99 protein-coding genes, 1 tRNA gene and 2 pseudogenes (1 of these 102 running past the window's edge) are annotated in these 115,343 nt (G+C 47.4%); 70 read left to right on the top strand and 32 right to left on the bottom strand.

The genetic code is table 11. The features are described from left to right. The 19 genes and pseudogenes from ACN084_RS00510 to ACN084_RS00420 all read left to right on the top strand — a co-directional run. A protein-coding gene (locus ACN084_RS00510; RefSeq protein ID WP_419105568.1) for a site-specific DNA-methyltransferase crosses the window boundary here: on the top strand, positions 1 to 1,184 show its 3' portion. Its footprint begins 619 nt before the window's first position; only the last 1,184 of its 1,803 coding nucleotides appear in the window; its start codon lies off the left edge, out of view; its stop codon occupies positions 1,182 to 1,184. Further along, positions 1,184 to 3,823: a TnsA endonuclease N-terminal domain-containing protein gene (locus ACN084_RS00505; RefSeq protein ID WP_419105567.1), complete on the top strand. Its 2,640-nt coding sequence runs from the start codon at positions 1,184 to 1,186 to the stop codon at positions 3,821 to 3,823. The genes ACN084_RS00510 and ACN084_RS00505 overlap by 1 nt, the downstream gene beginning before the upstream one ends. Further along, on the top strand, positions 3,823 to 5,109 hold the full coding sequence (locus ACN084_RS00500) for a DUF6161 domain-containing protein (RefSeq protein WP_419105566.1): 1,287 nt from the start codon (positions 3,823 to 3,825) through the stop codon (positions 5,107 to 5,109). The genes ACN084_RS00505 and ACN084_RS00500 overlap by 1 nt, the downstream gene beginning before the upstream one ends. A gap of 174 nt (positions 5,110 to 5,283) precedes the next feature. Next, positions 5,284 to 5,625, top strand: a complete 342-nt coding sequence (locus ACN084_RS00495; protein WP_419105565.1) for a transposase — start codon at positions 5,284 to 5,286, stop codon at positions 5,623 to 5,625. Continuing rightward, on the top strand, positions 5,597 to 6,112 hold the full coding sequence (locus tag ACN084_RS00490; RefSeq protein WP_419105564.1) for a DNA methyltransferase: 516 nt from the start codon (positions 5,597 to 5,599) through the stop codon (positions 6,110 to 6,112). Before ACN084_RS00495 ends, ACN084_RS00490 begins: the two co-directional genes overlap by 29 nt. A 263-nt stretch (positions 6,113 to 6,375) precedes the next feature. Further along, positions 6,376 to 6,711, top strand: a complete 336-nt coding sequence (locus tag ACN084_RS00485; protein ID WP_419105865.1) for a DNA methyltransferase — start codon at positions 6,376 to 6,378, stop codon at positions 6,709 to 6,711. 281 nt (positions 6,712 to 6,992) lie between these two features. Further along, positions 6,993 to 7,148, top strand: coding sequence for a hypothetical protein (locus tag ACN084_RS00480; protein ID WP_419105563.1), 156 nt, complete (start codon positions 6,993 to 6,995; stop codon positions 7,146 to 7,148). A 5-nt stretch (positions 7,149 to 7,153) separates the two neighbouring features. Further along, entirely contained in the window at positions 7,154 to 8,467 is a 1,314-nt protein-coding gene (locus ACN084_RS00475; protein ID WP_419105562.1) for an AAA family ATPase, read from the top strand. Positions 8,468 to 9,072: 605 nt separating this feature from the next. Continuing rightward, a complete protein-coding gene (locus tag ACN084_RS00470) occupies positions 9,073 to 9,198 on the top strand; it encodes a hypothetical protein (RefSeq protein WP_419105561.1) in 126 nt (41 codons plus the stop codon). 96 nt (positions 9,199 to 9,294) lie between these two features. Next, positions 9,295 to 9,438, top strand: a complete 144-nt coding sequence (locus ACN084_RS00465; protein WP_419105560.1) for a hypothetical protein — start codon at positions 9,295 to 9,297, stop codon at positions 9,436 to 9,438. 15 nt (positions 9,439 to 9,453) lie between these two features. Further along, positions 9,454 to 9,948, top strand: a pseudogene (locus ACN084_RS00460) (extracellular solute-binding protein); the annotation flags it as partial. A gap of 88 nt (positions 9,949 to 10,036) precedes the next feature. Beyond that, positions 10,037 to 11,023: an ABC transporter permease gene (locus ACN084_RS00455; protein ID WP_419105559.1), complete on the top strand. Its 987-nt coding sequence runs from the start codon at positions 10,037 to 10,039 to the stop codon at positions 11,021 to 11,023. Continuing rightward, positions 11,020 to 11,640 (top strand): ABC transporter permease, encoded by a 621-nt coding sequence (locus ACN084_RS00450; protein ID WP_419105558.1) that lies wholly within the window; start codon positions 11,020 to 11,022, stop codon positions 11,638 to 11,640. Before ACN084_RS00455 ends, ACN084_RS00450 begins: the two co-directional genes overlap by 4 nt. Positions 11,641 to 11,728: 88 nt before the next feature. Next, positions 11,729 to 11,839: an ATP-binding cassette domain-containing protein gene (locus ACN084_RS00445; protein WP_419101623.1), complete on the top strand. Its 111-nt coding sequence runs from the start codon at positions 11,729 to 11,731 to the stop codon at positions 11,837 to 11,839. 25 nt (positions 11,840 to 11,864) lie between these two features. Continuing rightward, on the top strand, positions 11,865 to 12,287 hold the full coding sequence (locus ACN084_RS00440) for an ABC transporter ATP-binding protein (protein ID WP_419105557.1): 423 nt from the start codon (positions 11,865 to 11,867) through the stop codon (positions 12,285 to 12,287). 152 nt (positions 12,288 to 12,439) lie between these two features. Further along, positions 12,440 to 13,252, top strand: a complete 813-nt coding sequence (locus tag ACN084_RS00435) for a hypothetical protein (protein ID WP_419105556.1) — start codon at positions 12,440 to 12,442, stop codon at positions 13,250 to 13,252. 262 nt (positions 13,253 to 13,514) lie between these two features. Continuing rightward, positions 13,515 to 14,615, top strand: coding sequence for a hypothetical protein (locus ACN084_RS00430; protein ID WP_419105555.1), 1,101 nt, complete (start codon positions 13,515 to 13,517; stop codon positions 14,613 to 14,615). Between the two features lie 42 nt (positions 14,616 to 14,657). After that, positions 14,658 to 16,175 carry a hypothetical protein gene (locus ACN084_RS00425; protein ID WP_419105554.1) on the top strand — a complete coding sequence of 506 codons (1,518 nt, stop codon included), beginning with the start codon at positions 14,658 to 14,660 and terminating at the stop codon, positions 16,173 to 16,175. A 203-nt stretch (positions 16,176 to 16,378) separates the two neighbouring features. Continuing rightward, positions 16,379 to 16,732, top strand: coding sequence for a zinc ribbon domain-containing protein YjdM (locus ACN084_RS00420; RefSeq protein ID WP_419105553.1), 354 nt, complete (start codon positions 16,379 to 16,381; stop codon positions 16,730 to 16,732). Positions 16,733 to 16,826: 94 nt separating this feature from the next. Here the strand turns inward: ACN084_RS00420 and ACN084_RS00415 are convergent, their stop codons facing one another. Continuing rightward, complete coding sequence (locus ACN084_RS00415) at positions 16,827 to 17,102, bottom strand: hypothetical protein (protein ID WP_419105552.1); 276 nt, start codon at positions 17,100 to 17,102, stop codon at positions 16,827 to 16,829. A gap of 181 nt (positions 17,103 to 17,283) precedes the next feature. On the opposite strand from ACN084_RS00415, the gene ACN084_RS00410 reads away from it, so the two are divergent. Beyond that, positions 17,284 to 17,916 (top strand): MarC family protein, encoded by a 633-nt coding sequence (locus tag ACN084_RS00410; RefSeq protein ID WP_419105551.1) that lies wholly within the window; start codon positions 17,284 to 17,286, stop codon positions 17,914 to 17,916. A gap of 104 nt (positions 17,917 to 18,020) precedes the next feature. Here ACN084_RS00410 and ACN084_RS00405 read toward each other — a convergent pair whose 3' ends face one another. Continuing rightward, complete coding sequence (locus ACN084_RS00405; RefSeq protein ID WP_419105550.1) at positions 18,021 to 19,085, bottom strand: lipoate--protein ligase family protein; 1,065 nt, start codon at positions 19,083 to 19,085, stop codon at positions 18,021 to 18,023. A gap of 210 nt (positions 19,086 to 19,295) precedes the next feature. Between ACN084_RS00405 and tpx the strand changes: the two genes are divergently transcribed. Further along, a complete protein-coding gene (gene tpx / locus ACN084_RS00400; protein WP_419105549.1) occupies positions 19,296 to 19,796 on the top strand; it encodes a thiol peroxidase in 501 nt (166 codons plus the stop codon). A gap of 94 nt (positions 19,797 to 19,890) precedes the next feature. On the opposite strand, the gene ACN084_RS00395 is transcribed toward tpx, so the two are convergent. Then, a complete protein-coding gene (locus tag ACN084_RS00395; RefSeq protein ID WP_419101615.1) occupies positions 19,891 to 20,220 on the bottom strand; it encodes an AzlD domain-containing protein in 330 nt (109 codons plus the stop codon). Next, on the bottom strand, positions 20,213 to 20,989 hold the full coding sequence (locus ACN084_RS00390; RefSeq protein WP_419105548.1) for an AzlC family ABC transporter permease: 777 nt from the start codon (positions 20,987 to 20,989) through the stop codon (positions 20,213 to 20,215). The genes ACN084_RS00395 and ACN084_RS00390 overlap by 8 nt, the downstream gene beginning before the upstream one ends. 109 nt (positions 20,990 to 21,098) lie before the next feature. Here ACN084_RS00390 and ACN084_RS00385 point away from each other — a divergent pair, with 109 nt between their 5' ends. Together ACN084_RS00385 and ACN084_RS00380 are read left to right on the top strand one after the other, a co-directional pair. Next, on the top strand, positions 21,099 to 21,572 hold the full coding sequence (locus tag ACN084_RS00385) for an OsmC family protein (protein ID WP_419105547.1): 474 nt from the start codon (positions 21,099 to 21,101) through the stop codon (positions 21,570 to 21,572). Positions 21,573 to 21,813: 241 nt separating this feature from the next. After that, positions 21,814 to 23,292 carry an amino acid permease gene (locus tag ACN084_RS00380; protein ID WP_419102840.1) on the top strand — a complete coding sequence of 493 codons (1,479 nt, stop codon included), beginning with the start codon at positions 21,814 to 21,816 and terminating at the stop codon, positions 23,290 to 23,292. A 66-nt stretch (positions 23,293 to 23,358) separates the two neighbouring features. Here the strand turns inward: ACN084_RS00380 and ACN084_RS00375 are convergent, their stop codons facing one another. Then, on the bottom strand, positions 23,359 to 24,984 hold the full coding sequence (locus tag ACN084_RS00375; protein WP_419105546.1) for a cation:proton antiporter: 1,626 nt from the start codon (positions 24,982 to 24,984) through the stop codon (positions 23,359 to 23,361). 22 nt (positions 24,985 to 25,006) lie between these two features. Then, positions 25,007 to 26,344 (bottom strand): DUF2252 domain-containing protein, encoded by a 1,338-nt coding sequence (locus ACN084_RS00370; protein WP_419105545.1) that lies wholly within the window; start codon positions 26,342 to 26,344, stop codon positions 25,007 to 25,009. 227 nt (positions 26,345 to 26,571) lie between these two features. Here ACN084_RS00370 and ACN084_RS00365 point away from each other — a divergent pair, with 227 nt between their 5' ends. Next, a complete protein-coding gene (locus tag ACN084_RS00365) occupies positions 26,572 to 27,186 on the top strand; it encodes a thymidine kinase (protein ID WP_419101609.1) in 615 nt (204 codons plus the stop codon). A 66-nt stretch (positions 27,187 to 27,252) separates the two neighbouring features. Here the strand turns inward: ACN084_RS00365 and ACN084_RS00360 are convergent, their stop codons facing one another. Beyond that, entirely contained in the window at positions 27,253 to 29,472 is a 2,220-nt protein-coding gene (locus ACN084_RS00360) for an NADP-dependent isocitrate dehydrogenase (protein ID WP_419105544.1), read from the bottom strand. Positions 29,473 to 29,627: 155 nt separating this feature from the next. On the opposite strand from ACN084_RS00360, the gene ACN084_RS00355 reads away from it, so the two are divergent. Beyond that, positions 29,628 to 30,083 (top strand): NUDIX hydrolase, encoded by a 456-nt coding sequence (locus ACN084_RS00355; protein WP_419101607.1) that lies wholly within the window; start codon positions 29,628 to 29,630, stop codon positions 30,081 to 30,083. Here ACN084_RS00355 and ACN084_RS00350 read toward each other — a convergent pair. Beyond that, complete coding sequence (locus ACN084_RS00350; RefSeq protein ID WP_419105543.1) at positions 30,051 to 30,488, bottom strand: hypothetical protein; 438 nt, start codon at positions 30,486 to 30,488, stop codon at positions 30,051 to 30,053. The two genes, ACN084_RS00355 and ACN084_RS00350, sit on opposite strands and share 33 nt — an antisense overlap. A gap of 55 nt (positions 30,489 to 30,543) precedes the next feature. Here ACN084_RS00350 and ACN084_RS00345 point away from each other — a divergent pair, with 55 nt between their 5' ends. Next, positions 30,544 to 31,212 (top strand): pyroglutamyl-peptidase I, encoded by a 669-nt coding sequence (locus ACN084_RS00345; protein WP_419105542.1) that lies wholly within the window; start codon positions 30,544 to 30,546, stop codon positions 31,210 to 31,212. Between the two features lie 129 nt (positions 31,213 to 31,341). Here the strand turns inward: ACN084_RS00345 and pgi are convergent, their stop codons facing one another. Continuing rightward, positions 31,342 to 33,021: a glucose-6-phosphate isomerase gene (gene pgi, locus ACN084_RS00340; protein ID WP_419105541.1), complete on the bottom strand. Its 1,680-nt coding sequence runs from the start codon at positions 33,019 to 33,021 to the stop codon at positions 31,342 to 31,344. Between the two features lie 260 nt (positions 33,022 to 33,281). Here pgi and ACN084_RS00335 point away from each other — a divergent pair, with 260 nt between their 5' ends. The 7 genes from ACN084_RS00335 to ACN084_RS00305 all read left to right on the top strand — a co-directional run bounded on the left by ACN084_RS00335 (position 33,282) and on the right by ACN084_RS00305 (position 42,254). After that, positions 33,282 to 35,279: a BCCT family transporter gene (locus tag ACN084_RS00335; protein WP_419105540.1), complete on the top strand. Its 1,998-nt coding sequence runs from the start codon at positions 33,282 to 33,284 to the stop codon at positions 35,277 to 35,279. Between the two features lie 267 nt (positions 35,280 to 35,546). Beyond that, positions 35,547 to 37,454 carry a translational GTPase TypA gene (gene typA, locus ACN084_RS00330; RefSeq protein ID WP_419101602.1) on the top strand — a complete coding sequence of 636 codons (1,908 nt, stop codon included), beginning with the start codon at positions 35,547 to 35,549 and terminating at the stop codon, positions 37,452 to 37,454. A 143-nt stretch (positions 37,455 to 37,597) separates the two neighbouring features. Then, positions 37,598 to 38,515 (top strand): PIG-L family deacetylase, encoded by a 918-nt coding sequence (locus ACN084_RS00325; protein ID WP_419105539.1) that lies wholly within the window; start codon positions 37,598 to 37,600, stop codon positions 38,513 to 38,515. Further along, on the top strand, positions 38,512 to 38,958 hold the full coding sequence (locus tag ACN084_RS00320; protein ID WP_419105538.1) for a hypothetical protein: 447 nt from the start codon (positions 38,512 to 38,514) through the stop codon (positions 38,956 to 38,958). The genes ACN084_RS00325 and ACN084_RS00320 overlap by 4 nt, the downstream gene beginning before the upstream one ends. A gap of 189 nt (positions 38,959 to 39,147) precedes the next feature. Continuing rightward, positions 39,148 to 39,471: a ferredoxin gene (gene fdxA / locus ACN084_RS00315; protein ID WP_419101599.1), complete on the top strand. Its 324-nt coding sequence runs from the start codon at positions 39,148 to 39,150 to the stop codon at positions 39,469 to 39,471. Between the two features lie 165 nt (positions 39,472 to 39,636). Continuing rightward, positions 39,637 to 40,767, top strand: coding sequence for a succinyldiaminopimelate transaminase (gene dapC / locus ACN084_RS00310; RefSeq protein WP_419105537.1), 1,131 nt, complete (start codon positions 39,637 to 39,639; stop codon positions 40,765 to 40,767). Positions 40,768 to 40,955: 188 nt separating this feature from the next. Then, positions 40,956 to 42,254, top strand: coding sequence for a citrate synthase (locus ACN084_RS00305; protein WP_419101597.1), 1,299 nt, complete (start codon positions 40,956 to 40,958; stop codon positions 42,252 to 42,254). A 117-nt stretch (positions 42,255 to 42,371) separates the two neighbouring features. On the opposite strand, the gene galE is transcribed toward ACN084_RS00305, so the two are convergent. Then, positions 42,372 to 43,385, bottom strand: a complete 1,014-nt coding sequence (galE, locus tag ACN084_RS00300; RefSeq protein WP_419105536.1) for a UDP-glucose 4-epimerase GalE — start codon at positions 43,383 to 43,385, stop codon at positions 42,372 to 42,374. Positions 43,386 to 43,596: 211 nt separating this feature from the next. Continuing rightward, positions 43,597 to 44,550, bottom strand: a complete 954-nt coding sequence (dapD, locus tag ACN084_RS00295) for a 2,3,4,5-tetrahydropyridine-2,6-dicarboxylate N-succinyltransferase (protein ID WP_419105535.1) — start codon at positions 44,548 to 44,550, stop codon at positions 43,597 to 43,599. 108 nt (positions 44,551 to 44,658) lie between these two features. On the opposite strand from dapD, the gene dapE reads away from it, so the two are divergent. Beyond that, positions 44,659 to 45,792: a succinyl-diaminopimelate desuccinylase gene (gene dapE, locus ACN084_RS00290; protein ID WP_419105534.1), complete on the top strand. Its 1,134-nt coding sequence runs from the start codon at positions 44,659 to 44,661 to the stop codon at positions 45,790 to 45,792. 94 nt (positions 45,793 to 45,886) lie between these two features. Here the strand turns inward: dapE and ACN084_RS00285 are convergent, their stop codons facing one another. From ACN084_RS00285 to ACN084_RS00270, 4 genes are read right to left on the bottom strand one after another with little or no spacing between them, the layout of a single operon-like run. After that, positions 45,887 to 46,801 carry an amino acid ABC transporter permease gene (locus ACN084_RS00285; RefSeq protein ID WP_419103587.1) on the bottom strand — a complete coding sequence of 305 codons (915 nt, stop codon included), beginning with the start codon at positions 46,799 to 46,801 and terminating at the stop codon, positions 45,887 to 45,889. Next, complete coding sequence (locus tag ACN084_RS00280) at positions 46,798 to 47,481, bottom strand: amino acid ABC transporter permease (protein WP_419105533.1); 684 nt, start codon at positions 47,479 to 47,481, stop codon at positions 46,798 to 46,800. Before ACN084_RS00280 ends, ACN084_RS00285 begins: the two co-directional genes overlap by 4 nt. Positions 47,482 to 47,511: 30 nt before the next feature. After that, a complete protein-coding gene (locus ACN084_RS00275) occupies positions 47,512 to 48,357 on the bottom strand; it encodes a glutamate ABC transporter substrate-binding protein (RefSeq protein ID WP_419105532.1) in 846 nt (281 codons plus the stop codon). Positions 48,358 to 48,369: 12 nt separating this feature from the next. Beyond that, a complete protein-coding gene (locus ACN084_RS00270; RefSeq protein ID WP_419105531.1) occupies positions 48,370 to 49,110 on the bottom strand; it encodes an amino acid ABC transporter ATP-binding protein in 741 nt (246 codons plus the stop codon). Between the two features lie 312 nt (positions 49,111 to 49,422). Between ACN084_RS00270 and ACN084_RS00265 the strand changes: the two genes are divergently transcribed. From ACN084_RS00265 to ACN084_RS00250, 4 genes are all read left to right on the top strand, one after another. Further along, positions 49,423 to 49,719 carry a hypothetical protein gene (locus ACN084_RS00265; RefSeq protein WP_419105530.1) on the top strand — a complete coding sequence of 99 codons (297 nt, stop codon included), beginning with the start codon at positions 49,423 to 49,425 and terminating at the stop codon, positions 49,717 to 49,719. Between the two features lie 78 nt (positions 49,720 to 49,797). Then, positions 49,798 to 51,138: a hypothetical protein gene (locus ACN084_RS00260; protein WP_419105529.1), complete on the top strand. Its 1,341-nt coding sequence runs from the start codon at positions 49,798 to 49,800 to the stop codon at positions 51,136 to 51,138. A gap of 133 nt (positions 51,139 to 51,271) precedes the next feature. Next, entirely contained in the window at positions 51,272 to 51,451 is a 180-nt protein-coding gene (locus ACN084_RS00255; RefSeq protein ID WP_419105528.1) for a DUF3117 domain-containing protein, read from the top strand. 318 nt (positions 51,452 to 51,769) lie between these two features. Beyond that, positions 51,770 to 52,141 carry a Sec-independent protein translocase TatB gene (locus ACN084_RS00250; protein ID WP_419105527.1) on the top strand — a complete coding sequence of 124 codons (372 nt, stop codon included), beginning with the start codon at positions 51,770 to 51,772 and terminating at the stop codon, positions 52,139 to 52,141. A gap of 101 nt (positions 52,142 to 52,242) precedes the next feature. Here ACN084_RS00250 and ACN084_RS00245 read toward each other — a convergent pair whose 3' ends face one another. From ACN084_RS00245 to ACN084_RS00235, 3 genes are read right to left on the bottom strand one after another with little or no spacing between them, the layout of a single operon-like run. Further along, positions 52,243 to 53,385 (bottom strand): Mrp/NBP35 family ATP-binding protein, encoded by a 1,143-nt coding sequence (locus tag ACN084_RS00245; RefSeq protein WP_419105526.1) that lies wholly within the window; start codon positions 53,383 to 53,385, stop codon positions 52,243 to 52,245. Positions 53,386 to 53,421: 36 nt separating this feature from the next. Further along, positions 53,422 to 54,075, bottom strand: a complete 654-nt coding sequence (locus ACN084_RS00240; protein ID WP_419105525.1) for a DUF1003 domain-containing protein — start codon at positions 54,073 to 54,075, stop codon at positions 53,422 to 53,424. After that, entirely contained in the window at positions 54,068 to 55,387 is a 1,320-nt protein-coding gene (locus ACN084_RS00235; protein WP_419101583.1) for a magnesium transporter MgtE N-terminal domain-containing protein, read from the bottom strand. Before ACN084_RS00235 ends, ACN084_RS00240 begins: the two co-directional genes overlap by 8 nt. Positions 55,388 to 55,571: 184 nt before the next feature. Between ACN084_RS00235 and ACN084_RS00230 the strand changes: the two genes are divergently transcribed. Continuing rightward, the gene (locus ACN084_RS00230; RefSeq protein ID WP_419105524.1) at positions 55,572 to 56,447 is read left to right on the top strand and encodes a general stress protein; all 876 of its coding nucleotides are present in this window, start codon (positions 55,572 to 55,574) and stop codon (positions 56,445 to 56,447) included. Positions 56,448 to 56,572: 125 nt separating this feature from the next. On the opposite strand, the gene ACN084_RS00225 is transcribed toward ACN084_RS00230, so the two are convergent. Beyond that, positions 56,573 to 58,096, bottom strand: a complete 1,524-nt coding sequence (locus ACN084_RS00225) for an aminopeptidase P family protein (RefSeq protein ID WP_419105864.1) — start codon at positions 58,094 to 58,096, stop codon at positions 56,573 to 56,575. A gap of 104 nt (positions 58,097 to 58,200) precedes the next feature. On the opposite strand from ACN084_RS00225, the gene ACN084_RS00220 reads away from it, so the two are divergent. Further along, complete coding sequence (locus ACN084_RS00220) at positions 58,201 to 59,070, top strand: PHP domain-containing protein (protein WP_419105523.1); 870 nt, start codon at positions 58,201 to 58,203, stop codon at positions 59,068 to 59,070. A gap of 61 nt (positions 59,071 to 59,131) precedes the next feature. Here ACN084_RS00220 and ACN084_RS00215 read toward each other — a convergent pair whose 3' ends face one another. The 4 genes from ACN084_RS00215 to ACN084_RS00200 form a co-directional block, all read right to left on the bottom strand. Continuing rightward, entirely contained in the window at positions 59,132 to 60,634 is a 1,503-nt protein-coding gene (locus ACN084_RS00215; protein WP_419105522.1) for a DEAD/DEAH box helicase, read from the bottom strand. Positions 60,635 to 60,863: 229 nt separating this feature from the next. Then, positions 60,864 to 61,091, bottom strand: a complete 228-nt coding sequence (locus ACN084_RS00210; RefSeq protein WP_419101579.1) for a DUF3107 domain-containing protein — start codon at positions 61,089 to 61,091, stop codon at positions 60,864 to 60,866. Positions 61,092 to 61,266: 175 nt separating this feature from the next. After that, positions 61,267 to 61,929, bottom strand: coding sequence for a TetR/AcrR family transcriptional regulator (locus ACN084_RS00205; protein WP_419101651.1), 663 nt, complete (start codon positions 61,927 to 61,929; stop codon positions 61,267 to 61,269). A 111-nt stretch (positions 61,930 to 62,040) separates the two neighbouring features. Then, positions 62,041 to 63,345 carry a glutamyl-tRNA reductase gene (locus ACN084_RS00200; protein WP_419105521.1) on the bottom strand — a complete coding sequence of 435 codons (1,305 nt, stop codon included), beginning with the start codon at positions 63,343 to 63,345 and terminating at the stop codon, positions 62,041 to 62,043. Between the two features lie 157 nt (positions 63,346 to 63,502). Here ACN084_RS00200 and hemE point away from each other — a divergent pair, with 157 nt between their 5' ends. The 8 genes from hemE (at position 63,503) to hemL (ending at position 72,485) form a co-directional block, all read left to right on the top strand. Continuing rightward, entirely contained in the window at positions 63,503 to 64,624 is a 1,122-nt protein-coding gene (gene hemE, locus ACN084_RS00195) for a uroporphyrinogen decarboxylase (protein ID WP_419105520.1), read from the top strand. 5 nt (positions 64,625 to 64,629) lie between these two features. Beyond that, on the top strand, positions 64,630 to 66,081 hold the full coding sequence (gene hemG, locus ACN084_RS00190) for a protoporphyrinogen oxidase (RefSeq protein ID WP_419105519.1): 1,452 nt from the start codon (positions 64,630 to 64,632) through the stop codon (positions 66,079 to 66,081). 107 nt (positions 66,082 to 66,188) lie between these two features. Continuing rightward, positions 66,189 to 66,962 (top strand): hydrogen peroxide-dependent heme synthase, encoded by a 774-nt coding sequence (hemQ, locus tag ACN084_RS00185; protein WP_419101575.1) that lies wholly within the window; start codon positions 66,189 to 66,191, stop codon positions 66,960 to 66,962. Continuing rightward, the gene (locus tag ACN084_RS00180; RefSeq protein ID WP_419105518.1) at positions 66,959 to 68,272 is read left to right on the top strand and encodes a ferrochelatase; all 1,314 of its coding nucleotides are present in this window, start codon (positions 66,959 to 66,961) and stop codon (positions 68,270 to 68,272) included. The genes hemQ and ACN084_RS00180 overlap by 4 nt, the downstream gene beginning before the upstream one ends. A 5-nt stretch (positions 68,273 to 68,277) precedes the next feature. After that, a complete protein-coding gene (gene hemC, locus ACN084_RS00175; RefSeq protein WP_419105517.1) occupies positions 68,278 to 69,237 on the top strand; it encodes a hydroxymethylbilane synthase in 960 nt (319 codons plus the stop codon). Between the two features lie 5 nt (positions 69,238 to 69,242). Then, complete coding sequence (locus ACN084_RS00170) at positions 69,243 to 70,049, top strand: uroporphyrinogen-III synthase (protein WP_419105516.1); 807 nt, start codon at positions 69,243 to 69,245, stop codon at positions 70,047 to 70,049. Between the two features lie 53 nt (positions 70,050 to 70,102). Next, positions 70,103 to 71,101, top strand: coding sequence for a porphobilinogen synthase (hemB, locus tag ACN084_RS00165; protein ID WP_419105515.1), 999 nt, complete (start codon positions 70,103 to 70,105; stop codon positions 71,099 to 71,101). 55 nt (positions 71,102 to 71,156) lie between these two features. Next, a complete protein-coding gene (gene hemL / locus ACN084_RS00160) occupies positions 71,157 to 72,485 on the top strand; it encodes a glutamate-1-semialdehyde 2,1-aminomutase (RefSeq protein WP_419105514.1) in 1,329 nt (442 codons plus the stop codon). A gap of 114 nt (positions 72,486 to 72,599) precedes the next feature. On the opposite strand, the gene ACN084_RS00155 is transcribed toward hemL, so the two are convergent. Both ACN084_RS00155 and ACN084_RS00150 read right to left on the bottom strand, forming a co-directional pair. After that, positions 72,600 to 73,952 carry a threonine/serine ThrE exporter family protein gene (locus tag ACN084_RS00155; RefSeq protein WP_419105513.1) on the bottom strand — a complete coding sequence of 451 codons (1,353 nt, stop codon included), beginning with the start codon at positions 73,950 to 73,952 and terminating at the stop codon, positions 72,600 to 72,602. Positions 73,953 to 74,016: 64 nt separating this feature from the next. Further along, on the bottom strand, positions 74,017 to 74,703 hold the full coding sequence (locus ACN084_RS00150; protein WP_419101568.1) for a 3'-5' exonuclease: 687 nt from the start codon (positions 74,701 to 74,703) through the stop codon (positions 74,017 to 74,019). A gap of 228 nt (positions 74,704 to 74,931) precedes the next feature. On the opposite strand from ACN084_RS00150, the pseudogene ACN084_RS00145 reads away from it, so the two are divergent. From ACN084_RS00145 to ACN084_RS00135, 3 genes and pseudogenes are all read left to right on the top strand, one after another. Further along, positions 74,932 to 75,741 (top strand): annotated as a pseudogene (locus ACN084_RS00145) (UvrD-helicase domain-containing protein); the annotation flags it as partial. Between the two features lie 78 nt (positions 75,742 to 75,819). Further along, entirely contained in the window at positions 75,820 to 78,180 is a 2,361-nt protein-coding gene (locus ACN084_RS00140; RefSeq protein WP_419105863.1) for a PD-(D/E)XK nuclease family protein, read from the top strand. An 18-nt stretch (positions 78,181 to 78,198) separates the two neighbouring features. Then, the gene (locus ACN084_RS00135; protein WP_419105512.1) at positions 78,199 to 81,783 is read left to right on the top strand and encodes an ATP-dependent helicase; all 3,585 of its coding nucleotides are present in this window, start codon (positions 78,199 to 78,201) and stop codon (positions 81,781 to 81,783) included. Positions 81,784 to 81,857: 74 nt separating this feature from the next. Here the strand turns inward: ACN084_RS00135 and ACN084_RS00130 are convergent, their stop codons facing one another. Beyond that, a complete protein-coding gene (locus tag ACN084_RS00130) occupies positions 81,858 to 82,829 on the bottom strand; it encodes a phosphotransferase (protein WP_419101566.1) in 972 nt (323 codons plus the stop codon). Positions 82,830 to 83,046: 217 nt separating this feature from the next. Here ACN084_RS00130 and ACN084_RS00125 point away from each other — a divergent pair, with 217 nt between their 5' ends. Together ACN084_RS00125 and ACN084_RS00120 are read left to right on the top strand one after the other, a co-directional pair. Continuing rightward, positions 83,047 to 84,873, top strand: coding sequence for an ATP-dependent helicase (locus ACN084_RS00125; RefSeq protein ID WP_419105511.1), 1,827 nt, complete (start codon positions 83,047 to 83,049; stop codon positions 84,871 to 84,873). 8 nt (positions 84,874 to 84,881) lie between these two features. After that, positions 84,882 to 85,466, top strand: coding sequence for a M48 family metallopeptidase (locus ACN084_RS00120; protein ID WP_419105510.1), 585 nt, complete (start codon positions 84,882 to 84,884; stop codon positions 85,464 to 85,466). 8 nt (positions 85,467 to 85,474) lie between these two features. Here ACN084_RS00120 and ACN084_RS00115 read toward each other — a convergent pair whose 3' ends face one another. Then, the gene (locus ACN084_RS00115) at positions 85,475 to 86,884 is read right to left on the bottom strand and encodes a zinc-dependent metalloprotease (protein ID WP_419105509.1); all 1,410 of its coding nucleotides are present in this window, start codon (positions 86,882 to 86,884) and stop codon (positions 85,475 to 85,477) included. 212 nt (positions 86,885 to 87,096) lie between these two features. Between ACN084_RS00115 and ACN084_RS00110 the strand changes: the two genes are divergently transcribed. Then, positions 87,097 to 88,200: a PDZ domain-containing protein gene (locus ACN084_RS00110; RefSeq protein WP_419105508.1), complete on the top strand. Its 1,104-nt coding sequence runs from the start codon at positions 87,097 to 87,099 to the stop codon at positions 88,198 to 88,200. 105 nt (positions 88,201 to 88,305) lie between these two features. Here ACN084_RS00110 and ACN084_RS00105 read toward each other — a convergent pair whose 3' ends face one another. After that, complete coding sequence (locus ACN084_RS00105) at positions 88,306 to 89,910, bottom strand: helicase HerA-like domain-containing protein (protein WP_419105507.1); 1,605 nt, start codon at positions 89,908 to 89,910, stop codon at positions 88,306 to 88,308. Positions 89,911 to 90,149: 239 nt separating this feature from the next. On the opposite strand from ACN084_RS00105, the gene ACN084_RS00100 reads away from it, so the two are divergent. Together ACN084_RS00100 and ACN084_RS00095 are read left to right on the top strand one after the other, a co-directional pair. Continuing rightward, positions 90,150 to 93,164: a UPF0182 family protein gene (locus ACN084_RS00100; RefSeq protein ID WP_419105506.1), complete on the top strand. Its 3,015-nt coding sequence runs from the start codon at positions 90,150 to 90,152 to the stop codon at positions 93,162 to 93,164. A 177-nt stretch (positions 93,165 to 93,341) separates the two neighbouring features. Next, positions 93,342 to 93,418 (top strand) — tRNA-Met (locus ACN084_RS00095). 152 nt (positions 93,419 to 93,570) lie between these two features. Here the strand turns inward: ACN084_RS00095 and nagB are convergent. Then, positions 93,571 to 94,362, bottom strand: coding sequence for a glucosamine-6-phosphate deaminase (gene nagB / locus ACN084_RS00090; protein ID WP_419105505.1), 792 nt, complete (start codon positions 94,360 to 94,362; stop codon positions 93,571 to 93,573). A 72-nt stretch (positions 94,363 to 94,434) separates the two neighbouring features. Here nagB and ACN084_RS00085 point away from each other — a divergent pair, with 72 nt between their 5' ends. Genes ACN084_RS00085 through udk form a run of 3 tightly spaced genes read left to right on the top strand, consistent with a single transcriptional unit; the run spans position 94,435 to position 97,042 of the window. Continuing rightward, positions 94,435 to 95,202, top strand: coding sequence for a GntR family transcriptional regulator (locus tag ACN084_RS00085; RefSeq protein WP_419105504.1), 768 nt, complete (start codon positions 94,435 to 94,437; stop codon positions 95,200 to 95,202). An 11-nt stretch (positions 95,203 to 95,213) separates the two neighbouring features. Then, on the top strand, positions 95,214 to 96,329 hold the full coding sequence (gene nagA, locus ACN084_RS00080; RefSeq protein ID WP_419105503.1) for an N-acetylglucosamine-6-phosphate deacetylase: 1,116 nt from the start codon (positions 95,214 to 95,216) through the stop codon (positions 96,327 to 96,329). An 11-nt stretch (positions 96,330 to 96,340) separates the two neighbouring features. Further along, positions 96,341 to 97,042: a uridine kinase gene (gene udk / locus ACN084_RS00075; protein ID WP_419105862.1), complete on the top strand. Its 702-nt coding sequence runs from the start codon at positions 96,341 to 96,343 to the stop codon at positions 97,040 to 97,042. 92 nt (positions 97,043 to 97,134) lie between these two features. On the opposite strand, the gene ACN084_RS00070 is transcribed toward udk, so the two are convergent. Next, positions 97,135 to 97,851, bottom strand: coding sequence for a PspA/IM30 family protein (locus ACN084_RS00070; protein ID WP_419103539.1), 717 nt, complete (start codon positions 97,849 to 97,851; stop codon positions 97,135 to 97,137). 132 nt (positions 97,852 to 97,983) lie between these two features. After that, the gene (locus ACN084_RS00065) at positions 97,984 to 99,933 is read right to left on the bottom strand and encodes a TPM domain-containing protein (protein WP_419105502.1); all 1,950 of its coding nucleotides are present in this window, start codon (positions 99,931 to 99,933) and stop codon (positions 97,984 to 97,986) included. 279 nt (positions 99,934 to 100,212) lie between these two features. Here ACN084_RS00065 and ACN084_RS00060 point away from each other — a divergent pair, with 279 nt between their 5' ends. Then, positions 100,213 to 101,655, top strand: a complete 1,443-nt coding sequence (locus ACN084_RS00060; RefSeq protein WP_419105501.1) for a S1C family serine protease — start codon at positions 100,213 to 100,215, stop codon at positions 101,653 to 101,655. Positions 101,656 to 101,756: 101 nt separating this feature from the next. On the opposite strand, the gene ACN084_RS00055 is transcribed toward ACN084_RS00060, so the two are convergent. Beyond that, positions 101,757 to 102,224, bottom strand: a complete 468-nt coding sequence (locus ACN084_RS00055; RefSeq protein WP_419101552.1) for a tRNA (cytidine(34)-2'-O)-methyltransferase — start codon at positions 102,222 to 102,224, stop codon at positions 101,757 to 101,759. A 151-nt stretch (positions 102,225 to 102,375) separates the two neighbouring features. Here ACN084_RS00055 and ACN084_RS00050 point away from each other — a divergent pair, with 151 nt between their 5' ends. The 10 genes from ACN084_RS00050 (at position 102,376) to secA (ending at position 115,286) form a co-directional block, all read left to right on the top strand. Beyond that, positions 102,376 to 103,611: a cysteine desulfurase family protein gene (locus ACN084_RS00050; RefSeq protein ID WP_419105500.1), complete on the top strand. Its 1,236-nt coding sequence runs from the start codon at positions 102,376 to 102,378 to the stop codon at positions 103,609 to 103,611. Between the two features lie 74 nt (positions 103,612 to 103,685). Continuing rightward, on the top strand, positions 103,686 to 104,888 hold the full coding sequence (gene mnmA, locus ACN084_RS00045; protein ID WP_419103534.1) for a tRNA 2-thiouridine(34) synthase MnmA: 1,203 nt from the start codon (positions 103,686 to 103,688) through the stop codon (positions 104,886 to 104,888). A gap of 48 nt (positions 104,889 to 104,936) precedes the next feature. Next, positions 104,937 to 105,311 (top strand): chorismate mutase, encoded by a 375-nt coding sequence (locus ACN084_RS00040; RefSeq protein ID WP_419105499.1) that lies wholly within the window; start codon positions 104,937 to 104,939, stop codon positions 105,309 to 105,311. 65 nt (positions 105,312 to 105,376) lie between these two features. Next, positions 105,377 to 106,405 (top strand): hypothetical protein, encoded by a 1,029-nt coding sequence (locus ACN084_RS00035; protein WP_419105498.1) that lies wholly within the window; start codon positions 105,377 to 105,379, stop codon positions 106,403 to 106,405. 79 nt (positions 106,406 to 106,484) lie between these two features. Further along, on the top strand, positions 106,485 to 107,174 hold the full coding sequence (gene mtrA, locus ACN084_RS00030; RefSeq protein WP_419101546.1) for an MtrAB system response regulator MtrA: 690 nt from the start codon (positions 106,485 to 106,487) through the stop codon (positions 107,172 to 107,174). A gap of 8 nt (positions 107,175 to 107,182) precedes the next feature. Continuing rightward, on the top strand, positions 107,183 to 108,892 hold the full coding sequence (gene mtrB / locus ACN084_RS00025; protein WP_419105497.1) for an MtrAB system histidine kinase MtrB: 1,710 nt from the start codon (positions 107,183 to 107,185) through the stop codon (positions 108,890 to 108,892). Continuing rightward, the gene (locus tag ACN084_RS00020) at positions 108,893 to 110,617 is read left to right on the top strand and encodes an LpqB family beta-propeller domain-containing protein (protein ID WP_419105496.1); all 1,725 of its coding nucleotides are present in this window, start codon (positions 108,893 to 108,895) and stop codon (positions 110,615 to 110,617) included. 113 nt (positions 110,618 to 110,730) lie between these two features. Further along, positions 110,731 to 111,501, top strand: a complete 771-nt coding sequence (locus ACN084_RS00015; RefSeq protein ID WP_419105495.1) for a ComF family protein — start codon at positions 110,731 to 110,733, stop codon at positions 111,499 to 111,501. Positions 111,502 to 111,707: 206 nt separating this feature from the next. Beyond that, complete coding sequence (gene hpf / locus ACN084_RS00010) at positions 111,708 to 112,352, top strand: ribosome hibernation-promoting factor, HPF/YfiA family (protein WP_419105494.1); 645 nt, start codon at positions 111,708 to 111,710, stop codon at positions 112,350 to 112,352. Between the two features lie 309 nt (positions 112,353 to 112,661). After that, positions 112,662 to 115,286: a preprotein translocase subunit SecA gene (secA, locus tag ACN084_RS00005; protein WP_419105493.1), complete on the top strand. Its 2,625-nt coding sequence runs from the start codon at positions 112,662 to 112,664 to the stop codon at positions 115,284 to 115,286. Positions 115,287 to 115,343 lie beyond the last annotated feature (57 nt).

The following is a 115,343-nucleotide window of genomic DNA, read 5'->3' as shown; positions in this document are numbered from 1 at the left end:
ACTTTGATGGTACGAATAAGTTGGTTGTTACAGAACGCAAACCCAATTCCCACATGAAAGTATCATACGATGCGAATGGAAGGCCCTATCAGGAAAAAAGAGACAAAAAATCTGGAAAAGTCTATCGGTATTACGCAGATGAAGGAAAAATTCCTGAAGACTACTGGGTAGATATTGAACAACTCAATCGAGAAGATAGGCAACGTGAAGGCTATCCTACCCAGAAACCTGAACGTTTATTAGAGCGCATCATCGCAGCTTCATCTCCTGTTGGAGGCCTAGTGTTTGACTGTTTTATGGGTTCTGGTACGACTCAGGCGGTGGCGATGAAGATTGGTCGTAGGTTCATTGGTGCTGACATCAACCTAGGCTCGATTTCGACGACGACGAAGCGCCTGTCGAAGATCGCTTCAGAGCTGCGGGAGCGTGATGAGAAGGCAGCCTCCCAGCTATCTGTTGATGGAGAGGAGCGAGTAAAGCATTACACCGGCTTCGAGGTCTATAACGTCAACAACTACGACTTCTTCCGAAACCCAGTCGAGGCACGACAGCTGCTCATCGAGGCTCTAGAAATTCAGCCGTTCCCGGCCTCGCAGGTGTGGGATGGTGAGCTCGATGGCCGAATGGTGAAGATTCTCCCAGTCAACCGGATTGCTACGAAGGCTGATTTGGAGGAACTCAAGGCGAACCTGCCCTACAAGACTTATGAGCAGCGTAAGGCCGAGAACCCCTCAAGTGTGGTTGAGAAGATTACGCTGGTGTGTATGGGTCACGAGCCTGACCTTAAGGCGTCGCTGGAAGCTGACCTGCCTGAGTACAAGCTCGACATCCAGGTCGTGGATATCTTGCGTGACAAGAGCGAGCTACAGCTCAAGCGTGAGGCGGAGGCCGAGATCGTCCGCGAGGGAGACAAACTGGTCATCAGGAACTTCTTCCCACTCAACCTGCTTCAAAAGTTGTCGCTGCAGCGCGAGAACGTTGAAGACTGGCGTCAGCTCGTGGACATGATCAGTATCGACTGGAACTACGACGGTGTTGTCATGCAACCAGCCCTCCAAGACATCCCAGAGAAGAACGAGCTGGTTAAGGGCTACTACGACATCCCGGCTGACGCGGGAACTGTCAAGGTCAAGATCACGGACGTGCTCTCTGAATCCCTTGAAGTGGAAGTCGAGGTTGACTAATGGCAGGGACAGGTCTTGAGACACCCTTCTTTTCTCAACTGTGGTACTACTACACCCTTAACCGTGGGAAGATTCGCTTTCGCTACAACTCGTTGACCAAGAAGTTCTTGGCCTATAACGATCCTGATGAGAACCCTGATGCGTTCTTGCGTCGCCCTCAGTTCGAGGCTCTGGAGATGTATGTCTTCCTCAAAGAGTTCCTGAACAACGCCCATGTCGTGGAGATTTTCGATCAGTGGCGCAACCGGGAAAACAACTTCTCGGATGCCTCCTACTACGGGGTCGATAAGTACGGGCAGCAAACCCTCGGCGTAGAAATCACCAAGGAACAGACCGAGGCTCTGTTTAAGCAGATGCGTAAGTACCGGGAGGCCTACCCGAACTATATCTACGCACTGACCATGGGCTTGGGGAAGACCATCCTCGTGGCCACGTGCATCTTCTATGAGTTCTTGCTGGCCAAGAAGTACCCCAAGAGTGACCTGTACTGTCACAACGCCCTGGTGTTCGCACCTGACAAGACGGTGCTGGAATCCCTACGGGAAATCATCACCTTCGACAAATCGAAGGTTGTTCCGCCCGAGTACGTCAAGGCCGTAGAGCCGTTGATCAAGGTTCACTTCCTGGACGACTCTGGGGTGACGCTGAACGTGTTGGATGATTCGGACTTCAACATCGTCATCTCTAATACCCAGAAGATCATCACTAAGCGCAAACGCAAGGAAGACAAGCCGGCAGACTTGTTCTTCCAGGACATTGCGAAAGACCCTGTGCTCGGTGACCTCTACGGGCCAACCGAGTTTGAGGCTCCTGACTCACCTGACCTGGTTCAGGACGAGAAGAGCCTGATTGAGAACCAGCGGTTCAAGAAACTCACCCGCCTCAAGCGCCTGGGCGTATACGTGGATGAAGCACACCATCTCTTCGGTGCGGACTTGGAAAAGGAAATACGTAAGGGGTCTAGTGCGAAGACTTCGCTGCGTGACACCATCAACTTGCTTGCTGAGCGCACCAGTGTCGTTGCCTGCTACAACTTCACCGGCACCCCCTACGTGAAGACTCAGCCGCTTCCTGAGGTGGTCTACGCCTACGGGCTACGCGACGCTATCCAGAACGAGTACCTCAAGGATGCTTTCCCACAGGGCTTTGAGGACATCAAGGGTGAAGTCTTCGTGCGTAACGCCATCAAGGAGTTCTGGGAAGATTATGGAGGCCAGACCTTCGAGGGGCTCAACCCGAAGCTTTGTTTCTTTGCCACAACTATTGACGAAGCCACCCAGGAACTACGTCCAATGGTTGAGGCAGCCTTAGCAGATCTTGGGCTGCCATCTTCGAAAATTCTGGTCAACATTGGGGATGCGAAGATCACCAAGGATGAAGACATCAGGAACTTCAACGAACTCGACGTGCCTGGCTCTACTGGTAACGAGAAGCAGTTCCTTATCTTGGTGGGTAAGGGGCGCGAGGGCTGGAATTGCCGCTCCCTATTTGGGGTAGCGATGTTCCGTTCCCCAAAGTCCAAGGTCTTTGTACTACAGGCCACGATGCGTTGCCTACGCCAGATCACCGAGACCCAACATCGCGCCCGCGTTTTCCTCTCTAACGAGAACCTTGAGACGTTGGATGCGGAACTGCAGTCCAACTTCAACATGACCATCAACAGTCTCAAGGGTAAAGGCGAATCTAAGAGCGTGGCCTACGAGGTCAGGGTTGTTCCGCCACCGCGCACGCTCGCAATTAAAGAGATTACGCACCACTACGAGCTGATCGAAAAAGACCCTTCCGAACCGGTCAACTTCGACCTCGAACACCTGGATCGTGAGAAGTACCTGGTCAAGGTTCACGAGATCGCCACACTGCGGCGTGAGCAGGCGGCTAAGTCACGTACGGATTCATCCCTCAATGATTCACGACCGTTCAGTGAACTGACACTGGTGGCTGAGGTAGCAAGGTACCTCAACATGAAAGCCCTAGACGTCAAACGCTATCTCGATGCGTCGGCTGATGGAATGGGAAAGGTTGTCGAGACAATCTCGACCTACAACGAGGTTCTCTACGACGTCATCATCCCTGGCCTGTTTAACCACCTGCGGGAAGTGCGTTCCACCCAAGAAGTCCATGATCGCGAGGTTGTACTACTCAAAGAACCCAAGGATGCTGACTGCTACACGTTCCGTGCTAAGCCCGAACTCGTCATCACCAACAAAGACAAGAGACTCAAGGACGAGGAGAAGGAGAAGAGTTTCCACGCGGACACCTACTGCTTCGACTCCAAGCCCGAGCGCGAATGCTTCTTGCAGTACGTGGCCAGCGACAAGGTCGAGGAAGTCTATTTCACCGGTATGTTCACCTCCGGCCAAGGCGAACTCTCAGTTCAGTACTACGACCCCGACTCCCAGCGAATCCGCTCGTATTACCCGGACTTCCTGGCCAAGATGACAGACGGCACCTACCAGCTCATCGAGGTCAAAGGCGACAACAAGATCGACGACCGCATCGTCAAAGCCAAAGCCGAAGCGGCCACCGAAATAGCTACCGCCTCCAACATCGAGTACATCATGTACGCCGGCAGTCACCTGATGAACACTAATGTGCTTACTGACCAAGGCTTCACTGACCCCCTTGCGGAGGCGGACTAGTGAACATCAGGTCCCTGACGTCAGCAATCAACAAGCGTTTCCGCTTCATCATCGCAGTAGAAGATTCGTACAACCTGGACTACAGTCCATCGCCATTGTCGTGGACTCAGTTCAAGAAACTTGTAGCAGCGAACATCAAGGTCCTAGAGCCATTCGTCAACGACTACTGGACTACCGACCTAGTCTCTGACTGGCAGGAGCTCGATGACGCAATCCAACGACTGACAGAATCAGCAAAAGAGCTGAAGGCTGATGAGGATGCTCAACGTCTCAACCAACGCGTCCTGGACAGTTTCAACATTCTGTCTCGCAGCGTCGATGAACAAGAGACGCATACTGAGATTCTTTTTCACCTCAGATCAGTGTGTACCTCAGATAAGCGCTTCCCTGAGATCGAAGCCTTCATGACGTGGGCATCAGATCGCTGCGCACAGAATCGAGACCGCTGCGGTTCTGCGCTCGCGCTCAGGGCTTTCACCCTGATAGTCAAAGAACCATCGCGGCTCTACTACCACCTCGATAGCAGCTCAGCCGCAGAAAAACTAGCGGATCTGTGGGCCTTGAAGAAGGAGCTTTCCCAAGGAGAAAAGGCGGAAGAATCCGCCTCGACACTGCTTGATCTATCAGCAGCCCAACTCGGGCACGTCCAAGAAACCCTTGACACCGCTGGGAAAGATTTCGTCACCACCTTCAGCTCTCTCACCGCAGAGATGGGCGAGTTCCGTGATGAGGTCATTGCCTGGAAGGAATCTCAGAAACAAGAGGTCGAAGAGTGGAGGGCTAAGCAGGAAGCCGAGATCCACAATCTCGAAAGGCTTTACCGGGAAAAGCTGGCCCTCGAAGAGCCGAAAGAAGTCTGGGAGGCTGCAGCGAAGAAACACGACTGCCATGCACTTTGGTGGTCCCTAGGCGCTCTGGGGGTAGCAGCCCTGACCCTTTTGGGTGGCTCCTTCGCTATCTACTGGCTTTTCACCGCGAACCTGCCCGAGATACCACTACTCTCGAGCTCCTTCCTGGCCATCGCGATCATCACCTTCTGCGTTTACACAATCCGTATCTTCGTCAAAATCGCGATGAGCAACAGTCATCTCGCTGCCGCCTACAGACAGAAAGCTGCGATGACCTACTTCTACCTGTCCTTGATGGAAAAAGAGAAGGCTGTCAGCGACGAAGAACGTGCGCTGATCCTCAATTCCCTGTTCTCCTCAGTCGATACCGGCCTGGTCAAACCAAGCGACAACAAAGACCTTGAGACCTTGGCGGCTATCGCTTTCAAAAGAGCATAAGAGCTGCTGTGCCCACACCACCGAAGTCGTTTACTGATGAGCAGAAGGCCGAGGACATCAGTCTTGTTGAGGCTGGCGTTCCCAGGAAGGAAGCTGCTGCCCGTATCGGCTGCGCAGACCAGACCCTCAAAGGATGGCTGAGCTGGCACTGCATGCAACTCGCACGCACCCTCAGTGACGGCTGAACTACTGGCCTACCCAGAGGAGCAGTGGCAGCGTTTCACCCCGCACGAGCAACTCATGTGGGTCAGAGACATCTACGAACGCGGCTTGGACCTGCACGACTTCCCGCTCATGCCCAGGTTGAAGCGCCAGTCTTTCGGCACCTCATACCCATGGTTCCATGCCGAATGGGCAATCCTGCTGGTGAACTTCGGTGGTAAAACGAAAGCCGAAATGGCCAGGCACTTGGGTGTGCATCCCTCGACGTTGAGTAAGTGGATGAAGGAATGCACCGAGTACGGGCGACTACTCAAGAGTCCTCTCCTTGAGACATACCCCGAATCACTTTCCTAACCACGGCGCGCATGCCCCATTCCGGCAGAGCGAATGGGTCGCTATTCCCGCGCACCCACGGTTGATCCTCTCGGCAGGCTCTTTTCGCCCGATAGCAAGCGAAAACCTGGGTGGACAGGCCAGGGCAACCAACAGGCCCACTTGTATCCAACTCATGACGTTCTGTGATCCGCCTTATAACACCGGGAATGATGGGTTTGGCTATAATGACCGCTTTAATCATTCCACATGGCTTGTTTTTATGAGGAGTAGGCTCGTTCTTGCGAAGAGCTTGCTGAAGCAAGATGGTGTCATTTTTGTGCAGTGTGACGATAATGAGCAGGCATACCTGAAAATATTAATGGATGAGATTTTTGGAAGAGAAAATTTCATCAATAACTTCATTTGGAAAAAACGCAGCACTTTGGTAGACAGAAAAAGAACTTCTATTCAAATAAGGAATATGTCCTGGCCTATGCAAAAGATCTCTACCCAGATGGAGCGTTGAGCAAATTTCTGATTGAATCAGCACAGAAGAGTTTGAGGATGCTCCGCTATACAACAAGAGCAATCCTGAGAATCTGTTAGTTTCCCCCAGGCGCAGTAAAATTTAATATTCAAGATGGGGTTTACGATTCAACGGAAGACAAGAAATTTGAATTGTGCGCTCCAGTTACTATTAAAAACGGTGTTAATCAGACGGAATTGAAGCTACGTTTCAAAAGCCGATGGAACAACCAGCGCCTTGAGGAAGAAATCGCAAAAGGTGGAATGGGATGGGGTAAAACAAGAAAATTTGCGGTTAGGTTTATTTACGGTGCCGGGAAGAAGTCTAACGTTTCCCCAAAGAGTATCATTTTCACCAATACAGGGAATCCTGCATGTGCCAAGGCGCGTGGAATAAGAGTGGGTACGACTGAAACTGGGTCCTCTGAATCTGCAAAACTTTTCGGCGAAAATGTATTTTCTTACCCGAAGCCAGAGTTATTCATCCACTACTTGCTACATTTGTGCACTAAACCTGGAGATTTAGTTCTGGATTTCCACCTTGGGTCTGGAACAACCGCGTCAGTAGCCCATAAAATGGGTCGCCAATACATTGCGTAGAACAAATGGACTACGTTGAAGATATCGCAGTCGAGCGCTTGAAGATGGTTATTGGCGGAGAACAGGGTGGCATTTCCGAACCCCGTTGGGCTGGCAGGGCGGCGGCTCGTTCGTGTACTGCGAGTTGGCGCAGAATGGTGAGCGCTATCTGGAGATGCTTCAGGATGCGGTGACTGGTGATGATGTCCAGAGCATTCTCTCGGCCATTACCGATGAGGGTATTTTGCGTCCATCGGTGTTGCCTACTGCTTTGAAGGGGGGGGGAGGCTGAGGAGTTCAGTATGCTGTCGCTTAAGGAGCAGAAGCGTGTGGTCGCTGAACTGATTGACAAGAACCGTTTGTATGTGAACGCTGCTGATGTGGATGATGAGTCTAACGGTTTGACGGAAGCTGATCGTGTGTTTATGAAGTCCTTCTATGGAGCTGAGGAAGCGTGAGCGGCGTGGGTGATAAAAAGTTGGCGTTGCATGATCAGTTGGACTTGTTCCGTAGTTTTGGGCAGTTCCATGAGTTGCCATCCTCCGTCACACAGAATCTGAGCGACCACATTAAGTTACGTCCGTACCAGAAGGATGCGTTTTCAAATTTTCTACATTATGAGGCCACACCAGAGTTCCATAAGGATAAGCAAACGCACCTGTTGTTCCATATGGCTACCGGTGCAGGCAAGACCCGCCGAATCGTAGAACGCTGTGTAAACAACCAACAAGGCAGCAAACGTCCCATCGTCTTAGCCTTCACAGAAAACGGCCAAGCTGAGCTGAAGTCACGACTTGCAGCACAGTGCCCTCCAGGCCAACTGCCTCACGTCATGGGATGGTATGCCTTCTTAATCCAGCACGTCATTAAGCCTTATCTACCAGTCTTGTTCCCGAACCAGCGGATCTGCGGATTTGACTTTCACGCTAAACTCGCACGATACACCAAACGTGAAAATTCAAGACGTTTTTTCACCTCAAATGACCAACTCAACAAATGCCACATCGAGGAACTCGCGTCTCTGATCATCCTAGCCATGCAAGGAAAAGTCCAAGAGCGCCTTGCTAGAATTTACTGTCAGCTCATCATTGACGAAGTTCAAGACATCAGCGAATACGGCCTCGATGTCATCAGAGCATTCCTCGAGCAAGAATATTTGCAACTTTTTATGGTCGGAGATACGATGCAAACCATACTCAACTCCAATACGAGCTTAAACAAGAATAAAAACGTGGCTAGCGTTGCCCGAATCAACTGGTACACCACTTTCCAGGCGAATCATCCACATCTTCTTACTATTGAGGAGATGAGTCTCACATACCGTTCAAATACAGAAATTGTGAGCTTCTCAAACACCATCATGGACCCTGGATTTGGGTTCGCGCCTACATATTCAGCCATGACCCAAGTGACTGGCCATGATGGGGTCTTTCTCGTTAAAGAAGAGGATATCGACACATACGAGCGCGAATACCACCCAACCTATATTCGATGGGACACGAAATCAGCAGACAGTCTAAAACACCTCCCGTTCATGACTTTCGGGAAAGCCAAGGGGCTGGAATGGGATCGGGTCGCGATATATATGACCGGCACGATGCTAGAACTACTGGGGGCCGAAGATACTTATCTGAAACCGCAAACAGCATGCAAGTTCTATGTGGGGGTTACTCGAGCCCGTTACTCGGTGGCCTTGATCGTACCAAAGGGGAAGAAACTTGTACCTCATGATCGTTTTAGAATCGAACCGTGGGAGCCGTCGTATGTGAATCCCTAATTAATGAGGAATTTAGGTGAGATTTTCTGAAGCTTTTAATATCACACGAACTAACGATGATGACTGGTTTGATCCGCACCTGACAATCGACACAGAACTGTTCATCGATCCTCCTATGTAAACCCTCATGTTTAATTGATGACAGGAACAGTAGCCCGTAAATAGTAGTGGTTGTTTCCTCTATACGTGGGGTGTGATGCTAAAAGTGTTGCGCTTTGCTTCTGTTGTTGTTAAAGAAAGCTTATTACTTTTTGGTGCAAGTAAATAGTGCTGGTGGTATTAGCGTAAAAAAATAGAGAATTAGCATGTCACAGTCATATTGTCTATCGCTGGTGATATTTAATACGCCCTAACAAGTGAGGTTAGGCAAACCTGAAAAACAGTTGATAATATGGGGCCATCTTGCTTTGACGCCTAACAAAACTAAGGAGTTTCTATGCGTCGCTTTCTGGCTACAACCTTTGCAACTGCCCTTTTCGCAACTGGAGTAGTCGGTTATTCTGGGGACGCTGACACCACTACGGCTGCTCCCAGTTAAGAGCGATACCAAAGTCCTCAACCTCTATTCCTCACGTCACTATGATGCAGATAAAGAAGTCTACAAAATGCTTGAGGAAGGGACCGGAATTAAACTCAACGTCGTTGAAGGAAAATCTGGTGAACTCATCGAACGAGTCATTCGAGAAGCTAACAACCCTGAAGCTGATGTCTTCTTGACCGTTGGTGCATAATCTATCTCGCAGCTCAACGACGCAGGATTTATTGCAGACTCCACCTCTGAGACCATTGCAAACAACATCTCCGAAAAATATCGTGGGGAAAACTGGATGGGCATTGTCTCCCGTGCACGTGTCATTGCCTATAACAAAGACACCGTTGACCCTTCAATCATCAAAACCTATGAGGACATGACTAAACCAGGGTGGAAGGGTAAAGTTCTGGCCCGTTCCTCATCCTCCTCATATAACTAAGCTCTTCTAGCAAGCTTCGTTGCTCTTGATGGTCAGGAAAAGGCTACTGAATGGGCGCAAGGCGTTGTCGATAACTTCGCACGCGAACCTAAAGGTAACGACCGTGACCAAGCTAAAGCAGTTGCCGCAGGTGAAGGCGATCTTGCTATCATGAACTCTTATTATTGGGCGCTGATGAACCGTTCATCTGACCCCGAGGTTGCTAAAGTGACCGAAAAAGTAGGCATGATCTTCCCTGAGAAGACTCACCTCAACCTTTCTTATGCTTCCGTACTTAAGGGAGCTACGAATAAGGACAATGCTATTAAGTTCCTTGAATTCCTATCCTCCGAAAAGACTCAAGAGTTTATTGCACAAGAGAACGGTGAGTTTCCATTGAACCCTAAGACTGCTCTTCCTGAGCCACAGAAACCTTGGGGCGAGTTCACCACTCAAGACTTAGACTTCTCAACCTTTGGTAAGGATAAGCCTGAAGCAACCCGCATCTTTGATCAGGTTGGCTGGAAATAAACACCATTCACTGTGATGTGCCGGGTACCTTAAACGGTGCCCGGCACATCTGTTATTGTCTTGAACCTTGTTGAAAGGACAGCTAACTGTGAAAGCCCGTATCGGATGGCTCACCGGAAGTAGCCTCATCGTATGTGTGATGGCGCTGCCGATTCTTGGTGTACTCATGGGGCTTTTCTCACCTGTTAACGATACTTGGCGGCATATTCAACAGTATCTACTTGCTGATTACCTGGTCGAAACTGCTCTTTTAACTATCAGCAGTGTTTTATGTGGGATTATTCTGGCTAGTACTTTGGCGTGGTTTGTGACAGCCTACCAATTCCCAGGGCGTAAGTTCTTATCGGTAGCATTGGTGATGCCGTTAGCTATCCCGCCTTATATTGGAGGGTACACTTATGTATCACTGACGGGGTACACCGGTCCGATACATATCTTCTTCCGAGAACATTTAGGATGGACCCCTCCACCGGGCTTTTTGGATATCCAAAATATCTATGGCGCAATTTTTGTTTTTACACTTTTTCTGTACCCATACATTTATTTGGTGGTCAGAAGTTTTCTTGACCGTCAAGCCGGTCAGCTACTCGAAGCATCTCGTATGTTGGGTGCTTCAAGAACGTACACGTATTTTCGGGTCATTTTGCCGTTGACTCGTAACGCTGTTGTTGCCGGCGCGACGCTGATGGCGTTTGAAGTGCTGAGCGATTATGGTGTGGTGTCTCATTTTGGGTTGAATGTTTTTACGACCGCAATTTTAAAGGCTTGGCTTGGTTTTAATGATGTTGCTCCGGGTCTTAAACTTGCTGCTATTCTTCTGATTGTGGTGACCTCTGTGAGCATGGGGGAGAAGGCTCTTCGTGGGCGGCGTTCTTATGCGTATGCTTCTGCTCAGGTCACACCTATTCAGGCTGTTGCTCTTGACCGGTGGCGTAAAATTGTTGTTCCTACACTGTGCTGGGGAACTTTTATTGTTGCCTTAGTGATTCCCGTCGGACAGATAGTGTATTGGGCTGTTTTATCGTGGGATAATATCGTCGTAGCGGAATTGTCGAAGCTTTTAGCACCACCTTGAGTGTTGCTTTTGTGGGTGCACTGCTGACCACCTTATGCGCGGTGATTGTGGCTGAACATCAACGTATATCGCCTACACGGTTTTCAAAGTTGATGGCTCGCATTACTGTCGTTGGGTATTCTATTCCCTCAACGGTTATCGCCTTATCTGTTTTGTCTCTCATTTTTTGGGTCGCAAATGCGTGGGGACTTCCTCTGACGTTAAGCCCAGCAATGATTGTGTTAGCTTATCTGATTCGCTATCTTGCGGTGTCGATGCAACCGATAGAATCTGGTTTTAAACGCATTGGTACACGTTTTACTGAAGCGTCTCGATGTTTGGGGCACGGACCAACCAAAACATTGGTTCGTGTTGATCTTCCGATGATGAAAACTGCTTTATATGGTGCTTTTCTTTTAGCATTTATTGACATGGTTAAAGAGCTTCCTATCGTGTTAATTCTTCGACCGTATAATTTTTCGACGCTCTCAACGACGGTGTTTCCATATGCTAATGATGAGCAGATTCCAGAATCAGCGTTGGCGAGTCTTCTCATTGTTGGGTTGGCGTTTATTCCGGTTCTTTTACTGGTGGCAGGTGGATCATCTACGGACAAGAAAGATAAGACTTTACGATGACAACCATCAAACTCACTAATATTGTTTTTTCGTATCCTAGTTCTCATGTCCGTCAGTTAGATGGGTTTTGGTGTAGAGGTTCCTTCTTGTGAGTGTATTGCTCTTTTTGGGTCCTAGTGGTTGTGCGAAAACAACGGTGTTGCGTCTGATTGCAGGACTTGAAAAACCAGATTCTGGGGTTATCAGGATGGAGGGGTAGGGTGCTCTCTGATACGAGGTGTTTTGTGGAGGCTGAGCATCGTAATATTGGCATGATTTTTCAGGATTATGCGTTGTTTCCTCATATGACGGTTGAGAAAAATATTGCTTATGGTTTGATAGGTGTCCCTCGTTCAGAGCGTAAAGAGCGTGTTGATGAGGTGTTGCAGTTAGTTGGTATAGGCGGCTACCAGAATCGTTATCCTTATCAGTTATCTGGCGGGCAGCAGCAACGTGTTGCTGTGGCCAGGGCATTAGCGCCGAAACCTGAGGTGCTTTTGTTGGATGAGCCGTTTTCTCATCTAGATACTCATTTGAGGCAGAACGTGAGAGAAGAGATTAAATTGCTTTTGCAGGCTGCGAAAGTGACTTCGGTGTTGGTAACTCATGATTATGACGATGCTGAAACTTTAGCTGACAATATTGTTCAGATGAAAACAGTACGATAGCTTTTAGTCGTTGGGGTATTGCTGATGCGCTGTGGGTGAGTATACGTCGTATACCTTCTGCTTTCCCACGTAGTATTTAGTAAAACACTGAAAATTTTATAACTTATGTTAGGCTTTCCTAAGTTCTGTAAAATGAGTTGAGAAGAGCCTCAATGCTTTCTGTTTTAGACTTTTTAGTCCATGAAAACATGGTGATTTTAGCCTTTGCTGTGCTTGTTCCCCTTGTTGTCTTATTACGCCGTTCTATCCGCGCTCACGCTGTTCTGTATTACCTGGTAATTACAGTGTTCACGTTTATTGTTTCTGGTTTGTGGATTCATTGGTCACTAACCGATAGCTACCCCGTAGATGAGTGGTGGTGGCCTTTTATGAATCAGATGAAGCGTGGCTCGGTTGGCTTCGTGTTCTTCACTATCGTGATGTTCCAGGGTGTTATTAAGCCGTGGAATAAAGTTACGAGAGAGCTATACGCGATTCGTGGAGAAATTTCCATTTTTGCGTGTATTACGTCGTTCTGCCATCTTCTACTCTACGGTTTGAGCTGGATCATTGATCACGGCGATGCCGAAGTTCCGTATGACATTCTCTTCTGGACATCACTCCTCCTGCTTATTGTTGGTATTCCACTATTCATCACTTCTTTCAAGAAGATTCGTTTTTCAATGAAGGCTGCTAACTGGCAGAAGCTCCATAAGGCATCGTATTTCTTCTACTTCTTGTTGTACGCAAATGTGATTTTTGTGTTTATTCGACGATTCCTTGTGTTCTCTGACCGGTTGTATGAGCCGGAAAACTTGCCGTGGCTGATTGACACGTATGTTTCTCTCGTCATTTACACTGCCCTCTTTGTGACATATACGGTGCTACGTATTCGTACGGATAGAAATAAGCGTGAGCGCGCTCGTGTACGTGAGCTTAAACGTAAAGCACACGAAGAAGGCCGCGTGCTTGAAGCTATTAGCTAGGGTGTTCGTATCATCTTAGAAGAGTTTTCTCTACCATATCGATGGTGGGCTGGGCTTTGATCAGAATTGGTCAAAGCCCCAATTTTTGTTTGGCGTCAACTTGTTATCACTAAAGAGCGTTCCTGCTTCTGTTGTTTTTGCCTGCGTAATCTTATGTATTTTTATGATGTAGTTCTGTTCTAAATCTTTCATATTACAGTTTTCTTTGTATCCTTGTAATGAAGAGAGCTTTCTGTTTGATAGTCATTTGAGGAGTAGAAATATGCTTTTACAGGAGCTAAAGAGTATGTGCAGGGAAGTTGTGGATCCTCATACTCGTTCTTTGGTGAGAGAGATTATTCAATGTTACGAGATTGAGGCTTATACTGCAGGTTTAGAGTTACTGCGGGTAGCAATCCTGACCGATATTATGAATAAACAGTTAGTACTCTGGAGAGTAGAACAGTCTCGCGATGACAAAAAGATGCCTTATGAAAATCTTTTATATCAGTATTTAAGCAAAAAAGAAGAAGAGGATCCAAATAAAAAAGGAAAAGAGAACGTTACAGACCCATTGTCTAATGAAAAAGATCTTATTATGGGTAAATCTAAAAGTGTCGTTGATTATCCTTTTAGTAAATCATCAATTATAGATTTTAAACCTACTTTCACATACCCCAGTATATTTTCTAAAGTATGTGAAAGTGGGTGTAAAAATAAAATACAAAAGATTCTTAAAAATATTGAAATACACTTAAATAGTGATGATTCTATAAAATGTATCTTTGTAAAATTATTATCAGATAGTGTAAAAATATTATTTTCTTATAATTTGCTTGAAGAAGATTTTCGAAAAAGTATTGTGAAGTCTGTTGATGGTAAAGATTGGCCGGGGGCTGAGGTGTTTGGTCAAGAACTTGAATCGCTATTGAATAAATCTCCTGATTGTAGGTATTGTTACCAAAAAGACATAGTTTATTATGTGGTTTCTTCCAGTGCCTCTGGATCTCTTGTTAGACATGATCTTACTAATGATTTTAAATCAAATCAAGAACAAACTAAGAAAAATATTTTTATCCGGTCGACAGAAATCATTAAATATTTAAAAAGCAAAGGATACGAGAAAATGTATCTACAGGAATTTGAACGCGCTGTTTCAGGCTGGATAAATGTTTCGGACCCAGAAAAAGGTTGTATAGATGGGTATTTTCATGATGAGAAAGTGTTGGATCATATATCAAATATCTATGGTCCTTCTTTGTTGATCGAAAAGTGCAATAAAGTATTGGAGAGTACATCTAAGGAGTCTAAAAAAGAGAGAATTAGGAAAAGTTTAGATTATCTGGAGCAAAAATATTATAATTCGCCTAAAGAAGACATTTAATTATTTTATAAATTTTATATGTGTTTTAGATAGGAGTAAGTTTTGAAAGACTTAGAATCTATAATTTATGGAACTCATAATGAGGAAACTCGAAAATTGGTGCGTGAAGTTGTTGAGTGTTATCAGGTTGGTGCTTATCGAGCTAGCTTGGTTTCTCTGTGGGTTGCAGTGATACTTGATATAAAAAATAAGCTTAATGAGTTAAAATTTCAAGAAAGTTCGAAGAGTGAACCTGGAAATCCTCCTGATAAAGAGGACAAACTTGTTGAACTAGCTCTCGAAAATAAAATAATCTCAAAATATGAATGTGCTGAATTGCAGCGAATCAAGAATGATAGAAATTTTTGTGCTCATCTTGGAATTACTGATGAATATAGTGCGTCGTTATTTGTTCCGGAGCAGGAAAAAGTTCGAGCTCATTTGGTCGCCGCAGATCGCATATTGTTCTCTCAGCCCCCTCTAAGTGGGCGTATTGTTTTGTATAGTTTTGGTAAACAGCTAGACTCAGGTGGGCTTGATAAATACTCTGATAGGGAATTTTATAGCGAGTATTTTGAGGGTAAACCTGATTCACTTAAATATCAGATAATTAGGAAGCTGTGTCAAAAAATTATCGACACTTCTCCAGAGGAAACATCTTCTAATGGTATGCACAAAAAGCTTAAATTCTGTATAACGGAGGAAGGTGAAATAAGTCAAGAAAAATTATGGGAGCACCTTTTTTCCGATGAAGATAATTCGCTAAATGCGCTTAGTAATACTAACTTGTTAGATTTTGTTAGTTTATTCAGTGGGTGTAAATCATTGTGGAAGACTTTAGATTATAATGATAAAGGTCTGCTCGTTAATCGTATCTCTTCCGTAATAAGAGAGCGCTTTAGAGATCCTTTGAATAATTCTTCTAATGTTGATTGTCGTTATTTTTTTGATTGTCTTTATTTAGAAAGTGTTGAAGAGGAAAATTCTCTTTTGAGTGTTGTCAAAAGATATCTAGAAGAGTGTGAAAATGTACGCCAAGATATTAAAAAATATGTTATCGATAATGACAAAAAGTGTATTAGTGATAACTTGGTGATATTTATGTTCAAGATTTTTGATGAAGAAGCTTCTACAGATAATCTAGATTTAGATAGTATGATTCGATTTATTCAAGGGATCGTGGGTATGGAGAAAGTCTCTGACTGTATCAAACATGATGCTTTATCTAGATTATTGAAATCTTTTAAAGATGTTAATAATTACGATGATGCTGGGATAATATGGAAGTCCTTGGAAGAGTTTGGTAATCGTTTTAAGGTAGAAGATGTTAAAAAGCTTGAAGAAGCAGTTAAAAGAGAAGAAGATACTCACGGAAACCAGATACTTGGAACCCGCCAATCGTGTACATCAGCTCGAAAAATCTACAATTCAGGGGAGAAAACAGCTGAATGGTGTGAAGCATGGCTGTCATTTACGAAAACTGCTTCTGAAGATTGTAAACAGGACGGCATTTATTTTGTGAATAGTGGCCGTGCTGAAGAATTTGAGAAATTCAACGAAGCTATTAAAGCTGACCTGTGAAATCCTGCTAGAAAACGTAGAAGAGGCGGGGGGGGGGATAGTGTCTAAAGGCTAGGCAATAAAATAGAAAACTTCTAGTGTGGAGATACTATGTGGGGGCTTTGACCGAACTGGTCGAAGCCCCCACATGCGTTATAACGTACTGTTTTGGAATCTATGGGATAATGGGGCGAACACAGATTAACGAATGACAGGAGACAGTCATGTCCGCTGCACCCGCATGCCCAGAGTGCACCGAAGAATATAGCTACGAGCAAGGCACCCTATGGGTCTGCCCCATGTGTGGACACGAGTGGTCTGCCGAAGAAAGCACCGAAGATACCGCCGAACAGGCTGCTAAAATTCTTGACGCTGTTGGTAACGAACTTTCAGATGGTGACGCTGTGACCATTGTTAAAGGTCTCAAAGTCAAAGGTGGTGCCGATATTAAAAGCGGCACGAAAGTCAAGAGTATCCGTCTTCTTGAAAGCCCTGTGAACGGTCACGATATTGAGGCAAAAGTTCCAGGCGCAGGGCAGATGTACCTCAAATCTCAGTTCGTCAAAAAATCAAACTAGAATTTTTCTAGAACTCCGATAAAAATGACGGTAGTGAAGCAACCCCACAATAAAAAGGGGCGCTTTACTACCGTCATCTTTATATCTTCAGTGTTTAAGGAATGCAGTTTTCCTGAAAACGGCGATAGAGAGCAACCCCTAGCCATGGTGTCAGAAGAGCCAATATAAAAACGATTCCCATCGTATTAAAGATGCTCACTGTCGTATGAGCTTCAGTCTGCTGTGCAACAAAACCCTCGTTGAGAGCTTGCACGATAGAATAATCTACTGTCTGGGTAGTTACTTCAGCTGCCTGAGATGGTGTCAAAAATGTTGCGAACAATGTTAGGAAAAGAACAATAATCCCTAACGTCCTTTTCTGAGCGTTCATCATATTCCCCTAAAAATATGGATGAGTATTCTGTTATATTCCCTACCCTCTAGGATAAAAGAAAAGCTCCGGAAACGGAATACTCATGCTCAAATGAGGTGCGTAGAGTTACTTCTTGACGGTAGCTCATGAACGGTATAATAAGCGGTGCTAAAGAAGATTTAATCGACAGAAAAACACTATGCTTGCTCAATTCATGACCATCTTTATGGCATTTTTTGCCATCATGAACCCACTGTCAAATTTGCCAGTGTTCATTAGCCTCGTTCAAGGAGACGACACTAAAACACGTAATTCGGTGGCGGCCCGTTCACTACTTTTTGCTTTCTCTATTGTCGTGGTGTTTTCACTTTCTGGAAAACTCATCTTTGAAGAATTCGGTATCGGGTTGCCCGCTCTACGGATTGTTGGAGGCATACTCGTCTTCCTGATCGGCTACCATATGCTACAAGGGAACCATTCTTCTTTTGCTCACCCAAGCCAATCTGATCAGGAAGCGAGCAAAGAGCAGCTACTATCTGTTGCAATATCGCCCCTTGGTATGCCGCTACTTGCTGGACCTGGAACTATTGCCACTGCAATGAACTATTCTGCTCAAGGCAATTCATCCGATATCCCCATCACCTTGGCTGCTTTTGGGGTCTTGTGCGTGGTGACGTATCTTTGCTTCCGCTACGGTAGCGGTATCGTAAAATTTTTAGGTCAAAATGGCCTGAATATTATGACCCGTTTAATGGGTCTCCTACTAGGCGTTATCGGAATGCAGATGCTCATTGCTGGCATGCTTGGCGCTTTCCCAGGGCTTGCACACTAACCTTAAGACTTTCTTTTAACACACTTCTCTGGGGCGGTAACCTTCTTTACAAGGTTGCCGCCCCAGAGCCTTTACCCCTATGACAGGGCAGTGCTTGGACACTTTTAGGGCACTCGATATGTCCACTCGTGCGTACCGTATTTTTCATCAACAAGTTTTTGCGCCTGTTCGAGTTCTTGGGGAGTTAGCTCACTTACCGTAGCGCCATAACGAGCTGAAAAGACTGCCTTCATCGTCTGAATGATTTCTTCACGAGTAGCGCCTGTCTGCCGGCGTAGTGGGTCTACACGTTTCTTTGCCGAACGTACACCCTTATCAGAGATTTTTGCTTTACCGATACGCAAGACCTCAAGCATTTTATCGGCGTCAATATCGTAGCTCATCGTGACATGGTGAAGAACGATACCGTAGCTTCGTTTCTGGGCTGCTCCACCAATCTTTCCGGCATCAGAGGTGATGTCATTAATAGGCTGATACCAAGCGTTTACGCCATGCTCCGCTAACGCCTGAAGCACCCACTGATCAAGAAACTCATACGACTCTTCATATGAAAGACCTGCTACAAGAGATTCTGGTGCGTAAATGGAGTAGGTGATGCAGTTTCCACCTTCCATAAACATGGCACCGCCACCGGTTGCACGACGTACTACCTGCACATGATGTTCTTTGATGCCTTCGGGGTGCAACTCATTCTGATATGACTGAAATGCACCAATGACGGTTGCGCAATCATCCCAATGCCAAAAACGTAGGGTCGGTTTGCGTCGCCCTTGTCGAACTTCTTCGAGAAGATACTCGTCTAAAGCAACGTTAAGCGGAGTGGGAAGAACACCTGGGTCAATTATTTCCCATTCAAAGTCAGAAAAAATCTTTGCTTCTGCTAAAGCTCGACGCACCGCAAAGGCAATGTCCTGACAGCTCACCCCATGCATCTGAGTCGTTGGGTGTGACTCAAGCGCTTTTTCAAGACGTCGAACAATATCTTCAACGCCTGCCCGTACAGGCATTCCTACAAGAGCAGGGGAGAGAGCAAGGAACGCTTCATCTGGTTCAACAAAGAAATCTCCTGATATTTGTGCTTCAGTTACTTCTGCACCGTCAGCGCAAAGGTCTGCAACGACGAGTTTTCCACCAGGTACTTTATGTTCATAGTGATAAGTTTTGCTCATACTTCTAGCTTAGAGAGCTTTGACTCTCTTAGGTAGACCTAAGTTAATTTAAGACGTACTCCTCTAGATAAGCTGTACAACTCTTATAGTCTTCTGGCAAGAAGAACAACATCCGTTAGAGGTACACCTCTTCAGAAAAATATGACGCTTTGAGAGATACTTTCGCCATTTTCCTTGCTGTTTCTCAGGCAAGTGATAAAGAATAGAGTCATGGCAGAAACAAAACTAAAAGGTAATACCGTCCACACCGTTGGTGAACTTCCCGCAGCTGGTGCACACGCGCCAGCATTCTCTGTTGTTGGTGCAGATCTTTCTGAGGTAACCAACGCAGACTTTGAAGGTAAGAACATCGTTCTGAATATTTTCCCTTCCGTTGATACTGGCGTATGCGCTCAGTCTGTACGCACATTCAACAAAGAAGTTGCGTCCTTAGAAAACACCGTTGTTGTGTGTGTTTCTAAGGACCTCCCTTTCGCACTAGGTCGCTTCTGCGGCGCTGAAGGTATCGAGAACGTTGTCACTGCTTCAGACTTCCGCTCCACCTTCGGGCAAGATTACGGTGTTCTTCTTGAAGACGGACCACTAGCTGGCTTACTCGCTCGTTCTGTTGTCGTATTAGACGCGCAGGGCGTGGTCTTGCACTCTCAGCTTGTGGAAGAAATCCACGACGAACCTAACTATGAAGCAGCGCTTGCTGTCCTCAAAGCATAAGAATAAATCACCTCGTTTTTAACACGTATGGGGTGGTTGTACAGATGCTCTGTACAACCACCCCATGGTGTTTAACCTCTTAGTTCTTGAACCTTTAGACGAAAACAATGTTTGCGAGCAAGACGCATACGACCGTTCCGCTGACGAGAGAAGCCACCATGTGTTGAGTGCTCAGATGCACCACGATTGTGACAACAGCACCTAAAAGATAGGGGATAACGTTCTCAGGAGAAGAATAATCAAGATGATAAAGCGCATAAATTGCTAAAAGAATCATTGCACCTGAGGGAATCCAACGGCTTAAGTTTTCAATCAGGGGAGAATCTTCTAACGCATTTTTAACGGCAAAAGGAACTGCTCGTAGAACAAAAGTGACGGCGCTGGCAACTGCTACAGCAAGAAGCATATATTCGACGTTAGGCATGATGTTGAGCCTTCTTCTCTGCAAATTCGAGAGCAAAATATCGCAAAATTAGTAAGAAAACATACAACAAAAGAGCAACTGTGAGCATGGACTGTGGGAAAAACACCATCGCAACCACCCCAGAGAATACTGCTAGCACGGCACAGATATTATCGTGTGTAGCCCGATAAGAATCTAACGCCAAAATAATAAAGAGCGCCGTCATCACAAAATCAACACCTTTAATGTGGGAGAGGAAACTCGCCCCGATAACAGCACCCATAGCGCTGCCTGCCGTCCAACACACATGAAGCATTGCTTGCATCCATAAAATGCTAGATGAACGTAGTTTTGTCGCATCTTTTCCTGCTGTCAGTGCAAAGATTTCGTCGGTGAGAGCATAGATAGAGTATGTTTTTGCAAGTTTTCCTTTGACCTGATGCAGCGGAAAAGATAGACCATAGATAAGATGTCGTGCGTTGACGAGAAAAGTGTTGGCTGCAATAGAAAGTAGTGGTGTGTGCGAGGCAATCATTCCTACTAACAAGAATTCAACAGAACCTGCAAACACAAAGAAAGAAATAACGGGAGCAAGCCACCATGGAAGATGTAAAGAGGTGAGGAGGATTCCTAGCCCCATACCCATAAAGACAAAACCACCCCATATAACGCCGGTGAGCCTAAACGCTTCATGAAATCCGCTTTCGTGAGGGAATGTTTGCTGATACGTTCCATGGATTGGTGGGGCGTCATCCTTCGGTGTTTGAGATGGCGTTGTGCTATCGGACATATAGATATCTTAGAAAAGTTCTCACGAAACTGGAATAGAATACGACAAGCTAATGTTGTATTCGTTAGGACATTCTAAACTATATATCTTTCCCAGTGAGGGGATAAAAATGAGTGAACAAGAAAATACTAAAACTGATATTCCTACTCGTGAGATGGACCCAAACTATCGTAGTGTGCAGGTTGAACGCTTAGGGGTTTCTCACTACCGTGCAATCAATGCGCAGGGTGCAACACTTGAGTTCGGACGAGGGGAGGGGCTACTTAGCCCCGTGGACTTGCTATTAGCTGCTATTGCCGGATGTGCGTCCATTGATGTTGATGTGGTGACTTCTCGACACACCGAACCAGAGGTTTTTAAAGTTACTCCTTCTGCTGTGCGTATTGAAGAGAATGGTGCGGTTCGTCTTGGCGATGTTCAGGTAGCTTTTGACCTTGCTTTTCCCGAAGACCAAGGTGGTAAGAAAGCTGCTTCCTTGGTTGAACGACTTTTGCAGTTATCTCATGAGAAAGATTGTACGGTGTCTCGTACCATTGAACATGAGACTTCGGTGAAATTTCTGCGCACAGATACTCAATTATAAGTGGTGTCTTAGCCTTTAGCGGTTGGGTGAAGAACCGGCAATGTGTACACATTGCCGGTTCTTTTTTGTGGTGTGTGAAAGCTTTTTTATGGTTTTCTATGGGTTTCGTGCTGAGGATTACGCAAATATACCCCTGTTTTTAAAGACCATAACTGGTAATCTGAAAAATAACTTAAGGTACATAAGATTTTCTTATGTACCTTTGATGTACATTTCCCCTCACAACGTTAAAGGCAAAACTATGTCCGAAACCAAACACGAGTTGCCCACCTCAGAAAAACAACTCAAACGTGGCCTACAAAGCCGCCACATGCAAATGATCGCCATCGGCGGCGCTATCGGAACCGGACTATTCGTAGCCTCCGGCGAAACCATCGCCACCGCAGGCCCCGGCGGCGCTATCGTCGCCTACTCACTTATCGGACTCATGGTATTGCTCCTCATGCAATCTCTCGGCGAAATGTCCGCACACCTACCAGTACCAGGCTCTTTCCAAACCTACGCCGCACGCTTCGTCTCACCATCTTTCGGCTTCGCAATGGGATGGAACTACTGGTTCAACTGGGCCATCACCGTCGCAGCAGAACTCGTCGCAGCCGGTATCGTCATGAACTTCTGGCTACCAGGAGTACCAGGATGGGTCTGGGCAGCAACCTTCCTCATCCTACTAACCGCCCTTAACGCACTCTCCTCCCGAGCTTACGGAGAAGGGGAATTCTGGTTAGCAACCATCAAAGTCATTACCGTCATCGTCTTCCTCATTGCCGGCGTTGCCATGATTTTCGGAATTATCGGAGGGACCTCCCCAGGATTCCATAACTGGACAAACGGAGAAGCACCCTTCGTCGGCGGATGGCTCTCCATCATCTCCATCTTCATGGTCGCAGGATTCTCCTTCCAAGGCACCGAGATGGTTGGCGTCGCAGCAGGAGAAGCAGAGAACCCCAGCCGAGACGTTCCCAAAGCCATTAAATCTGTTTTTTGGCGTATCATGCTGTTCTACATCGGCGCGATTATCGTCATCGGATTCCTCATCTCCTACACCGACCCAAACCTCCTACGTACTGACGCAACAGACATCGCATACTCACCATTCACCCTCGTCTTCGAACGTACCGGCATTGCCTTTGCTGCAGGACTCATGAACGCTGTAATCCTCACCGCTGTTCTCTCCGCCGGCAATTCAGGACTCTACGTCTCCTCACGCATGCTCTACGCACTTGCCATCGAGAAAAAAGCCCCTCAAATCTTCGCAAAGGTCAACAGCCGCGGCGTACCAATGCCCGCTCTGCTAGCCACCGCCGCCGTTGGAATCTTCGGTTTTCTCACCGCTATTATCGGTGAAGGCTCCGCCTACACCTGGCTTATTAACATCTCAGGCCTCTCCGGATTCATTTGCTGGGTCGGTATTGCTATCAGCCACTACCGTTTCCGCCGTGCCTACATTGCACAAGGAAAAGACCTCGCCGACCTTCCCTACACCGCCCCGCTGTTCCCGCTAGGTCCTATCGTCGCTTTCGTCATGTGCGTTATCGTTATCCTCGGACAAAACTACCAAGCAGTATTTAACGGACAGCTCCTTGAAGTAACCAGCGCATATATCGGTTTGCCAATCTTTATTGCCGTCTGGCTCATCCACAAAATGGTCACTAAATCTACCATGATTCCGCTAGAAGATGTCGACGTATCCGGCCTACGCGTAGACAAAAGAAAACACTAATACCCTCTAAAATAGAGAAAAGTCCTGGACAGCATTTGCTGACCAGGACTTTTCTATTATCTCAAACTAGCTCTCTGAAGATGCTGTTGTGATAGAACCCGTACGCGGGTGGAACTTCTCAATAAAAGACTTATAACCAGCTTCTGCAAGAGTAGAACCTGCACCGTCATAAAGATTCACCACAGTATCAGCCCCCAACTCTTTAAGCTCTTTAATCTCATCAGCATATTGAGACACCGCCACAAAAGCACAATGAGAGTGAGCCTCAATCGCATGACGCATCGCATCAACGTTCGTACCATGAACCGGCATCGCAAGAATCACAAGATGTACCTGTGGGTTATCCGTAACGCGTTCCCAAAACTTCTCATCGGTTGCATCAGCCTCAATCACGTTATAGCCCTGCTCTGCAAGGGCACTCACTCGAGGCTCCGATGTATCAACCCCAGCAACTGGCAATTGATAGTTCTGAACTAAATCATCGTAGGTCGCACGACCAATCTTGCCCATACCAAAAATAACAGCTTGAACATCACCCAACTCAACGGGGCGCTCTTCAGGATGGCGTCGATGAACAGGCACCGGCGGAACCAATGCCGCAAGACGAGACGGCAACGAAGAACCACGCATATTTAATATAGTTCCGAGAACAAAACTCAACGATACTGCTAACGAGAAAGTGACGGTCCAGGAAGAATCAAGCAAACCAGCACTAGTGCTCATCGCAATCACAATAATGCAGAACTCACTAAAATTAGTCAGCGTCAACGACGTCAACACCGAAGTACGAGGAGAAAGACCCGCCCACCGCAAAATTGCTGTATATGCCACGGTGTTGATAGGGAGCAAGAATAACAGCAAGAACGCAAATAATGACTGGCTCAACGACGGTACACCGGCAAGTCCGGTGGAGACAAAGAAACCAACAAGCATGAGCTCTTTCAACGAGAACAGAATACGTGAAAGCTCATTAGACTTCGGGTGAGAGGCAACCAGCATACCCATCACAAGAGCACCTAAATCACCTTTGACACCAACCATGTCAAAAAGCCAATAACCTGGAACAAAAGCAAGAACAATGCCATACAGAACGAGCAACTCACCATGCCCCATCTGCGCAAGACCTTTTTTGAAAAGCCACGAAGCAGGAACTAAGAAAACTAGTCCTAAAGCCCACCACGTCGGTGAATGCTCACCAGAAACAGCCACAAATAATACTGCAAAAAGATCCTGAACAACGAGGATACCTAATGCCGTGCGCCCATATAAAGAACGCGTTTCAGAACGTTCTTCAAGAGTCTTTGCAACAAGGACTGTAGAGCTAAAAGAGAGCGCAAAACCTAAAATAGCTGCTTGCTCTAGAGGGATTACTTCATGAACACCTAACCCTAGAGCGGTCAGAAAAAGAATAAAAGATGCCCCACACACCGTGGTAATGACAAGATGAACAGCGCTAGTGAGCCAAACTTCAGTTCTAAAAAGTAAACGAGGGTCTAGCTTCAAACCAATCGTGAAGAGCATGAGAGTCACACCCAGATCACCAAGTTTCGAGATGGCCTCTACTGGTTCGTACCCTAGAATGTTCAGAATAATTCCGCTCAATAAAAAACCGAGCATCGGGGGAAGTCTTAGGAATTTAGCTCCTACTCCACAAAGGACAGGAAGAACAAGGTAGGGAACAAAATCGCTCATGGGCGGCTCCTTATATTAGGGGTTAGAGTGCATATTGAATAGGTAATTTTCCGTCCTCAACTGCGCTGTGCAAACGGTGAAAATCTTGGGTGCAAATCTGTGCATAGGAATGGGCGAAACGCCCCATATGCACATCAAATATTTTATCGGCCTCACAATATACCGCGATATCGTCAATATGGCGTGACTGCGCATGTGCTCGCGCCAGAAGCGATGCGCACACCTTCGCTGTCTGTTTAAGACCTTCAGCGTCTAATGCAGAAATATTGATAGAGCCCTTCATATCTCTGAACTGACGCACATAATAATCGGTGGTTGTTCCTTGTCGAGTCGGAACATCAGTAATCCACCCGAGGAACGCATCTGACTGTGATTGCATTACTCGCTGTCCGGCGACAACACGGAAGCCATTACCCATAGGGCGGTCAGGAAAGCCTAGAGATTCCGAAGTCTGCTCAATTTTTCCGTAAGTGTGCAACACCGTATCTTGTGCTTCTTTCACTTGAATGAAGAGGGGATTACCAAGCTGGTCTTGAAGAAGTGTGATGAAGCAACGTGTTCCAACAGAACCAACACCTACAACGCGAAGAACGTGGTCTTTCATACGGAAGTTTCTGAGCAGATAACGGATATCTGGGCGAGCAGAATAAAGGTACTGTTGCCATAACTCGCGCATGGACTCAAGGCTCATCTCATCGGTGTGTAAGGTGAGTGGTGGCTGATCAACAATGCGGATATTGCCGTGGTCATCTGTGACAGTGAATTTATGAAGCGCCTGCTCTGAATTACGGTTACGTGCTTTGCGCTCAAATTTATTAAAGATTGGTTGATATTCTTCTTTAATCAGTTCTTCAAGATTATCGGTGTTAACACGCTCATAGTATCGGTCTAATGCGCTTTGCTGATTCATCCGCAAAATGGTTCGTCGATAATATTTAGAAGTTTTTTCAGCGAGAGTTGTTGCTGTTTGTTCGTTTTCGCCGTTGTCTATAGCTGCTAGGTACACTGATGTTGCTAATCTTTTGAGGTCCCATTCGAAGGGGCCTCGACCTGCTTCATCAAAATCGTTGAGGTCAAAGAGCAAATTACGTTCGGGAGAAGCGAAATACCCGAAATTTCCAATATGTGCGTCTCCACAGATTAAGGGGAAAACCCCCGAATTGGGGCGGGTTGCCAAATCTGCCGCCATAGGTCCTGCCGTGCCACGATAATACGCAAAAGGAGACTCCGACATACGTCCAATGCGTACCGGAACAAGCTCTGGTAAACGGGACTTGTTCTGCTCCATAATAATGTCTAGAGGGTCAGTCTCTCTAGCAGGGGGTGCCAACAACGCTTCAACGTCGCTAGTAGAAATCATCTGAACACCTCTAGTCTGTTCTTTTAGCTCGGGATTACGGACAGCTCACATATAAGTATAGTTGCCCTCGGCTCATCTTGGTGTGGTGTCGTAGGTGCTTGCTGTATAGTCTCCGGCGAAGAACAGCATTGAGCTTATATACCAACGGTCTAAGAGGCTGGGGCTTTGATGCGTTCAAATACCCGTTAGAATAAGTGAGGCATAATTCTAAAAGAACGAGAGATGAGATGGCAAAGCTATATTTTCGCTACGGTGCAATGAACTCTGGAAAATCTACTGCACTATTGCAAGCTGCCTATAACTACGAAGAACGAGGACAGAAAGTTCTCCTAGCCAAACCACAAGTTGATACTAAAGGCGACCAAAAAATTCTCTCTCGTTTAGGTGTTAGCCGTGAAGTAGATTTTCTTATCGGAATGGAAGCAAACGTACGAGAACTCTTTACACAAACATGTTTAAAAACAGCAGATAACGGAGTGTCGCTTCCTATCTCTTGTCTCTTAGTAGACGAAGCGCAATTTCTGACCAGCACACAAGTTGACGATTTAATGCGGATTGCTGTGCTCGATGATATTCCGGTCATGTGCTACGGAATCCGTACAGATTTTCAAACAAAAGCATTTTCTGGCTCAGCACGATTATTAGAGATAGCGCATACTCTTGAAGAGCTTAAGACTATTTGTCGTTGCGGACGCAAAGCACTCTTCAACGGCCGTACCGTTGATGGAAAGTTTATTTTTTCTGGATCTCAAGTCGCTATTGATGGTGTGCACGTCGGGTATGAATCCTTATGTGCAAAATGCTATTTAGAAGAATCCCAGAACGTTTTATTGCCAGAATAAAGAAGAAACCGTTGCTACCTCGCATATATGGTGGTAGCAACGGTTTCTTGTATCAACAAAGAGCTTTTACATCAGGGTCTCAAGAACCTGATTGAACGTCGTCGAAGGACGCATGATAGTCTCTGCCTGCGACGAACGTGGACGATAATACCCACCTAGCTCAACAGAATGACCTTGTACTTGGAGAAGTTCCTCAACAATGGTGTCTTCATGCTGTTCTAGTTGTTGAGCAACAGGGGCAAAAATTTCTGCCAACTGTGTATCTTGCTGTTGCTGGGCAAGTTCTTGAGCCCAGAACAACGCCAGATAGAAGTGAGAACCACGGTTATCAAGTTCTCCTACACGACGTGATGGAGACTTATTCTCGGTCAGGAACGTTCCTGTTGCACGATCCAAAGTATCGGCAAGCACCTGAGCTTGAGCGTTACCGGTTGTTTTTGCCAGGTGTTCTAAAGATGCTGCCAACGCCAAGAACTCACCGAGAGAATCCCACCGTAGATGGTTCTCTTCTATGACCTGCTGAACATGCTTGGGAGCGGAACCACCGGCACCTGTCTCAAAGAGCCCACCGCCATTAATGAGTGGGACAATGGAGAGCATTTTTGCGCTGGTACCTAGCTCAAGGATAGGGAAGAGGTCCGTTAAATAGTCACGTAGAACGTTTCCTGTGACGGATATGGTGTCTTTCCCTTGACGAATACGATCCAGAGAAAATTGTGTTGCCTCTTGAGGAGACAGAATGTGAATCTCAAGACCTTCAGTATCGTGCTCTTTGAGATAGTGACGTACTTTTTGGGCTAGTGCACGGTCATGGGAGCGAGAATCGTCGAGCCAGAATACTGCAGGGGTCTGAGAACCACGTGCACGAGTAACCGCTAACTTGACCCAGTCTTGAACAGGGATGTCTTTGGTTTGGCATCCGCGCCAAATATCACCAGCATGAACATGATGTTCCATGAGCGTTTCGCCCGCAGAATTGACGATACGCACAGTACCCTCTGACCCAATTTCAAAGGTTTTATCGTGCGAACCGTATTCTTCGGCTTTTTGCGCCATGAGCCCAACGTTAGGTACGGTTCCCATAGTTGTGGGGTCAAGTGCGCCGTTTTTCTTGCAATCATCGATAACGACTTGATATACACCCGCGTAAGAAGAATCTGGTAGAACAGCAAGAGTGTCTTGCTCTTCTCCTCGGGCGTTCCACATGTGCCCAGATGAACGAATCATCGCAGGCATTGAAGCGTCAACAATAACGTCTGAAGGAACATGCAGGTTGGTAATTCCTCGATCAGAATTGACCATCGCTAGGTCGGGGCCTTCAGCCAATCGGCGAGTAATCATACGCATGATGTCTTCGCGGGTTTGTTCAGGTAATTGTCCGACACCGTCAAAAATAGCGCCTAAGCCATTATTTCCGTTGAGTCCAAGGCCTTTGAGTTCTTCTCCATACTTTTCAAAAAGTTCAGCAAAGAATGCTCGAACAACGTATCCGAAAATAATGGGGTCAGAGACCTTCATCATCGTCGCTTTGAGATGTACAGAGAAAAGAACATGATCTTTTTGAGCTTGTTCAATACTTTCTGCAAGGAACTTTCGAAGTGCTGTGACGTCCATGTACGTTCCATCGATAATTTCTCCTGCACGCACAGGAAGAGATTCTTTGAGAACAGTCACTTGACCTTCAGTATCGACGTGTTCGATACGCAGTGTGTCTTCTGCTTCCATAACGATAGACTGCTCATGGTCTCGGAAATCTCCAGCGCTCATTGTGGCAACTGAAGTTGCTGAATCTTGAGACCATGCTCCCATACGATGCGGATTTTTTCGTGCATAGTTTTTGACCGATAGTGGTGCACGGCGGTCAGAATTTCCTTCACGGAGAACAGGGTTTACTGCTGATCCTTTGACCTTGTCATACCGTGCTCGTATGTCGGCGTCTTCTGGGGTCTGTACTTCTTCGGGATAATCGGGAATATCGTATCCCTGAGATTGAAGCTCTTGGATAGCTGCTTTGAGCTGAGGCAATGATGCTGAGATATTAGGGAGCTTGATGATATTTGCTTCAGGGGTTTGTGCGAGTTCACCTAACTCGGTGAGCGCATCATCGACGCGCTGCTCTGGGGTGAGCCGTTCTGGGAATTGTGCAAGGATGCGTCCAGACAACGAGATGTCTCGCGTTTCGATGTTGATACCTGCTTGACGAGTATAGGCTTCAACAATGGGCTTGAAGGAGTAGGTCGCTAGAAGCGGTGCTTCGTCGGTGTGGGTGTAGATAATTTTGGACATGGGTTTCGTCTCCCGTGTGTGTTGTATACGGTTGTGCTGTATACAACAATACTCTAATGTGTCCTCTAGCACAGAGAACTAAGCGTGTATATGACTTTATCTCTTGAGAAAAAGCCATATCAGCTACCCAATCGTTACGAGATATGCTAAGACTTATGACTTTTCCTCCACCTATTTACGTGAGTGCCGTCATCTTGATGAACCAGAACGGCGAAGTGTTAACAGTCCGCAAAAACGGAACCACCGGTTTTATGCTCCCTGGAGGAAAACCTGAACCTCACGAGAGCCCGGCACAAACTGCTCGCCGAGAAGTCTTTGAAGAGCTAGGTATCAACTGCGCAGAAGAAGACCTCACCTATTGTGGAACCTTCGAAGCTGAGGCTCTGAACGAACCTGGACGTACCGTAAGAGCAAAAGTTTTTCGATACCTGCCAATTATGTCGAGTGTCCCAGAGTCATCTTTCTTATTGAGAGCAGAAATTGTCCAAGCTCAATGGGTGAACCCTGCAGACACACACTTAGAACATCAAGCACCCCTAAATACCGCTCATATCTTTCCGGCTCTGGTTGCTCAAGAGCTACACTCTGCCATTGAAAAACCGTCTGAGTAAAGAAAACGTTGGCATAATGTGGATGATAAACCACGCTGGCGCACAATAAATCATCAGCATGTAGAGCACCCGAAAAAATGAGCTGACAACATCTGCCATTACCTGAGTATGCATCCACGCGGTTAACATAAAAATTCCTAGCGTCGTACAACAAGACCACGCCATGCCCCACACGAACTCAGAGGTACTTGCTTGCCCCTCCCTCAGACTAAAGAAACGATAAAATCGAGTGACTGCTTGTACTGCAGAACAATGAGTTAAAGGCTGTGCTGGGGTTCGTTGTTCGCTATGCTGTTCTTCTTCATATGCGTTGCCATCAAGTAAAAGCGCTTCAGGAGTATCTTGTTCTAGCGTTTGATGATGTATGAGGTGATGGTCTGTGCGGGAAGAATGATGTTTGCGCATATAGACAGTCTAGGGGATAGGGGCTTTGATAAGACCTTTGCCAAGGGAGGAAACCATGAAAATACTTGTAACATACTTTGGGGCATTCCCCGGAGTTCTTGTCAACCCCACCGAACTAGTCGCACAGAATCTCCAACGACGCTACAAACACCGGTCCTATGGTGAACAGATACAGTGCGTTATTCGTGAGTTACCGGTAAGCTTTGCGAGGAGCTCTCAGCAACTGATACAAATACTCGATGAAGAAAATCCCGACATCATTATCAGCTTAGGGGTTGCTGTTGGTCGTTCTCGTATCAGTATTGAGCACGTGGCTATTAACTATGATGAGGCTCGTATTCCCGATAATGACGGAGACCAGCGCCGACATCAACATATTCGACCTGAAGGCGATACCGCTTATTTCGCAAGACTTCCCGTACCTTCTCTGATTGCTAGAATGCAAGAACTGTCATTGCCTGTTGAAGTATCGTATAGTGCCGGCACATACGTGTGTAACCACGTGATGTACGAACTATTGCACCATTATGCCCATACTCCAGATATTTATGCTGGTTTTATTCATATACCAGCATTGACGGATATAAGCTCTCAAGAATTCAGCGCTTCAGCAGAAACTGGGGGAGTAGAAGGAACAACGACCCTTCCAACCCTTGATAAAACACTGGTGGTAGACACTCTTGAAACGATACTTGATGAGCTGGTGCAATATCAGAAACGCTAAAATCCGTCAGCTGATTCAATGGCGAAAAGATGATCGGCTGTTAGCTGAGCAATAAAATAGAGGGGTGGGGTGAACACACTGTGCGGTGTGTTCACCCCACCCCTCTATAAGGAATATCTTGCCCTTTACTTAGGCTGTACGATTCTTGAGATAGAACTGAATGAGACCTTGAGTTGAAGAATCCTGTTGTGCAAGAACGTCGCTATCTCCACCAACAGCTGGAGCAAGTTGTAACGCAAGTTCTTTACCTAGCTCAACACCCCACTGGTCGAAGGAGTCAATACCCCATACAACGCCTTGAACAAAGGTGATGTGCTCATAGAGAGCGATGAGCTGTCCAAGGACAGAAGGGGTTAGACGTGAAGCCATGATAGAGGTCGTCGGGCGGTTGCCTGTAAAGACGCGGGCAGGAACAATTTCTTCTGCCGTTCCTTCTGCGCGAACCTCTTCTGCCGTTTTACCAAATGCCAGCGCTTTAGTCTGTGCGAAGAAGTTTGCAAGGAACAGTTCGTGAACGTCTTGCTCACCGTCACGGGTTGGGTGAATGGGGTTTGCAAAAGCAATAAAATCTGCGGGGATAATTCGAGTGCCCTGGTGGATGAGCTGGTAGAAGGCGTGTTGCCCATTAGTGCCTGGTTCTCCCCAGAAAACCTCGCCGGTGTTGTAGATAACTGGCTGGCCATCTGCTGTGACACCTTTACCGTTAGATTCCATGGTGAGCTGTTGTAGGTATGCAGGAAAACGGTGCAAGTACTGGTCATAGGGGAGTACTGCGTGGGTTTCTGCTCCCAAGAAGTTAACGTTCCAGATGTTGAGCAATCCCATAAGTGCAGGAACGTTCTGAGATAGTTCAGCGGTGCGGAAATGCTCATCAACAGCATGGAAACCGGCAAGAAATTCTTCAAAGACCTGCGGTCCAAGGACGATGGCAAGACACGTTCCAATAGCAGAATCTACGGAGTAACGTCCTCCCACCCAGCTCCAGAATCCAAAGGCATTTTCGGGATCGATGCCGAAGGCTTCCACCTTGTCGAGAGCGGTGGAAACTGCTACGAAGTGGCGTGCTACGGCTTCGCGGTTTTCTTTTCCATCTAGCGCTCCGGTTGCTGCTAGTTTTTCAAGTAACCATTCACGGCATACGCGTGCGTTGGTGAGCGTCTCGAGTGTTCCAAAAGTTTTGGAAGCGACAATGAACAACGTGGTTTCAGGGTCGAGGTCGCTGACGGTCTCTGCGGCATCGGTGGGGTCAATGTTTGAGATGAAACGTGCTTCTAGACCCTTTTGCGCATAAGACTTGAGGGCCTCATAGACCATGACGGGGCCAAGATCTGAACCGCCAATACCGATGTTGACGATAGTTTTAATAGGTTTCCCTGTGATGCCAACCCATTCTCCAGAGCGTACGCGCTCTGCGAAAGCATAAACTTTAGCGAGAACGTCGTGTACGTCTTGGTCAATGTTCTGTTCATCGACGATGAGTTCTGGTGTTGTTCCTTGTGGGCGACGTAGAGCGGTGTGTAATACGGCGCGGTCTTCGGTGATATTGATGTGCTCGCCTGCAAACATCGCGTCGCGGCGTCGCTCTAGCTGTACTTGCTGGGCTAGTTCTGTAAGCAGTTCGAGAGTCTGTTCGTTGATGAGGTTTTTGGAGAGGTCTACGTGAAGGTCTGCCACCGTGAAGCTGAGTTTCTCTGCTCGTTGTGGGTCTTGTTCAAACCATCCGCGGAGGTTAGGCGTGAGCTCTTGGCAGTGACGCGTGAGGGCTTCCCACGCTGCGGTTTGAGTGGGATTTACGATGTTATTAGTCATAATTCTTATTTTCCTCTCTTGTGGGTGCTCTGCCTAGTTTTCAAGGAAGAAAAACTCATTTAGTGATAGGGGACATAAATTTGACGGGTGCTTCGAGAAAAAATAATGAGCCTACTTAATAAATCATAAGCAATCTGATGATTTAGTGGATATTGTTCAATATTTTCGATATGCTGGACAAGCTAACCCTGTCCATACAGGGTTTTTTATTGACGAAAACATACACAGTTCGTAACCAGAGATATAAGGCAATAACACATATGGCTAAAACTGAAACTTCACTACCTGAGGGGGCTCCAGACTTACGTAAAGCAGATGTAAGTCAGGAAACCCGCGCCAATATGCGCGCCGGAAACCTCTCCGGTAAAGTATTCTGGCCCGCTGCCGTTATTATGGCGGTTTTTATCGGGTTCACCCTCCTCTTTCCTCAAAAAGCTAAAGGAATTTTTAACGCACTACAAAGCGACGTTATTAACTACTTCGGCTGGTACTACGTCGCAATCATTGCGTTCTTCGTGATTTTTGCGCTCTACCTCGGATTCTCCCGTATGGGCGACGTCAAACTCGGAGACGACGATGACGAACCTGAATATTCCTTTACCACCTGGTTTGCATTCCTCTTCGCCGCAGGCATGGGTATCGGCCTCGTATTCTACGGGGCAACAGAACCTCTGATGCACTACGTCACTCCACGTCCTGGCGTGAGCGGTAACGAGCAGCAAGTAGCTCAAGCAGCAATGAGTCAATCCTTCCTGCATTGGGGATTCCACCCTTGGGCTATCTACGTCATCGTAGGTTTGGCTATTGCATACTCTGCACACCGTCTCAAACTACCGCTATCTATCCGCTACTCGCTCAAACCTCTACTCGGAGATCGAGTCAAAGGTGGATGGGGCGACGTCATTGACATCGTTGCACTCGTAGGAACTCTCTTCGGTGTCGCAACCTCTTTAGGTCTCGGCGTCATGCAGATAGCTGCTGGCCTTGGCTACCTCAACATTCCTGCCGATAACGAGCTATGGCTTGTCGGAATCATTGTCGTATTGATGGGTATCACTCTTTTCTCCGTAGTGACTGGACTCGAAAAAGGTATGAAGCTCCTCTCCAACGGAAACCTTCTGCTTGCAGCTATCGTATGTATCTTCGTTTTGGTGGTTGGGCCAACAATTTTCTTGCTTCGCGAGTTTGTTGGATCCATTGGTAACTACCTCCAAAACATGGTGTCCATGACCTTCGACACCCTCGCCCTTTATGGCGACGAAGGGGAGAAGTTCCAAGCTGCATGGACCACCTTCTATTGGGGCTGGTGGATTTCATGGTCACCTTTCGTGGGAATGTTCATCGCACGTGTGTCTAAAGGACGTTCCGTTCGCGAATTCGTCATGGGCGTGCTCATCGTTCCAGCACTCACCTCCTTCTTCTGGTTCTCCGTCCTTGGTGGAACCGCTCTGCATCAGGAACTCTTTGAAAATAAGAGCCTCCTTGAAGCAGACGGAAGTGTATCTGCTCAGAACGCGCTATTTAAGATGTTTGAGAACTTGCCAGCTGGTACTGCCTTAACCGTTGGTGCGGTCCTCTTGATTACGATTTTCTTCGTAACCTCAGCAGATTCTGGCGCACTTGTCTTAGGTATGCTCTCTACCAACGGTTCACCTGAACCTAAAACGTGGATTCGCGTCTTCTGGGTTCTTGTAGCAGCTGCTACCGCAATCGTCTTGATTCTGGTCGGTGGTACAGACTCGCTAACAGCAATTCAAACCATCGCAATCTTGACGGCATTACCGTTCTCTTTTGTGATTATCATGATGTGTATCTCGCTTTACAAAGCGTTGAGTTACGAACATCGACTCTTCGTCCGTGCTCAGCGTCGTAGCGCTCGAGAAGAAATCGCAGCAGAACTTCACGAACGTATTGGCGAAACCGTCGATGAAATGGTTGCTGAAGGCGTTGAAGCGCAAGTTGAAGCACACGTTGAAGCACATATGGAACAAGCTATTGAAAATGCTGTGGACCAGGCTCTTGACCAAGCTGTTGGACAAGCTGTTGACGCGAAGGTTGAAGCAGCTGTCGAAGAAGCAGTTGAAGAAGCCGTTGCTTCTGTCGTTGATGATGTGACGTTACAGGTCGAAGCAAATACTGCAGCTATCAAGAAGATTACTGATACGCAGGCTCTTCGCATGGTCACGGCTGAAGAAGTCGAAGCAGACCGCTCTGCTAAAACTTCTCGAAAGATGCCGTGGAACTCACGTAAAAAATAAGATGTAGCACTCCATACACGGTGCTCTTTGATGTGAGGCGGGTGTCCATAAGATGACTTATGGACACCCGCCTCATAATTTTAAACAAAACTATGAGCTAAATCTTTTAGGGAGTTTTATCACCGTAGAGGGTATCTGAGTATGAAGACGGGTATGATGTCACTAAGCCCTCTTTGCAGAGTGCTCATTTTTTGTGTGGGTACTACTAAATAACTTGTTCTTGAGTGGGCATCTTTTATTCCCTAGATTTAAGCGAGACTTATACGCATGTCTGAAAACACCGCTTCGCGCAGCGACCTGCGCAACGTAGCAATTGTGGCGCACGTTGACCACGGCAAAACTACTATCGTTGATGCAATGCTGAAGCAGACCAACGCATTCTCTGCACACGCTGACGTTGAAGACCGAGTGATGGACTCTGGTGACCTCGAAAAAGAAAAAGGCATCACCATTTTGGCAAAGAACACCACCGTGTTCTACGACGGCCCTTCTGCACAGGGCGAAAAAATTACCATTAACGTTATTGACACCCCCGGCCACGCTGACTTTGGCGGCGAAGTCGAACGCGGACTCTCCATGGTCGACGGTGTCGTTCTCTTGGTCGACGCTTCTGAAGGACCTCTTCCTCAGACTCGCTTCGTGCTACGTAAAGCACTAGCAGCAAAACTACCTGTTATTCTGGTGGTCAACAAAGTAGACCGTCCTGATGCGCGCATCGACGAAGTCGTCTCCGAATCAATGGACTTGCTTCTTGGCCTTGCCTCCGACCTCGCTGACGAAGTTCCCGACCTCGACGCAGATTCTTTGCTTGATGTACCCATCGTCTACGCTTCCGGTAAAGCTGGCGCTGCGTCAATGAACCAGCCAGCAGACGGCGCTCTTCCTGATAACGATGATCTTGAGCCTCTTTTTGAGACCATCATCAATCACGTTCCAGCACCAACGTACGACCCCAACGAAGTTCTTCAGGCACACGTAACCAACCTTGACTCATCACCCTTCTTGGGGCGTCTAGCATTGTTGCGTATCTTCAACGGACGTATCAAAAAAGGACAGACCGTTGCATGGGCACGTCAGGACGGACAGCTCAAGAACGTTCGCATTTCTGAACTTCTGGTCACTAAAGCACTCGAGCGCGTACCGGCAGAAGAAGCTGGACCTGGCGAAATTGTGGCAGTTGCCGGTATCGAAGACATCACCATCGGTGAAACCCTCACCGACCCTGATAACCCTAAAGCACTCCCGCTCATCACTGTTGACGACCCAGCAATCTCGATGACTATCGGTATTAACACCTCTCCTCTTGCCGGTAAAGTCAAAGGTGCTAAAGTCACCGCACGTCAAGTTAAAGACCGTCTCGACAAAGAGCTTATCGGTAACGTTTCTTTGAAGGTTCTTCCTACTCAGCGTCCTGACGCCTGGGAAGTACAAGGTCGTGGTGAACTCGCGCTTGCTATTTTGGTGGAGCAGATGCGACGTGAAGGCTTCGAATTGACCGTCGGTAAACCTCAGGTTGTTACCAAGACCATTGACGGAAAATTGCATGAACCAATGGAACACATGATTATTGACGTTCCAGAAGAATTCCTTGGCGCAGTAACTCAGCTGATGGCAGCACGTAAAGGCCGTATGGAGAACATGGCGAATAACGGCACCGGCTGGGTTCGTATGGAATTCTCTGTTCCCGCTCGTGGATTGATCGGTTTCCGTACCCAGTTCTTGACTGAAACCCGCGGCGCAGGCATTTCTTCCTCCTACGCAACTGGCTATGAGCCTTGGGCTGGAGACATCGAATACCGTACCAACGGCTCGATGATTTCTGACCGTGCCGGTGTCGTAACACCTTATGCCATTATCAACCTTCAAGAACGAGGCACGATTTTCGTTGAGCCAACCTCCGAAGTCTATGAAGGCATGATTATCGGTGAGAATTCACGTGCCGACGATATGGAAGTGAACATCACCAAGGAGAAGAAGCTAACGAACATGCGTTCTTCTACTGCGGATAACTTCGAGAACATGACTCCGCCTAAGAAACTCACCCTCGAAGAGTCTCTTGAATGGGCACGTGAAGATGAGTGTGTGGAAGTTACTCCTGAAGCTATTCGCATTCGTAAAGTGATTCTTGACTCCAACGAACGTATTCGTGAATATCGTCGTCGTCACCGCGACTAATCGGTACAGTGTCGAGGATGGAGCTTCTGTGAATAAAGCAAAGCTCTAACACTTCATAAGTGAAGGGGTTACCATCGGTGATGGTAGCCCCTTCACCATATATTTGTATATGCGAAATCTCGATATGTAGGAGGAATGAATAGATGCTTTCTCAGGAAAAAGAACCCACACCGTATTATCCAGAACAGGGACACAATATCTGTGAAGACGCCGTGTATTCTCTGCTGCCTGAGGGCTTGGAACCTTGCGATGCGCGTGTTCTTTTCGTTCATGCTCACCCTGATGATGAATCTACCTTTACTGGTGCAACAATGGGGCTTTTGGCAGATTCTGGTGCTCAAGTAGATTTAGTGACGATGACGCGTGGTGAGCTGGGTGAAGTGATTCCGCGCGAGCTTAAACATCTTGAAGTTGGACAGCCACAGTGCACTGATGGTGGTCAGGCTCTGGGAGAGTATCGTTCTGGTGAATTGAGTGAGGCAATACAGTCTCTGGGTGTTCATGAGCACCTTTTTCTAGGTGAAGGTGTTTCTGCGGGGAAGGAGACGCCAGCAATTTTTTATGATTCTGGGATGGTATGGGGTGCTGATGGGCGTCCTGAAGCAAATCCGCAGGCTTCCCAAGAGTGCTTGACGAGAACTTCTTTAGATATTCAAGTTCAGGCTCTGATGCGTGTGATTAAACATTATCGTCCGCATGTTGTGGTGACGTATGATGCGGGGGGAGGATATGGTCACCCTGATCATGTGAGAACTCATGAAGTGAGCTTAGAAGCGGTCAAGAATTTAGGGGGCACGGCCGATGCTCCTTGTCTCTTGTGGGGTTTAGAAGGAGACTATTCTTCTGAAGACAATCGAGTGCAGGCTGTGATTGATGGCTCTGTCGCTCGTAAACGTGAGGCTATGGCAGCTCATCGCACTCAGGTGATTATTGCTAGTGAAGATAGCTATCAATTCTCGAATTTGGTGGTTCAAAAAATATCTGCTCGAGAAACATATCGTCTGATATGGTCTGCTCCAACAGCAACAGTGGTTTCCGCATCACAGGAGAAGAAAAGGTGAAACAATCTAAGATTCCGTCGGGTTCGTCCTCGTATGAGGGTGAGTTTGCCCAAGATGCTGATTCGTATCCGACAACGTTGAACTCTGTGGTTATAGCAGTTTCTTTGGGCATTATCACTGGGTTTATAGGGACGATGTATCATGCCTCAATTTGGTATGCCTCAACTGGTTCATGGTTTGTGCCGTGGGGGAGTTGTTTGGCTATTGTGATGGTATTTTGTGCAAGCCTGTGGAGCGCTTTGCGTTCTGGAACCTCTTGGGGCGGGGTACTGGTTGGTATTGTGGCTTTTGTTCTTATCGGATTGTTTGGGTTTGGTAAAGAAGGCTCATTATTAGTGTTGTTGAATCCTCAAATTCCAGTGGGAATTGCCGGCGTGGTGTGGGCTTTTGGTGCTTTGGGGGCGGCTCTTGTTGCTCAGCGCGTGGCGCGCTCCTTGTCATAATTTTTTCAGCTAAAACTAAGCTAAGGCTAAGCTAAGTTATTTGATAAAGAAAATAACTTCAGGGTAAAAACTGTGTCAGTTCCACCACTAAAGTCTTCAGTTTCGACTCAATCGGACTACCATAGGTAGAGGTTTTGCACTACAAAGTGCGTCTAAGAATCCGCCGTACCGGCTCAGAAAGGCTATTGCATGACTTACGTTATCGCCCAGCCTTGCGTCGATGTTAAAGATCGCGCATGTGTTGAAGAGTGCCCCGTGGACTGCATCTACGAGGGCGAACGCACGCTATACATTCATCCTGACGAATGTGTAGACTGTGGCGCGTGTGAGCCCGTATGCCCTGTAGAAGCAATCTACTACGAAGACGACGTTCCCGAAGAATGGTCAGAATATACCGCTGCTAACGCAGACTTCTTCGACGAACTTGGCTCTCCCGGTGGAGCTGCACGTTTAGGCCCAACAGGCAGCGACGTCGCGTGGATTGCCGGACTACCGCCACAAAACCAGGACTAAACATATTTTTGATGAAGAACTTCTATGTGCCACCTCATAGCGCATAGAAGTTCTTTTTTGCCTAAAAAATTTCTTGATGTGAAATATCTTTTCGGCAGGGCACCTATACAACGATAAGATATGAGAACATCTCATTTACCGACCTAACTATTGAGGAAAACGTTCATGCCTACATTCGGTCTTAACCTGCCAGAGTACCCTTGGGAACAACTCGCACCCTACCGAGAAATTGCAGAACAATATCAAGGTCCTCTGGTCAACCTCTCTATCGGTACACCCATCGACAGCACACCCTCTATTGTTCGAGACGCCTTGGCGAACACGTCGGACGCGCACGGATACCCCACCACACACGGCACCTTACAACTTCGAGAATCTATTGCCGGCTGGTACGAACGCCGTCGTTCAGTAACAGGGCTGAACCCCCAACAAATTATGCCAACAGTAGGCTCAAAAGAATTGATTGCGTGGCTACCTTTCCTCTTAGGACTAGGGGCCCACGACATCGTTGTGCGCCCGCGCATCGCGTACCCAACCTACGACATCGGGGCACAACTAGCAGGAGCCCAACACATTGCGGCAGACAGCCTAGAAGAACTCGACGAAGATACGCGCTCACGTGTCAAACTCATCTGGGTCAACTCTCCTTCAAACCCTACCGGTGCAGTAACCTCTCTCGAACAGATGCGAGCGCTGGTCGAACAGGCGCGCGATCTCGGGGCAATCGTAGCTTCCGACGAATGCTATGCCGAACTTGGTTGGGGACAGTGGGATGCTCAACGAGGAGGAACGGCTGTTCCTTCTCTACTTGATTCGTATGTTACGCAAGGTCGTTTTGATCATCTACTGAGCGTATATTCTTTATCTAAACAATCTAATATGGCTGGTTATCGATCCGCTTTTGTTGCCGGCGATGAGCAGCTCATTCTCAATCTCGTTAACTCTCGTAAACATGCCGGAATGATTGTTCCTGCGCCCGTGCAATCTGCAATGATTGCAGCACTGGATGATGACCAGCACGTGCAAATGCAAAAAGATGTATACCGTGCTCGTCGTGAGAGGCTTTTGCCCGCTGTTCAAAACTTCGGTATTCAAGTCGAAGAATCTGAAGCGGGGCTCTACCTGTGGGGTAGCGCCGGCGAAGATACGTGGAGTACCGTTGAGCGTTTTGCTCGTTTGGGTATTTTGGTTGGGCCAGGCGTGTTTTATGGTTCTGAAGGGGAAGGATACGTGCGTATCGCTCTAACCGGAAGCGATGAAGACATTGACCGTGCAGTAGAGCGGTTGCGCCGATAAATGTCAATTTGACTAGAAAAATACGCAACAAGCCCACATGGATGTGACTTATAACATTCTTACCTGTAGGGTGTAATAGAGATTACTTTAGTGTTCTCGGTAGAAAAAGCCACCACCATGGCATACATAGCGTCCCACACAAATAGCTACTACCGAGACACCACATTTCTCGATACACGGAGGAAAGAATGTCTGAAAATAATACCGCTGTGTTGCATTATCACGACACCGCACAAGAACTAAGCTACGTCACTCCCACCGAAGGCAACGGCGCATTTAACATCGCGGGTTTGATGAAAAATACCGGACAGGTTGCCTACGATCCCGGATTCATGAACACCGCAACTACCAAATCTGCCATCACCTACATCGACGGCGACGCCGGTATCTTACGATACCGCGGATACCCCATCGAAGAACTCGCCGAAAATGCCAGCTTTCTAGAAGTCGCCTACCTTCTCATCTACGGTGAACTACCCACCGTCAAAGAATACGAAGACTTCGACACCATGGTTCGCCGCCATACGATGGTGCATGAAGACTTCAAAATGTTCTACGCCGGATTCCCCCGCGACGCACACCCTATGGCTGTCTTAGCGTCCTCCGTCTCAACGATGTCCACCTTCTACGCAGATTCCCTAGACCCCTTTGATAAACGTCAAGTAGAAATATCAACATTCAGACTTCTCTCTAAAGTCCCAACACTTGCAGCGTACGCCTATAAAAAATCTAAAGGCGAACCCTTCATGTACCCACAAAACAACCTCAACTACGCTGAGAACTTCTTGAGGATGTGCTTCGGATTCCCCACCGAAGAATATGAAGTAGACCCCGTCAAAGCTAAAGCCCTAGACACCTTGCTCTTATTGCACGCAGATCACGAACAAAACTGTTCAACATCTACCGTACGTATGGTCGGATCGGCACAAGCCAATATTTTCGCCTCCATCTCAGCGGGCATCAACGCCCTCCACGGGCCACTGCACGGAGGCGCAAACGAAGCTGTACTCAATATGCTACGTAGCATCCAATCAGAAGGTATCAGCCCCGAAGCCTTCATGGAAAAAGTCAAACGTAAAGAAGACGGCGTACGACTGATGGGATTTGGGCATCGCGTATACAAAAATTACGACCCGCGCGCTCGCATCATCAAAAAAACTGCTGACGAAGTGCTCAACAAACTAGGCGGTAACGACGAACTCCTCGACATCGCCCGAAAACTAGAAGAAAAAGCGCTAGCCGACGATTACTTTATCGAACGGAAACTCTACCCCAACGTAGACTTCTACACCGGACTTATCTATAAAGCAATGGGATTCCCCGAAGAAATGTTTACCGTTCTCTTCGCCCTTGGCCGTATGCCAGGTTGGATTGCTCAATGGCGTGAACTTATTCACGACCCTGAAATTAGAATCGGGCGCCCACGTCAAGTGTACGTTGGAGAACCTTTACGACATTACCCCGGAAGTCAAGAGAACCACTCCTAAACGGGTCTAATCGTTCTAGATATCCATAAAAATAAAAGGTTGGGGGTCGATAGCGTCAACGCTATCGACCCCCAACCTCTGAACAAAATCAGAGAAAACAGATTCTATAACCCCATCCTATTGCCCATAACCTTGAGGATTATTCTTCTGCCAGTTCCAGTGGTCACGTACCATCGTGTCAATATCACGACGAGCAGACCAACCCAAATCAGCAAGAGCAGACGATGGATCAGCAAAAGATACTGCCACATCGCCCGGACGACGTGCAACTATACGATAGGGGAGCTCCTTGCCACACGCTTTCTCAAAGGCGTGAAGAACTTCAAGTACCGAATAACCATTACCAGTGCCTAAATTCCAGGTGTGTACCCCGCCATGAGTAGTGATGTAGTCAAGAGCTTTCAAATGGCCGTCAGCCAAATCAACAACGTGGATATAGTCCCGAACGCCAGTACCATCGACGGTGGGATAATCATTGCCGAAAACACTTAAGAATTCACGACGGCCCACCGCAACCTGTGCGATAAAAGGCACCAGATTATTCGGGATACCGGAAGGGTCCTCACCGATTCTGCCAGACTCATGTGCACCGACAGGATTAAAATAGCGCAAAAGAGCAATATTCCAAGACTCATCAGAAGCACCTAAATCACGGAGCATATCTTCAATATGTTCTTTAGTGCGACCATAACAAGACTGGGCGTCCATATTAATTTTTTCGGTTAGAGGCATCTCTTCAGGTTCACCGTACACCGTAGCAGAAGAAGAAAATACGATAGAACGGCAACCCGATTCTTCCATTGCGTAGAGAAGATTCAGAGTACCTGCCACATTCGTTTGGTAATACCACAACGGTTTCTCAGCAGACTCACCTACAGCTTTAAGACCTGCAAAATGAATGACAGCTTCAGGTTTCTGCTCTAAAAAGAGTTTCCTCATCGCCGGCATATCAAGAAGATCAACTTGATGGAATGCAACCTCTTTGCCGCTGAGCTCACTGACTCTACGTAAAGACTCCTCAGAAGAGTTAGCGAGGTTATCCATCACAACAACCTCATGACCAGCATTTAGCAACTCTAAAACAGTGTGTGAGCCAATGTATCCGGCACCACCAGTAACTAGAATTTTCATTTTTCTCCCTCAATAATAGTCTTCAACAACAGTCAACGAATCCGATCAAGACCAAACTCTTCTTATAACTCTACTGTTTCTCTGCAATTTTATTCTCAGAAACTCTAGAAGACTTTGTACTACATCTGTAGCCACAACAAAGGACGAAACACCCCAAGCACCACCTAAGGCGTAGTATCAGATAAATACTACGCCTTAGATTAGCTAATGATTAGTTTGAATGTAAGTCCGCATTGAGCTGAACCGTATTATTCGCACGAGGTAATACCTCAATCGCACCAGAAACCGAATTTCGGCGGAAGAGGATATTCGACACTCCCGATAATTCGGCAGCCTTCACCGTCACAGGATCTTGACCAGGCTGTAATAAGGTCACTCGAGAACCAGCTGTTACATATAAACCAGCTTCAACGACACAATCATCGCCAAGAGCGATACCAACACCTGCCTCAGCACCAAGCAAAGAACGCTCACCAATGCTGACACGTTCGGTGCCACCACCAGAGAGAGTACCCATCGTAGAAGCACCCCCGCCGATGTCAGAACCATCACCAACAACAACACCTTGAGAGATGCGCCCCTCAACCATAGAAACACCTAACGTACCAGCATTGAAGTTGACGAATCCTTCGTGCATCACCGTAGTACCTGCAGATAGATGAGCGCCAAGACGTACCCTATCTGCATCACCAATACGTACACCGGCCGGAACAACATAATCAATCATGCGGGGGAACTTATCCACGTGAGAAATTATAAGATGTCCACGAGCACGAAGACCAACCTGAAGGTCTTGGAGTTCGCTGGCAAGAACCGGACCAAAATTTGTCCAAGCAACATTAGCTAACTGCCCAAATAGACCATCAAGATTAATGTTATTAGGGGCTACCAGCGTATGCGATAGCAAATGTAACCGAAGATAAGCGTCAGAAGCATCAGCCGGTGGCTGATCTATATCGATACGCACAGAAACAATTTCGGTGCGCACATTACGAGACTCATCAGAGCCAACTAACGGTTCTAATTCTGAACGAAGGTCAACAGGAGTATCTCCCAACGTTGGACGAGGGAACCACGTATCAAGAACAGTTCCAGCATTGTCGCCACGAAGAACAACTGTTGCAATACCGATTCCAGAAGCTAAACGTACATTATTATCACTCATACCCTCTAGTGTAGTTTGTTCTTGCTGTGCGTTAAAGCCAGTATCACCGACTGAGAAAAGCTCACAGAGAATCACCTCAAAGATACGCAACTGAGTAAGATAAAACCTATGAGTGAAGATTATCGAACAGAACATACCCCACAGCCCACTACCCTAAATCTCTCCGGCGACGTAGCAGAGCTATGCGCTCAGATAATCGATATTTTCTCAGTCTCCGGCCACGAAACTGAACTTGCCGATGCCGTTGAAGCGTCCTTAAACTCACGAAAATATTTGTCTGTTACTCGCGACGGAGATTCCATCATCGCCAGAACTGAATGGGGAAAGAAACAGCGAGTTATTCTTGCCGGTCACCTTGATACTGTTCCACTGCCTCACCACCCCGGATCCAAAGGAACTGTGCCCTCCCAATGGTGTGAAGAGAACGGGGCGAAGAAACTTTATGGACGTGGCGCTACCGACATGAAATCAGGTGTTGCCGTACAACTGGCTTTAGCGGCAACCCTACAACACGCCCAATACGATATCACCTATGTTTTTTACGATCACGAAGAAGTTGCCAGTGAACTATCCGGTTTAGCACGATTAATGCGGCATCATCCTCATCTTCTCAACGACGCAGATTTCGCAGTTCTTCTTGAACCTACCCACGGAACCATTGAAGGTGGCTGTAACGGAACCATGCGTTTTTGGGTTCATTGTCAAGGTGTCGCCGCACATTCTGGACGGTCATGGGTCGGAAAAAACGCAATTCATGCAATGAATGATGTGCTGAATCGCCTTTGCTCTTACGAAGCTCAAACCTATGAGGTTGAAGGCCTTGCCTACCGAGAAGGGCTAAATGCTGTTCAAATTTCTGGGGGAGTAGCAGGCAACGTTATTCCTGACAAATGTTCAGTACACATCAATTATCGTTTCTCACCAAAACACACTCTTGAAGAAGCTACCGCTCATATGCGCGAGGTCTTTGCCGGATACGAACTTGACTTTGTTGACCAATCTGCAGCTGCCCGCCCAGGACTTGACGCTCCTCTGGCGCAAGAACTGATAACTGCCGTCGGAGAAGAACCAAAACCTAAATACGGTTGGACCGATGTTGCACGTTTTTCTCAGATGGGTATTCCTGCGGTGAACTTTGGGCCCGGTGATGCCTTACTTGCTCATACTGATGATGAACATGTTGACGTTGAAGAAATCTATCATTGCTTTACGAGCCTCAAAGAGTGGCTATCACAGAAATAGCTTCTTCTATTTGGACATAGAAAAAGCTTTGGTGTTGTCGACGAAGTTATCGTCGACAACACCAAAGCTTTATGCATAAGAAGCTAAAAAACTTCTAGGCTTTAGGCATCTTAAACATCTGAATTGTGTCGGGGTTCGGATTATCAACCTCACCTGGAACACCATCAGATTTCTTAATACCTGAGGACGAACGTGAGCTCAAGAAACCAGATAGCCAGCTTGCGAACATCGTCAAAGCAAAATTGATGATGATAAAGAGTACGGCTGCTAGGAGTAGGCTCTGAAGAATATTGCCTTCACCCGAACCAAATCGACGTGCTGCGGCAAGAAGCTCTGGGTAAGAGATGATATAACCTAACGCAGTATCTTTGAGAATGACCACAAACTGTGAAAGCAAGGAAGGCATCATCGTGAGCATCGCCTGAGGCATCAAAATATTGCGAAGAACCTGACCAGGAGTCAAGCCAATTGCTACGCCTGCTTCTCCTTGGCCTTTAGGGAGCTGTTTGACGCCTGAACGAAGTAATTCAGCGATGACTGAACCGTTATACAGTGTCAATCCGAGAACTACCGCAATAAAAGGAAGCTCTGAGGGAGAGAACACGGAGAAACGTCCCAAGAAGAGCCAGAAGAAAATCATCATGATGAGTACGGGAACTGCCCGGAAGAACTCAACAACTACTGTGCCGATAGCGCGTACAAAAGCGTTTTGAGCCAGACGCATATACCCAAAAATCATCCCAAAAATCACTGAGGTAATCACAGCGATAAAGGCCGCTTTAAGGGTTGAGATAATGCCGGGGATAAAATATGATTCCCACGCACGGTAGGTGAAAAGTTCTGTCCACTTTTCGGCTTCAAGCTGCCCTTGACGGTTCATGACCATAAGAACATAACCGAAGAACGCAAGCAACGCGATAATCGCAATGATATTGAAAGCTCGTGTGAGCGCTCGACCGCGAGGGCCTGGAGTATCAAAGAGGACCGAAGTCGTTTGTTGAGTTTTCATCGTTTCACCGCCAATTTACGTGAGGACCATGTAGTCAATAAACCGATGGGAACAACGATGATGACGAATCCTGCTGCAAAAACCATGAAAATCACAAAAATCATGTCTGAGTTGAATTCAATCATGGATTTCATCATGCCCGATGCCTCTGCTACTGAAGCAACTGTTGCCACTGTAGAGTTCTTTGCAAGTGCAATCAACGTGTTGCCCAAAGGAGTGATGGAACCGCGTAATGCCTGAGGGAAAATGATATGACGAGCAGCGGGGAAGAATCCTAACCCAATGGCTCGTGCCGCTTCTGCTTGTCCGATAGGAACGGTATTGACGCCAGAACGAATTGCTTCACACACAAAAGCCGCATGGTATAGCGCCAAGACAATTACTGCGTAGAGGAAGAAGTTCATCTGAAAATCTGAAACCAGCTGTAGCTGGAATTGTGTCCACACGCCCAAAATAGCGAGGGTCATCAGAATAGTCAACGGCGTATTTCTGAAGATATGAACATACGCTGTTCCTACTAGTTGGAGTGAAGGTACCGGCGAAATTCTCATGAGAGCGAGAATGGAGCCGATAACAAATGATCCAATAGCTGCCCAAAAAGTGAGCTGTATATTAACCCAAAACGCACCAAGCACATCATAGGTGCTAAAGAGCGTGGAGAGCTGTTCGCTAAAAGTCACGTTAGTCTCCGTAAATCTAAGAATGAATGGTTAGGATGTGGCGCATGATGTGCCAAGGTGAGGAGGATTAAGCTCCTTGTTATAGACGAAACCTGAACCACCGACGTTCTTGGCCAGCGCCTTTTCCCATTCGCCAGTTTCTACCATTTTGTTAATAGCTTTATTAATAGCTTCGCATTTATCGCTGCCTTTGGGCAGACCAACTCCATATCGTTCATCGGTGAAAGTGTTGCCGACGAGTTTGAGATGTCCTTTATTTGCTTTAGTGGAGCCAAGTCCAGCAAGAATGATGTCATCGGTGGTTACCGCATCAACCATTCCTGCGTTGAGTGCCACAACGCAGTCTGAGTAGGAGCCTTGCTGAACAAGCTGAACACTTGAAGCAAATTTGTCTTGAATTTTCTTTGCTGAGGTTGAACCCGTGACAGAGCAGAGGTTTTTTCCGTTGAGGGAATCAGGACCCTTAATATCGTTGTTATCTGCTTGAACGAGAAGATCTTGACCTGCAACAAAGTAGGGCCCTGCAAAGTCGATAGTTTTAAGACGAGATTTTGAGATGGAGTAGGTCGCAAAAATCATGTCTACCTGACCGTTCGTCAGCATGTTTTCACGGTTTGCTGAGGGCGACTCAACCCACTCGATACGGTCTTCTGGGTAACCGAGTTCTTGCGCTACGTAGCGGGCTACATCGGTATCGAATCCCGTGTAGTTCTTGCCATCTTGGTAGCCTAGGCCAGGTTGGTCATATTTGATGCCGATGCGTAGCTTATCGCCTTCTGATGAGTTTGCTGAACATCCAGAAAGAACGAGAGTAGCACTTGCTATAAGCGCAAGAGTCTTCACAGTGTTACTTTTGAGGCGGTGGATGACGCTCATACTACCTCCTAACTAGTGGTTGAGAATTTTGGAAAGGAAATCTTTTGCACGCTCAGACTTTGGATTGGTGAAGAACTCGTCTGGGGTTGCTTGCTCAAGGATTTCTCCATCTGCAAGGAAGACGATACGGTCTGCTGCTTTACGCGCAAATCCCATTTCGTGAGTTACAACAATCATGGTCATACCTTCACGTGCAAGGGAGACCATGGTGTCGAGAACTTCGTTGACCATCTCTGGGTCGAGAGCACTAGTTGGCTCATCAAAAAGCATCACTTTAGGCTGCATTGCTAGAGCACGGGCGATGGCAACACGCTGCTGCTGTCCACCAGAGAGTTGAGCTGGAATTTTATGAGCTTGGGACTCAACACCCACTTTGGTGAGTAATTCCATGGCTAGTTTGTCTGCATCTGTTTTGCTCATGCCACGGACTTTGCGTGGGCCAAGAGTGACATTTTCGAGGATTGTTTTATGTGCAAAAAGGTTAAAGGATTGGAAGACCATTCCTACTTCTGCACGTAGCTTTGCGAGTTCTTTGCCTTCTTCGGGAAGGAGCTTTCCGTCGATACGAATTTCACCGGAGTCAATAGTTTCAAGACGGTTGATGGTACGGCATAGCGTAGATTTACCAGAACCAGAGGGTCCTAGCAGAATAATGACCTCTCCTTTGCCCACCTCAAGATTGATATTTTTGAGAACGTGCAAATCGCCATAGTGCTTATTGACCGATGTGAGCTGAACAAGTGAATCGTTCACTAGGTTCCTCCTGACGAAAGTAGATATGTCTGCAGAGAAAAGTCCCTATGTGATAAAAAGGAACAGTCGTTGAGAGTGCAGACACCTGAAATATATAGTTCTACCGTACACAGGCTTATGTAACTTGCATGTTACAGATAACGCTTATCGTTACGGCAGAGTTTTATTAAGCCAAAAATCTTGAGACTGGAAAACAGTCACGGAATACAAGCTTAGAGCGGTCTGTCTCATCATGAGAAGCGCGCTTAAGATAGCTTAGAGTAAAACACATAAATTTTTTTCTCAATGGGGGAGAAAAACGAGAGGAAAAAGATGAATTATCTTCTAGTCGGCGTGACTTTTCTTGTTCTTGCTGTGACAATGATGGGTGTTGCCGTATTAGGTAGTGACCGGCTCTATCCTTTTCGTAAAACCCTTATTCATATGGGAGAAGATGGAATCGATTTGCCACAGAAAGTCTCTTCGTCAGCTTCTGAACCTTCAAAAAACTTTGCTGAATATCAAGAGTTCTCTCGTGAAGAATTAATCACCGCACTTATTAAAACAGAACATGATAATCTCGCATTGCGAGACGCATTGGCTGAGAAAGAAACCTCCTCCACCCAATAATTAGCGCTATATGCCGAGAATTTTCTAACGTTAAACACCGCAACATCATGTACGAAAAATGAGGGACTTCACCTCGCTATGCATCAGCTTACTCATCGAATGAACACCTATCTACAGGCTTTTAACGCATATCTGTATCTTCTGTGCTATAGATTCTTCACTTATTGGCAGCACCTGCATTGGAGCGCCCAAGTCCTAAGTATTTTTGCGCTGAGCCGTCTTTGGGGTTGGGTAATTTTTAGCGTTATTGGTGCCCAAGATAAATACACGCCATGGAAAACGGGGCCCATGTCCTATGCTGAGTTCATCAGTATTTGGGATTCTGGATGGTACGAAAAAATAGCCCTCGACGGGTACCCTCGCATACTGCCTACCAATAGTGAGGGCATCGTTGCCCAAAATACTTGGGCGTTCTATCCGCTCTACCCGATGAGCGTAAAATTCATCCAAGAACTTACTGGTAGCGCATACTATCCAACAGCTATAGCACTGGCTACCGTATCGGGATTTATTGCCTCCCTTGTGGTGTATCTCCTCTTTAACCGTTCTATCAGCTGGTGCAGACAGCACCGCCTACACCTGAATAACCGTTCTAGTCGTGCTGTAGAGTCTCCACACCATTTAGCGTTATGGGCTACCGCTGCTTTTGCGTGGGCGCCAGTAGCACCTATCCTTCAAGTGCCTTATGCTGAAGCGCTAAATATGGTGTTTCTTGGGTTGACTCTCTACCTCATGATGACCCAACGATGGGCACTAGGGGCAATAGCTGGAATCCTCGCCGCTTTTTCTCGCCCAGTAGGGGTACCATTAGGGGCTTTAGCGGGAATCTGGTGGCTTATCTGCATGTACCGTAGCTATCACCAAACACCACAGGCACATCCCACCGTCAGTACGTTACGTGGAGTTCTTATAAAACATCTCGGACAAGGTGTTAGTGCAATCAGCATATGTGCGGCTGCTATCTCTTGGCCTCTTATTGCATGGGCCTATACCGGACGGATGGATGCTTACACCGCAACAGAAACTGCATGGCGTCAGAGCCATCTTGTCCTATTCCAACCATGGATAGCTCAAAGCCAAGAATATTTTGGGCCAGCAGGTGTTCCTGTGCTCATCATGAGCATTCTCGGCTTTACTTTTTTGATGGCCTCGCGATGTGCTCGTCGTGTATTACATCCGGTGCTCAACCTCTGGTGTTATAGCTACCTAACGTATCTTCTGCTTTTTCTTTATCCTCAAAGCTCCACATTCCGTCTTTTATTGCCCCTATTCCCGCTACTCGTAGTATTTATTGGGATGAGCGGTTCACGAGCATATAGAGTTCTTTGGATCGTCGCTTCAGCTATCTTTCAAAGTGTGTGGGTTGGCTGGCTCTGGCATTGGAAAGAGCTACCTGGCGGGGGAGATTATCCACCTTAAACGTCATAAACTCTGAGGAATACTACGATAACTGACCAACACAGCGAGACAATAAACCTCAGCTAGTTTATTATGGTTGCTGTCACATGAGTTTGAACCATGACCATGGGGCTCATTATTAAGGAGTAAAAAGATGGCTGCCCAGAAACCACGCACCGGTGACGGACCTTTAGAAATCCTCAAAGAAAACCGGAGCATTATTGTCAAAATACCTCTTGAAGGAGGCGGTCGACTCGTACTTGAAGTATCAGATCAAGAAATTGAAGACCTCAAAAACTGTCTCAAAGATTTTGACCAGTCTAGTAGCTCATAAAAGTTCTTATAGCACTATCAGGTGCTCAACCATGAGGTAGCTAACCTCCAGAACTTCTTGTTCCCTGTATATCATGCCATCAATTGACAAAACTGTGTCATAAAAGCATCATATAACGCCAAACTGCCGTGAAAACTTCTCCGGTTTTCACGGCAGTTTTGTTGCCTGAACACTTTGGGTGAACACAATAGCTATTGAGCTGTTCTGGCTAACTATTGCTCAATAGCGGAGCGTATCGCTCATATTTTTCTGGCAAAGATGATGAACTGTGCGACGCTTGACGGTTTTCTTCCGAAATAACTGGTAATCTTCCATATTGTGTTCGGTATTAACGGAATGGAATTTATCGTCCTTGTAATCCTAGCGTTCGTGGTCATCGGGCCAGAACGCATGCCTGAGTACGCCCAAAAACTCAAAGAAGGCGTTAAATGGGTTCGCGCCGTGGCCTTTGAGGCAAAAGACGACCTCAAAGAAGTCATGGGGGATAACCCGCTAGGCGACTTTGACTGGAAACAATATGATCCACGCCAATACGATCCCCGAACTATTGTCCGTGAAGCTCTCGCTGAAGACGATGAAGAACGCGCACGTCTGGCAGCAGAACGAGAAGCTGAGAACAAGCCACCAGCACAAAATACTCAGCGTTTACCTCAAGGCGCATACGCACCTTTCGATATTGAAGCTACTTAAACCGATACCTTTTCTCAATACTGTATTCGCTTTTATCCTCTAGCTAGGCAAAAATCCATCATCATTGGCGAAAACCTTACTGCTTGTAGAGAAGAATCTCCTTAGACGTTGAACGGTAACGGTTTACCATTCAAATTCCGCGCACGATGCGATAGCTGACGAGCAATACGGTTAATAGACTGAGCCGTTTCTGAGCTTGTATCAGCCCAGACCAGAGGCACACCAGCGTCTCCTCCCGTCCGTAGAGAGACATCTAAAGGCACAGAACCAAGAAGCGGAACATCATACCCTAATGTCGCAGAAAGACGCTCAGAAAGCTTCACGCCGCCTCCTGTACCAAAAATATCAAGCATCGATCCATCCGGCATACGCATCGCTGCCATATTCTCGATAACACCAGCAACCTTCTGCTGAGTCTGCACACTCATCGTGCCAGCACGCTCTGCAACATCAACGGCAGCACTTTGCGGAGTAGAAATCAACACCAACTCTGCTGTCGGTAAAAGCTGAGCCATCGAAATAGCAATATCACCCGTACCCGGCGGTAAATCAAGAAGAAGAATATCAATAGCGCCAAAATGAACATCAGTCAAAAACTGCTCTAAAGCACGATGAAGCATCGGGCCACGCCACGCCACCGGCTTATTACCAGCAACAAACATGCCCATAGAAATGACTTTGACACAGCCAGAGCCCTGCCCCGAAACATTCTCTGGAACAGAGACCACCGGCGGAAGAATCATATCTTCAAAACGTGTCGGGGCTTGTTCAATACCAAAAAGACCGGGAATAGAGAAACCATGAACATCAGCATCAACAACCCCCACCGACAGCCCATCAGCGGCAAAAGATGCGGCAAGGTTAGCCGTCATCGACGACTTTCCCACACCGCCCTTACCTGAGACCACCGCATAGACACGAGTCAAAGAATCCTCAGCACTAAACGGATTCTTAGACTTATGACCCAACGTACTCCGTAACTTTTGCCGCTGTTGAGGGTTCATATACCCAATATGAACCTGAACCTGCTGGACACCCTCGATACCAGATAACGCCTGCGTAATATCATGCTCAATCGTTGTCTTAAGTGGACAACCCTCAATCGTCAATAAAACGTGAATATGAGCAACTCCCTGCTCAAAGTACGCCTTCTCGACCATCCCAAGCTCGGTAATCGGGCGACGAAGTTCTGGGTCATGGACCGTGCACAACGCCTCATACAGTGTTTCGTCGATAGAAGACATCAATATCCTTAGAAAAATACAGAAAACAACAGAAGACTACTCGCCATGTTCTTGCGAGAGCTCATCAACATCTTTGACTTTAATCTGCGACAAACGCCGTTTAGGAGTACTTATATCTTCCGTCACTATCTTCATAGACTGCGTTTCAGGAGTATTCTCTAACCCCTGAGATTCTGAACGATCTAGAACCTGCTGCAATTTTTGAAGTTCTTCCATCACATCACGCAACTCACTACGTACATAATCACGAGTTGCCACCTCACGAAGAGCAATACGCAAAGACGCAATTTCACGAGTAAGGTACTGCGTTTCTTCAAGATTTTGCTGATCTCGCTGACGATCTTGAGCAGCAATCACACGGTCACGGTCATCTTGACGGTTCTGCGCTAACAGAAGCAACGGAGCAGCATAAGAAGCCTGTAAAGATAACGCCAACGTCAAAAGAGTAAAGTTCAAGGCTCGAGGGTCAAACTGTAGATTATCTGGCGCCAGTGTGTTCCAACCAATCCAGAGTGTACAAAAAACGGTCATCCACAAAATAAATTGTGGAGTTCCCATAAAACGAGCAATAGCTTCGGTAGCACGCCCAAAACGATCAGGATTCGGTTTCCCCCCGGTAACGATACGATGACGAGCAGCTTGGGGAGTTGCTAGACGGTCATTATGACGTTCGCGGTTTTTCTCACTCAAAGCGGCGACCTACCTTTCGAATGGGTGTGCCATCATCGTATGTTCTCCAGTCCTCAGGTAAGAGCGCATCTAGAACGTCATCAATAGTCACCGCCCCAACAAGACGCTGTGACTCATTAACGACTGGCAAAATAGTCAAATCATAGGTTGCTAATACACGAGAGATTTCTTCAAGACTGGTCATATCTGAGACTGGCTCAATGGAAGAGTCTAAAAGATTGCCGACCTGCTCGCTGGGCGGGTACCTCAACAGCTGTTGCATATGCACCATACCCAAATACTTACCGGTAGGAGTCTCTAGAGGAGGCCTAGCAACTAAAACTGCTGCCGCCATCGCAGGAGGAATCTCCTCTTGACGGATATGCGCTAAAGCCTCAGCCACAGAAGCCTCAGGGGAGAGAATAATAGGCACCGGATTCATCAATGAACCGGCGGTTCCCTCTTCATACTCAAGTAGACGACGTACGTCTTCTGCTTCTTCTGGTTCCATCAGAACTAATAGCTGTTCACGTTGAGCGTCAGATAGTTCATTGAGCAAGTCAGCTGCATCGTCTGGCTCCATCTCATCAAGAACTTGAGCCGCGCGCTCAACATCCAGATGCGAAAGAATTTCAACCTGATCATCTTCAGGTAGCTCTTGTAAAACGTCTGCAAGGCGCTCATCATGTAGCTCATGAGCGACTTCAACCATACGTTTATCGTTCATCTCATGGATGGCGTCTGCCAAGTCTGCAGCATTAGCGTGCTCATGATTAGCAACGAATGTTGTCGCTGCTTGAGGTTCTAAATCAGTTGAAAGAATTGCCTCATCCCAATCAACAACAAGGGTAGCTTTTCGGCGACGTAGTAGCCCACCATTTTCTGGGATACGTGAGATAAACAGCTCTGAGATGAACCAATCACCGTTACGTCGCTGTTCCATTGCAACGTCTTCAACCGTTGCTTCTCCAGAACCATCTGCCAAACGAACTTTACGGTCAAAAATTTCTGCAACCACAAGCGCTTCAGAACCGCGCTGTTCGAAACGTCGAAGGTTGACAAGCCCCGTACAAATAATCTGAGCAGAATCGATAGAGGTGATACGAGTCATCGGCACAAAAATACGTTTTTTGCCGAGTACTTCAATCACAATACCCACAACAATAGGTTCTTTACCACGTTGCGAGATGTTTCCTGTGGCGACAGCTAAAGGCCCAAAACTTCGTTTGAGCACAACAACATCGCGCAGACGACCAAGACGGTCACCCATAGGGTCAAAAACGTCCATACCAAGTAGGCGGGCAATAAAAATTTTATTTGGTGTTGTACTCACCCTTAATAGACTACGCGTTCTCACCAATTTTTGAAGAGACTATAGCCTATCTGTGACAAGAAACGGATAATCTTTAGTTCAAAACACCTCTGAATACGACACAACGTAGGGAAAAATTTTCGCCACTTGCGATACTCGCCGTTTTTTCAGGAAATACTAAGGTGACTTCGCGAAAATATAGAGCATGGACGAACAAAACATATCAGCAATTCTCTCGAACACAGATAACCTTCCCGAAGGAATCCCCGTTGGAGAATACAACAACCGACAACAACTCAACCAAGCACTCAACACCCTCAACAACGCCAACTTCCCGCTACGAACCTTATTCATTCAAGGAGAAGGCCTGAAACAAATCGAGTTTCTTGGTAACAAACTCTCTTATCCGAAAGTTGCTTTAGCTTCTGCCGCTCAAGGTGCTTTCTTCGGTGCCTTCATCGGTCTTGCTACCGCATTATTGAGTAACGGAAACTTCGCAGCTAACCTACTATCTTCCATCCCATTAGGTATCGCTGTATGGATGATTTTTGGTGTTCTGTCTTATTCTCGAAGCAATAAACAAGGAAACTTCCAAACCCGAGCACAATTAGTTCCTCAAAAATATATTCTGATGGCTCACCCCAGCACCGCAGGACAAGCTCAACATATCCTCGGAGGCACTCAACCTACACCAATGGCGCCAGAAGGCCCCGTACCTTTTACCCCGCCCACACCACCACAGAGCTTTGACGGAAACACCCCTCCTCCACAAAAAACGGCTGAACCGATTCCTTCCCCCACCGTTAACAGCCCTCAAAAAGAATCTTCATCAAAATTTGGTTTGAGAATAGAAGACCCCGAGGAATACGCACAAACGATTCGGCAAGAACCACCAGCACCAGAACCTAACGAACGCATTGAACAAATTCGTTCCCAACAACGAACTGGACGCTACGGAATCCGCATCGAAAACCCCGAACAATTTCAAGAAGCAATCCGTCAGCCGGGGCAATCAACGCCACCTCAACCGCAACCTTCTAACACCAAACCTCACAACAACAGTGCTGGTACTCAAGAATAACTACCAGAATCATCTGAACTGGTGAGTTGAAAAGCTGAGGAACAACTGTCCATCACCATAAAACGGGGTGTGGGGTGTTCACCATGTCTGGTGAACACCCCACACCCCGTTGGCATAATCCTCTGCTATGAACGCAAAGAATCCATCCACTGTTCAATCTCAGCAACAGTACGTGGAAGATCTGCTGAAAGATTCACCGGACCATCTTCAGTGATAAGAATATCGTCTTCTAAACGAATACCAATACCACGGTATTCTTCACTAATAGCTAAGTCCTCTTCCTTGAAATACAACCCTGGCTCAATCGTGAACACCATACCCGGCTCAATGACACCATCAAGATACAGCTCACGTTTGGCCTGAGCGCAATCGTGAACGTCAAGACCTAAATGGTGGCTTGTCCCATGAGGCATCCAACGACGATGCTGACCTCCCTGCTCTGACAAAGCAACCTCTGCCGATACAGGAAGCAAACCCCACTGTTCAAGACGCTCTGCTAAGACAGCAGTAGCCGCCTCATGAACCTCACGGAACCGGCGACCAGGAACAGCTACTTCAAAAGCCGCGTCAGCAGCGTCAAGAACCGCCTGATAAATCTTTGCTTGCACTTCAGTAAAACGCCCGCTCACCGGTAGCGTTCGAGTGATGTCAGCAGTATATAGAGTGTCATCTTCTACACCAGCATCAACAAGAATCAGCTTTCCCTCATCAACCGAACCATTATTACGAATCCAATGCAAAATAGTGGCATTATTTCCACACGCCGCAATAGTGTCATAGCCGAGATCGTTGCCTTCTTCACGTGCTTTTGCGAAGAACGCCCCCTCAACCACACGCTCACCACGATGATGGCCTACCGCCCGAGGCAGAGCACGAACCACATTCTCAAAGCCCTCAATAGTGTGCTGTACAGAACGACGAAGATTCTTGACCTCCACCTCATCTTTAACAAGACGCGCCTCAGAAAGAGCCTCTGTCAAAAGAGCATCGGTCTGGTCAGCTTTCTCTAAATCCACCCCAGTGTTATAACGGGACGTATCAACGAGCGCATCAATATTCAGATCGACGTTACGCACAAGACGGATATTAATACCACCAAGAGCCTGACTACCAGCATTCTTCGTGATAGCGACTTCTAACTCCGAAAGGTCCGCGGTACGGATACCGTACTCTGCTTCCACCGCTGCGAGGGTAGGGCGAGGACCAACCCAGAATTCACCATAGCGAGGATCAGCATAGAACTGCGCGCTATCTCGTCCAGCAAGAGGCCTGAAATAAAGCGTCACCTCGTGATGCGAACCATTATCTCCGTGGTTTTGCTCAACTGGTTCAAAAACGAGTACAGCATCAGGCTCTTGGTCTAGCCCAAGACCCGTTTGGTGCGCAAAGGCAGAATGAGGACGGAACCGGTAATCGGTATCATTAGAACGCACTTTAAAAGCACCAGCAGGAATCACAAGACGCTCACCAGGGAAAAGGCGCGAAATACGGGCGCGACGTTCAGCCGCATAATCTGCTACTTGCGCACGCTGAGGCAATGGCGTCTCATCCGGTGCCCAATTCGATGCCATAAACTCAATAAAAGCTTCAGACTGGGGAGGCTGAGAGCGATTGTTCACTCTTTGCTCAAGGGGCTGTTCATCTGTCATATCAGAAGATTTATGTTCATCAGTAACCATAGATACAACTCTAATACGTTCAGAGGTATCTATACACCTATCTTTGTCATAGACAAGCAACCTAAGATAGAAATATGTCATATGATTTGCATACTCATTCGGTACTATCAGACGGTACACAGAGCGTAGAAGAACTCGTCGCCGAAATCGCCGGCTGCGGACTCACCGGATTTTCCCTGACAGATCACGACACGACCGCCGGATGGCAAAGCGCACAAAAACATGCCGAACAATGGGGGCTAGACTTTTTGCCCGGAATGGAAATATCGTGCGCTATCGGCCCGCTTAGCGTACACCTACTAAGCTACGGACATCAACAAAACGATAGCGTCCTGAACGAACACATTACGCAGGCTCGCAGCTCTCGCCGGACACGAGCTCAAAGAATCGTTCAAAAACTCTCTGAAACATACCCCATCACATGGGAAGACGTCTTAGCTCAAGCATCACCAGGAGCAACTATCGGCAGACCCCACATTGCAGACGCCCTCGTGAACGCAAACATTATCAGAACCCGCAGCGAAGCCTTCTCCGGATTACTGGCAGAGCGCTCAGCATATTATGTTCCGTACCGTGCCGTACACCCCGTTGAAGCCGTCACCATGGTTAAAGCTGCCGGAGGAGTACCCATCATGGCGCACCCCCGTGCTCGTATCCGCGGACAAGTTGCCTCTGCAGAGCTCATAGAACAGATGATTGAGGCCGGACTAAACGGACTTGAAATCTATCATCGAGACAACAACGAAGAAGACCGCAACTGGCTCAAAAAACTTGCCCAAAAATATGACCTCATCATAACTGGCTCTAGCGATTACCACGGCGCCGGAAAGCCTAACCGACTAGCAGAAAACACCACGCCAACCCAAATCGTCGAACGTATCAAAGAAATCATCCGGCAGAACCACCAGAAGAACACCACACCTCAACACACCCAAACAATATAAAAGGCGGTGCCCATAACCCCTTGGGTTAAGAACACCGCCCCAAACAACCAACCAACACAGGCTAGTCTTGTGAATCACCATCATTAACGATGCGTTTGCGCCGACGACGACGCGGAGCCTGCTCGCCCTCTACCCGGGTACGACGTCGTGAACGACCAGAAGCATCTTTCTCCACAACGGGGGAGTCTGAACGCGTATTGTCATGTTCTTGACGGCGAGGGCGACGCTGCCTTTGCCCATTATTCTGCGAGCGACGAGAAGAGGAAGAACGTTCTGAGCGGCGCTCGCCTCTGCGCGGTGAACGTTGAGCAGAAGCATCAGAATCCTTAGGCTGAGCATGAGGCATCTTACCTCGAGTGCCTTCAGGAATATCAAGGTCACGGAAAAGATGCTCAGAAGAAGAATACGTTTCTACAGGCTCTGGAACACCCAATTCTAAGGCCTTGTTAATGAGAGACCAACGAGGGATATCTTCCCAATCAACAAGAGTAATTGCGGTACCAGTATGACCGGCACGGCCTGTACGACCCACACGGTGTACATAGGTTTTCTCGTCGTCGGGGCACTGAAAATTAATCACGTGAGTGACGTCATCAACATCAATACCTCGGGCTGCTACATCTGTAGCGACAAGGACATCAACGGCATTATCACGAAACGCTTGTAATGCTTTTTCGCGTGCGACCTGAGGCAAATCGCCGTGAAGAGCACCCGCACGGAAACCACGATTCTGTAACTCATCAGAAAGTTTTGCTGCAGAGCGTTTTGTCTTGGTGAAGATAATGGTACGTCCTCGCCCATTGGCGCGCAGAACTCGACCCACTAACTCATCTTTGTCGAGAGGATGAGCACGATAAATAACTTGACGGATAGACGCCTTTGTCAACGACTCATCTTCGGAAGACTGTGCTTGAATATGCATTGGTTTACGCATATAACGGCGTGCCATTGTCAGCACAGGCCCAGGCATGGTTGCCGAGAAAAGCATGCTCTGGCGAATCTCGGGCAAACTTGCAAGAATTTTTTCAACATCGGGTAAGAACCCTAAATCAAGCATCTCATCGGCTTCATCAAGAACCACAATTTTTACCTGCGAAAGATTCATCTTCTGCTGGCGTTGTAAATCAATGAGTCGGCCGGGCGTGCCAACAATAATCTCAACTCCGCGGTCAAGAAGTTTAACCTGCTGTTCATACGGAACACCACCGTATAACGTCACAACACGAACTCCCGCACCTGCTGCCGCAGCAGAGAGATCTTCGCCTACTTGAACAGCAAGCTCACGAGTCGGAACAATAATTAGCGCTTGAGGGGAGCCAGGGGAGCGTAACGAATCCCAACGGGGATCTTCGGGGCCGATTACTCGTTGAATTGCGGGCAGACCAAAACCTAGAGTTTTGCCGGTACCTGTTTGCGCCTGCCCGATGATGTCATTGCCGGCGAGAGCAACAGGCAACGTGAGAGACTGAATAGGGAACGGATGAATGATGGAACGTTCAGCTAAAGCTTGGCAAATATCTTCGCGTAGTCCGTAATCGGCAAAAGTCTTGGGGTCTTGGTTCACGTATGTGTTTCCTGTAGAAAAGGCGCAAAAGCGCAACTATGGAGGTACGCCGATCGTGAAAAAACAAGTCACCCTATCTCAGCAGGTGACACTACTAAACATTACTGGTGGATAACGACCGGACAACCGTCTTATCTTAGCCATTCTAACAAAGCTGACAAGAAAAAAGTGGAGAGCCTAAAAATATAGGCCCTCCACTATCGTCTACACCGTCTATATCAACGGCATATTATGCTGAGAAATTAAAGCCGACGCGACGCTTTGTCTCTGAACCAATTTCAACGAAACCGATTTTATCTCCAGGAATCAATACGACGTTACCCTTGTCGTCTTCTAGCTCTAGAACCTCACCTTTATCCATGGCGCGTGCAATGAGCTGACGCAATTCAACAGGGTCTTTATCGGACTCAATAACTACTTCGCGAGGCATATTTCTAATACCAAATTTAACGTCCATAACTGCTCCTTAAACAACGGAAATTACCGGTCATGTCTCTAGACATTCTAAAAGGTGAAGACAAAAACACCTAGAAATATCACCCTCAGCGTACCACCCCTACAATAAATCACGTAGAAGAATCCTTCTTGAATCTTCTGAACAAAAACCTTATAGAAGTGAAAAAGGCAGAGGACTAACCGTCATAGACAGAATCGTCATCAATGCAGAGTAGCCCTCCCCACGCTAAACGAAAAACGAGATTTTGTGCACGAGCAAGCTCTTGGTCCTGAGCACCTTGCTGTAAAGCATGTTGCACCGCCGATAACGCCATTCCCGTGAGCGTGCGTGAGATGAGTACTGCTTCTTTTGCGGCTAGACCAGAATTAGGCTCTAACACTTGCGCAATATGATTAGCGATATATAGATGAAGGTCATCAATACGCTGTTGAACAGCTAAATCACTGTGAATATCAGATTCAAAAATCAGCCGATAACCCTGAAGATTAGTGCGCGTGAACTCGAAGAAAGCACCAATAACACGTTCTGTTCGCTCACGGTTATCTTGGGTGTCGTATAAGGGGCGAACTAGGCGTTCTGTGAGCTCTTTAATCTGTTCGTCTAGTACAGCAAGATATAGTTCTCGTTTTGATTTGAAATGCTGGTAAAGTACCGGCTTCGTGACATCGGCAGCTGAAGCAACCTGATTCATTGTCGTCGTATGGTATCCCTGAGAAGAAAAAATACGTAGTGCACTTAATACCAGATGTTGTCGTCGTAGTTCCTTCGGCAGACGCTTGTCCCCTGAGGAATAATGTCGATCGTGTGAATCTGGTTCTTGGAGTGGCTCAACGGTCACAGAACTCAACGCTTGTTCCTGAATCTATCTAAATAACGGACGAGTGATAAGGGCATAGACATCTACCGTAAATGGCTGAAACTTCTGTATGAGAGGTATCGTCCATGACAGTTAGGAGGCGTCCTTATGTTTTTGCTCCATCTGAAGATGAGAGGGCTCTACGGTGTTTACCTCAATACCGTAGAGCGCTTCAAGAGCTGCAACGTAATCAGCTTCACGACCGTCTTTGGCTAAAGAACGTGCACGGACCGTAGGGGTGTGAAGTAGCGATTTCACCATACGCCGCATCGTAAGCTCTAACTGGTCTACGGCAGCGCCACACCCATACTGGTTGCGAACCTTCTGCAGTTCATTGTCCAAAATAGACATCGTATGTTCCCTGAGAGCTACAATAGCAGCATCTACGTTGCGAGCCTTCTCTTGTACCGCAAAATGAGCAGCTTCATTGTCCACAATTGCGTGGGCAAGTTCAATAGAATCTTGAGTTTCGTTGGGGGCAGCCAGACGAACAGTCTCCAACGTAATCAACTCAACATCTGGCATGTCTGCAACATCTGGAGCGAAATCTCTACTCAACGCCAAATCGAGAATAATGCGTTTTCCTGCAGGAACCTCATCAGCGCTCAACGGAGCGGTAGAACCAGAACACCCAATGAGAATATCTGCTTCTTTGAGAGCTTCGTGAAGAGCACCCTCAGGAACAGCTCGTATGGAGCGCTTGTCGGCAAAAGTAGCTGCACGACCAGAGGAAGAATACACGCTAATATTTTGGCAGCCGCGCTCTCTCAGCGCCGCAACCGTAGCACCAGCGTAAGCGCCAGTACCAATAATGAGTGCGCGGCGTGCATCCCACGCTAACTCTGATAGCTCATACGCTAAATCGAGAGCGACCGAAACAACTGAACGCCCTTGAGAACCAAGCAGAGTCTGCTGACCCACTTCTCGAGCAGTGCGAGCAGCACGATCAAAAAGCCGCACTAAATTACCGGTGGCTGTACCTTCTTCGCGTGCAGTAGCAATAGCTCGACGTACCTGTCCGGTAATCTCTCGCTCTCCAACCACTGCCGACTCTAAACCAACCGCTACCGTAAATAAGTGTTTGACGGCCTCATGCTGAGTGAACACTTCAAAACTACTTGCAACAAGTTCGTACGCTAAAGAAGACTGGCCGGCAATGCCACGATATATTTCCTGTGAAGTTTCTTCTAATATCAGCTGTATTTGCTGAGACGTTGCGCCGGGGGATACAGCAAGCTCCCCATAAATCTCTAAACGGTTACACGTCGAAAGAACAACGCTTCCTCGAACCCGCTGCGCCGAAACATTTTTGAGCGCAACACTAGCACCGTTGGCCAATAATGCCACGGTGTTCAAATCTACAGTCTTGTGTGATGCAACGAGCGTAAATATAGTCACGACTGACTTATCATAAACATGTTTGCCCCTCAGACGCGAATAAAAACGGGAAATATCACTATTTTTCCTCGTAGATTCCCCTCTCAACCGGCAGATACCGGCAAAGAATGACATGGTGTCGGCAAACAATGCGCAATAATTTGGCACAATGGGAAACATGAGTAGCACTTTGAATCAACGAGAACTACTGAACACACACCAGCTAGATTCTCTTCCCACCACTCACCCACTCAAAACTACAGGCGTGGCAGAGTCACCAATGCTCAAAGCCCTCACCGGACAAAAAGGCTCACACCACCCCGTATGGTTCATGAGGCAAGCCGGACGCTCCCTACCCGAATACCGAAAAGTACGTGAAGGTATTCCCATGCTAGAGGCATGTTTAACCCCAGAACTTGCCTGCGAAATTACATTGCAACCCGTACGACGCCACAACGTAGACGCCGCAATCTTCTTCTCCGACATCGTCGTCCCCATGAAGCTAGCCGGCGTAGACGTAGACATCGTCCCCGGCAAAGGCCCCGTACTATCCCAACCAGTACGCACCGCTGAAGACGTCAAAAACCTCCCCGAACTCGAAGACTCAGCACTCGACCCCATCCGAGAAGCAGTCAGCCTAACCGTCAAAGAACTCGGCGACACACCGCTCATCGGTTTCGCCGGAGCACCATTTACGGTCGCCGCTTATATGGTTGAAGGCGGACCCTCCCGAGACCACCTACGACCACGCACCATGATGCACTCAGACCCCGACACCTGGCATGCACTCGGACAATGGGCCGCCCGAACCGCAGGACAATTCCTTCAAGCACAAATCGAAGCAGGCGCCAGCGCCATCCAACTCTTCGACTCTTGGGCAGGATCCCTCTCCGAAAGCGACTACCGCACCTACATCCAACCCCACTCCGCCCAAGTTCTTCAGAGCGTGGCACATTACGGTGTTCCTAGAATCCACTTTGGTACCGGAACCGCGCAGCTACTTAAAGCTATGCACGAAGCTGGAGCAGATGTCGTCGGTGTAGACTACCGTCTCGACCTCGCAGAAGCTCAGCATCGTCTTGGCGGGGGAGTGCCCCTACAAGGAAATATTGACCCTGCACTACTAAGCGCAGGATGGGATGTCCTCAAAGAACACGTAGACCACGTCCTAGCTGATGGTGCATGTGCTCCCTCCCATATCGTCAATCTTGGACACGGTGTGCCACCAGAAACAGACCCCGAAATACTTACCCGCCTGGTGGAATACATTCACACTCAAACTGCTCGGGAAGTGGCCTAAGAACAATGTCACCTGTCGATACTCGTTCCCCTAAAGAAACCGCAATCGTTGTAGGCGGTGGAATCTCCGGATTACTTGCCACTCGAGAACTTGCTCAACAAGGGCTCAAAGTAACCCTCGTCGAAAAAGAAGATCATCTCGGTGGTGCAGTAGGCGCACACCAAATCGACGGACTTGTCCTCGACTCGGGTGCAGAATCCTATGCAACAAGAACCACCGCCGTCAGCGAGCTACTCGAAGAGCTCAATATTTCCGAAAAAATCGTCACTCCACGGCAAGATGGATCCTGGCTTTGCCTACCAAACGGGGTTCACAAAGCACCACGAACAGGAATCCTCGGCATCCCCGGAGACCTCAACGACCCAGACTTCAAAAAAATTATGAGTAGAAGTGGTCTACGACGCGCTAAACTTGACCGTTTCTTACCCGCCTCCGCAGGAGAAAATGCACGTACCCTTGGCGACCTCGTACGTGTCCGTATGGGACAACAAGTACTCGATAGACTCGTCTCGCCCATCGTATCTGGAGTCCATTCCACGCACCCCGATTACCTTGACGTAGATTCTGTTGCACCAGGACTCAAAAAAGCGTTAAATACCTATGGCTCCCTTGCTACCGCTGCCGCATCACTACGTAAAAATTCTCCAGCAGGAGCACAAGTCGCAGGACTCATCGGCGGTATGCACCAGCTATCTGAAGCACTCGTTGACGATATTCTTCGTCGCAAAGTACGTATCCTTACCGGCTATGATGCCATCGCCATCGACCGCGACCGTTGCCATAACCTCTGGACACTCATCCAACGCCAACCCGAAATCGGCGAAAAAGCTGCTGCCATCCACGGAAAATACCTCGTCATGGCCTCAGACGGTCCCTCAACTCTTCGAATGCTTGGATCACACCTGAGTAGCGCAGACCTACCCCAAATCTCAGCAGGACCAGAAGTTGCCCTCGTAACACTCATCATCGAACAATCAGAGCTCGACTCCCGACCACGCGGAACCGGAGTACTTGTCAGCGAAGAAGTGACCTCAGTACGAGCCAAAGCACTTACCCACGCCAGCGCTAAATGGGAGTGGATGAGCGACAAACTAGGGCAACATCGACACGTATTACGCCTGTCCTACGGGAGAGGACAAGACGCTAGCCCCCTACAAGAAGTCAAACTCTACGATGACCAACTCATTACCTTAGCCATCCACGATGCACAAAAACTTCTCGACGTTTCCATCTCACGAAATCAGCTCCTCGCAGCAGACGTTGTTCGATGGAAAGGCGCATTACCTACAGCAAGTCCCGAACACCGCAAAACAGTGCAAAGCTTCCGCAACGCACTCACCGAATTAGAGAACGTCACCGCTGTTGGCGCGTGGCTGAGCGGAAACGGGCTAGCTGCTGTCACCGCAGACACTCGCAAAACCCTCAAAAACTTTATTGAACAAAACAACATCGGATAGAACCTCAACACTACAACTACGTAAACCCAAGAGGCTCCCGTACAACACACAACAACAGGTGACTCTCCATCACACCCGATAGAGAGAAACCTCTGAGGAAGGAAAACATGTCACACCAACATGGCTCACATGGAAACTACTCCCACACACACCGTGGGGATGCAACCTCATCAAAAATTCAAGGTCAAGTTCCGGGTGCTCCAGCTGACGGCGACGACAAACTCTACTACGCGCTATACACTGTATTTGCACGTACTGGAGTAACAAACACCAAAGCACAGACCCCTGAAGCTGAAGAAGAACTCAACCAAGTAATCTCAGCACTCGAAGAACAAGGCGTAACCATTCGCGGATTCTACGACGTATCAGCCATGCGCGATAACGCAGATATTCTCGTATGGGCTCACTGCGAAGTCCCTGAAGACCTCCAAGAAGCTATCCGCAAACTTCGCCGTACCAGCGTCTTCTCCGAAACAAAGATTGTATGGTCCACTATGGGCGTACACCGCGACGCAGAATTTACACGCCGTCATGCTCCAGCCTTTGCCCTTGGCAAAGAAGCACAAGACTGGGTCTGTGTATACCCCTTCGTTCGCTCCTATGAGTGGTACTACATGAACCCCGAAAAGCGTGCTGAAATGCTCAAAAACCATGGTATGAAAGGCTACGATTTCCCTCAGGTGCTAGCTAACACCATCGCAACGTTTGGACTCAACGACTACGAATGGGTCCTTGCCCTCGAAGCGCCAGAACTTGTAGACCTTGTAGACCTCATGCGTCATTTCCGAAACACTGAAGCCCGCCTACACGTCCGTGAAGAAACCCCCTTCTACACCGGACGCCGTATTCCCTCCCACGACATCGCAGGAGTTCTTGCATGAACACCCGACTACCACATGACGTAGCCCCCAACGTCACCGACCCCAACAACACCGCCAGTAATGGCCCCGCCGTACTCGATACAACAACTATCGAACAATTCCACGGTGAAGAAAACATCTCACGCCCTCGTAACAAAGCGCCACAACCCTACGATATGGTGATTCTTTCATCGTTTGGTGGCCCTGAAGGGCAAGAAGATGTCATCCCATTTCTTAGAAACGTCACGGCAGGACGAGGTATCCCCGACGAACGACTCGAAGAAGTCGCAACACACTACCGTGCCAACGGAGGTATCTCACCTATCAACGAACAAAACCGTGCACTCCTCAACGCCCTCGAAAAGGCTCTCCAAGAAAAAGGACCACGCATCCCCATCACATGGGCGAACCGCAACTGGAAACCTTACGTCAACGACGTAGTACAAGAAGCCTACGACAACGGCGCACGAAAAATTTTGGTACTTGCTACAAGCGCCTACCCCGGTTATTCTTCCTGCCGACAATACCGTGAAGACTACGGTATGGCACTAGAAAAACTTGAACTAGAAGGCAAACTTCAAATTGATAAAATTCGTCAGTTCTATGATGCACCAGGCTTCGTACAAGCCTTCGTCGACGGACTCGTAGACGGGCTACGAGAAGTCCACCAAAAAATTGCGCAGAACACCAACCCCGCTGCTGGAAACGGCGCTATCCGCATCATGTTCTGCACCCACTCCGTACCAACCAGCGCAGCGAACGAGGCCGGACCACGAGATGTCGACTACGAAGGCGGCTCCGCCTACGTCGAAAAGCATCTTCAAGTTGCTCGACGAGTTCTTGAAAAAGTCTCCGACATCGACTCAAAACTCCTCGAAAACGTTGATTGGGAACTGGTCTACCAATCTCGTTCAGGCCCCCCATCTATGCCATGGCTAGAACCAGACGTCAATGACGCCCTAGAAGCCCTTGAAGGCAAAGTTGATGGCATCGTCCTCGTACCTCTGGGCTTTGTCTCTGACCATATGGAAGTCAAATGGGACTTAGACACTGAAGCCCTAGACACTTGTAAAAACCTTGGCTTTGAAGCGGTACGCACACCAACACCCGGAACTCATCCGGCATACGTTGAGTCTTTGCGTCAGCTCATCCAAGAACGTGTACAAGAAACGAATGCAACACCGTTTACCGCCCCCAAAGAACCACTTTTCGGTGGTTGCTCTAACCGCGGATGGTTCGACGAATGCGACCCTCAATGCTGTAAACCAGCACGTGCTCAACAACATCGAGCAACGATTGCAACCTACCATATGAATACTACGGAGGACTAAAACCTATGGGCTACACCGTTGGCACCCGAGGCTCGGCGCTAGCACTCACTCAAACAGGTATGGTTGCTGACGCCATCGGACGTATCTGCAACCAAAACATCGAACGAGTAACCGTCAAAACTGAAGGCGATATCCTGACCGGTCCGCTTTCACAGATGGGTGGTACCGGTGTATTCGCTGCAACGTTAAGACAACGAGTACTGGACGGCAGTGTCGACATGGCTGTTCATTCCCTCAAAGATTTGCCCACCCAGCCCTGCCCTGGACTCAACATTGCGGCAATTCCTGAGCGCGAAGACCCACGAGACGCACTATGTGCTCGCGATGGACTCACCTTAGAGACACTGCCAGAAGGTGCAAACGTTGGTACTGGATCTCCTCGACGAGCAGCCCAGATTAAGGCGTTACGCCCAGATATCAATATCGTTGATATTCGAGGTAACGTGGGCACACGTCTTGCACGAGTCCCCGGTCTAGAACATTATGGCAACGCAGAAGCGGTAGGGGACTGCGATGCAGTTATCCTTGCGGCTGCTGGTTTGCACCGGCTAGGTCATGAATCTGCTATTTCTGAATATCTTGACGTTTCTCGTGTTCTTCCTGCCCCTGGGCAAGGTGCCTTGGCTGTAGAAATACGTGAACAAGACGTCCACAACAACACTGAGCTAGCTCAAGCTGTCGCTACCGTAGACCACCTACCAACACGCTACGCGGTTATCGCTGAGCGTGCTGTGCTACGTCGTCTAGAAGCAGGTTGTGCTTCGCCCATTGGAACATACGCGAGATATGAACAAGACCAGCTGATTCTTGACGCTGTAGTGGCTTCTGTTGATGGTTCTCAGGTGCTAAGACATCATGCAGCAACCGTACTTTTGAGTCAAGAAGCAGCTGAACAGCTTGGTATTCAAGTAGCAGAAGACCTCCTACAAATGGGCGCTGAACGTTTAAACGGATTGAATAGTTAGTGTCCATGGCCAACGCAATGACCTCTACTCGGCTGCTCATCACTCGTTCGTTTGAACAAGCACAACCGTTTGTTGAGCTTTTGTCTCATACGTCTTTAGCGCCGGTAGAGGTCGATTGTGCCCCTATCCGCCAAGCCGTCGCTCATACACCAGATAGTGAGCTCATGAGTCGTCTGCCTCATGGCGGATTTTCTTGGGCTCTTATCAGTAGCGTGAATGCTGTGCTTTCTTTGAAAAAATATGCTGTTGAATCTCAGCGTACGTTGCCTCAATTACTAGCAACAACAAAAGTTGCTGCTGTTGGTGCCTCCACGGCACAAGTTTTGGCTGATAACGGTGTTGTGGTGGACTACATTCCTTCGGTGATGGACGCTCAACATTTGGGGCAAGAACTTCCGTATGACGACGATCAACCTGTTCTGTGTGTTTTGGGAAAGACTTCACGGCCGACTCTCAACCATGTTCTAGCATCACGGAATATACCTACAGAAACGGTGATTCTTTACGATATGGAACCTTACCCCGTTACAAACCCGTTAACGCCGTTGAGAGCACCCGAAAAATCTTTTGCTCTGGGACAGGTGCGAGAGCGTTGGCAAGAATATGCGGGTGTTATCACAACGGCTCCTTCTCTATTAGAAGAACTCGTCACCCATATTTACGGTGAGGAATTTCCGGTATCTTTTCCCCCTCTTATTGCGATGGGAAGAACAACCGCATCTCATGCGCAGCGTTTAGGTTTGGATGTTTATATTGCGCCTGCTCCAACCCCTGACGGATTATGCGAAGCGGTTCATCATTATTTTTTGTAATTTTTTTGGTTATCACGCAAAGAAAATAAATGTTTTATGAGAGGAGAACTCCTATGACGGCACTCAACCTTCAGTATCGTCCACGGCGTCTACGCGCAACTCCTGCGTTGCGTAAACTGGTATCCGAAACACAACTACGCCCAGAGCACCTCATTCAGGTTCTCTTTGTGCGAGATGGAATTGAGGAACCTCAGCCTATCGCGTCTATGCCTGGACAATATCAGCACACGTTAGATTCTCTGCTAGAGCAGGTAGAACAAGCCGTATCAGCAGGGATTCAATGTATTGATCTTTTCGGTGTTCCTCGTGAAGAAGACAAAGATGCAGATGGAACTCACGCATGGTTACCAGAGGGCATTTTGAACCGTGCTATTGCACAGGTTCGTCAACGTTTTGGGGATACCATCACGATTATGGCGGATACCTGTCTTGACGAGTTCACCAGCCATGGACATTGTGGGCCACTTTCGACAGACCGGTTTGGTCAGCCGATTGTCGATAACGACGCCTCTGTTCATGCTTATTCTCAGATGGCGTTGGCGCAGGCTCGTGCCGGTGCACATATTGTGAGCCCATCGGGCATGATGGACGGACAAGTACAAGCGATTCGTCAGGCGCTTGATGCAGAAGGGTTCTACGACGTTGCTATTATGGCGTATTCGGCAAAATACGCTTCAGCATTCTTTGGTCCTTTCCGTGATGCTGTCGGTTCTTCATTAGAAGGCGACCGTAAGAGCTATCAGCAAGACCCAGCTAACCGTCGTGAAGGTCTACACGAAGTACGGCTAGATATTGAAGAGGGCGCAGATTTCGTCATGGTGAAACCGGCGATGGCGTACCTTGACATTGTGCGTGAAGTCGCTGATTTCTCTCCGGTGCCGGTAGCTGCCTATCAAGTTTCTGGAGAATACGCCATGATTGAGGCCGCTGCTGCAGCAGGATGGGTCGATCGAGAAAAGATTATTCTTGAGTCGTTGACAGGCATTCGTCGCGCTGGCGCTGACATTATTCTGACGTACTATGCAACAGAAGTAGCCGCTTGGCTTTCATAATGTTTTATAAACTAGAGAAAACATTGCTTAACAGATATGAAGAAAGTTCTCACATATGAGTATCTCCGAAGACTTATTTAACCGTTCTCGTGCTGTCATCCCTGGGGGAGTGAACTCACCGGTTCGTGCCTTCAACTCCGTTGGCGGTGTGCCCCCTTTTATGGTTGAGGCACAGGGCCCTTATCTGACTGATGCTGATGGTAGAAATTATGTTGATCTTGTGATGAGTTGGGGACCTGCACTTCTGGGCCACCGAGATTCCTCTGTTGTTGAGGCCGTTCACAAAGCTGTAGAGCACGGGCTGTCTTTTGGTGCCTCTACCGAAGCTGAAGTTGAACTTGCTGAGCTTGTTATCGAGCGTATCAACGCTGTGATTCCAGGAAGTATCGACCAGATACGTATGGTATCCACTGGTACCGAAGCAACCATGACTGCTATCCGTCTAGCTCGCGGTTACACCGGACGAGATAAAATCATCAAATTTGCTGGTTGCTATCACGGACACGTTGATGCTTTACTCTCTGAAGCTGGTTCTGGCGTAGCAACCTTAGCAATGCCCGGTTCAGCAGGCGTCACAGCTGCAACAGCAGCTGAAACGATTGTTCTCCCCTATAACGATACCCAAGCAGTTCAACGTGCTTTTGAGCAGCACCATGGACAGATTGCAGCTATTATCACTGAAGCAGCACCGTGCAATATGGGCGTGGTAACACCTGAGGCTGGGTTCAACCGGTTCTTACACGATACTGCCCATGAGAATGGCGCATTGCTCATTTTTGATGAAGTCCTAACCGGTTTCCGTGTATCTTCTGCCGGCTATTGGGGATACACCACAGAAGATGAGGGAGGATGGGCTCCCGATATCTTTACCTTCGGAAAAGTTATTGGTGGCGGTATGCCCATTGCCGCACTGGGGGGTAAACGAGAAGTGATGGAGTACCTTGCCCCGTTAGGGCCCGTCTATCAGGCAGGTACGCTCTCTGGTAATCCCATCTCTCTTGCTGCAGGCATCGCAACGCTCAAAGCTGCAACAGAAGACGTCTACCAGACTATTAATCAGCGTAGTGAAGAACTTCAAAAAGCTATCCACTCCTATGGCGAAAAACTTGGTTTGAACTACTCGATTCAACATGCCGGAAACCTGTTCTCTCTATCATTTGGTACAGCTGAGCACGGTGTACATCATTATGACGATATCAAAGCAAGTGAAACGTTCCGTTATCAGGCATTTTTCCATAGCATGTTGAACTCTGGGGTGTACCTCCCACCAAGTGCTTTCGAAGCATGGTTCTTATCTGCCTCACATAATGATACGGCGATGGATCGTATTCTTTCTGCACTGCCTGAGGCCTTAGAAGAAGCTGCTCAGGCTCAACCCGCATAAATAATACTATTTAGTGTTCTCTTCAATGAAAAAACCTTTGGGGTTGTATCCTCTGATGTGGAGGATACAACCCCAAAGGTTTTTTGATGATATACAGGTAAAAGCGTATTCGCCTTACCGTAGATGATAGTCAATATTAAAACGACGAACTTTTTGCAAATCTCGGTTATAGAACCAGTTCTTATCCATCAGAAAACGAGCAAATACAAGCCCCATACCAATGGCGAAGAATAATAACCATACCTCCACCATGCCAACTGCAGCTTCTGCAATATCACCATCAGAAAGATACGCCATGGAACGATAGAACGTCACACCCGGAACCATCGTGACAACCGCAGGGACAGACAACGAAACACGCGAATACTTCCGATGGTGTAAGGGCGCAATAATTTCAGCAAAAGTTGCTGCTAAAAGAGCACCTGTAAATACCGCTAGTTGCGGGGCCAAACCCACATCAGTAGCAAGGATACGAAGAGGGTTCACCACAGCAGCAATAATTCCTGCCCATAAACAGCTCGTGGGCATCGCCGAGAAAAGCATCGCAAACCCATACGCTGCAATAAAAGACGCCGCAACTCTCAACGAATATAACGTGATAGGCGAAAACTCCAGTGGAACAGCTTTCTGTAGAGGAAGCTCAAACGTAAAGGCAAGAATCCACACTGCAAAAGAAGCGCTCGCAAGTAACAACCCCACGTAGGTAAGTCGCCCAATAGCCGCAGAAAAGTCGAAGCGAGCTAAATCTAACATTGCAGTCACCAGCGGAAAACCTGGTACTAAAAACAAGATAGCAGAGATGAAACCTACAAGATGATCAGAAGACGTTAACCCTAAAGCAGTCAACGTATTGACCCCACAAATATAAGACCCCGCAGAGAACACCCCACATAAGAACCATATGGCGAGGTGATTAACTTCTTTACCCAGTAAAACTGAACGCAATAATTGTCCCAGACCAGAACAGAAAAAAACGATACTACACTCAACAACCCCACCATTGTTGAGAAAAGCAAACCCCGCACAAGCAAAAGCGGCAGCAAGAGAAAGCAACCATCGAGGGTATAGGTGCGGTAACCGTGCAATACGATCAATCTCCTGACCTGCTTCAAAAGGAGAAATCTTTTCAGGAAGGTTCGATACAAAATCGCTGAGTAAATCAATACGATAAGCACTAATACCCATCGCCCGTTGTTCACCAATTTCAGTACGAAAATTACCGGCAGCATAAGCAGTTGTGGTCAGCTCCGTAAACGTCACCTGCGAATGATGCTCTTCTAACCCTACTGCTCTTGCAAGACGTGCCATTGAGGCTTTCACACGAAAAGCGCTAGCACCTGATTGAAGCATGAGCAGTCCAAGCTTCATCACCACGGCAGACTGTGATACAAGATATTGATGTTGTAGCCGTGAAGAACCTAAATAGATACTATTAGTGGGCGGCTCTGCAGAGAGATTCTCAGACATCATGACACCTTAGAAAAATATATTGAGTAAAAATACTTGTGAAAATACACCGCACAAGAACGCACTAACCATGGCGTATAGGCCATGAACCGTCAATTATTTGATTCTTACCTTGACGCTTGAGATATTCTTGAAACTCCGCAGCCTGCTCTTGCGCCCACAGAATCTGTTGCTGATGTAAGAACCTCGCATCTTGGGCAAGATCAGGGAAAGAACCTGCCATCGCGGTGAGGAGACGTTCTGCTGCTATCGCATCATCCTTAGATGTATGCGCATTCTCTAAACTCACACCATATTCTTCGCTGAGCACCTCTAGAGTACGTTTGCCTCGTTTAAACTGATGAAAATGCTTATTCAAAACATAAGGATCTAGCACCGGCTCACACTTGAGCTCTGGATACTCGTATCGTTGTAACTCATAATGCAACACCGAAAAATCATAGGCAGCGTTGAAAGCAATAACGGGGATACCGTCATGAAAGAGAGAACCCAGAGCAGACGCCACTTGAAACACAACGGTGGAAGCATCCTGTCCATGTTCTTGCGCATATTCAGTGCTAATACCGTGAACTGCTGAAGCCTCTGCTGGGATATCAATACCAGGGTTTGCTAACCACTCTCCAGCGCGAATAGTCTGTCCATCTGCCCCCACCAGAACCAAAGAAGCCGTCACAATACGTGCCGTACGAGGATCAACCCCCGTCGTTTCTAAATCAAAAGTTGCCCGAGGATTATCTAGCCAAGAAGTCATACTCCACACTATATCGCTTTTTTGATAAGCCTAATAACCCCACCCCATGTATCAGAGACTTATCGCTATCAAGTGCGATAACACTCCTTCCACCCAAGACATATCGCAGAGCATCGACATCTTTTAAACCTCTGAGATACATCGTTTCCCCGGTAACACAAAAATCGTTAAACTTATGGGGGGAGAGGCTAATTACTAAAACCTCTATAAACAACGCAAGAAGGAACCCAAACGATGAGCAACACACCACGGATCATTCTTGGTGCAGCAGGAACGGGCAAAACCACCCAACTCCTTGAACACGCCCAAAACTACCTTGACTCTGGTGCCGAAGCTGATGGCATGATGTTCCTAACGCCCTCCCGTACCAGTGCTACAAGGATGAGAGAACTCATCGCCAACCACACTCAACGAACCCTCTCAACCGTACCAACTCGCGCATGGCAGTCTTATGCTTTCGATATCTTACGACGCGCCCAAATCCAAGGACTACTACCGGGGGTAGAACTATCACCCAAACTTATCTCAGGACCAGAACAAGACGTCATCATCTCAGAACTGCTCCAAGGACACACACAAGGTTACGGAAAAATAATTATTTGGCCCCAAGAGCTTAAAGAGGCCGTACACACTGAAGGATTCCGCCACGAAATTCGAGACTTCTTCGACCGCATCGCAGAATATGCTATCGACCCACAAGACATCGAAAACTACGCCCAACAGCTCAACATCCATACATGGGCTCTGATCGCCCAACTATATAAGGAATACCAACAGATTCGTCGTCTACGGATGCCCAATGCTTTCGACCCCGCAACCCTCATCCATGAAGCTCAACAGGTTCTGACCCACAACCCAACCTTTCTCGCAGAAGAACGCGAACGTTTCAAACTCTTACTCATCGACGATTTCCAAGAGGCAACACCCTCCATCTATCGTCTACTCGAAACGCTCTGTTCACCTGAAACTTCACCAGCTCCAGCACCCCAAACAGTTATCGCTTTATGCACCGATACTGTGGTTCAAGGTTTCCGTGGTGCTCGCCCCGATAAAGCAAAAGAGCTTCCTCGTATCCTTGGAGACTATGAGACCCTATCTCTCAACCTCTCCCACAGGATGCCCAAAGATATTGTTTGTGCCTATTCCACCGTCACAGAACGCATTCCGCCGGTTGCCCAAATGCGCTACGACCGTCAACCACAATACGCACCAGCTGCCGAGCCTGCCGCAACTGCGGAAGAAACCTCTCAACAAGAACCTGCTCTGGATGGGTATCTTGTTCAGAACGTTCAACAAGAAAATCGACTGTTAGCGCAGATGATTCTTGAAAAACACCTATATGAGAACGTCCCCTATCACCAATGCGCCATTATTGTGCGCAACACCGGCGCAATAGCACGTATTGAGCGTACCCTCATGAGCCACGGCATCCCTGTATCGAGTGCTCGCACCCTTAACGTGCTGAGTCAAGAACCTGCAGTACGCCCCTTCCTTGACGCATTAGCTATAGCGGTACATCTATACGAACAAGAGCAGGACCTCAACAGTGATGCCCACTCTGTTAGTGAGTCTGGATTATCTACGGATATCGTCTTGTCGTTATTACAGTCTCGCCTAGGTGGCGCTACTGCAATGGACGTGCGTCGCCTACGACAACAGTTACGCGCTGAAGAACTAAAATCTGGTGGAACACGCCCCAGCGATGAGCTGCTCCTTGAGGCGCTTTACCGTCCTCCTCGTATTGCTGCTAGGGGAGCAGACTCTGCTGTACGCCGTATTCACCATGTGCTCTCTGCTGGTGTCAAAGCACTCTCACAAGAAGGAGCAACAGCTGAAAGCGTTCTGTGGGCGTTATGGGAGTCTTCAGAACTTGCCCATATTTGGCGTCAAGAATCATTAAACGGTGAGGGGTTGAACGCGCAACGTGCTCACCGAGATTTAGATGCCATGCTTGGTCTTTTCGAGGCTGCCTCACGTTATACCGAGCAGATGCCTGGTGCGAGTGCTTTCCAATTCTTGAACTACATGATGGCTCAAGACATTCCGATGGATACACTGACCCGAACAACACGCGTACAAGGGCACGTTGAAATATTGACTCCAGCTTTAGCTGCAGGACGTGAATGGGACTACGTTTACATTGCTGGATTACAAGAAGGTATATGGCCGAACACTACTGTGCGCGGTTCTCTACTTGAGACGCATAAACTCACCGATATTCTTGATATCGGGTTAGACGCTGCACGACACATAACCTCCACTGATCGTGTGCGACAAACCCGTCACGATGAACTACGGATGTTTGCCACTGCTCTATCACGAGCGAAGAAACAGGTTCGGTGTACAGCAGTGATGTCTGAAGACGAATTTCCTAGTGAGTTTTTTGACCTTGTTGTTCCAGGCTCTCATGAGGGACGAACAACTACTGAGGTTCGACGTCCGATGACTCTTCGTGCGCTGGTGGCAGAGTTACGTCAATGGGCAGAACAACATGAGCAAAGCCCCGAACCTGCTCACCATGCGATACAGATTCTTCGCAAGTTCAACGACCTAGGACAAACACGCGGGTATATTGTGCCCGGTGCCTCACCTGATAGCTGGTGGGGGCTGAGTCCGCTCTCCTCTCAAGGCAGTGCCTTTGGAGAAGAGGCACCTATTCCGATGTCACCTTCACGACTAGAGACGGTGCACCGTTCTCCGCTGGAATGGTTCGTTTCCGAATCACGGGCAGAAGCTGCTACCGATGCTTCACGTTCTTTAGGAAACGTTGTACACGAACTTGCAGAACAGTACCCTCACGGGCCAGGTTATGTTTTGGAAGAACAACTTGCTCAGACCTTCCAAAAAATGAATCTTCCTGATACCTGGGAAACTCAAAAAATCTATGAACGAGCACAAAAGATGGTACGAAAATTTGCCTCCTATGTGGCTGATTTATCCCAGCAACAGCGGGAATTGAGTAATGTTGAAGGCAGTTTTAAAGTTTTTGTTCCAGGAAAAACACGTGACGCGTTACTGGTCGGCAGAATTGACCGTTTAGAGAAAAATCAAGAAACTGGACGCTACGCCATCATCGATTTGAAAACGGGGAGAACTGCGCCCTCTCAGAAAGAGAAAATACCTCGTCACCCACAACTTGCAGCTTACCAAGTTGCTTTAGAAGCTGGTATCGGTGAAAAACTTGCTCAGGGAGAAGACTCACCCGAAGCGAGATTTAGCGGGCTTACATCACGCTCTGGCGGTGCCTTCCTCATACAGTTAGGTACCGACACGAAAACTTACCGTGAACAGCAACAAGAGCCTCTCGCAGAAGAAGATTTATGGGCAGTAGAGCTCATTCAACAAGCAGCAGAGCTTATCGCTCAAGAATATTTTCAGGCACGCCATACTTCAGCCCAAGCTAGTGGCTACGGTATCCAATGCAAACTTCCCGAAATCTGCCCGTTATGTGCTCGTGGTAGACAAGTGACGCAATAACGAAAAGAGACGATAAACATGACGGAAAAAACTCAAGAAGACTTCAGCCCAGAAGAAATAGCCAAACTGCTTGGCAAACCAGCGCCCACCCCTGAGCAGTCTGAAATTATTTGCTCAGATTTACGCCCCTGTCTCGTTATTGCAGGTGCTGGATCGGGAAAAACCGCGACCATGGTCGATAGAGTTATCTGGCTCGTTGCGAACCAAAAAGTGAGGCCAGAAGAAATTTTGGGAGTGACCTTCACCCGAAAAGCTGCTGGAGAGCTTCGTGAACGTATCCGTATCGCGCTGAATCAGCTACGTCATCAAGGCATCATCAAAAGAACAGATCAAGACGAAGAAATCACCGACCCTGTTGTTTCAACCTACCATTCATATGCGAAGAGTCTTGTCTCTGATTATGGTCTACGCCTTGGCATAGAACAAGATGCACAGCTTTTAGGCCAGGCTCAAAGTTGGCAGCTGATGGCACAGATTGTGGAGCACCTCCAACCAGAGATTGCTTTAGAAGAACTCATGTCTAAAAGCACCATCATTAAAGATGCGCTGACTCTTGCGAGTGAATGTTCTGAACATCTTGTCACACCTGAAGATTTACAACAATGGTGTGAGGACGAAGAACAAAAAGTACGCAATATCAGCGGAAACAGAATCTCTAGTGAACAAAGAAATCTTTTAAAACGTCTTCAACAGCGTCGTTTTTATGCTGGCATCATCCAAGAATACCGCAATGTTAAAAAACGTATGCAAGTGATGGATTACGGGGACCTTGTCTCTTTAGCTGCGCGTATTGCACAAGAATTTCCAATGGTGGCAGAAACTGAACAAGAACGTTATAAAGTTGTTCTCTTAGACGAGTTTCAAGACACCTCCCACGCTCAAATGCAACTTTTTTCAGATCTTTTTGGGCATAGGGCAGACCCCCAACAGGAACATGCTGTGATGGCTGTGGGCGACCCGAAACAGTCCATTTATGGTTTCCGTGGGGCTTCTGATGGCCAGCTCTTTAACTTCTACCAGTACTTTCCAACAGCCAACAAAGACACAAAATTCTTAACAATAGCGTGGCGTAATGATGTTTCGATTCTTACCTGCGCTAATACCCTCGCAACACCTTTATCAAAACCTGCAGATTGGTCGAGAGCAAAACCTCTGGGCAAACCTATTCCTCATCTTCAGCCACGTCCAACCGCAGAAGCGGGAAAAGTTCTCCTCGGCGGCTACAACTCAACCGAAGAAGAAGCCCAAGCTATCTCCCAAAAAATCTATGAAGAACGCCACAAACCAGAATATTCTGCGCTCAACGGCAGCATGCCAACGATGGCAATTCTGTGCAAAAAACGGGCAATGATGGAACCCATCCGCAAAGAACTTGAAGCGTTGTCTATTCCATATCAGGTGGTGGGTCTTGGCGGTCTGCTAGATACCCCAGAAGTCGTCGAAATGGTCTGCTACTTGAGGGTACTCTCTGACCCCGGGCGTTCTGACGCGCTCATGCGCATCCTCAGCGGTGCACGCTGGCGTCTAGGCACCCACGACCTCTTAGCGTTAGGGGACTGGGCACGGCATCTAGCACGCCGCCGTGAACACGCCATCAAAGAAGGCATCCGCGAAAAACTGACCTCGGACGAGACTCCCTCACCCACCGGCAGTGAAGGAGACGAACACCCCCTCAACACTGTTGAATCAATACTTTCTCGAGCATGCCTTGATAACACCGATGACGCTTCACTAATTGAAGCCATCGAAACGTTGCCTCCAGAAGAATGGGTATCTGCTCAAGGCCGTCAGCTGAGTACAGAAGGACTTAACCGCCTACAACGCTGCGCCAAAGAACTAACAGAGCTCCGTCAATACATGAACGAAGACCTCACCACACTTCTATACGAGATAGAACAGAAAATACTGTTAGACATTGAGTTAGCTGTCAAACCAGATATCAGCTCTCACCATGCACGGCGTAACCTCGACGCTTTCTACGAGTCGGCGGCAAACTATATGCTCACCGCACCGCGCCTTTGGGCAAGTCTTCGAACAACACAAGAACAACCTCACAACTCCGAGAAAGAATCACCATCAACCGCACAAAAAATTTCACTCTATGCTGGGCTCAGCGGCACCAGCATGGTGAGCGGATTTTTAGCATGGTTAGAAGCCGCAGCCCAAGAAGAATCTGGACTAGAGATGATGGTTGATCCTCCTAGCCGAGAAGCCGTACAACTCTTGACAGTCCATGCCTCTAAAGGACTCGAATGGGACCACGTATATATTCCAGGACTATGTGAAGGGGACTTCCCTATCACAAAAGACCAACGCTGGACACAATGCTCCGACTCACTCCCTACTCCGCTACGTGGAGACAAAGACTTTATGCCACCGTGGATTAGCGCATGTGAAGATACTAAAGAGCTCAAAGAATCACTAGAGATTTATAAAGAGCAAACTCTCGAACACACTACGACTGAAGAACGTCGCCTCGCCTATGTGGGGGTAACACGCGCTCGCTCACTACTCATGCTGACTCATGCGGTATGGAAAGGCAGTAACAAAACTAAAAATAAGGTATCTACCTTCTGGGAAGAGTTGTACAGATTGACCGAAGAGCACTCCGACGGAGTAGAACATCCTGCTTTTGAGGTTCTTTCCACAAGTAGTGTTCCTGAAGAACAAAAAACAAACCCGCAATCAGAGAAAATTTTAAGCGCATTATGGCCGTTTGACCCCATCGACGGACCTGTGACATGTAGCTGGGATTCTTTAGAAGAGCTCGAAGAAACTCCCGAACCAAAAATACGAGAACTACACCAACATGCAAAACCATCACGCCGTCAACGGGTAGAGCATGCTGCCCAAGAAATAACGACCTCTATAGAAGAACACTCGTCGTTTGAAGCATCTGATAGTGAAAACCCGCTCATCCGCCAATGGGGCGAAGAAAGTAAGCTACTTTTATCGCTTTTGCAACGTCAAGAGGAAGAAGACCCTCTTGGCATCCCTCAACACCTGAACACGTCAACGGTTGTGTCTCTCATTGACGATCCGCAGAGGGTTCTTGACAATACTTTGCGTCCAATACCGCAGCGGCCGACTATTTCAGCACGTCAAGGAAATCTTTTCCACTCATGGATTGAAAATTATTATGAGAAACCGGCAACCTTAGAATTCGACGAGGAATACGCGGAAGAAGAGAACGACGAAATTATCCATTTTGAGAAGTTCACACAAAACTTCCTCGCAAGTCCCTGGGCCGATATCAAACCGTGGGCTGTAGAGTACCCTTTTGAAACTCCTTTAGCAGGCACCTCGATCAGAGGTAGAATCGACGCAATTTTTAGGCACGAACAACCTGACGGAAGCATAGGCTGGGAGCTAGTAGACTGGAAGACAGGGCGAGTTCCGAACACCAAACAGCTCGCATACCTTAGCTATCAACTTGCCGTATACCGTATTGCTTTCTCACGCCTTCACAACGTTAACCTTACGGATATCGATACAGCATTCTGCTACGTATCTACAGGAGACATCATCCGCCCCGAACATTTAGCGGCTGAAGATGAGCTAGAAAAAATTATCCGTGAGAAATGGAACAGAACCATCAACTAATGTTCTATCTCTCATAAGAAACTGTGGGGTGCATACCCACAACGGTATACACCCCACAGCTTGTATCAGAACTTTTATTGCGGTGGCGCAATCTTAAGAAGACGCAACTCACCAGAGGCAAGAAGCGAATCTTCAAGCTCACGAAGAAGCTCTAACGCCTGCTGGAACATCTCCTCATCTTCACGCTCTACAGCTCGTAGAAGCCACTGTGCCAAGGCAAATTCTGCATAAAGATGAGCACGCAACGACAACGCAGAATCTGGAAGCTGCGGCATCTGCTCAATATATACATTGAGAACTTCTTCAGAGAACCGTTGGTCTTCACACCCTAAAAGCCATGAAAAATCAAGAGCTGGATCGCCAACACACACTTCAGACCAGCCGGTTACGGCGGTGACTTTTTTCTGGTCTAAAACAAGATTATCTTCGTTCAAATCGCCGTGAATCACACGAGGCCTAAATGACCACATCGCATCATCATCAATTTGTTCACGCCACCGCTGAATGAGCAAAGGCGAAATCTTATTGAGAGCCTCAACTCTATCCAACTCTGCACGACGCCGTTCTCGTATCTGCTCCGCCGAATACACCGGAAGATTCGCATCCTCAATAATCGTCTCAGGCATCACATGAATGGTTGCAATGAGACGACCTAAAGCGGTCGCTAAGTTTTCGGTATCTTCTTTTGCATAAGAAGAAATCTCTGCCAACTCATCAATCTCATAGTGAGAACCCGGAATATGAGTATAAATAAATGTTTGCATACCGTTAACAAGAACCGAACCAACAATAGTCGGTACAAGAAACGGTAAACGTGCCCTGAGCCCTGCTGAAAAAGATTGTAGGATGACGTGCTCAGCTTCAAGACGAACGCTTGCCTCGGGATTCTTCGGCGAACGCACACGCCAGCGTTTGCCAGCAGAATCAATGATAATAGCCGAATCAAAGTCTGTCGTATCGTCGGCAGAAGGCAACGCCGCAACAGGATATAAACCTGGTACGCCAGCAGAAACAATAGCAGCAAGTTGAAGGGGAGTAACAGTCACATCACAAGAGTACAAGAGAAATGCCAACACCTCGAACGAACATCGCCAGATAGTCTAAAATAGTGACATCTTTTATACGAAAACTTTATAAAACTATCAGCTATGCCACAGCGAAGAACCGCAATAGCATCCTTCAACGGTGGCTACTGCAAAAACACTGAACTACACTGGAACACAGAACAGCCCATCCCATAACGATAAAACGCACAGGAGCCCGATGTCTTTTCTCCCCTTTACTGCAGAATCGACAGCTAACACCCCCCAACACGTACCATACGGTGCTCCTGATTCCCAAAAAATTCTTGAAAACCTCGACCCCGAACAACGCCGAGTTGGTAGTGAACTTGACGGACCCATGTGCGTATTAGCTGGTGCAGGAACAGGTAAAACCCGAGCCATCACCCACCGTATCGCATATGGTATAGCTATTGGACGGTACGTACCTCAACGCGTTCTTGCGCTGACCTTCACCGCACGAGCCGCTGACGAAATGCGTCTTCGGCTCCGTACATTAGGTGCTGACGGAGTTCAAGCACGAACCTTTCACTCTGCCGCGTTACGACAACTACGCTACTTCTGGCCAAGAGCCGTTGGCGGAACTGAACCAACCCTTATCAGTCATAAAGCACCTCTCATCAGTGAAGCTGCACAACGCCTTCGACTTAGCACCGATAAAGCAACGTTAAGGGACTTTGCTTCAGAGATTGAATGGGCTAAAGTCAACCTACACACCCCTGATACTCTCAACAGCGCGATTAAAGGGCGTTCCCTACCCTCCGGATTAGACGAACAAACAATGGTGCGTCTCTTCCGTGCCTATGAAGAACTCAAAGACGAACGCAACATGATCGACTTTGAAGATGTTCTTCTCCTCACCATTGGAATCCTCGAAGATGACCCATCCATTGCTGCAGAAGTACATAAACAATACCGGCACTTTATCGTCGATGAATATCAGGACGTTTCACCTTTACAACAGCGCCTACTAGATGCTTGGCTGGGAGATAGAGACGACCTCTGCGTTGTGGGCGATGCTTCACAGACCATCTACACTTTTACCGGTGCAACCAGCAGATATCTTCTAGGATTCCGTCATAAATACCCTCACGCACATGTTGTTAAACTGGTACGTGACTACCGTTCAACGCCACAAGTAGTTCATCTTGCCAACTCTTTGCTTAAAACTCGACGGGCACTCCCTGACGCAACGCCTGGGCGGTGGGCAGAACCTCTAGAACTGATTTCGCACAAACCACGAGGGCCGGAGCCTCAATGGTTTGGATACAACGACGACGAAGAAGAAGCTCGCGGAATCGCTGAAGATGTTCAAGACCTCATTACCAAAGACGGGATTTCCCCCTCTGAAATTGCGGTGCTTTTCAGAACAAACTCACAATCTGCAGCCATTGAGCAAGCCTTTAACGATGTGGGGGTACCCTACCAATTACGCGGAGCTGAACAGTTTTTCTCTCGTCCAGAGGTAAAAAATGCTTACGTACAATTACGCTCAGCAGCAAGCTCTGTCGAAAGTGGATCTGTTGTTCAGAACGTCTCCGATATTTTGTATTCATTAGGATATACACCTCAAGCACCCAGTTCCTCGGGTGCTGTACGTCAAAAATGGGAATCGTTGGCAGCACTTGTTTCTATGGCTGAACGTATGGAACGTGAACGTCATGAAGCCCAAGAGCACAACCCTGACTTACCTGATTTGACCTTGCAAGAATTCGTTGGACGCCTACATCAACGAATGGAACACCAAGATGCCCCTATCCTCAACGGTGTAACTCTGGCATCTTTACATTCTGCAAAGGGTCTTGAATGGGAGGCTGTATTCTTAGCTGGAATGAATGAGGGGCTTATGCCTATTAGCTATGCTCAAGACGCAGATGACATTGATGAAGAACGTCGTCTGTTATACGTGGGTATTACACGTGCTAAAAGCTATTTGACGTTGAGCTGGTCTCGTTCACGAACACCGGGTGGACGAGGAAATAGACGCCGTTCACGATTCTTAGCGCCGATTGCGCCTATCCCCGAATAGGGATGCGTATGCGAAAGGAACAAGAACGACGGCAGATTATTCCGGCAACAGAAACTCACCCTGAAATAATGGTACGGTTTTCTAATCGTCGGAAGAAAACGATTAGTGCACGTTACCTTGAGGAGTCACAACAGATAGAACTTTCTGTTCCGGCACATAGTACTGCACAAGATCTTGATGAATATGTAGAACGTATTCTTGAGCCGATGATGCGTAAGATACAGCGTAAGGGTCAAGAGCAACGTCACTACTCTTCCGATAAATATTTGCGCGAGCGTGCACGTTATATTCTTGATAATTATCTTCCAGAGTCTGAAGAACCGTTATCAATCCGTTGGGTCAAGAATCAGCACCATCGTTGGGGTTCTGCAACTGTTAGGCAACGGAGCATCCGTATCTCTCACCTGTTACAAGGTGCACCTGAGTATGTGATAGATCAGGTGATTCACCATGAGCTATGCCATTTTGTAGAGCCTAATCATAGTGTTGCTTTCCGGATGCTAGAACGCCGTTACCCACACTATGAGCAGGCAACGGCGTTCTTATCAGGAATGGTGTTTGCTAGTAGAAGTGAGCGGACACCACTCACCTGACGAACCGGCTAGGCTTGTGGCTTATCGTCATCTTCAGAGGTATCTTCTGGCTGGTCGTACCCTCCAGAAAGTAGCTTCTCTAAAGCAGCATCAAACTCATCTTCGCTGGCGGTAACTAATGCCGTACGAGATGCGTATGCTTCTGGGTTATCTAGCTCTTCTAAGGTGGGGAGCATCTCGGGTGCTTCCCATAGTTGGTCGCGTGCTTCCATCCCGTGTTCTTGGGTATAGTGACGCCAAAATTGTGCGGCTTCTCTATTTTTACGTGGATGTAACTCTAATCCAAGGAGGGCAGCAAAAATGTGTTCTGTTGGCCCACCTACTGCATGGCGACGGTTCATGACCTCAGCTAGCTGAGAAGACATCGGAAGGTTCTTCGTGGCATCTTCTGCGACGATGGTAACCCAACCCTCGACCAGCGCTAAGAGTATTTCTAAACGTTCTAGAGCAAGTTTTTGGTCTTCCGTATTTTGAGGGGTGAAGATATTGCTTGAGAACGCAATTTGTAGGGCTTCTTGATCCATGATGTCAATCTGCTCTGCTTCTTGTTGCATGCGTTCAATATCAACATGGATACCGCGAGCATAGCGTTTAATCAAAGCGATGATATCTTCGCGAAGCCACGTGGCTGCTTTATACAATCTGGTGAGTGCAACCTCGCGCACAGCAAGATAAATCATGACTTCTTGCGGTGGAATTTCTAACCCATCGCCAAAGTCTTTAATAGCAGAAGGAAGTAATGCTGAACGTCCTTCTGCCATGGGCAGACCAACATCTGTTGAGGATACGACTTCTTGAGCAAGTCTGCCGATGGCTTGTCCAGCTTGGATGCCGAACATCATGCCACCAACACCAGAGAGAATGTTCGTTTGTCCGCCGAGAAGATGTTTGATTTCTTCAGGAAGTTGCTCCGACATCGATTGGTTCATTGCTTCAGAAAGGCTGGTGGCGATAGGGCCAGCAATTTCTTGAAAAATGTCAAAAGTGTTATTGACGTAGTCAGCTTTAGACCATGATTCTGTGGGGTACCCTGTAGGGCTAAAAGCGGTTGCGGGGTTGACCCATAGTTGAGCGAGCTGAATAGCGTCTGCGACCGCAGATTTTTGAGCCGAGGTGATTTGTGGGTCTTCACCTTGAGCGAGTGTTTGATGAGCATGGCTTCTTGCAAGTTCCCAGTTGACGGGTTCGTCTGCTGAGGTATTAGCAGACATTGATGTGAGTCCTGAGAAGACTGCCGCAATTTGTGCGGGGTCGATGGGAATCCCCATATTTTTCATCTGTTCAGGGTCAAGGGGCCATTCTGCTGGGTTGCCTTGTGCTCCTGGAAAACCATTTTCTGAGAGTTTTTTGAAGAACTCTTCAAAAGGGTTAGAGCCGTCGTCAGATGGCATTCCCCACGGGTTATTGTTTGAAGTCATCATCATCTCCCAAAAATGAGTTAGTACGGGTTCAGTCTCTATTGCATACTACGTTACCTAAGGAATGTCGGTGGTGCGATGTTTTAGGGGGTTAGATATCAAAGCGAGACATAATTCTATGCTAACTCAAAGACAACTGACTCTCTGCTGAGAATCAGCGAATCTTTGCGTCATATCACTGTTGGTAGGAAGAATACAGGTACTCTAGAACAATGCAGTTCCGAGAAAAAATGTTTTCCTTCGCTTCTTTTTCTTCTCATAAGAGGTCACGCCGTGATTCTGTTCAGAATCTATGTGCGTTCTCCACGATTGGACTTGCTTTCTTGGGTCTATGGGTTCCTGTCAATTTTGTGACGGAAGAGCCTGGACCCACGTTTAACACTATTGGTTCATATAAAGATCAACAACTTATCGGTATCGAGGGCGAAAAAACATACCCTGTAACGGGTGCTCTAGATATGACAACTGTGTCTGTTGCTGGTGGACCTAACACTGATATTTCTGCAGTACATGTATTATCGACGTGGCTGATGCCAGATACTTTAGTTCTCCCTAGTGACTTGGTCTATCCTCATACGCTCACTCGTGAAGAAGTGACTGAACAAAATACTGTTGATATGGCAAATTCTCAAGAGGTTGCGCAGGCTGCAGCACTCAAATATTTAGGGAAGCCGTTTAAAGAAAAGATGACGGTAGCTCGACTGACTAAAGATAATCCCAATAGCGACCTTATCAAACCTGGTGATGTTCTCATCTCTTTAAATGGTCAGAAGATTGAGCATTATGAGCAGATTGCTGAGATTTTGTCGAGAACAGGTGATAAGACTCTTGATGCTGTTATCGAAAGAGAAGGGAAAGAAGAACACCTTTCTCTTAAACCTAGCTATGACGAAAAAAATCAAAAATATATTCTGGGGTTATTTCTTGGTGCAACTTATGAATTCCCTTTTAAAGTGAATTATGGGTTAGAAGAAGTTGGCGGGCCTAGCGCCGGTATGATGTTTGCCTTAGGAATTATTGACGAACTAACCGAAAAGAATCTGACCGGTGGAAAACATTTTGCTGGTACCGGAACAATCGACGCTCAAGGTCATGTTGGAGAAATTGGCGGTATCGCACAAAAGATGGTAGGTGCTCGTCAGAGTGGAGCAACAACGTTTATCGCACCCGAAAAAAATTGTGGTGAAGTAATTGGTCATATCCCTGACGGTCTATCTGTTGTTGCTGTATCAACTCTAGATGAAGCAGTACATGCAGTAGAAGGCATCGCGGCGGGAAAACCTGCAGATAGTTTTAGACAATGTACCGATTCATAAGATTTTAGCCATTGTCGTTAAATAATAGGTGGTGTGCTCCAACAATAATGTTGGAGCACACCACCTATTATTTATGTAGAACTCTTCTCAGAAGCATCTAGCGGTTTAGAAGAATCCTCCACCGCGACGGCGTGAAGAACGTTTGGTTCCAAAGATAGAACGTACCAGCTCACGGCCTAGAGTAGAGACGATATTAGTGCCGATACGCATTGCTGCATCGTTACGTTTTTGACGTTCACGTTCTTCTTCTCTCGCAATACGTTCAGCTTCTTTAGCTCGTTCTTTTTCGAGTTTTTCTTGTTCTTTGGCTAAACGTTCAGCTTCTTTTTGCTGTTCTGCATTGAGCGTTTGCTCTTCCTGCTTCTGCTGAGTCTCTGTAAGTTTTTCGTATGCAGAATAAGAATCCACGACTGTCGCATAACGGTCGTTCAATGAGCTTGCCGCAACTACTGAACTGATAGCTTCAGGGGCAGGAGCCATGAGTGATTCTGGTGCAAAAATCTTAGTCTTTGCAACCGGTGAGGGCGCGCCTTTTTCGCTCATGACCGTGACCAAGGCTTCGCCAATACCTGCGCTGGTTAATGCTTCTTCCATATCGTAGGCAGACTTTGGGAAGGTTCGTGCGGTAGCAGTCAACGCTTTTTGATCATCTGGAGTGAACGCACGTAGAGCATGTTGAACACGGTTGGCTAACTGACCTAGTACTTCTGCGGGGATATCTTTAGGTGTTTGAGTAATGAAGAAGAGACCTACACCTTTAGAACGAATGAGTCGAACCGTTTGCGTAATAGCTTCTTTAAACGCTTTAGAGGCACCGTTGAACAGCAGATGTGCTTCATCAAGGAAGAAAACAAGTTTGGGTTTCTCCACATCGCCAACTTCAGGCAACTCTGAGAAGAGGTCTGCAAGAAGCCACATTAAGAAGGTCGAGAATAGTTTAGGATTAGCCTGCACATCTGCTAATTCTAAGATACTAATGACGCCTCGTCCGTCTGGTGCCGTGCGTAGGAACTCTTGGGGCTCGAACTCTGGTTCACCAAAGAACTTTTCCATTCCTTCAGCTTCTAGTGTGACTAATTCACGAAGAATGACGCCAGCTGTTGCACTGGAAATACCACCGATACCAGATAGCTCTGCTTTACCTTCGGGGGAAGAAAGGAACTGAATCACTGCACGAAGGTCAGCAAGGTTATATAATTCTAGATTTTTTTGGTCTGCGTAATGGAAGATTAGTTGCAGAGCAGATTCTTGCGTGGAGTTAAGATCCATCACACGTGAAAGCAGAATTGGGCCAAAAGACTCAACCGTGGCTCGGATAGGGACACCAACACCTTCGCCACCGAGTGTGAAGAATTCTGTAGGGAATGATTTTGCTTCCCATTGTTGGCCCAGGGATGCAGAACGGGCAGCTAACTTTTCACTATTTTCTCCCGGCGCCGCTAGACCAGAGAGGTCACCTTTCATGTCAGCAAGGAATACTGGCACACCCTGTGTGCTGAGTTGCTCTGCAAGAACCTGCAAAGTCTTAGTTTTTCCGGTACCTGTGGCGCCGGCAACAAGACCGTGGCGGTTCATCATAGATAGGGGGAGTGAGACTTTTGCTTCTGGATCGGCCACGCCGTCACAGGTTGCTACGCCTAAGGGGATAGTTTTCCCGTCAAAGGAATACCCATTTTTAATTGCTTCAAGTTGTTGTGCATCATTAGACATGGCTTTAGTATAACGGGATTAACCGCCATATATAACACATCTATTCAGCTGTAACATAATCTATTCAGAGTATTTTCAGGTTGGATGTAAAACCTGTCATCACGGGATGTTCTCGTACCAAAGGCCCTTGTTATTTGGCACAATAGATACATACCTTTGGGCTTGTCTTCTGCTCATAACAGGGACAGCTCTTACGACCGGCGAACTGAATTCGCGACGCAACCATCATCGAGGAAGATGTGAGTACCGGACCTACCTCTCAAAAATCCCGTCCTGCACAACGTAGCAATAGCACACTTGTTATAACAGCAACCATTATTGCTGTTCTCATTGCCCTATTCGTTGCAGGAACCCAAATCTACACGGACGTACTGTGGTATAACCAGCTTGGTTATCTTGGAGTGTTTATCACCGAAAACGTTTATAAGATAGCTGTTTTCGGTGTAGCTGCCCTCATCGCAGGAGTTTGCTTGTGGGCAAGCATGTTCTATGCTTTCTCGCACGGTGAACCACCTAAAATGCCACGTCCTCAAAGACCACGCCCCACAGCAGAAAACTCTGGAAACAGCCCAGACCCCTTCGCTGAGATCCAAGATTTATGGGAACAAAGCATGGGGCGTTATCGTGACTCCGTTGAACGTCTACGAAAACTGATTCTCATTGTTGTTCCCCTCGTTGGAGCTATCATCGTTGGTAGCGGAATGAGTGCACAATGGGACACCATCGCACTGTTCTTTAACGGGGTCGGATTCTCTCAAGAAGACCCAGAATTTGGTAAAGACCTCGGTTTCTTTGTCTTTTCTCTTCCTTTTTGGAAATTACTCATCGACTTCTTGAGCACTATCGTGATTTTCTCTGCCATTGCTGGAGGAGCCGTACACTACTTCTACGGTGGTATTAAAGTTCTCGATAAAGGCATCGAAACAACCAAAGCTTTCCGCATTCACGCTGCCGTTATTGCCTGCTTGTATCTTCTGTTACGCGGGGCAAAAATCTGGTTAGAACGTTATATCTCGACCCAAACCACTAGCGGAAAATGGGTGGGTGCGATGTTCACTGACGTCAATGCCATCATCCCTGTGAAAGGTATCCTCGCGATTGCAACATTGCTTGTTGCGGTACTTTTTGCCATTACTGTTGTTACTCAACGTTGGCGTATTCCTCTTGTAGGAACCGCCGTTTTGGTGATTGCTTCGTTACTTGCAGGCAACTTATATCCCACCATTATTCAGCGTTTTCAGGTACGCCCTAACGAACAAGCATCTGAAACTCCTTATATCCAGCGCAATATTGATGCAACACGGGCTGCATACGGTTTAGACAACATCAAAGTTGAAAGCTATGACGCAACCACTGCAACAAATGCTGGTGCACTTACAGGGGAATCTGCAACAGTTTCTAATATCCGTCTTCTGGATCCTAACGTTGTTTCTAGTGCTTTTGCTCAGTTGCAGCAGTTCCGCCCGTACTACCGTTTTGAGCCAACGCTTTCTGTCGATCGATATACGATTGATGGAAAAGTGCAAGACACTGTACTTGCTGCACGTGAGCTGAATCCTCGTCAAACTGAAGGTTCTTCGTGGATTAACCGTCACGTGGTGTATACCCACGGGTATGGGGTAATCGCTGCATACGGTAACCAAGTAGAAGCTGATGGAAAGCCCAAATTTATGCAGGGTGGTATCCAAGCTCAAGGTGAAATTAGCGATACTTATGAGCCACGTATCTACTTTGGTATGAGCTCTCCTGAATATTCCATCGTTGGCGGTTCTCAAAATGATGAGCCTTTGGAACTAGACCGCCCACAAAGTTCAGATGATTCTGGAAACGCAGACGCTAAATACACTTTTAGTGGTAATGGTGGACCTAATATCGGTAACTTCTTTAACCGTCTGTCCTATGCGATTAAACATCAGTCCTCTGATATTTTGCTCTCGGACGCTATCCGCCCTGAGTCTCAGATTCTCTATGACCGTAAACCGACTGAACGTGTTAAAAAGGTTGCACCGTATCTGACGGTGGATGGAAACCCTTATCCTGTGATTGTTAACAATCAGGTGCTATGGGTTATCGACGCATATACGACAAGCGACCAGTACCCGTATTCTCAGGCAGAAGAGCTGCAACGAGCCACCACTGACTCTGAGACAGAATCTGGTGCTACTGCAGCTTTACCTCAGAAGAAAGTGAATTACATCCGTAACTCCGTAAAAGCTACAGTCAACGCCTACGATGGCTCTGTGACCTTATATGCGTGGGATGACCAAGACCCAGTACTTAAAGCATGGCAGGGAGTGTTCCCTCAGACGGTCAAACCTTATAGCGAGATGAGTGCAGACCTCATGGCTCATATGCGTTACCCTCAGGACCTGTTTAAGGTTCAGCGTGAAATTCTCAATAAATATCACGTGACGAATGCTGGTAGCTTCTACGCTGAAGACGATGTCTGGTCTATTCCTAACGACCCAACAGTTAAAGCTGCTCGTCCATTGCCTCCGTACTATCTGTCTTTGCAGATGCCTGGTGAAAAGGATGCTTCTTTCTCTCTTACCAGTAGCTTCATCCCTCAGCAGTCGGACTCTAATACCCGTAACGTGATGTATGGGTTCCTTGCTGCCAACGGTGATGCCGGAACTGGAAAAGATGGTGTGAAGAGTGAAGAATACGGCAAGCTCACTCTTCTGGAGTTACCTCGTTCTTCTGTTGTTCCTGGTCCTGGTCAGGCGCAGAACGTGTTTAACTCTGATACTGAAGTATCAACTGAGCTGAATCTGCTACGGCAGGGCGCTTCATCCGTTATCAACGGCAACTTGCTGACTCTACCTGTGGGTGATGGTATCTTATATGTTCAGCCAGTTTATGTGGAGTCTTCTGGGGATGCGGCGTATCCGACGTTGCGTCGTGTGTTGGTAGGTTTCGGCGAGAAGGTAGGATTTGCTCCTACTCTCGATGAAGCGTTGAATGAACTCTTTGATGGATCTTCTGGCGCCCAGACTGCTGCGGACGCTGGGGTGGATCCTTCGAAAGTTGATTCTGACACAGCAGAAGGAAGTTCATCCGGCGAGTCAAAAACTTTAGCGGATGCTCTTCAACGTGCGAATCAGGCACTTAAAGATTCTGATGCTGCACGACAAAAAGGTGATTGGTCTGCATATGGTGAAGCTCAGAAGAAGCTTGACCAAGCAATTAAAGACGCGTTGAAAGCTGATGGGGTAGAAGTGGAGCAATCTGCTGATAAGCCCACTGATAGCTAACAGGCGTTTTGAAACAGCGTTGAATCGTTCTATAAGGTTGTGACGTTGTTTTGCTCAGGGGTTGGTTGTTGTTCTTTGAACGAGAGTTAACAACCAACCCCTGAGTGTATCCTCTCTCACAAAAAGCATTTTAGGTTTGCGTTCAATCGACAAGGTGTGTATAGTTATATGAGTCGCCGCGGGGTGGAGCAGTTCGGTAGCTCGCCGGGCTCATAACCCGGAGGTCGCAGGTTCAAATCCTGTCCCCGCAACCAAGTGAAAAATCGTCTCAACTTGATAAATCTCAAGTTGAGACGATTTTTTTATCTCTTCTTATGAGATTTCATAACTGATAGTAAATAATAGTTGAGGGGTGCTACCTGCCAATAGGTAGCACCCCTCAACTATAGATGCGGTGATGAAATTATTAATCGTATCGAGGTTTTTGCCACTCAGGTTTCTCTTGCTGAGCGTAACGGTAATACTCGGTGTACGTTAGTTCGCTAGCTGCATCTTCATCAATAACGATGGTGACGTCAGGGTGCATTTGAAGAATCGAAGCAGGACAGTACGTTCCAATAGGTCCTTCCACCATCTGAGCGATGGCGCGTGCCTTACTTTGCCCTTGAGCTACGAGAACAATTTTTTGAGATTCCATAATCGTTCCGATGCCTTGTGTGAGGCAATGGATAGGGACCTGTTTAATGTCGTTGTCGAAGAAACGTGCGTTATCTTCTCGAGTTCGAGGAGCTAGCGTCTTAATGCGAGTGCGTGAGACAAGAGAAGAACCTGGTTCGTTGAATCCGATATGACCGTTAGCGCCAATACCTAGAAGCTGAACATCAACTCCACCAGCATCTTTAATGCGTTGTTCGTATTCGAGGCATTCTGCTTGGACATCTTGTGCTTGTCCGTTGAGAACGTGCACGTTCTGAGCTTTAAGACCAATTCTTTCAACGATTTCGCGGGTGATAACAGCTCGGTATGACTCTGGGTGTCCTTCTGGAATCTCGACATATTCGTCCAAGGCGAAAGCATTAACTGCGCTTACATCAAGTCCGTCGCGCACCAATTCTGCTAGATGCTCATAGGTTTTAATGGGGGAAGAACCTGTGGCGACCCCCCATACAGCTTGTGGATTATGGCGTACAGCATCTGCCATAATTTCTGCGCTGTACGTACCAACTTCTTGTGCTGTAGAGAGAATGATGATTTCCATAAGTACAGCATAAACCACAAATGATTATTTGTATGAACCAATAAAGTCTTTTTTTCATATAAACTAGAAAATGTGCGAACCAAAACGACTAATAAGCAGACCAATTCGCGTCGGCAGGGCGCTAATAGCTTACCCGCTGAACCTAAATATCGTTCGTTAGCTCGAATTATTGAACAGCGTTACGTTCTCGAGGGCAAACCACATGACACGCTACCTACAGAACGAGAGCTACAAACTATTTTTAGCGTCTCGCGCGATACCATCCGAAGAGCGCTCTACTCGCTATCCGTTCGTGGGCTCATTTATAATGTCCAAGGCTCCGGAACATATATCGCAGAATGCCAAAGAATTACTAAAAAACCACATCTCACCTCTTTCACCGAAGATATGACAGCTCGAGGACATGTACCAGCCTCAACCACCGAAAGCTGTAGCATTGTGCCAGCATCGGCAACAACCGCTCGCAACTTGAACATTTCAGTAGGAGAAGAGGTCTACGAAATCATTCGTCTTCGGACTGCTGATGGAGTGCCTATGGCCTATGAGAGAGCCTACTTCCTGGTTGAAGCCTTCGCCGGACAACAACCCCAAGTTCATGCCTCCCTCGATGAACAATTACAACGCACGGGCTATCGTATTGTGAGCGCTCACCAAAGAATCAGCGCAACCAACCTTAACGCAGAAGAAGCACTTGCTCTAGAACAGCCCTTTGGCATTGCTACGCTCAAAGTAGAACGTATCGGATACACCGAACGAGGCATCGCAGTAGAATCCACACAGACGCTCTACCGTGCCGACCGATATGATTACGAAATGCGAATTAACCGAGACAACGTTTAAGGACACACACCATGAAAACACTGATTCATTCAACCCAAATTTTCTCCCCACAAGACCAAAAACTCTCCACAGGATGGGCCATTATTGAAAACGGAAAAATCACCTCCCAAGGTGTAGGAGAACATCCTCAGCTAAAAGAAGAACACGAAATACTCGATGGTACCGGAAACATCCTAACTCGCGGATACACCGATATTCATTGCCATGGTGGCGGGGGAGTAGCCTTCGAAGATCCCGAAGAATGCCATACTGCATTAAAAACGCATCGAGAACAAGGCACACTACGTGTTATTGCATCGTTGGTAACGAACCAAGTTCCTGACATGTGCGATACCGTTGCCGCGCTAGCCCAACGCTGCCAAGAATATGCTCAACCAACACAAGAGCATGCAGCACTTGTCGGAATTCACCTTGAAGGCCCCTTCCTCTCACCCCTACATAAAGGCGCACACCGTGAAGACTATCTCACTGCACCAACACCAGAACTTGCAGAACAGCTGATTGAAGCTGGTCAAGGCTATATTAAACAAGTCACTTTAGCTCCTGAAACTGACCGAGATTTAGCTGCCACAAAAACTTTTGTACGACATGGTGTTCGCGTTGCTGTTGGCCACACTGACGCTAATTATGAACAAGCTAAAGCTGCTTTCGACGCAGGAGCGACACTGCTCACCCACACTTTTAACGCTATGAGCCCTTTGCATCACCGGGCGCCCGGACCTATCGCCGCCGCTTTAGACACCCCAGATGTTACATGTGAAGTCATTGTTGACGGCACCCACGTATACGCACCGATGGTCAGAATGCTATTTGCTCAAACCTCTGAACGTGTCGCACTGATTACCGACGCTATGGCAGCTGCTGGTTGTTGCGATGGAAACTATAAACTAGGAAGCCTCGACGTGACCGTTAAAGAATCTGTAGCACGGCTAGATTCTAATGGTGCTATTGCGGGAAGTACTCTCACTCTTGGACGAGCAACTCGTACCGCGTATTCCTTTGGGATTCCTCTAGAACAAGTACTCTCTTCAGCAACCACCATACCTGCTCAAGCCCTGGGAATTTCTGACGATTATGGTCTGCTCTTGCTGGATGAGGAGTTGCACCTTGTGCGTTCGTTTGTCTAAGACCTTCGGATATTGTTCAAGAACTTGCACGAGCACATAAAAAACATGAAACAATATACGAGGAATACACAGATGAGGAAACCCTAGGGACGTTCATGAAACCGCTTGTAATAGGAATTGCCGGAGGAACCGGCTCAGGAAAGACTACGCTGACGAACGCTCTCGTAGAATCCTTCGAAGGTCAAGTTGCCGTGATATACCACGATAACTACTACAAACGTCACGACGAGTTCAGCTACGAAGAACGTTGCCAACTCAACTATGATGCCCCTGAAGCTTTCGATAACGATCTTCTTATTGAGCACCTTGATGAACTACTCAACGGGCAAGACATCGAAACTCCAGTATACGATTACACGGTACATAATCGTTCGGACCAGACGATGTCTGTCAATACCCGACCTATCATCATCATTGAAGGTATTCTGATTTTCGCTGAAGAACGTATCTGCTCACGTTGCGATATTAAGATTTTTGTTGATACTGATGCAGATGTTCGTATTCTTCGTCGTATGCGTCGAGATGTTCTTGAACGTCAAAGAACTATCGAATCGGTAGAACAACAATATCTCACCACAGTAAAGCCTATGCACGAGCTCTATGTGGAGCCTTCGAAACGACAAGCTGACATTATCGTCCCAGAAGGCGGCAGCAACCTCGTCGCTTTAGAAATGCTCATTCATCGGGTGCAGAACCAACTAGCTATTTCTTAACCGTAAAACGTTCTCCACAGAAAAATGCTGGGGTGCGGAGAAAACCGAAAAGTTTTCTCCGCACCCCAGCATTATCTGAACGATACGATAATTTAAGAATTCTTGTTCTTAAGAGCTGCCAGACGTGCCTCTAGCTCACTTTGTTTGCCGAGTTCTTCTAACTCATTAAACTGGGCATCAACAGAAGAAGCTGCCAATTCCTGTGCACCACGAACACGCGCTTCTTCACGACGAACTTTCTCTTCAAAACGTGAAAGTTCTGACTGAGGATTCATAATGTCAAAGGACTTCAACGAATCATGAACCTGAGCTTGAGCTGCCGCATTCTTTTGACGAGCAACAAGCTCATCACGCTTCGCAGAAAGCTCACGTAGCTTCTCTTGCATCTTTGCTAGACCGTCTTTGAGCTGTGCTACAGCTTGAGTCTGAGACTCAATCTGCGGTTTAGCAACGGCCATCTCTTGCTCAAGGCTCATCTGACGGCCAAGAGCGACTTTTGCAAGATTATCGAACTTATCTGCATTAGCGGTATCCCCAGAAGCACGGAACTGGTCTGCTGTACGTGAAGCAGAGAGCGCCTTATCTCCCCATTCTTGCGCTTCACGCTCATCAGAAGCATAGTCTTCTTCAAGGAGACGAAGATTACCAATGGTCTGCGCTACTGCTTGCTCTGCTTCGGTGATATTAGCGGAATAGTCACGCACCATCTGATCAAGCATCTTCTGGGGATCTTCTGCAGCATCTAGCAAAGCATTAATATTTGCTTTTGCTAACTGTGCGATACGGCTAAAAATAGATTGTTTTACCATTGGGTCACTTCCTCAAAAGTTTCCTAGTATTATCGAGCCTCCACAAGGAGACAATAACTATATTGTGTCAGTGTTTCTTCATAAGATACCGAGAAAACACCTAAAAATCATAGGGTTTATCAAAAATTAACTTTAGAAATTTCCGCCAGTACCAGGTCCATCGAAACCACCAAAGCCACCGTCAAAACCACTATCAAAACCTCCGCCAAAACTCGTATTACCAGAAGAAGAACCTCCACCGTTGAGCAATGTTCCTAAGAGGATTCCGCCCAACATTGCAGAAGGATAATCCCCATGCTGTTGCTGCCCGAAACGTTGAACATCCTGCGAGGAACGGTCTTTTGCCTCTGCTGCTAAACGAATTGCCTGCTGCGCATGTTCTAGTGCGCTAACAGGGTCTTGATGCTGTAACTGTTGAGCCTGCTGAAGATAACGTTGTGCCTCTTGTAAGGCAGTGCGCGCCGGCGTTTTGACACCACCGCGACGTGCTCGTACAAATTCAGAAGCACTATGAACCTGCGTCTGGGCAGAGAAGAGAGTGTGCTTGAGACTCTCACGGGCACGTTGCGTCTGCTCCTGAAATTCTCTAATCTCTTTGAGAGAATCATCAAGATGAGTACGTGCATTCTCTAAACGACTCAACATTGCTAAAGGATCAATCTGCTGACGCTGAAGATCTGTACGAATTTGCTGAACAACACTTTGAAGACCAGCCGCTGCGCTCGCCATGTGTGCACGGTCTTGGTGCTGAGCAAAACTTTGTGCTTCGGCAATATCTCGTTCTGCTAGAAGCAGTGCGTCTTCGACAGAGCGCTGCGCTTGTCTTAACTGTTCGGGCGATGCCATGACTGACTCAAGCAATTTTTGTGCTTGAGAGAATGCTTCTTGGGTTGCGTGGATGTCTGCTGAAGCTTGATCGTATTGTTGCTCGGAGACTTTCTCCTCAGCAATTTTTAGGCTACGGCAACCGAACTCTAAACGCTCTACAGCTTGTTGATAGTTATCGGTTACCTGCTCTAAAGCAGATGCTGTGTAGTGGTTCTGTAACTGCTCTATCACTGCTAATGCCTTGGGTTCTTGGGTGCTAAGATTTTGAGAAGACTTCTGTAACGTGGCAATGAGTTCTGGAGCGTTACGAGCGATTTGTCGTAGCTGGCTAATGCCCTGTAATTCCTGATGGAGCTGAGCAACAATGTCTTGGCACCGAGAAATAATATCTTCGAGCCACTGACGTTGGTCTTCTTCGGTATCGGGAATATCGTCGTCAAGCTGTCGTTGTAATTGGAAAGCTTTTTGAAGACTATCTTTTGCAGTAGAGATTCTTTCGACGAAGCTGTGAACCGCAGAATCCCCATATTGCATGCGCGCAAACTCGAGTTCTTGTTCTGCCTCAGCAATAGAGTTATCGGCCTGTAAGAGAAGAGAATCGGCGTTGGTACGTAACTGCGGTAACGGGGCAGAAGGGGTACGTCTTTCATATGAGGAGGCTGGGACTCTGCGTAATTTTCGAGAATTCTTTCGAGAAGCATAGTATGTGGCTCCGCCGACTCCTAACACAGCCAGACCACCGAGCATACCGAAGGTTCCTAGTGAACCGTCTGAACCTTTTCTGGCCTGTTCGATGGCTGTCATTGCGGCGATAGCAGCCTGCTGATAGTCAGATTTTTTGAGGTAAGGAAATACCTTATTCTGGTAGATATCTTGAAGTTGCTCTTCGGAGAGAACTTGCGAACTACCTGCTTGGAAATAGGCTTGACGTGAATCGGTGGCGACCGCTAGAACAACGTCATTAGCTCCCATATTATTGAGTTGTGCTAGTTCCTTGACCCAGGCTTGAGCTTGGTGTGGGTGTTCAAAATCTTTGACTAAAACAAGGTAAAAATTCATATTCTCTTTTTGAGAGAATTGTTCAATCTCTTCGGAGAGTCCCTGACGCTGAGATACAAGGTGAGCTTCATCAATGATTCGAATACCGGCGGGGATTTTCATGGGATCTTCTGCGAACGCAGGCACCTGAACAGATGCCAGAAATACCACGGAACTCGCTAGAAGAGTCCTCAGAAAAATGCGATTTTTTACCATATCTTCCTCTGTGCCCCTTATCTGACGGTAATGAAGAATCTTATGCTCATTCTAAAACGTTATTTTTTCTTTGGTAGAGCATCAGCAAATAATTCGTCTTGAGCGTAGAAAGGGAACTAGGAAAACTTCTAAGAAGCTCCCAGAAAATAACCAGAGTAAGTTCAATAAAACTTCAGATAAATGATAGATAGTAAAGATACGTAAAATAGTAGATATTTGAACAGGCATAAACTGACGGTATCGACAGATAACTTTGAGATAAGAAAGAAGAACAGCAATATGTCACAAGAACCTTGGAACCAGCAACATAATCCCCACAACTCCGGATACCAACAGAACCCCTACACCTCCGCAAATCCCTCATCACAAAACCAACAAACCCATAACAACGCTGCGGCGAATCAAAACGGCTATGCCGGCGCATACCAAACTGACTCACCTTACTACACTTCCTATAACGCTCCCTACTTCGAGGAGCAGTCAAAAACACCTAAAAAATATGCAGGTGGCGTACTCCTCGGTGCTGCACTCATCGCCTCACTCATCGGAGGAGGAGTGGGAGCAGGCGTTGTGGCTCTCTCGCAAAAGACCTCATCAAATATCACCACCACAACTGCTGGAACGACCATCGTCAATAACACAGATTCCGTTAACGCCATTACTGCCGCTGTCGAAAAAGCGATGCCATCAGTCGTTACCATTGGTGTTGTTGCACCAGGAGCTACCGGTTCTGGCTCCGGAATCATCCTCGATGGAGAAGGTCACATCCTAACCAACACGCACGTTGTGACCCTTGATGGAAAAGTTAACAACCCGACAGTCGAAGTCCAACTATCAAATGGACACACCGTTGGAGCAACTGTTGTCGGAACAGACCCCACCAGTGACCTTGCTGTTATCAAAATAGACCCCAACGGACTAAACCTCACGCCAGCAACCCTAGGAAACTCCCAAAAGCTTAACGTTGGAGAAACAACCATCGCAATTGGTGCGCCACTAGGATTACAAAACACCGTAACCGACGGAATTATCTCAACCCTATCCCGAACCATTCAGGTAGCCTCATCAGAAGCGCCCGAAGAAACAGCCCAAGAAGAACGCCAACGCCCCAACCTCGGAAACCAAGACCTCCCTTTCCAATTCCAAATTCCCGGACAAGATATGGACGGAGTACCTGCGCCAAAGAAAACTATCTCTTTGAACGTTCTTCAAACAGATGCTGCCATTAACCCCGGGAACTCTGGTGGTGCACTCGTCAACACCAAAGGCGAAGTCATTGGTATCAACGTTGCCATTGCCTCAGCGCAATCAGGACCCTCCTCATCAAGCTCAGGAGGCAACATCGGCGTTGGATTCTCTATCCCCATTAACTACGCTCACCGTATTGCTCAAGAAATTATCAAAGACGGCGTAGCAACTCACGGATTCCTTGGAGCTAACGTATCTACCTCACCAGCCGATAACGACCAAAGCGAGATGTTTGGTGACGGTGCTCATATTGAAGAAGTTGTTCCCAATAGCGCAGCGGCAAAAGCGGGTCTGCAAAAGGGTGACGTTGTTACTATGTTTAACGGGCATCGTATTACCGACTCCACAGAACTGACCGCCAGCGTCAGAGAAGCAGCCGCAGGGCAGACCGTCAAAGCAACCATTATCCGCAACGGCTCATCTGAAGAAAAAGAAATCACTCTCGGCAACGCCGCAGACGCACGGAAAAAATAACACCAATACCTTAACGAAAAATACATAAAAATAGGAGGGACAGCAGGTCATCCTGCTGTCCCTCCTAATAAAAACTCGTTTATCTTGCGTGAAGATACAACTTAAAGTAGTGCCCCTGAGAAGTCATTCTGACGCCATGCTTCATATACTGCAATAGATGCAGAATTTGCAAGATTTAGCGAACGACGTCCTTCTAACATCGGAATACGAACCCTCTCCGTGATTTGCGGGGCGTTCTGAACATGCTCAGGAAGACCAACAGATTCAGGGCCAAATAAAAGAACATCGCCGGGATGATACGACACCTGCGCAAAATTCTTCTGCGCCGTCGTCGTAAAAGCAAAAACACGTTCAGGCTTAAGCTCTTCCCACGCTTGCTCAATATTTTGATGTACTTGAACAACCGCAAGATCATGATAATCCAAACCAGCACGACGCAAATGCGCATCATCAAAGTTGAACCCTAAAGGCTCCACAAGATGTAACTTTGCCCCCGTAATAGCCGCTAAACGAATAACATTTCCAGTGTTACCCGGAATCTCAGGAGTATAGAAAAGAATATTAAACACACCTCTAGTGTATGCCTTCCCTCATCGCCTTTGTCATCATCAGCATTGACCCGCCACAGAGAAGGTGAAACATCTCATGTGCTCGTCTAGGATGATAAGCGTAAAATAGTGGAGGCCAAGTACCGCTAGATAAACCAAAGGACCTGTTCTCATGAAACGTACATACCTTGATCATGCGGCAACCACACAACCACTAGCATCCGTAATTGACGAAGTAACAGAACACCTAAAATACAGCGGAAACGCTTCAGCCTTACACTCTGCAGGACGCAGAGCACGTGCGGTTGTAGAACAAGCCCGCGAACGTATCGCCCAAGCTGTAGGCTGCGATAGTGCAGAAGTAATCTTTACCGCAGGCGGAACTGAAGCCGACAACCTCGCCATTAAAGGTATCTACCGTAAAAGAACTCACATAAACCCCCAATGCCGGCGTATCCTCATCAGCTCCATAGAACATCATGCTGTGAGCGAATCAGCAGAATGGCTCGAAGCGCATGAACAAGCGCAACTATGCTGGATACCCGTAGACTCACACGGCCTTATTGACATGAAAGCACTCAAAGCTCTCATCGAAGAAGACCCCGAAAATACGGCTCTCATCGCCGTCATGTGGGCGAACAACGAAGTTGGTACCATACAACCAATCCGCGAAATTGCAGAACTCAGTGACACCTACAATATTCCGTTTCACACCGACGCAGTACAAGCCTTCGGAGCTATCCCCATCAACTTCCGCCAGATAGGGGCAAACAGCATGGCAATATCTGGACATAAAATGGGTGCACCTCAAGGTATCGGCGCACTGATTGCTACCCGAACTACCGCACTAACGCCAGTCCTCCACGGTGGGGGACAAGAACGAGCCGTCCGCTCAGGAACACTAGATACCGCAAGCATTGCCGGATTTGGTGTAGCTGCTCAAGAAGTCACCCAACACCTCGCTGAAGAAATGGTGCGCCTTGGGACACTCCGGAACACTCTCATTGAACGTATCCGCCATGAGATACCTAACGCAACACTACGCGGGGCAGAACCCGAATCAATTGAAGAACTGGAACAAGAAGGCGCCACCCGCCGGCTACCACATAACGTACATTTCACCTTTGACGGCTGCGAAGGAGATTCTCTGCTCTTCCTCCTCGATATGGCCGGTATAGAATCTTCTACTGGCTCTGCTTGCAACGCCGGAGTTCCACGTCCTTCCCACGTGCTACTTGCCATGGGAGTTGATGAAGAACACGCACGTGGTGCACAACGTTTTACCCTCGGACATACCAGCACCAGCGAAGACATTGAGGCCCTCATGGAAGCGTTGCCCGGAGCTTATGAACAAGCCCATAAAGCTGGTTTAGCGGCGCACGTACCGAATGAACACATCTGGCATTAGCAATTTGGTAAGTTGAAGACTGTCTTATACGTTCAGAGCATTCACACACAGCAATACGAAGGAAAAATATCTGTATGAAAATCTTGGCTGCAATGAGCGGCGGTGTTGACTCTGCCGTTGCCGCTGCACGCGCGGTAGAAGCCGGGCACGACGTTGTCGGCGTCCACCTCGCACTATCACGCATGCCCGGAACCCTTAGAACCGGAAGCCGCGGATGCTGCACTATCGAAGACTCCATGGACGCACGTAGAGTCTGCGACCAGCTAGGTATCCCCTTCTACGTATGGGATTTCTCTGAACGATTTAAAGAAGACGTCGTTGACGATTTCATCTCCGAATACGAAGCCGGACGCACACCTAACCCTTGCATGCGTTGCAACGAAAAAATCAAATTCGCTGCACTCCTCGAAAAAGCGGTAGCGTTAGGCTTTGATGCCGTTGTTACCGGGCACTACGCAAAAGTCATTAGCGACGAAAACGGAAACCGAGAACTGCACCGTGCCGCAACCTGGGCAAAAGACCAATCCTATGTTTTGGGCGTACTTACTCACGAACAACTCAAACACGCATGGTTCCCCCTCGCAGACACACCGTCTAAAGATGAAGTCCGTGCAGAAGCTGCACGACGAGGATTCTCCGTCGCTAAAAAACCAGATTCTTACGATATCTGCTTCATTCCTGAAGGTGATACTCGCGCATGGCTTGAAGACCATATCCAGATGAGCGAAGGCAACATCAAAGATACTCAAGGGAACGTTTTAGGCCAGCACCCTGGAGCTCAAGCCTATACTGTAGGGCAACGTAAAGGACTTGCTATCGGACGTCCAGCACCCGACGGAAAACCTCGTTTCGTACTAGAAATTCGCCCCAAAACCAATGAAGTCATCGTCGGTTCGAAAGACTTACTCGCTATCGATCGTATCCGTGGTATTAGAACTACTTGGGCAGGGCTACCCATTGATTGCGTACAAGAATTTCTTAACAAAACACCCGAACTGAACGCTCGAAGCGATAGCTTTGAAGTCACAACCCAAGTACGTGCCCACGCTGATCCTGTTGCCTCAACCGCATATATGCAGTGGGTTCTTGACGATGAAAACACCACAGACACAGAAAAAACTTCATTACGGTTAGAAACCGTCGTGCACCTGAATGAGGGGTTGCGCGGAGTAGCGCCCGGACAGACTATGGTGATGTACCAAGGAACTCGTGTCCTTGGACAAGCCACTATCAACCGTGCATATTCCACGGAAAGAGAAGATATTAACGCTTCATAAAAATAGTCATCACATAATAGCGCACAACAACTCACCAAAGGTAAAAACATGCCTGACGCACAAGACATCCAAGCACATAAAGAATTCGACCAGCGTGCATCATCGTTACGAGGACAGGTTCAGCCAGAAGTCCTTGAAGAGCTTTACAGCATCCGGAAAATTATTGATAATCTTGACGCTGCACTGATGCATATCTTGGCAGAACGTTTTAGAGCGACACAACGAGTTGGACATCTCAAAGCTAAACACCAGCTACCAGCTGGAGACCCTGCCCGAGAATCTGCTCAAATTAAACGTTTGCGTTCTCTTGCGGAACTATCTGATTTAGACCCAGAATTCGCAGAAAAATTTCTGAATTTCATCATTTCAGAGGTGATCCGGCACCACGAACAAATCGCGCAAGAAAATAACGGAACACCCTAACTACCAGACATCAAAACTGCTATCACCAAGATCATGGGGATAAAAACCTCACAACATTCAACATCGTGAAAATACAAACTATCACTGAAGCACCTATTAGGGTACGCGCCAGCGCAACCGGAACTCTTAGCGGAGAAAACTTACTTGACAGTATCTTCCGCGTTCGCGGAGAACTTGGAGACCCCCACCTGCCCTTTCTTCCGGAACTGCCACAACGTGGATACGCTGCAACTACACTTGCCAGAACTATCGCCACTCTCGATGAACTCCACGCAGAAGGGGTATCCTACGGGTGGAAGCTAAGCAATGGTACTTCTCGAGAAAGCCAACTTGCCCGCTCCACATTCCGTTCGGATATCAACCTACTAGCTGACATTATCGGACAAGAAGAAGACCGAGGAGAGAACCTCAAACTACAATTGATGGGCCCTGTTTCCCTTGCCGTATCCCTCTACTTGCCTAATGGGGAACGAGCCATCAGCGACTATGGAGCCCGTCGAGATATCCGAGACTCCTTCCTTAACGGACTTTTTAACTGGATTGATACCATCGATACAGCAACTGGCTCTCAACACCTTTACCTTCAACTTGAAGAGCCGTATCTTAATGCAGCATTGACAGGTAATATCCCTACCGCAAGTGGGTATCGAACCATTCGTCACCTACCGGAACAAGAACTTCAAGAAACCTATAGCATCGTCCAAAAACACTTACAGCAACGTTCCATTTCACTCGCTATCACCGGATGCGATATACAGACTCTGCATACAATAGATTCAATACCTGACGCGCTATGGTTTGATACCACCGGTTACACACAACACGATTGGGAAAAAATTGCTCCTCACGCCGAACGAGGAAAAGAACTCTGGTTAGCAGTCACCGGAAATAACATGAGCTTTGACGTCCCACCTCATGCATACCATCTCTGGAAAAGTTGGCGTACTATCGGACTGCCGGCTCACTACCTATCACAGGTAACACTTTACGATAATGCAACTCTTCACCTCATGAGCGTTGACGATGCTACCGGAATGTTTAAAGAACTCGTTCAAACAGCTCAGGCACTGAGCGAGATAGCTCAAGACTCATAAGAATGTTCCATGATGATGTCCCACCTCGTGAGAAGAACACGATAGACTAGGGAAGACGCCGTGACCCTATGGGAGAAAAATGAACTCTACAATTCTCATTGTTGATGATGACGAAGCTCTCGCCGAAATGGTTGGTATCGTCCTAGCACAAGAAGGTTATGAAACCGTCTTTTGCGAAGCTGGAGATAAAGCTTGGGACGCTTTTAACATCAACCAGCCAGACTTGATTCTATTAGACCTGATGCTTCCAGGGATGAGCGGTATCGAGGTATGTTCTAGAATCCGTGAAGAATCAGATGTTCCTATCATCATGCTTACTGCTAAAAGCGACACCGAAGACGTTGTACGTGGGTTAGAAGCCGGTGCCGACGACTATATTGCCAAACCCTTTAAACCTGCAGAACTTTTAGCGCGCATCCGTGCTCGCCTGCGTCCGCGTGAAGAGCATAGCAACGAGCCGCTTCGTGTAGGCGGTCTAACTATCGACTTAGCTGGCCATACCGTTTCTCGTGATAGTGAATTGATTCCTTTAACTCCTCTAGAATTTGAGCTTCTTGCTAACCTTGCACAGCAACCGGGGCAGGTTCTGACCCGTGAAACACTATTAGGTAACGTGTGGGGTTATGAGAAAACAGTAGATTCTCGCCTTGTTAACGTCCATATTCAGCGTCTACGCTCAAAGATTGAAGAAGACCCTGAAAACCCTAAGATTGTTTTAACTGTTCGTGGCGTAGGATACAAAGCAGTATCCGATAGGACGCGCCGTTAGGCATTGTTGTGGCTAAACATTTTCCTCAGGCCCCTCCCACGACCATCAGCCAGTACCGCAGTTTTGCACGGTTGACACGCCCTCTTAGACGTTTTCGTTTACGGTGGCATCAGTCTTTGCAATTTCGTGCAATTGCTGCCGCTATTGTGTTGTTGATTGTGACCTTCATTTTTGTTGGCTCTTTCCTCTCCTCGCAGATAGCGAACTCGTTATTTAGAGGTAGAGTAGACCAAGCGCTACAAGACTCGGCGGCTGGCTTTTCAAATGTGCAATCGCTTCTTGATAGCTCCGACGCTACCGGACGATCTGAGATCCACCGTAACGTGTTGAGGTTCTTGACTGTGCTCGAAGCTGGGGGAGAAGAGTCTGAGAAACAATGGGTTCTTGCCCCGAACAAAGGAACATCTGCTCAAGGGTTTATCTCTGAGCAGAGCCAGCATGACACGATTAGCACTTCTGATATTCCTACAGAATTACGAGATACGATAAGTCGCAACGAAGGTATTTATTGGCAATCTGCAAGTCTTAATATTGATGGTCACCGACAGCCGGTCATCTTTGTGGGAACGAGTATCCGTATCCCTCAAAATCCTGCATATGGTTTGTATCTGGTCTATGATCTTTCCTCTTCGCAGACCACACTGCAATATATCAACCTTGTGGTATGGGTAGCCTTTTTTATCTTGTTGCTTATCGTTGTCACTATTGTTTGGTACATTACGCGTTCTGTGATTCGTCCTATTTCTTCTACTGCTATCACCGCTGAAAAGCTTGCATCTGGCGATTTGGGGCAGCGTGTCATCGTTCGAGGGCATAACGAAACTGCTCGTTTAGGTAATTCTTTTAACCGCATGGCTGATAGCCTTGAAAATCAGATTTCTCGTCTCGAAACACTTTCTACGATGCAGCAACGTTTTGTATCGGATGTTTCTCATGAGCTGCGTACGCCTTTGACTACGGTTCGTATGGCAGCAGAGATGCTTTATGACGGTCGTGATGAGTTTGGTGCAGCATATCGTCGTCCTACCGAATTGCTTTATCACCAAGTAGACCGTTTTGATGCTCTGCTTGCCGACCTTCTAGAAATTTCTCGTTTTGATGCTGGATCTGCGACGTTGGATGCGGTGCCTGTACAATTCATGGCAGTACTTGAGGAGGTTCTTCTTTCGGTAGAACCTCACCTGCAACGTACTGGCACTGAGCTAAGGGTTCATCATGATCATAGTGATATATCTGTAGAGATAGATCACCGCCGTATTGAACGAGTGTTAAGAAACTTGTTGTTTAATGCTGTGGAACATAGCGAAGGCCAGCCGATTGACGTATATATTGCAACCTCTGAGACGGCACTAGGTGTTGCTGTTCGTGACCACGGTGTAGGTCTTAGCGAAGAACACGTAACACAGGTTTTCAATCGTTTTTGGCGTGCAGACCCTTCACGTAAACGCACTCTTGGCGGTACTGGTTTGGGGCTTTCTATTGCTGCTGAGGATGTGCGTTTGCACGGTGGCACTTTAGAATGTTGGGGACGTCCGGCAGAAGGCGCCTGTTTCCGTATGACTTTACCTCTCCGTCAAGGAGAACCTATGGGAAAATCTCCCGTACGGTTATCAGGGGATCCTCTTCCTCCCGATGAGTATCTAGATATTGACGTTCCGACTTCTACCGACCCCGATGTTTTTGACGCTGATGATAAGAACCAGCATGGTGAAAGTTAGATGAAAAAAATATATTCTTCTACCAAGGTTCGTTATCTTGGTTTGGGCTTATGCTTTCTTGTTGGCGTAAGCGGCTGTGCAAGTATTCCACAAAGTGGCTCTGTGAATCACTATGCAGATTCTCAAAGTACAAATACCGACACTCGGAGCAGTATCGTGCTTGATCCTCCTCAGGACGGGGCAAGTCCCACGGAGATTATTCAAGGCTTTTTGCGTGCTGGTGCTGGTGCGAAAGATGATTATCAGGTGGCTCGTGAGTATCTGACGGAAGAGTTCTCTAATTCGTGGATACCTGATGAACGTACTTTGGTATATCGAGATTCTACAACATTAGATATAAGCCCAGATACTGCAGACAATGACGTCCACCATGGCGATGAATATTCTGTGACGGTTCCTGTCGCAACTTCTATTGACCGGCGGGGAATTGCAACATCTTATGCGGAAGTCTCTCCAGAAGAGCTTAAGTTTAAAGTGGTGCAAGTCAACGGTCAGTGGCGTATTGCTCAGGCTCCGCAAGGAACTGTGATGAATCATCATGATTTTATTCAGGTTTTTGCAACATATACCCTGTATTTTTATGATCCCACCTATACCTATGCTGTACCTGATATTCGTTGGTTTGCTGATCGCCCGACGGTTGTTACCTCTATTACGAAGGTTCTTCTTGAGGGTGCTGCACCGTACCTTGAGGGTGCTGTCAGCAGCGCTATTCCTGCGGGCACAACACTAACTCGCAATTCTGTTCCGGTTGAGCAGACTGTCGCTCAAGTGAGCTTACATGGAGATGGACTAGACGCGGATATTTCACAGTTAGATATTGAACGGATTAATTCTCAGCTGACACAAACCTTGTCGTTATTAGGTGGTATTGACTCCGTTAAATTGACGTTTGACGACCAAGAGGTGAAAGCTGGCTCTCTTGATAACTATGTTGCCCCGCAAGTTAACCCCAGTGTATCGGGTAACATTGTTGCTCTTGATGGGAACCAGCTGGTGACTCGTAGCGAAATTTTCAATGATGCAGATCAACAAAAAATTGTTGATGTTGGGTTAGCTAGTCCTCGAGACTTAGCAATGGATTACACTCGCAAGAACTTTGCGTTTTTGGATTCTTCGCAACAGTCACTATTTTGGGTCTCTGATCAGAAAGTTACCCATATGTTTGATGGTGTTGGGTTAACCCATCCATCTTTTGACCAATTCCAGTGGTTGTGGAGTGCTGATTCTACAGGCCGATTGCGTGCTGTTTCGTACGTGAATTCGCAGGAGAAAAAGCAGGTTGATGTTCGTTCTCCATGGTTAGAAGGATACGACGTTAAATCTGTTCGTGTCTCTCGTGATGGTGCGCGTGCGGCGGTTGTTGCAACTCTTGACGGCGAAACGTATGTGTGGGTCTCTGGTATTCACCGTAGTTCAGACCATCAACCACTTGAGCTGACCTCTCCTGTCCGTTTAGGGACAACCCTTGATACTACTGATGTTTCGTGGACGAGCGACCAGAGCCTCATTGCGGCAGACGAGGTTTCCGGAAAGTCTGAGATTATTTATTTGTCGGGAGAGATTACTTCTGTTGAACGCTTAGATAGTTTGTCCCTTATTGCTTCTGGAGCAGGGAATAACCAGATTATCGCGCAGACGAAGGACGGGCGTATTTACACCTTGGTTGACCGTGGCTGGTCTCGTATCGACATTCCACTGCATGATGTCAGTTATTCGGGATAACGTTTAGACGGTCATCACGGTGTAAGGATGATTCGTCGTCTTATCCACAGATATACGGATGTCCTAGGATATGGTGAACGCTATCGGGAGATACTGATGGTGTGCTATTTTCTATGGGTTTTTATATACGTGTTCTCTGGGAGGATGTTCTTGAGCTGATACGTCCTCGAGTCTGTGCGAGCTGTGGGGCATATGGGGCGAAGGCTGTTGCTCGAGCTTTATGCTCTCATTGTGATTTTTGCGTCCGTCATTCACTTGTGCATGTTCATTGCTCTAGGGCTGATGGCGTCGGGTGTCCAATATATTCTGCTGGGGTCTATGAACATGAGTTAGCTCGAAGTATTTTGGCATATAAGAACGGTTCACGTACTGACCTTCTTGATACTTTTGCTACGGGGCTGGTGCGTGCTGTGATGAGCTGCCTTCAACAGGCTGAAGATATTAAACATGTAGTTCTTATCCCGATGCCGTCTGAGCAAAATGCAACACGAAGACGTGGCTATGTCCCTGCTCAACTATTGGCAGACCGTGTTTGCCAGTTGATGGGGGAATACACTGGTGTATCTTGTACATCGTATTGTCTTTTGGCGAAGAAAAGGCGATGGGGCAGAAAATACGAGGCTGGGCAGAAACTTTTGACAAGTGCTCAGCGTCATCAACGTTTAGCCCATTCTATGCGTTTAGCTTTGCCCCCGTTATTTTTTATGGGTGCTTATTATGACGTTCGTGGTGTGTACTGTATTTTGCTCGATGATGTGTTGACGACGGGTGCGACGTTGGCAGAGGGGCACCGTGTTGTCTCTGCAGCTGGTGGCAAGGTGATTGGAGCAGCGACGCTCGCTTACGTCCCGTATCGGTGTGAGTCTTCCGCTTACGATGGGTAGCGCTAGGGCATGTCTTTGGGTGAAAGAACAGTGAATGTTACCTGTGGGTAGTGTATTTATTCTTAACTGAAAGAATATTTTGCGTGACACAAGACATGTTTTGAACTAGGGTAGTTATAGGGAATCAAAGACGAATTCCTCGGCTTAGCTCCTCTTCGGATGGAGTCGCAGCTAAGTACACGCCCCCAAATATACTGGAGGGAATTGTGGAAATTAACATCATCGGACGAAACGTTAAAATTACTGAGCGTCTGCGTGAACATGTTGAAGATAAAGTTGCAAAGTTTGAGCAACTAGGTGACCGTGTTAGCACCATCGAAATAAAATTCACTAAAGAGGGGCATTCTGGCCCAGAAATTATTGGTACAGAAATTACTGTTATCGGTAAAGGTCCGGTTCTCCGTGCGGAAGCTACTGGAGAAGATAAATTCGCGGTCTTTGACGACACTTATGGAAAACTCCTTGAACGTTTACGGCGAGCACGAGATCGACGGAAACCTAGCAAATCAGGAACAAAACGTCCTATCTCAGTTTCTGAAGCAACCGGATCTCTCCCTGTTGTGACGGAGCAGGTTGCTGTCTCTGAGATACATTTAGATGATGTGCCGGTCGAAGAAATTGCGTTTTCTACAGAATATTCTTTGGAAGATGAAGTCTCTTCACCCGTAGAAATTCGACGTAAAAGTTTCCCTGCCACACATTTAACAGCAGAAGAGGCTGTGGATCATATGGAACTTGTCGGACATGACTTCTTCGTCTATTTGGATAAAGAAACGGGTGCACCATCTGCTGTGTACCGTCGTAAAGGATGGACATACGGCGTTATTTCTTTAGAGAATGATGCTGAGTAAGATTCTTATTTAGTCTTTATCAAAGTAGTGTTTAAAGTGCCTCGGGATTTTGCTCAGGTGCTTTAGCTTAGCTGAAACAGCACCAAATACTGGACGGCTCATAAAACGTGGCGTTGAGTTATTTGGTGCTGTTTTTTGTATTCTAAAAGCCTTATTTCTAGGGGTGTCCTCTAAAAATAAGGCTTTGCTGAGAGAGTAATACGAAAAGCGTTCTCATATTAGCCGGTTTTTAACCTAGAATAGTGATGATGTGCTGACATAAAGTGTCGGTACCGTATTTAAAGTTTTCGTCTCAAGGAGTCAGTTTTCGTGGCATCTTTCTTAGAGAAGATTCTTCGCGCAGGGGATAAAAAAATTCTCAAACAGCTTCGTGCGTACACTGATGCAGTGAACTCGCTCGAAAGCAGTTTTGAAAATATGAGTGACGCCGAACTGCGTGCAGAAACAGACTCGTTCCGTGCACGTATTAAAGATGGTGAATCTCTTGATACCCTCTTGCCAGAAACCTTTGCTGTTGTGCGTGAGGCTTCAAAACGTACTCTTGGAAAACGCCACTATGACGTTCAGCTCATGGGCGGGGCAGCTTTGCACCTTGGCAATATTGCGGAGATGAAAACCGGTGAGGGTAAGACTCTTGTTGCTACGGCGCCAGCCTATCTCAACGCGTTATCTGGTAAAGGCGTGCACATTGTAACTGTCAATGATTATCTTGCCGAGTATCAGGCAAATTTGATGGGGCGTGTATTCCGTTTCTTAGGTATGGAATCTGGTGTTATTCTTTCGAACCAGACTCCCGAAGAACGTCGTAAACAATATGCTGCAGATATCACTTACGGTACAAATAACGAATTTGGTTTTGATTATCTGCGCGATAACATGGCATGGAGTGTTGAAGAGCAAGTTCAGCGCGGGCACAATTTTGCCATTGTCGATGAGGTTGACTCCATCTTGATTGATGAGGCTCGTACCCCGTTGATTATTTCTGGTCCTGCTGCAGGAGAGGCGCACCGCTGGTACGCCGAGTTTGCGCGTTTCGTGCAGACTCTTCTTCCTGAAAAAGATTATGAGGTAGACGAGAAAAAACGTACAGTCGGTATTCTCGAATCTGGTATTGACAAGGTGGAAGACCACCTCGGAATTGAAAATCTTTACGAACCGGCAAACACTCCTCTGATCGGTTTCTTAAACAACGCTATTAAAGCTAAAGAGCTCTTTAAGAACAATAAAGATTATGTTGTCATGAATGGTGAAGTTCTCATCGTTGATGAACATACTGGACGTATCCTCCCCGGACGCCGTTATAACGAAGGTATCCATCAGGCGATTGAAGCGAAAGAGGCTGTTGAAGTTAAGCCTGAGAACCAGACGATGGCAACTATTACCTTGCAGAATTATTTCCGCATGTATGAGAAGCTCTCTGGCATGACGGGTACTGCAGAAACTGAAGCTGCAGAGTTTATGAGCACTTATGAGCTTGGCGTGGTTGCTATTCCTACGAATAAAGAAGTGCAACGTATAGACCACCCCGACCGTGTACATAAGAACGAAATTATTAAATTCAACGCTGTTGTTGAAGACATTAAAGAGCGTTTTGAAACAGGTCAGCCCGTTCTGGTGGGCACAACCAGTGTGGAAAAGAGCGAGTATCTCTCTAAGCTTCTCAAACGTGAAGGTATCCGTCACGAAGTGTTGAACGCAAAGAACAACGCACGTGAGGCTGCTATCGTAGCGCAGGCTGGACGTAAGGGAGCTATTACTGTTGCTACCAATATGGCTGGTCGTGGTACTGACATTATGCTAGGTGGTAACCCTGAGTTTAATGCTGTTGAGAAGATGACAGAGCTTGGCCTAGACCCAGAGCAGAATACAGAAGAATATGAGGCGAAATGGCCTAGCGTTCTTGCTGAATGTGAAGAGGCCGCTCGCGCAGAACACGACGAAGTGATTGCTCTTGGCGGGCTGTATGTTCTTGGTACAGAGCGCCATGAGTCTCGTCGTATTGATAACCAGCTACGAGGCCGTTCCGGACGTCAGGGTGATCCCGGTGAATCACGTTTTTATCTTTCTCTATCAGATGAGTTGATGCGTCTATTCAATGGTCAGGCAGCTGCACGTCTTATGGCTAATGCTCCTGATGACACTGTTCTTGATTCGAAACTGGTTTCTCGTGTCGTTGCTTCGGCTCAGGGACAGGTTGAATCTCGTAACGCTGAACAGCGTAGGAATATCCTTAAATATGATGATGTTTTGAATCGTCAACGTGAAGCAATGTATAAGGACCGTAACCAGATTTTGCAGGGGGATGACCTTAAAGAACAGATTCAAATCTTTACTCGTGAGGTTCTTACCTCTGCAATTGACGCGCAGGTAGGGGATAATCACGCAGAAGATTGGGACTTCGACAAGCTTTGGGACACTCTCAAGAGTATTTATCCTGTCACGATTACTGCTGAAGATCTGGCTGAGGATGCTGGTGACCGGACGAAGATTACTCGTGACCAACTGGTTAAAGAGATTCTTGCTGATGCTGAGCTAGTGTACCAAGAGCGTGAAGAGAGCATTGGCTCTGAGTCCATGCGTGAGATTGAACGTCGTATTGTTCTTTCCGTGATTGGCAAACGTTGGCCTGAGCATCTTTATGAGATGGATTACCTTAAAGAGGGAATTGGTTTACGTGCTATGGCTCAGCGTGATCCTCTCATTGAGTACCAGCGTGAAGGTTATGCGTTGTATCAGACGATGATGGATGCTATTCGTGAAGAGTCGGTTAGCTATTTGTATCATGTTGATTTAGCAAAACAGCGTACGCAGTCTTCTCCTTTAGGTATGAAGATTCCTGCTCAGCCAAAGTTCTTACAATATTCAGCACCGTCAGAAGACGGCGGAACTGAGACTGAGATTCGTAAGAATGATCTGGTCGATGAGAATAAGTAACGTTATTTCTTATTATTAGAAGTGGTGGGGGGGTTTTTTGGTTATAGGGTGAAAAAA

The sequence above is a fragment of the Rothia sp. P7208 genome, from assembly GCF_048512915.1.
Lineage (GTDB): Bacteria > Actinomycetota > Actinomycetes > Actinomycetales > Micrococcaceae > Rothia.
Note: the sequence above shows the minus strand (reverse complement) of the source record. Positions and strands in the feature narration are given on the sequence as shown.

Excerpts from the sequence above, each read along its gene's own strand:
- ACN084_RS00170 (WP_419105516.1), top strand. The coding sequence starts at position 69,243 with ATGGCCAACGCAATGACCTCTACTCGGCTGCTCATCACTCGTTCGTTT.
- ACN084_RS00305 (WP_419101597.1), top strand. The coding sequence starts at position 40,956 with ATGTCTGAAAATAATACCGCTGTGTTGCATTATCACGACACCGCACAA.
- ACN084_RS00150 (WP_419101568.1), bottom strand. The coding sequence starts at position 74,703 with ATGACTTCTTGGCTAGATAATCCTCGGGCAACTTTTGATTTAGAAACG.
- hemQ (WP_419101575.1), top strand. The coding sequence starts at position 66,189 with ATGTCACACCAACATGGCTCACATGGAAACTACTCCCACACACACCGT.
- tpx (WP_419105549.1), top strand. The coding sequence starts at position 19,296 with ATGGCAGAAACAAAACTAAAAGGTAATACCGTCCACACCGTTGGTGAA.
- ACN084_RS00345 (WP_419105542.1), top strand. The coding sequence starts at position 30,544 with ATGAAAATACTTGTAACATACTTTGGGGCATTCCCCGGAGTTCTTGTC.
- ACN084_RS00370 (WP_419105545.1), bottom strand. The coding sequence starts at position 26,344 with ATGATTTCTACTAGCGACGTTGAAGCGTTGTTGGCACCCCCTGCTAGA.
- ACN084_RS00415 (WP_419105552.1), bottom strand. The coding sequence starts at position 17,102 with ATGAACGCTCAGAAAAGGACGTTAGGGATTATTGTTCTTTTCCTAACA.
- ACN084_RS00385 (WP_419105547.1), top strand. The coding sequence starts at position 21,099 with ATGAGTGAACAAGAAAATACTAAAACTGATATTCCTACTCGTGAGATG.
- pgi (WP_419105541.1), bottom strand. The coding sequence starts at position 33,021 with ATGACTAATAACATCGTAAATCCCACTCAAACCGCAGCGTGGGAAGCC.
- ACN084_RS00360 (WP_419105544.1), bottom strand. The coding sequence starts at position 29,472 with ATGTCCAAAATTATCTACACCCACACCGACGAAGCACCGCTTCTAGCG.
- ACN084_RS00420 (WP_419105553.1), top strand. The coding sequence starts at position 16,379 with ATGTCCGCTGCACCCGCATGCCCAGAGTGCACCGAAGAATATAGCTAC.
- ACN084_RS00480 (WP_419105563.1), top strand. The coding sequence starts at position 6,993 with ATGCTGTCGCTTAAGGAGCAGAAGCGTGTGGTCGCTGAACTGATTGAC.
- ACN084_RS00435 (WP_419105556.1), top strand. The coding sequence starts at position 12,440 with ATGCTTTCTGTTTTAGACTTTTTAGTCCATGAAAACATGGTGATTTTA.
- nagA (WP_419105503.1), top strand. The coding sequence starts at position 95,214 with ATGAAAACACTGATTCATTCAACCCAAATTTTCTCCCCACAAGACCAA.
- mnmA (WP_419103534.1), top strand. The coding sequence starts at position 103,686 with ATGAAAATCTTGGCTGCAATGAGCGGCGGTGTTGACTCTGCCGTTGCC.
- ACN084_RS00335 (WP_419105540.1), top strand. The coding sequence starts at position 33,282 with ATGGCTAAAACTGAAACTTCACTACCTGAGGGGGCTCCAGACTTACGT.
- ACN084_RS00350 (WP_419105543.1), bottom strand. The coding sequence starts at position 30,488 with ATGCGCAAACATCATTCTTCCCGCACAGACCATCACCTCATACATCAT.
- dapE (WP_419105534.1), top strand. The coding sequence starts at position 44,659 with ATGAGTGAAGATTATCGAACAGAACATACCCCACAGCCCACTACCCTA.
- ACN084_RS00285 (WP_419103587.1), bottom strand. The coding sequence starts at position 46,801 with ATGAAAACTCAACAAACGACTTCGGTCCTCTTTGATACTCCAGGCCCT.
- dapC (WP_419105537.1), top strand. The coding sequence starts at position 39,637 with ATGCCTACATTCGGTCTTAACCTGCCAGAGTACCCTTGGGAACAACTC.
- ACN084_RS00040 (WP_419105499.1), top strand. The coding sequence starts at position 104,937 with ATGCCTGACGCACAAGACATCCAAGCACATAAAGAATTCGACCAGCGT.
- hemC (WP_419105517.1), top strand. The coding sequence starts at position 68,278 with ATGGGCTACACCGTTGGCACCCGAGGCTCGGCGCTAGCACTCACTCAA.
- ACN084_RS00125 (WP_419105511.1), top strand. The coding sequence starts at position 83,047 with ATGTCTTTTCTCCCCTTTACTGCAGAATCGACAGCTAACACCCCCCAA.
- ACN084_RS00070 (WP_419103539.1), bottom strand. The coding sequence starts at position 97,851 with ATGGTAAAACAATCTATTTTTAGCCGTATCGCACAGTTAGCAAAAGCA.
- ACN084_RS00140 (WP_419105863.1), top strand. The coding sequence starts at position 75,820 with ATGCCCAAAGATATTGTTTGTGCCTATTCCACCGTCACAGAACGCATT.
- ACN084_RS00410 (WP_419105551.1), top strand. The coding sequence starts at position 17,284 with ATGCTTGCTCAATTCATGACCATCTTTATGGCATTTTTTGCCATCATG.
- ACN084_RS00260 (WP_419105529.1), top strand. The coding sequence starts at position 49,798 with ATGCATCAGCTTACTCATCGAATGAACACCTATCTACAGGCTTTTAAC.
- hemE (WP_419105520.1), top strand. The coding sequence starts at position 63,503 with ATGAGTAGCACTTTGAATCAACGAGAACTACTGAACACACACCAGCTA.
- ACN084_RS00365 (WP_419101609.1), top strand. The coding sequence starts at position 26,572 with ATGGCAAAGCTATATTTTCGCTACGGTGCAATGAACTCTGGAAAATCT.
- galE (WP_419105536.1), bottom strand. The coding sequence starts at position 43,385 with ATGAAAATTCTAGTTACTGGTGGTGCCGGATACATTGGCTCACACACT.
- ACN084_RS00110 (WP_419105508.1), top strand. The coding sequence starts at position 87,097 with ATGCAGTTCCGAGAAAAAATGTTTTCCTTCGCTTCTTTTTCTTCTCAT.
- ACN084_RS00325 (WP_419105539.1), top strand. The coding sequence starts at position 37,598 with ATGCTTTCTCAGGAAAAAGAACCCACACCGTATTATCCAGAACAGGGA.
- ACN084_RS00180 (WP_419105518.1), top strand. The coding sequence starts at position 66,959 with ATGAACACCCGACTACCACATGACGTAGCCCCCAACGTCACCGACCCC.
- ACN084_RS00395 (WP_419101615.1), bottom strand. The coding sequence starts at position 20,220 with ATGCCTAACGTCGAATATATGCTTCTTGCTGTAGCAGTTGCCAGCGCC.
- ACN084_RS00405 (WP_419105550.1), bottom strand. The coding sequence starts at position 19,085 with ATGAGCAAAACTTATCACTATGAACATAAAGTACCTGGTGGAAAACTC.
- ACN084_RS00470 (WP_419105561.1), top strand. The coding sequence starts at position 9,073 with ATGCTTGAGGAAGGGACCGGAATTAAACTCAACGTCGTTGAAGGAAAA.
- hemG (WP_419105519.1), top strand. The coding sequence starts at position 64,630 with ATGTCACCTGTCGATACTCGTTCCCCTAAAGAAACCGCAATCGTTGTA.
- ACN084_RS00020 (WP_419105496.1), top strand. The coding sequence starts at position 108,893 with ATGAAAAAAATATATTCTTCTACCAAGGTTCGTTATCTTGGTTTGGGC.
- ACN084_RS00230 (WP_419105524.1), top strand. The coding sequence starts at position 55,572 with ATGGACGAACAAAACATATCAGCAATTCTCTCGAACACAGATAACCTT.
- ACN084_RS00275 (WP_419105532.1), bottom strand. The coding sequence starts at position 48,357 with ATGAGCGTCATCCACCGCCTCAAAAGTAACACTGTGAAGACTCTTGCG.
- mtrA (WP_419101546.1), top strand. The coding sequence starts at position 106,485 with ATGAACTCTACAATTCTCATTGTTGATGATGACGAAGCTCTCGCCGAA.
- ACN084_RS00505 (WP_419105567.1), top strand. The coding sequence starts at position 1,184 with ATGGCAGGGACAGGTCTTGAGACACCCTTCTTTTCTCAACTGTGGTAC.
- typA (WP_419101602.1), top strand. The coding sequence starts at position 35,547 with ATGTCTGAAAACACCGCTTCGCGCAGCGACCTGCGCAACGTAGCAATT.
- hemL (WP_419105514.1), top strand. The coding sequence starts at position 71,157 with ATGAGTATCTCCGAAGACTTATTTAACCGTTCTCGTGCTGTCATCCCT.
- ACN084_RS00380 (WP_419102840.1), top strand. The coding sequence starts at position 21,814 with ATGTCCGAAACCAAACACGAGTTGCCCACCTCAGAAAAACAACTCAAA.
- nagB (WP_419105505.1), bottom strand. The coding sequence starts at position 94,362 with ATGGAAATCATCATTCTCTCTACAGCACAAGAAGTTGGTACGTACAGC.
- ACN084_RS00390 (WP_419105548.1), bottom strand. The coding sequence starts at position 20,989 with ATGTCCGATAGCACAACGCCATCTCAAACACCGAAGGATGACGCCCCA.
- ACN084_RS00135 (WP_419105512.1), top strand. The coding sequence starts at position 78,199 with ATGACGGAAAAAACTCAAGAAGACTTCAGCCCAGAAGAAATAGCCAAA.
- ACN084_RS00430 (WP_419105555.1), top strand. The coding sequence starts at position 13,515 with ATGCTTTTACAGGAGCTAAAGAGTATGTGCAGGGAAGTTGTGGATCCT.
- fdxA (WP_419101599.1), top strand. The coding sequence starts at position 39,148 with ATGACTTACGTTATCGCCCAGCCTTGCGTCGATGTTAAAGATCGCGCA.
- ACN084_RS00065 (WP_419105502.1), bottom strand. The coding sequence starts at position 99,933 with ATGGTAAAAAATCGCATTTTTCTGAGGACTCTTCTAGCGAGTTCCGTG.
- ACN084_RS00465 (WP_419105560.1), top strand. The coding sequence starts at position 9,295 with ATGGGCATTGTCTCCCGTGCACGTGTCATTGCCTATAACAAAGACACC.
- dapD (WP_419105535.1), bottom strand. The coding sequence starts at position 44,550 with ATGAGTGATAATAATGTACGTTTAGCTTCTGGAATCGGTATTGCAACA.
- ACN084_RS00485 (WP_419105865.1), top strand. The coding sequence starts at position 6,376 with ATGGGATGGGGTAAAACAAGAAAATTTGCGGTTAGGTTTATTTACGGT.
- ACN084_RS00155 (WP_419105513.1), bottom strand. The coding sequence starts at position 73,952 with ATGTCTGAGAATCTCTCTGCAGAGCCGCCCACTAATAGTATCTATTTA.
- ACN084_RS00220 (WP_419105523.1), top strand. The coding sequence starts at position 58,201 with ATGTCATATGATTTGCATACTCATTCGGTACTATCAGACGGTACACAG.
- ACN084_RS00115 (WP_419105509.1), bottom strand. The coding sequence starts at position 86,884 with ATGACTTCAAACAATAACCCGTGGGGAATGCCATCTGACGACGGCTCT.
- ACN084_RS00255 (WP_419105528.1), top strand. The coding sequence starts at position 51,272 with ATGGCTGCCCAGAAACCACGCACCGGTGACGGACCTTTAGAAATCCTC.
- ACN084_RS00225 (WP_419105864.1), bottom strand. The coding sequence starts at position 58,096 with ATGACAGATGAACAGCCCCTTGAGCAAAGAGTGAACAATCGCTCTCAG.
- ACN084_RS00120 (WP_419105510.1), top strand. The coding sequence starts at position 84,882 with ATGCGAAAGGAACAAGAACGACGGCAGATTATTCCGGCAACAGAAACT.
- ACN084_RS00105 (WP_419105507.1), bottom strand. The coding sequence starts at position 89,910 with ATGTCTAATGATGCACAACAACTTGAAGCAATTAAAAATGGGTATTCC.
- ACN084_RS00015 (WP_419105495.1), top strand. The coding sequence starts at position 110,731 with ATGGGTTTTTATATACGTGTTCTCTGGGAGGATGTTCTTGAGCTGATA.
- hemB (WP_419105515.1), top strand. The coding sequence starts at position 70,103 with ATGACGGCACTCAACCTTCAGTATCGTCCACGGCGTCTACGCGCAACT.
- ACN084_RS00060 (WP_419105501.1), top strand. The coding sequence starts at position 100,213 with ATGTCACAAGAACCTTGGAACCAGCAACATAATCCCCACAACTCCGGA.
- ACN084_RS00210 (WP_419101579.1), bottom strand. The coding sequence starts at position 61,091 with ATGGACGTTAAATTTGGTATTAGAAATATGCCTCGCGAAGTAGTTATT.
- ACN084_RS00375 (WP_419105546.1), bottom strand. The coding sequence starts at position 24,984 with ATGAGCGATTTTGTTCCCTACCTTGTTCTTCCTGTCCTTTGTGGAGTA.
- ACN084_RS00245 (WP_419105526.1), bottom strand. The coding sequence starts at position 53,385 with ATGTCTTCTATCGACGAAACACTGTATGAGGCGTTGTGCACGGTCCAT.
- ACN084_RS00265 (WP_419105530.1), top strand. The coding sequence starts at position 49,423 with ATGAATTATCTTCTAGTCGGCGTGACTTTTCTTGTTCTTGCTGTGACA.
- ACN084_RS00355 (WP_419101607.1), top strand. The coding sequence starts at position 29,628 with ATGACTTTTCCTCCACCTATTTACGTGAGTGCCGTCATCTTGATGAAC.
- ACN084_RS00050 (WP_419105500.1), top strand. The coding sequence starts at position 102,376 with ATGAAACGTACATACCTTGATCATGCGGCAACCACACAACCACTAGCA.